Source organism: Bradyrhizobium sp. HKCCYLRH3099 (assembly GCF_051167855.1).
In the GTDB taxonomy this organism is placed as follows: domain Bacteria; phylum Pseudomonadota; class Alphaproteobacteria; order Rhizobiales; family Xanthobacteraceae; genus Bradyrhizobium.
Map to the genome: position 1 here is coordinate 1 of NZ_JBNPTW010000003.1, position 113,383 is coordinate 113,383.

The 113,383-nt window shown below is 66.0% G+C and carries 104 protein-coding genes, 1 tRNA gene and 1 pseudogene (1 of these 106 cut by a window edge); 40 read left to right on the forward strand and 66 right to left on the reverse strand.

The window, feature by feature from the left end; translation table 11 throughout:
* Positions 1–1,188: 1,188 nt before the first annotated feature.
* Together ACQR1Y_RS08335 and ACQR1Y_RS08340 are read right to left on the reverse strand one after the other, a co-directional pair.
* Entirely contained in the window at positions 1,189–2,301 is a 1,113-nt protein-coding gene (locus ACQR1Y_RS08335; protein WP_434894300.1) for an NAD(P)-dependent oxidoreductase, read from the reverse strand.
* Between the two features lie 12 nt (positions 2,302–2,313).
* Positions 2,314–2,700, reverse strand: a complete 387-nt coding sequence (locus ACQR1Y_RS08340; protein WP_434876331.1) for a hypothetical protein — start codon at positions 2,698–2,700, stop codon at positions 2,314–2,316.
* Positions 2,701–2,904: 204 nt separating this feature from the next.
* Between ACQR1Y_RS08340 and ACQR1Y_RS08345 the strand changes: the two genes are divergently transcribed.
* A complete protein-coding gene (locus ACQR1Y_RS08345; protein ID WP_434876330.1) occupies positions 2,905–3,279 on the forward strand; it encodes a hypothetical protein in 375 nt (124 codons plus the stop codon).
* A gap of 434 nt (positions 3,280–3,713) precedes the next feature.
* On the opposite strand, the gene ACQR1Y_RS08350 is transcribed toward ACQR1Y_RS08345, so the two are convergent.
* The 3 genes from ACQR1Y_RS08350 to ACQR1Y_RS08360 form a co-directional block, all read right to left on the reverse strand.
* Positions 3,714–5,006 carry a TRAP transporter large permease gene (locus ACQR1Y_RS08350; RefSeq protein ID WP_434858008.1) on the reverse strand — a complete coding sequence of 431 codons (1,293 nt, stop codon included), beginning with the start codon at positions 5,004–5,006 and terminating at the stop codon, positions 3,714–3,716.
* Positions 4,997–5,542, reverse strand: a complete 546-nt coding sequence (locus ACQR1Y_RS08355; protein WP_009026326.1) for a TRAP transporter small permease — start codon at positions 5,540–5,542, stop codon at positions 4,997–4,999. Before ACQR1Y_RS08355 ends, ACQR1Y_RS08350 begins: the two co-directional genes overlap by 10 nt.
* A gap of 118 nt (positions 5,543–5,660) precedes the next feature.
* Positions 5,661–6,632, reverse strand: a complete 972-nt coding sequence (locus tag ACQR1Y_RS08360; RefSeq protein ID WP_434858009.1) for a TRAP transporter substrate-binding protein — start codon at positions 6,630–6,632, stop codon at positions 5,661–5,663.
* A 465-nt stretch (positions 6,633–7,097) separates the two neighbouring features.
* On the opposite strand from ACQR1Y_RS08360, the gene ACQR1Y_RS08365 reads away from it, so the two are divergent.
* The 7 genes from ACQR1Y_RS08365 to ptsN all read left to right on the forward strand — a co-directional run bounded on the left by ACQR1Y_RS08365 (position 7,098) and on the right by ptsN (position 13,989).
* Positions 7,098–7,712 carry a ribonuclease D gene (locus ACQR1Y_RS08365; RefSeq protein ID WP_434876329.1) on the forward strand — a complete coding sequence of 205 codons (615 nt, stop codon included), beginning with the start codon at positions 7,098–7,100 and terminating at the stop codon, positions 7,710–7,712.
* A 152-nt stretch (positions 7,713–7,864) separates the two neighbouring features.
* A complete protein-coding gene (gene lptC, locus ACQR1Y_RS08370) occupies positions 7,865–8,560 on the forward strand; it encodes an LPS export ABC transporter periplasmic protein LptC (RefSeq protein WP_434876328.1) in 696 nt (231 codons plus the stop codon).
* 4 nt (positions 8,561–8,564) lie between these two features.
* Positions 8,565–9,257 carry an LptA/OstA family protein gene (locus tag ACQR1Y_RS08375; protein ID WP_434876327.1) on the forward strand — a complete coding sequence of 231 codons (693 nt, stop codon included), beginning with the start codon at positions 8,565–8,567 and terminating at the stop codon, positions 9,255–9,257.
* A 389-nt stretch (positions 9,258–9,646) separates the two neighbouring features.
* Positions 9,647–10,681: an LPS export ABC transporter ATP-binding protein gene (lptB, locus tag ACQR1Y_RS08380; protein WP_434876326.1), complete on the forward strand. Its 1,035-nt coding sequence runs from the start codon at positions 9,647–9,649 to the stop codon at positions 10,679–10,681.
* A 224-nt stretch (positions 10,682–10,905) separates the two neighbouring features.
* On the forward strand, positions 10,906–12,543 hold the full coding sequence (gene rpoN, locus ACQR1Y_RS08385) for an RNA polymerase factor sigma-54 (RefSeq protein WP_434876325.1): 1,638 nt from the start codon (positions 10,906–10,908) through the stop codon (positions 12,541–12,543).
* A gap of 72 nt (positions 12,544–12,615) precedes the next feature.
* Positions 12,616–13,218, forward strand: a complete 603-nt coding sequence (gene hpf, locus ACQR1Y_RS08390; RefSeq protein ID WP_434876324.1) for a ribosome hibernation-promoting factor, HPF/YfiA family — start codon at positions 12,616–12,618, stop codon at positions 13,216–13,218.
* A gap of 309 nt (positions 13,219–13,527) precedes the next feature.
* Positions 13,528–13,989 carry a PTS IIA-like nitrogen regulatory protein PtsN gene (gene ptsN / locus ACQR1Y_RS08395; RefSeq protein WP_011923380.1) on the forward strand — a complete coding sequence of 154 codons (462 nt, stop codon included), beginning with the start codon at positions 13,528–13,530 and terminating at the stop codon, positions 13,987–13,989.
* 2 nt (positions 13,990–13,991) lie between these two features.
* On the opposite strand, the gene ACQR1Y_RS08400 is transcribed toward ptsN, so the two are convergent.
* The 10 genes from ACQR1Y_RS08400 to ACQR1Y_RS08445 form a co-directional block, all read right to left on the reverse strand.
* Complete coding sequence (locus tag ACQR1Y_RS08400) at positions 13,992–14,954, reverse strand: sulfotransferase domain-containing protein (RefSeq protein WP_434876323.1); 963 nt, start codon at positions 14,952–14,954, stop codon at positions 13,992–13,994.
* Positions 14,955–15,118: 164 nt separating this feature from the next.
* A complete protein-coding gene (locus tag ACQR1Y_RS08405) occupies positions 15,119–15,652 on the reverse strand; it encodes a GNAT family N-acetyltransferase (protein ID WP_434876322.1) in 534 nt (177 codons plus the stop codon).
* Between the two features lie 137 nt (positions 15,653–15,789).
* A complete protein-coding gene (locus ACQR1Y_RS08410) occupies positions 15,790–16,050 on the reverse strand; it encodes a DUF1150 family protein (protein ID WP_434858018.1) in 261 nt (86 codons plus the stop codon).
* Positions 16,051–16,108: 58 nt separating this feature from the next.
* Positions 16,109–16,534 carry an Hsp20 family protein gene (locus tag ACQR1Y_RS08415; protein WP_006613108.1) on the reverse strand — a complete coding sequence of 142 codons (426 nt, stop codon included), beginning with the start codon at positions 16,532–16,534 and terminating at the stop codon, positions 16,109–16,111.
* A 134-nt stretch (positions 16,535–16,668) separates the two neighbouring features.
* Positions 16,669–17,748, reverse strand: a complete 1,080-nt coding sequence (locus ACQR1Y_RS08420; protein WP_434876321.1) for a sn-glycerol-3-phosphate import ATP-binding protein UgpC — start codon at positions 17,746–17,748, stop codon at positions 16,669–16,671.
* A gap of 113 nt (positions 17,749–17,861) precedes the next feature.
* A complete protein-coding gene (gene ugpE, locus ACQR1Y_RS08425) occupies positions 17,862–18,710 on the reverse strand; it encodes a sn-glycerol-3-phosphate ABC transporter permease UgpE (protein WP_434876320.1) in 849 nt (282 codons plus the stop codon).
* Positions 18,710–19,591, reverse strand: coding sequence for a sn-glycerol-3-phosphate ABC transporter permease UgpA (ugpA, locus tag ACQR1Y_RS08430; RefSeq protein ID WP_434858021.1), 882 nt, complete (start codon positions 19,589–19,591; stop codon positions 18,710–18,712). The genes ugpE and ugpA overlap by 1 nt, the downstream gene beginning before the upstream one ends.
* Positions 19,592–19,676: 85 nt before the next feature.
* Positions 19,677–20,993 (reverse strand): sn-glycerol-3-phosphate ABC transporter substrate-binding protein UgpB, encoded by a 1,317-nt coding sequence (gene ugpB, locus ACQR1Y_RS08435; RefSeq protein ID WP_434858022.1) that lies wholly within the window; start codon positions 20,991–20,993, stop codon positions 19,677–19,679.
* Between the two features lie 191 nt (positions 20,994–21,184).
* Positions 21,185–22,387, reverse strand: a complete 1,203-nt coding sequence (locus tag ACQR1Y_RS08440; RefSeq protein ID WP_434876319.1) for a CaiB/BaiF CoA transferase family protein — start codon at positions 22,385–22,387, stop codon at positions 21,185–21,187.
* 142 nt (positions 22,388–22,529) lie between these two features.
* Entirely contained in the window at positions 22,530–22,955 is a 426-nt protein-coding gene (locus ACQR1Y_RS08445; RefSeq protein ID WP_434858024.1) for an organic hydroperoxide resistance protein, read from the reverse strand.
* A gap of 174 nt (positions 22,956–23,129) precedes the next feature.
* Here ACQR1Y_RS08445 and ACQR1Y_RS08450 point away from each other — a divergent pair, with 174 nt between their 5' ends.
* On the forward strand, positions 23,130–23,588 hold the full coding sequence (locus ACQR1Y_RS08450) for a MarR family winged helix-turn-helix transcriptional regulator (RefSeq protein ID WP_434876318.1): 459 nt from the start codon (positions 23,130–23,132) through the stop codon (positions 23,586–23,588).
* Between the two features lie 4 nt (positions 23,589–23,592).
* Here ACQR1Y_RS08450 and ACQR1Y_RS08455 read toward each other — a convergent pair whose 3' ends face one another.
* From ACQR1Y_RS08455 to ACQR1Y_RS08465, 3 genes are all read right to left on the reverse strand, one after another.
* Complete coding sequence (locus ACQR1Y_RS08455) at positions 23,593–23,844, reverse strand: GIY-YIG nuclease family protein (RefSeq protein ID WP_434858026.1); 252 nt, start codon at positions 23,842–23,844, stop codon at positions 23,593–23,595.
* Between the two features lie 220 nt (positions 23,845–24,064).
* Positions 24,065–24,140, reverse strand: a tRNA-Ala gene (locus tag ACQR1Y_RS08460).
* Between the two features lie 81 nt (positions 24,141–24,221).
* Entirely contained in the window at positions 24,222–24,629 is a 408-nt protein-coding gene (locus tag ACQR1Y_RS08465) for a TIGR02300 family protein (protein WP_434858027.1), read from the reverse strand.
* Positions 24,630–24,778: 149 nt separating this feature from the next.
* Here ACQR1Y_RS08465 and aroA point away from each other — a divergent pair, with 149 nt between their 5' ends.
* The 14 genes from aroA to ACQR1Y_RS08535 all read left to right on the forward strand — a co-directional run bounded on the left by aroA (position 24,779) and on the right by ACQR1Y_RS08535 (position 38,144).
* Entirely contained in the window at positions 24,779–26,116 is a 1,338-nt protein-coding gene (gene aroA / locus ACQR1Y_RS08470; protein ID WP_434876317.1) for a 3-phosphoshikimate 1-carboxyvinyltransferase, read from the forward strand.
* A 9-nt stretch (positions 26,117–26,125) separates the two neighbouring features.
* Complete coding sequence (locus tag ACQR1Y_RS08475; protein ID WP_434858029.1) at positions 26,126–26,731, forward strand: hypothetical protein; 606 nt, start codon at positions 26,126–26,128, stop codon at positions 26,729–26,731.
* On the forward strand, positions 26,709–27,119 hold the full coding sequence (locus tag ACQR1Y_RS08480; protein ID WP_434858030.1) for a hypothetical protein: 411 nt from the start codon (positions 26,709–26,711) through the stop codon (positions 27,117–27,119). The genes ACQR1Y_RS08475 and ACQR1Y_RS08480 overlap by 23 nt, the downstream gene beginning before the upstream one ends.
* The gene (gene cmk, locus ACQR1Y_RS08485) at positions 27,116–27,754 is read left to right on the forward strand and encodes a (d)CMP kinase (protein ID WP_434876316.1); all 639 of its coding nucleotides are present in this window, start codon (positions 27,116–27,118) and stop codon (positions 27,752–27,754) included. Before ACQR1Y_RS08480 ends, cmk begins: the two co-directional genes overlap by 4 nt.
* Positions 27,755–28,004: 250 nt before the next feature.
* Positions 28,005–29,714, forward strand: a complete 1,710-nt coding sequence (gene rpsA / locus ACQR1Y_RS08490; RefSeq protein ID WP_434858032.1) for a 30S ribosomal protein S1 — start codon at positions 28,005–28,007, stop codon at positions 29,712–29,714.
* Between the two features lie 576 nt (positions 29,715–30,290).
* The gene (gene sppA / locus ACQR1Y_RS08495; RefSeq protein ID WP_434876315.1) at positions 30,291–31,271 is read left to right on the forward strand and encodes a signal peptide peptidase SppA; all 981 of its coding nucleotides are present in this window, start codon (positions 30,291–30,293) and stop codon (positions 31,269–31,271) included.
* Between the two features lie 169 nt (positions 31,272–31,440).
* On the forward strand, positions 31,441–31,764 hold the full coding sequence (locus tag ACQR1Y_RS08500) for an integration host factor subunit beta (RefSeq protein WP_434858034.1): 324 nt from the start codon (positions 31,441–31,443) through the stop codon (positions 31,762–31,764).
* A gap of 79 nt (positions 31,765–31,843) precedes the next feature.
* Positions 31,844–32,236 (forward strand): lipopolysaccharide assembly protein LapA domain-containing protein, encoded by a 393-nt coding sequence (locus tag ACQR1Y_RS08505; RefSeq protein ID WP_434858035.1) that lies wholly within the window; start codon positions 31,844–31,846, stop codon positions 32,234–32,236.
* 75 nt (positions 32,237–32,311) lie between these two features.
* The gene (locus tag ACQR1Y_RS08510; RefSeq protein ID WP_434876314.1) at positions 32,312–32,971 is read left to right on the forward strand and encodes a phosphoribosylanthranilate isomerase; all 660 of its coding nucleotides are present in this window, start codon (positions 32,312–32,314) and stop codon (positions 32,969–32,971) included.
* Positions 32,968–34,191, forward strand: a complete 1,224-nt coding sequence (gene trpB / locus ACQR1Y_RS08515) for a tryptophan synthase subunit beta (RefSeq protein ID WP_434876313.1) — start codon at positions 32,968–32,970, stop codon at positions 34,189–34,191. The genes ACQR1Y_RS08510 and trpB overlap by 4 nt, the downstream gene beginning before the upstream one ends.
* A complete protein-coding gene (trpA, locus tag ACQR1Y_RS08520; RefSeq protein ID WP_434876312.1) occupies positions 34,188–35,024 on the forward strand; it encodes a tryptophan synthase subunit alpha in 837 nt (278 codons plus the stop codon). The genes trpB and trpA overlap by 4 nt, the downstream gene beginning before the upstream one ends.
* 94 nt (positions 35,025–35,118) lie before the next feature.
* Complete coding sequence (gene accD, locus ACQR1Y_RS08525) at positions 35,119–36,057, forward strand: acetyl-CoA carboxylase, carboxyltransferase subunit beta (protein WP_434876311.1); 939 nt, start codon at positions 35,119–35,121, stop codon at positions 36,055–36,057.
* Positions 36,054–37,391 carry a bifunctional folylpolyglutamate synthase/dihydrofolate synthase gene (locus ACQR1Y_RS08530; RefSeq protein WP_434876310.1) on the forward strand — a complete coding sequence of 446 codons (1,338 nt, stop codon included), beginning with the start codon at positions 36,054–36,056 and terminating at the stop codon, positions 37,389–37,391. The genes accD and ACQR1Y_RS08530 overlap by 4 nt, the downstream gene beginning before the upstream one ends.
* A gap of 12 nt (positions 37,392–37,403) precedes the next feature.
* Positions 37,404–38,144, forward strand: a complete 741-nt coding sequence (locus ACQR1Y_RS08535) for a metallophosphoesterase family protein (protein ID WP_434876309.1) — start codon at positions 37,404–37,406, stop codon at positions 38,142–38,144.
* On the opposite strand, the gene ACQR1Y_RS08540 is transcribed toward ACQR1Y_RS08535, so the two are convergent.
* The 12 genes from ACQR1Y_RS08540 to ubiE all read right to left on the reverse strand — a co-directional run bounded on the left by ACQR1Y_RS08540 (position 38,145) and on the right by ubiE (position 56,878).
* Positions 38,145–39,158, reverse strand: a complete 1,014-nt coding sequence (locus ACQR1Y_RS08540; protein ID WP_434876343.1) for an ATP-dependent DNA ligase — start codon at positions 39,156–39,158, stop codon at positions 38,145–38,147.
* Positions 39,159–39,299: 141 nt separating this feature from the next.
* Positions 39,300–39,623 (reverse strand): thioredoxin, encoded by a 324-nt coding sequence (gene trxA / locus ACQR1Y_RS08545; RefSeq protein WP_006611141.1) that lies wholly within the window; start codon positions 39,621–39,623, stop codon positions 39,300–39,302.
* Between the two features lie 100 nt (positions 39,624–39,723).
* Positions 39,724–43,197, reverse strand: a complete 3,474-nt coding sequence (addA, locus tag ACQR1Y_RS08550; protein ID WP_434876308.1) for a double-strand break repair helicase AddA — start codon at positions 43,195–43,197, stop codon at positions 39,724–39,726.
* A complete protein-coding gene (addB, locus tag ACQR1Y_RS08555; RefSeq protein ID WP_434876307.1) occupies positions 43,191–46,337 on the reverse strand; it encodes a double-strand break repair protein AddB in 3,147 nt (1,048 codons plus the stop codon). Before addB ends, addA begins: the two co-directional genes overlap by 7 nt.
* A gap of 416 nt (positions 46,338–46,753) precedes the next feature.
* Positions 46,754–47,476 (reverse strand): nucleotidyltransferase family protein, encoded by a 723-nt coding sequence (locus ACQR1Y_RS08560; protein WP_434876306.1) that lies wholly within the window; start codon positions 47,474–47,476, stop codon positions 46,754–46,756.
* A gap of 157 nt (positions 47,477–47,633) precedes the next feature.
* Complete coding sequence (locus ACQR1Y_RS08565; RefSeq protein WP_315716899.1) at positions 47,634–47,939, reverse strand: PilZ domain-containing protein; 306 nt, start codon at positions 47,937–47,939, stop codon at positions 47,634–47,636.
* Between the two features lie 180 nt (positions 47,940–48,119).
* Positions 48,120–49,646 (reverse strand): tRNA (adenosine(37)-N6)-threonylcarbamoyltransferase complex ATPase subunit type 1 TsaE, encoded by a 1,527-nt coding sequence (tsaE, locus tag ACQR1Y_RS08570; RefSeq protein ID WP_434876305.1) that lies wholly within the window; start codon positions 49,644–49,646, stop codon positions 48,120–48,122.
* On the reverse strand, positions 49,643–52,150 hold the full coding sequence (locus ACQR1Y_RS08575) for a PAS-domain containing protein (protein WP_434876304.1): 2,508 nt from the start codon (positions 52,148–52,150) through the stop codon (positions 49,643–49,645). Before ACQR1Y_RS08575 ends, tsaE begins: the two co-directional genes overlap by 4 nt.
* 193 nt (positions 52,151–52,343) lie before the next feature.
* A complete protein-coding gene (dut, locus tag ACQR1Y_RS08580) occupies positions 52,344–52,802 on the reverse strand; it encodes a dUTP diphosphatase (RefSeq protein ID WP_434876303.1) in 459 nt (152 codons plus the stop codon).
* Positions 52,799–54,220 (reverse strand): bifunctional phosphopantothenoylcysteine decarboxylase/phosphopantothenate--cysteine ligase CoaBC, encoded by a 1,422-nt coding sequence (gene coaBC, locus ACQR1Y_RS08585; protein WP_434876302.1) that lies wholly within the window; start codon positions 54,218–54,220, stop codon positions 52,799–52,801. Before coaBC ends, dut begins: the two co-directional genes overlap by 4 nt.
* A 325-nt stretch (positions 54,221–54,545) precedes the next feature.
* Entirely contained in the window at positions 54,546–56,120 is a 1,575-nt protein-coding gene (gene ubiB / locus ACQR1Y_RS08590; RefSeq protein ID WP_434858049.1) for a 2-polyprenylphenol 6-hydroxylase, read from the reverse strand.
* A complete protein-coding gene (ubiE, locus tag ACQR1Y_RS08595) occupies positions 56,117–56,878 on the reverse strand; it encodes a bifunctional demethylmenaquinone methyltransferase/2-methoxy-6-polyprenyl-1,4-benzoquinol methylase UbiE (protein ID WP_434876301.1) in 762 nt (253 codons plus the stop codon). The genes ubiB and ubiE overlap by 4 nt, the downstream gene beginning before the upstream one ends.
* A 106-nt stretch (positions 56,879–56,984) precedes the next feature.
* Between ubiE and mutM the strand changes: the two genes are divergently transcribed.
* Together mutM and ACQR1Y_RS08605 are read left to right on the forward strand one after the other, a co-directional pair.
* On the forward strand, positions 56,985–57,866 hold the full coding sequence (mutM, locus tag ACQR1Y_RS08600; RefSeq protein WP_434876300.1) for a bifunctional DNA-formamidopyrimidine glycosylase/DNA-(apurinic or apyrimidinic site) lyase: 882 nt from the start codon (positions 56,985–56,987) through the stop codon (positions 57,864–57,866).
* A 62-nt stretch (positions 57,867–57,928) separates the two neighbouring features.
* The gene (locus tag ACQR1Y_RS08605; RefSeq protein ID WP_434876299.1) at positions 57,929–58,411 is read left to right on the forward strand and encodes a cyclic nucleotide-binding domain-containing protein; all 483 of its coding nucleotides are present in this window, start codon (positions 57,929–57,931) and stop codon (positions 58,409–58,411) included.
* Between the two features lie 268 nt (positions 58,412–58,679).
* Here ACQR1Y_RS08605 and ACQR1Y_RS08610 read toward each other — a convergent pair whose 3' ends face one another.
* From ACQR1Y_RS08610 to ACQR1Y_RS08620, 3 genes are all read right to left on the reverse strand, one after another.
* Positions 58,680–59,483 carry an AAA family ATPase gene (locus ACQR1Y_RS08610; protein ID WP_434876298.1) on the reverse strand — a complete coding sequence of 268 codons (804 nt, stop codon included), beginning with the start codon at positions 59,481–59,483 and terminating at the stop codon, positions 58,680–58,682.
* Positions 59,484–59,907: 424 nt separating this feature from the next.
* On the reverse strand, positions 59,908–60,696 hold the full coding sequence (locus ACQR1Y_RS08615; RefSeq protein WP_434876297.1) for a pentapeptide repeat-containing protein: 789 nt from the start codon (positions 60,694–60,696) through the stop codon (positions 59,908–59,910).
* A gap of 32 nt (positions 60,697–60,728) precedes the next feature.
* The gene (locus ACQR1Y_RS08620; RefSeq protein WP_434876296.1) at positions 60,729–62,084 is read right to left on the reverse strand and encodes a peptidoglycan-binding protein; all 1,356 of its coding nucleotides are present in this window, start codon (positions 62,082–62,084) and stop codon (positions 60,729–60,731) included.
* 142 nt (positions 62,085–62,226) lie between these two features.
* On the opposite strand from ACQR1Y_RS08620, the gene ACQR1Y_RS08625 reads away from it, so the two are divergent.
* Positions 62,227–63,030, forward strand: a complete 804-nt coding sequence (locus tag ACQR1Y_RS08625) for a HesA/MoeB/ThiF family protein (protein ID WP_434876295.1) — start codon at positions 62,227–62,229, stop codon at positions 63,028–63,030.
* Positions 63,031–63,250: 220 nt separating this feature from the next.
* Here the strand turns inward: ACQR1Y_RS08625 and ACQR1Y_RS08630 are convergent, their stop codons facing one another.
* Positions 63,251–64,252, reverse strand: coding sequence for a 2-hydroxyacid dehydrogenase (locus ACQR1Y_RS08630; protein WP_434876294.1), 1,002 nt, complete (start codon positions 64,250–64,252; stop codon positions 63,251–63,253).
* 345 nt (positions 64,253–64,597) lie between these two features.
* On the opposite strand from ACQR1Y_RS08630, the gene ACQR1Y_RS08635 reads away from it, so the two are divergent.
* Positions 64,598–65,146, forward strand: coding sequence for an SH3 domain-containing protein (locus tag ACQR1Y_RS08635; protein ID WP_434858058.1), 549 nt, complete (start codon positions 64,598–64,600; stop codon positions 65,144–65,146).
* 99 nt (positions 65,147–65,245) lie between these two features.
* On the opposite strand, the gene irrA is transcribed toward ACQR1Y_RS08635, so the two are convergent.
* Positions 65,246–65,719 (reverse strand): iron response transcriptional regulator IrrA, encoded by a 474-nt coding sequence (gene irrA, locus ACQR1Y_RS08640; protein WP_434858294.1) that lies wholly within the window; start codon positions 65,717–65,719, stop codon positions 65,246–65,248.
* 449 nt (positions 65,720–66,168) lie between these two features.
* Here irrA and fabA point away from each other — a divergent pair, with 449 nt between their 5' ends.
* From fabA to ACQR1Y_RS08660, 4 genes are all read left to right on the forward strand, one after another.
* The gene (fabA, locus tag ACQR1Y_RS08645; RefSeq protein ID WP_434858059.1) at positions 66,169–66,690 is read left to right on the forward strand and encodes a 3-hydroxyacyl-[acyl-carrier-protein] dehydratase FabA; all 522 of its coding nucleotides are present in this window, start codon (positions 66,169–66,171) and stop codon (positions 66,688–66,690) included.
* Positions 66,691–66,766: 76 nt separating this feature from the next.
* Entirely contained in the window at positions 66,767–67,990 is a 1,224-nt protein-coding gene (gene fabB / locus ACQR1Y_RS08650; RefSeq protein ID WP_434876293.1) for a beta-ketoacyl-ACP synthase I, read from the forward strand.
* A gap of 150 nt (positions 67,991–68,140) precedes the next feature.
* The gene (gene fabI / locus ACQR1Y_RS08655) at positions 68,141–68,941 is read left to right on the forward strand and encodes an enoyl-ACP reductase FabI (RefSeq protein ID WP_434876292.1); all 801 of its coding nucleotides are present in this window, start codon (positions 68,141–68,143) and stop codon (positions 68,939–68,941) included.
* A 283-nt stretch (positions 68,942–69,224) separates the two neighbouring features.
* The gene (locus tag ACQR1Y_RS08660) at positions 69,225–71,156 is read left to right on the forward strand and encodes an autotransporter outer membrane beta-barrel domain-containing protein (RefSeq protein ID WP_434876291.1); all 1,932 of its coding nucleotides are present in this window, start codon (positions 69,225–69,227) and stop codon (positions 71,154–71,156) included.
* Between the two features lie 39 nt (positions 71,157–71,195).
* Here the strand turns inward: ACQR1Y_RS08660 and ACQR1Y_RS08665 are convergent, their stop codons facing one another.
* The 10 genes from ACQR1Y_RS08665 to rimP form a co-directional block, all read right to left on the reverse strand.
* Positions 71,196–72,011, reverse strand: coding sequence for a hypothetical protein (locus tag ACQR1Y_RS08665; protein ID WP_434876290.1), 816 nt, complete (start codon positions 72,009–72,011; stop codon positions 71,196–71,198).
* Positions 72,012–72,161: 150 nt separating this feature from the next.
* A complete protein-coding gene (locus ACQR1Y_RS08670) occupies positions 72,162–72,611 on the reverse strand; it encodes a GNAT family N-acetyltransferase (RefSeq protein WP_434858064.1) in 450 nt (149 codons plus the stop codon).
* A gap of 207 nt (positions 72,612–72,818) precedes the next feature.
* Positions 72,819–74,975 (reverse strand): polyribonucleotide nucleotidyltransferase, encoded by a 2,157-nt coding sequence (gene pnp / locus ACQR1Y_RS08675; RefSeq protein ID WP_434858065.1) that lies wholly within the window; start codon positions 74,973–74,975, stop codon positions 72,819–72,821.
* Positions 74,976–75,338: 363 nt separating this feature from the next.
* The gene (rpsO, locus tag ACQR1Y_RS08680) at positions 75,339–75,608 is read right to left on the reverse strand and encodes a 30S ribosomal protein S15 (protein WP_006608909.1); all 270 of its coding nucleotides are present in this window, start codon (positions 75,606–75,608) and stop codon (positions 75,339–75,341) included.
* A gap of 2 nt (positions 75,609–75,610) precedes the next feature.
* A complete protein-coding gene (gene truB, locus ACQR1Y_RS08685; protein WP_434876289.1) occupies positions 75,611–76,708 on the reverse strand; it encodes a tRNA pseudouridine(55) synthase TruB in 1,098 nt (365 codons plus the stop codon).
* Entirely contained in the window at positions 76,708–77,127 is a 420-nt protein-coding gene (rbfA, locus tag ACQR1Y_RS08690; RefSeq protein ID WP_434858067.1) for a 30S ribosome-binding factor RbfA, read from the reverse strand. The genes truB and rbfA overlap by 1 nt, the downstream gene beginning before the upstream one ends.
* A gap of 164 nt (positions 77,128–77,291) precedes the next feature.
* Complete coding sequence (gene infB / locus ACQR1Y_RS08695) at positions 77,292–80,069, reverse strand: translation initiation factor IF-2 (RefSeq protein ID WP_434858068.1); 2,778 nt, start codon at positions 80,067–80,069, stop codon at positions 77,292–77,294.
* 69 nt (positions 80,070–80,138) lie between these two features.
* A complete protein-coding gene (locus tag ACQR1Y_RS08700) occupies positions 80,139–80,852 on the reverse strand; it encodes an RNA-binding protein (protein ID WP_434876288.1) in 714 nt (237 codons plus the stop codon).
* 69 nt (positions 80,853–80,921) lie between these two features.
* Positions 80,922–82,535 carry a transcription termination factor NusA gene (nusA, locus tag ACQR1Y_RS08705; protein WP_434858070.1) on the reverse strand — a complete coding sequence of 538 codons (1,614 nt, stop codon included), beginning with the start codon at positions 82,533–82,535 and terminating at the stop codon, positions 80,922–80,924.
* Between the two features lie 14 nt (positions 82,536–82,549).
* Positions 82,550–83,323 carry a ribosome maturation factor RimP gene (rimP, locus tag ACQR1Y_RS08710; RefSeq protein ID WP_434876342.1) on the reverse strand — a complete coding sequence of 258 codons (774 nt, stop codon included), beginning with the start codon at positions 83,321–83,323 and terminating at the stop codon, positions 82,550–82,552.
* A 480-nt stretch (positions 83,324–83,803) separates the two neighbouring features.
* Between rimP and ACQR1Y_RS08715 the strand changes: the two are divergent.
* Positions 83,804–83,953: pseudogene (locus tag ACQR1Y_RS08715) on the forward strand (DUF2336 domain-containing protein); the annotation flags it as partial.
* A 100-nt stretch (positions 83,954–84,053) separates the two neighbouring features.
* On the opposite strand, the gene trmB reads toward ACQR1Y_RS08715, so the two are convergent.
* The 12 genes from trmB to tsaB all read right to left on the reverse strand — a co-directional run bounded on the left by trmB (position 84,054) and on the right by tsaB (position 95,101).
* A complete protein-coding gene (gene trmB, locus ACQR1Y_RS08720) occupies positions 84,054–84,788 on the reverse strand; it encodes a tRNA (guanosine(46)-N7)-methyltransferase TrmB (protein WP_434876287.1) in 735 nt (244 codons plus the stop codon).
* The gene (locus ACQR1Y_RS08725; RefSeq protein ID WP_434876286.1) at positions 84,785–85,915 is read right to left on the reverse strand and encodes a M20 family metallopeptidase; all 1,131 of its coding nucleotides are present in this window, start codon (positions 85,913–85,915) and stop codon (positions 84,785–84,787) included. The genes trmB and ACQR1Y_RS08725 overlap by 4 nt, the downstream gene beginning before the upstream one ends.
* 312 nt (positions 85,916–86,227) lie before the next feature.
* On the reverse strand, positions 86,228–86,644 hold the full coding sequence (locus tag ACQR1Y_RS08730) for a helix-turn-helix domain-containing protein (protein WP_006615449.1): 417 nt from the start codon (positions 86,642–86,644) through the stop codon (positions 86,228–86,230).
* A 234-nt stretch (positions 86,645–86,878) separates the two neighbouring features.
* A complete protein-coding gene (gene lnt, locus ACQR1Y_RS08735) occupies positions 86,879–88,489 on the reverse strand; it encodes an apolipoprotein N-acyltransferase (protein ID WP_434876285.1) in 1,611 nt (536 codons plus the stop codon).
* Complete coding sequence (locus ACQR1Y_RS08740; protein ID WP_434858075.1) at positions 88,486–89,646, reverse strand: hemolysin family protein; 1,161 nt, start codon at positions 89,644–89,646, stop codon at positions 88,486–88,488. Before ACQR1Y_RS08740 ends, lnt begins: the two co-directional genes overlap by 4 nt.
* Positions 89,647–89,648: 2 nt before the next feature.
* Complete coding sequence (gene ybeY / locus ACQR1Y_RS08745) at positions 89,649–90,158, reverse strand: rRNA maturation RNase YbeY (protein WP_434876284.1); 510 nt, start codon at positions 90,156–90,158, stop codon at positions 89,649–89,651.
* A 61-nt stretch (positions 90,159–90,219) separates the two neighbouring features.
* Complete coding sequence (locus ACQR1Y_RS08750) at positions 90,220–91,197, reverse strand: PhoH family protein (protein ID WP_434858077.1); 978 nt, start codon at positions 91,195–91,197, stop codon at positions 90,220–90,222.
* A 64-nt stretch (positions 91,198–91,261) separates the two neighbouring features.
* Complete coding sequence (gene miaB, locus ACQR1Y_RS08755) at positions 91,262–92,662, reverse strand: tRNA (N6-isopentenyl adenosine(37)-C2)-methylthiotransferase MiaB (RefSeq protein ID WP_434876283.1); 1,401 nt, start codon at positions 92,660–92,662, stop codon at positions 91,262–91,264.
* A gap of 56 nt (positions 92,663–92,718) precedes the next feature.
* Positions 92,719–93,435, reverse strand: a complete 717-nt coding sequence (locus ACQR1Y_RS08760; RefSeq protein ID WP_434858079.1) for an HAD family hydrolase — start codon at positions 93,433–93,435, stop codon at positions 92,719–92,721.
* A complete protein-coding gene (locus tag ACQR1Y_RS08765) occupies positions 93,428–93,880 on the reverse strand; it encodes a Fur family transcriptional regulator (RefSeq protein WP_434858080.1) in 453 nt (150 codons plus the stop codon). Before ACQR1Y_RS08765 ends, ACQR1Y_RS08760 begins: the two co-directional genes overlap by 8 nt.
* A gap of 43 nt (positions 93,881–93,923) precedes the next feature.
* A complete protein-coding gene (rimI, locus tag ACQR1Y_RS08770; protein WP_434876282.1) occupies positions 93,924–94,406 on the reverse strand; it encodes a ribosomal protein S18-alanine N-acetyltransferase in 483 nt (160 codons plus the stop codon).
* Positions 94,403–95,101, reverse strand: a complete 699-nt coding sequence (gene tsaB / locus ACQR1Y_RS08775; protein ID WP_434876281.1) for a tRNA (adenosine(37)-N6)-threonylcarbamoyltransferase complex dimerization subunit type 1 TsaB — start codon at positions 95,099–95,101, stop codon at positions 94,403–94,405. Before tsaB ends, rimI begins: the two co-directional genes overlap by 4 nt.
* A 251-nt stretch (positions 95,102–95,352) precedes the next feature.
* Here tsaB and ACQR1Y_RS08780 point away from each other — a divergent pair, with 251 nt between their 5' ends.
* The gene (locus ACQR1Y_RS08780; protein WP_434876280.1) at positions 95,353–97,035 is read left to right on the forward strand and encodes a methyl-accepting chemotaxis protein; all 1,683 of its coding nucleotides are present in this window, start codon (positions 95,353–95,355) and stop codon (positions 97,033–97,035) included.
* A gap of 92 nt (positions 97,036–97,127) precedes the next feature.
* Here ACQR1Y_RS08780 and ACQR1Y_RS08785 read toward each other — a convergent pair whose 3' ends face one another.
* The 4 genes from ACQR1Y_RS08785 to murJ all read right to left on the reverse strand — a co-directional run bounded on the left by ACQR1Y_RS08785 (position 97,128) and on the right by murJ (position 101,173).
* Positions 97,128–97,697 (reverse strand): NifU family protein, encoded by a 570-nt coding sequence (locus ACQR1Y_RS08785; protein ID WP_434858084.1) that lies wholly within the window; start codon positions 97,695–97,697, stop codon positions 97,128–97,130.
* Positions 97,698–97,805: 108 nt separating this feature from the next.
* Positions 97,806–98,300 (reverse strand): universal stress protein, encoded by a 495-nt coding sequence (locus ACQR1Y_RS08790; RefSeq protein WP_434858085.1) that lies wholly within the window; start codon positions 98,298–98,300, stop codon positions 97,806–97,808.
* A 212-nt stretch (positions 98,301–98,512) separates the two neighbouring features.
* Positions 98,513–99,565 (reverse strand): tryptophan--tRNA ligase, encoded by a 1,053-nt coding sequence (trpS, locus tag ACQR1Y_RS08795; RefSeq protein ID WP_434876279.1) that lies wholly within the window; start codon positions 99,563–99,565, stop codon positions 98,513–98,515.
* A 48-nt stretch (positions 99,566–99,613) separates the two neighbouring features.
* Positions 99,614–101,173: a murein biosynthesis integral membrane protein MurJ gene (gene murJ / locus ACQR1Y_RS08800; protein WP_434876278.1), complete on the reverse strand. Its 1,560-nt coding sequence runs from the start codon at positions 101,171–101,173 to the stop codon at positions 99,614–99,616.
* Positions 101,174–101,242: 69 nt separating this feature from the next.
* Between murJ and ACQR1Y_RS08805 the strand changes: the two genes are divergently transcribed.
* Positions 101,243–102,244 carry an adenosine kinase gene (locus ACQR1Y_RS08805; protein ID WP_434858088.1) on the forward strand — a complete coding sequence of 334 codons (1,002 nt, stop codon included), beginning with the start codon at positions 101,243–101,245 and terminating at the stop codon, positions 102,242–102,244.
* Positions 102,245–102,550: 306 nt separating this feature from the next.
* Here ACQR1Y_RS08805 and ACQR1Y_RS08810 read toward each other — a convergent pair whose 3' ends face one another.
* Entirely contained in the window at positions 102,551–103,744 is a 1,194-nt protein-coding gene (locus ACQR1Y_RS08810; RefSeq protein ID WP_434876277.1) for a serine hydrolase domain-containing protein, read from the reverse strand.
* Between the two features lie 342 nt (positions 103,745–104,086).
* On the opposite strand from ACQR1Y_RS08810, the gene ACQR1Y_RS08815 reads away from it, so the two are divergent.
* Both ACQR1Y_RS08815 and ACQR1Y_RS08820 read left to right on the forward strand, forming a co-directional pair.
* On the forward strand, positions 104,087–104,407 hold the full coding sequence (locus ACQR1Y_RS08815) for a hypothetical protein (protein WP_434858090.1): 321 nt from the start codon (positions 104,087–104,089) through the stop codon (positions 104,405–104,407).
* Positions 104,408–104,573: 166 nt separating this feature from the next.
* Positions 104,574–106,064 (forward strand): NAD-dependent succinate-semialdehyde dehydrogenase, encoded by a 1,491-nt coding sequence (locus tag ACQR1Y_RS08820; RefSeq protein WP_434858091.1) that lies wholly within the window; start codon positions 104,574–104,576, stop codon positions 106,062–106,064.
* A gap of 22 nt (positions 106,065–106,086) precedes the next feature.
* Here ACQR1Y_RS08820 and ACQR1Y_RS08825 read toward each other — a convergent pair whose 3' ends face one another.
* Positions 106,087–106,689 (reverse strand): hypothetical protein, encoded by a 603-nt coding sequence (locus tag ACQR1Y_RS08825; RefSeq protein WP_434876276.1) that lies wholly within the window; start codon positions 106,687–106,689, stop codon positions 106,087–106,089.
* 136 nt (positions 106,690–106,825) lie between these two features.
* A complete protein-coding gene (locus ACQR1Y_RS08830; protein WP_434876275.1) occupies positions 106,826–109,027 on the reverse strand; it encodes an SLC26A/SulP transporter family protein in 2,202 nt (733 codons plus the stop codon).
* Between the two features lie 159 nt (positions 109,028–109,186).
* Between ACQR1Y_RS08830 and ACQR1Y_RS08835 the strand changes: the two genes are divergently transcribed.
* Positions 109,187–109,879 carry a phytanoyl-CoA dioxygenase family protein gene (locus ACQR1Y_RS08835; RefSeq protein ID WP_434876274.1) on the forward strand — a complete coding sequence of 231 codons (693 nt, stop codon included), beginning with the start codon at positions 109,187–109,189 and terminating at the stop codon, positions 109,877–109,879.
* Between the two features lie 5 nt (positions 109,880–109,884).
* On the opposite strand, the gene ACQR1Y_RS08840 is transcribed toward ACQR1Y_RS08835, so the two are convergent.
* On the reverse strand, positions 109,885–110,973 hold the full coding sequence (locus ACQR1Y_RS08840; RefSeq protein WP_434876273.1) for a mandelate racemase/muconate lactonizing enzyme family protein: 1,089 nt from the start codon (positions 110,971–110,973) through the stop codon (positions 109,885–109,887).
* A gap of 131 nt (positions 110,974–111,104) precedes the next feature.
* On the opposite strand from ACQR1Y_RS08840, the gene ACQR1Y_RS08845 reads away from it, so the two are divergent.
* Complete coding sequence (locus ACQR1Y_RS08845) at positions 111,105–111,974, forward strand: ornithine carbamoyltransferase (protein WP_434876272.1); 870 nt, start codon at positions 111,105–111,107, stop codon at positions 111,972–111,974.
* A 15-nt stretch (positions 111,975–111,989) separates the two neighbouring features.
* Here the strand turns inward: ACQR1Y_RS08845 and ACQR1Y_RS08850 are convergent, their stop codons facing one another.
* Positions 111,990–112,295: a hypothetical protein gene (locus tag ACQR1Y_RS08850; RefSeq protein ID WP_434876271.1), complete on the reverse strand. Its 306-nt coding sequence runs from the start codon at positions 112,293–112,295 to the stop codon at positions 111,990–111,992.
* A gap of 152 nt (positions 112,296–112,447) precedes the next feature.
* Between ACQR1Y_RS08850 and ACQR1Y_RS08855 the strand changes: the two genes are divergently transcribed.
* A complete protein-coding gene (locus ACQR1Y_RS08855) occupies positions 112,448–113,125 on the forward strand; it encodes an HAD hydrolase-like protein (protein ID WP_434876270.1) in 678 nt (225 codons plus the stop codon).
* A 99-nt stretch (positions 113,126–113,224) separates the two neighbouring features.
* Positions 113,225–113,383: the 5' portion of a nitroreductase gene (locus tag ACQR1Y_RS08860; protein ID WP_434876269.1), read on the forward strand. Its footprint extends 519 nt past the window's final position; 159 of the gene's 678 nt are visible here — the first part of the coding sequence; its start codon is at positions 113,225–113,227; its stop codon lies off the right edge, out of view.

Consider the following 113,383-nt stretch of genomic DNA (forward strand, 5'->3'; position numbering starts at 1 on the left):
TGCGCCTCGGCCTCGAAGCCTTCGAACGCATCAAGTTCGGCACGGGACTGAGGCTTCGCGATGTGTGAATCGGACAGCCCCCTTGCGGGGAGGGGTTGGGGGTGGGGGTCCACACGCTCTGCTGCAAGTGATGCGCGCCTCGCTTCATCTTCTTCGAAAGTGACGACGCTCGTCATCGGCGTCAGCGCCCGGAGACCCCCACCCCCTACCCCTCCCCGCAAGGGGGAGGGGAGTGCACCGTCATCGCGGCGAGAGCCGGGCTCAATTGCGTCACGACCGAGCGTCACGCGTCTGCGGTCATGATCGACGTCTTGCATGCGGATCATTCTCATCATCGCGAACAGCGCCCTGTGCCCGGAAGATCTCGGACAAACATCCTCAGCCTCGCGACGCATCTCGCGCCCGAGTTCTGTCGATGGTCTCGCCCCCAAAACACTGAGGGCGCAGGGAGAGCCGGGTGCCGACTGCACCCATGGCCCGCCAGCGAGAAAAAATGCTGGCGGCAGGAACCACAGGTACGCGCCGGATCATCCGGCCCTCCCTGCGCAACGGTTTTAACGGCTGCTTCGCGTTCTCCCTGGTGCGCCGGGCTTGTTGGCCACCATCCCCATGCGAGGCGAAGCCTCGACATGAGTTGATATCAGCATCGGGATATCAGGACCGCGCGACTTGACCGTGCGTGCATCCTTGTTCGTCCGCGCGATTAGCTCACGCTGCAACGACACACGCCCATCGCATCCCACTGCCAACGTCTCGTAACGGTCGCGACACGCCCCTCATGCGGCAGCAGGGACGCGCGGAAATGTGCAGCTGATTTGCCCGACGACACAAGGCCTAATGCTGCGACAGACTGGCACGACGGGCAGTTTGTGCATGAGAGGCATGCTAATAGCTCCGCCGTCATTGCGAGCGCAGCGAAGCAATCCAGGACTCCGGGTGTGCCCCTGGATTGCTTCGTCGCTTCGCTCCTCGCAATGACCCTGGCGAGCATCAATGCCTTGGGCAGGCTGCTGAGGACCGGATCTATTAGATGGCGTGAGTATGTACATCGCGGATGGGGTCGGGATGGGCTCTCACCGTTTGCACCGAATGCGCCAGCGGCGCATCGATAACAGAAGATGCCGTTACCCGTTGCCGTCACAGGCGTAGTCGCCAATCCAAGGCAGCCGGGAGAGTCCGATGGACAGGTCACGTCTTGCGTGACGCCGCGATCACGCGCGCCAGCACCGGCCAATACAGATCGCCATACCCCGCCGCGATCGCCTCTCCGAGCCGCCGGTCGGCAAGCTCCGCGCCGGGCAGGTCGATCTGCACGGACCGGGCGAGATCGAGGGCATAGCCGATGTCCTTGCGCGCATATTCGGTCGAGAATGCGCGCTCGGGATATGTGTCGGGCAGCATCGCCTTCATGCCGTGGTTGCGTAGCGCGAAGCTGTCGGCCGAGCCTTTGGCCAGCGTCTCGAACAGCAGCGTGGGATCGAGGCCGGCGCGCTTGGCGGTCTCCAGCGCTTCGCCGAGCGCCACCACGGTCTGCATCAGCACCATGTTGTTGAGGATCTTCACCACCTGGCCGGCGCCGACGCCGCCGCAATGGGTGATGTCGGTCGCGAACATCGCGATCAGCGGCCGCACTCTTTCAAACGTCGCCGCATCGGCCCCCACCATCACGCTCAAGGTGCCGTCCTCGGCCGCCTGCCGGGTGCGGGCGATCGGCGCATCGGCGTAGGCGGCACCCTTGGCCGCGAAACGCGCGGCCAAGTCCCGGCTGGCCTGCACTGGCGAGGTGCCGAGGTCCACGATGGTGTGACGCGCCTCGACGTGACGGAGCAGGCCGTCGTCGCCGTCGCATACGGCCTGGACGTGCTTGCCGCTCGGCAACGCCATGAAGATCACATCGGCCTCGCGCGCCAGCTCCGCGAGTGACGAGGCCCTGATGACGCCGACGTGGGCTAATCGCTGCAGCGGTGCATCCGCGCGATCGAAGCCGAGCACCGTGGCGCCGGACTTGAGAGCGAGATTGCGGCACATCGGCTCGCCCATGACGCCCAAACCGATGAATCCGATTGCGCCCATTGCAAGTTCCTCTTCATTGGGCCCTGACCATCTCGACGATGGTCGCCAGCGCTGCCGGTTGGCGGAGGCACGCTCGGAATAGTCGTCTGAATATTCGCCGGTGTCGATCGAGTAAACGACCTGCTGGTGATGTCGGCGATGCGGATGTGGATCGAGAGCAGGGCGCCGCGCGCCGGACCGTGACCCGGGCCGACGCGGATCGCAAACCCAAGAATCTGCCGCGATCAGGGCAACGGCCGACTACTCGGTCTCCGCCTCGCCGCTGACGCCCAGCCGGCGCAGCATCACCGTCAGCGCGATCGCCGGCAGCATGATCCACAGCGTGACATCATCCGGCCGGCGCAGCGCGCCCAGCGTGGCGTGACGGGCGAGGACGCGTCCGAGGGCGGTGCGGCGTGAGGTCACGCTGCGCAGCAGCAGCGGCACGCCAAAGACGAAGGCCAGGATGACGACCGTCATCGCCAGCGGCCAGCCGCCGGGAAGCCGCTCGACGCCGCGGGCCGCGAAGCCCACCAGCAGCAGCACGCCGACCAGCGTCACCATGCCGCCGCACAGGCCGGAGGCGACACGGATGAGCAGGTCGTCCTGCATCAGCTCGTGCTCGACCTGGCTGATCAGCTGCTTCATGGCCCTCGCTCCAAGCGCGCGGTTACAGTGAACCGCGATCGTCACTCGAATTCGTGTCGGGAGCACGGTGCAGGTTCGACGCGGGCGTCGCTGTCGGGTGAGCGGCCGCGATGCCGAGCCCTGCGATCTCAGATTGCCGAAGGTAGCATTCTCCCGCTCGGGCTCTGGATCGCCGTTCGCCAGCCGATCTCATTGTCTCGTTCGTTGTCACGGACGCATCCGTTCGGCGCCGGCGGCGCCTATGTCGAGATCGTGAGCCGGACGACCGTCGCGAGCTTCCGCCATCGCCTGTATTGCAAGGGCGACACTGCGCATGTCTATCTGGCGATGATCCCGAACTCGAAATACGATAGCAATTTCGAGACGACGATGCGCGGCATCATGGCGGAGCGCGCGGTCGAGCTGATCAGCGACGCCGGCAAGCGCCGTTTTCCGCTCAAGCTGGCGGCGCTGGAGGCCACGCCGCAGGGGCCCCAGACCTCCGTCCAGATCGTCGGCGCCACCATGGCGGATCTGCAGGCGGCCAAGCGCATCGAGCTTTCCTATGACGGGCTCGGCAAGGTCGATCCGAGCTGCTGATGGGGCTGCAGTTCGACCTCGCCGGCGACCGCCGCAAGATCGGCATCGTCGCGCGCTCCTGCGTGAAGTGAGAGGCGGCGGCGACTTCGTCACTCAGCCGGTCGTCCCGGCCCAGAGCATGTTGTGCGACCCTCCCCTGGAGGGCAGGTCCAGCGCATATGACGATCGAGGTTATGCGCTCGTCTCTCTCCACGTCGTCATGGCCGGGCTTGTCCCGGCCATCCACGTCGTCCGGCATGCTGAGAACGACGTGGATGCCCGGGACAAGCCCGGGCATGACGGAGTAACTCACGTGCAGGATCGTTTGCTGCGACGGTCTAGAATATCCATATGCGATAGCCCTGCTCTCCGGGGGAGGGTGAGAGTGAGGATGTCGCTGTCAGCAAACCATCGCATGCGCGGTTCGCCGGCCGACGCCGGCGACAGCGTTTCACCTATCCCTTATACCCCATCAACAGCCGCGGCAGCCACAGCGAGAACGCCGGGACGTAGGTCACGAACATCAGCGCGGCGATCAGCGCGGCGTAGAACGGCAGGATGGTGCGCATGACGGCGCCGACCGAGATGCCGCCGATGGCGCAGCCGACGAATTGCGTGGTGCCGACCGGCGGGGTGTTGAGGCCGAGCGCGCAGTTGATCAGCATCAGCATGCCGAACTGCACCGGGTCCATGCCGGCCTTCATCGCGATCGGCAGGAAAATGGGCGTGCAGATCAGGATGGTCGCCGCCATGTCCATGAAGGTGCCGAGCAGGAACAGGATGATGTTGATCAAGAGGAAGATCATCCAGGGCTGCGACGACACCTTGTTCATCAGGTCGCCGGCGAAATCGGCGACCTCGTAGAGTCCCATCAAATACTGGAACATCGTGGAGACGCCGATCAGCAGCAGCACCACGCCGGTGGTCTTCACCGCCTTGGCCGCGGCTCGCAGGAAGTTCTGCAGGGTCATGGTGCGGTAGATGAAGAATGTCAGCAGGATCGTGTAGGTGACCGCAACGGCGGCGGACTCCGTGGCGGTGAAGACGCCGGACAGGATGCCCGCGAGGATGATGCCGACGATCAGCAGGCCGGGCAGCGCCGCGGCGAACGAGCGGAACACTTCCGACCAGCCGGGAAACTTGCCGGCGGGATAGCCGCGCTTCACGGCGACGGCGTAGGCCGCGACCAGCATGCAGACCATCAGCACCAGCGCCGGCAGGAGGCCCGCCGCGATCAGCGCGCCGATCGACACCTTGCCGCCGGCGGCGAGCGCATAGATGATCATGTTGTGGCTGGTCGGCATCAGCGCGCCGACGAGCGAGGCGTGGGTGGTGACGTTGACGGCGTAGTCGGTGTCGAAGCCTTCCTTCTTCATCATCGGGATCATCACCGCGCCCATCGCCGAGACGTCCGCGACCGGCGAGCCGGAGACGCCGCCGAACAGCGTGCAGGCGACGACGTTGGACATGCCCAGCCCGCCGCGGATGTGGCCCACGAGGTTCTTGGCGAGCTGCACGATCTTGTCGGCGACGCCGCCATGCAGCATCAGCTCGCCGCTGAACACGAAGAACGGGATCGCGAGGAACGAGAAGATGTTCATCCCCGACATCATCTGCTGGAAGATCACGGCGACCGGCAGGCCTTCGTAGAGAATGGTGCAGATGGCGGAGAGGCCGATCGCGAACGCCACGGGGACGCCGAGGATGAGGAAGCCGAAGAAGGTGGCGCCGAGAATGATCAGTTCCATGACGGGACGACCTCTTCACCGCGCAGCAGGGCGATGATGTGCTCGATGGAGAAGGAGACGATCAGCAATCCGGAGACGACCAGCGGGATGTAGCGGACGAGCTCGGGCAGGCCGAGATTGGCGATCTTCACGGTGCCGACGGAGGCACCGAGGATCCAGCCGTTATAGGCCATGGCGATGCCGAACAGCGCGACCAGCACGTGGATCACGAGCTCGATCTTCTCGCGCGTCGAGTCCGGCAGCATCACGAGAAGGCTGTCCATCCCGATGTGTCCAGCGTCGCGCACGCCGACGGCGGCGCCGATCAGGGTGACATAGAGGATCAGGACCAGCGCCAGATTCTCGGTCCAGGTCGGGCTGGAGTTGAGCACGTAGCGGCCGAACACCTGGTAGAAGACGATGGTGACGATGACGAGCAGGCCGGCGACGGACAGATACATGCCGAGCCGCGCGATGACCGCGTTGATCCGCGACAGCGGGCCGCGCGACGGCCGTCCTTCCCCGTGCTCGTGGTCGCCGACATGTGGGTCCGTCATTCCCGTCCCTCCCCTGGCTTTGCTCCGGCGCCGCCTGATGGCGACGCCGGATCTCTGTTTGTTGTTCTTGGTCGATGTCGTTGACGTCGCGACTTTGACGTCGCGACGTCGAAGTCGCTTACTTCGTGTCCTGGATGCGCTTGACGAGGCTCGAAAGCTTCTCGTCGCCGGCGAACTTCTGGTAGACCGGCTTCATCGCATCGACGAATTCCTGCTTGTTGGCGACCGTCACGACCTGGACGCCGGCGGCTTCGACGATCTTGCGGGAAGCCTGCTCGCGCTCGTCCCACAGCTTGCGCATGACCGGCACGGACTCCTTGGCGGCCTTGCGGACCATCGCCTGGTCTTCCTTGCTGAGCGTGTCCCAGACCTTCTTCGACATCACGAGGACTTCCGGCGCGAGCGAGTGCTCGGTGATGTTGTAGTACTTGGCGGCCTCGAAATGGCGCGAGGATTCGTAGGACGGCCAGTTGTTCTCGGCGGCGTCGACCAGGCCGGTCTTGAGCGCGGTGTAGACCTCGCCATAGGGCATCGGGGTCGGGTTGGCGCCGAGGCTCTGGATCATGCCGACCCAGAGATCGGACTGCTGGACGCGGATCTTGAGGCCCTTGAGGTCGGCGAGCGACTTGACCGGCGCCTTGACCGTGTAGATCGAGCGCGCGCCGCTGTCGTAATAGGCCAGGCCGATCAGGCCGGCCGGCTCCATGGCGGCGAGGATCTCGTCGCCGATCGGGCCATCGAGCACGTTGCGCATGTGCTGGGTGTCGCGGAACACGAAGGGCAGGCACAGCGCCACGGTCTCGGGCACGAAATTGTTGAGCGGCGAGGAGTTGATGCGCATCATGTCGAGCGCGCCGATCTTGAGCTGCTCGATCGTGTCCTTCTCGGAGCCGAGCGCGCCGTTCGGGAACACCTTGACGCCGAGCTTGCCGCCGCTCGCGGCCGCGAGCTGCTTGCCCATGAACTTGACGGCTTCGACGGTCGGGTAGTCGGCGGGATGCACGTCGGCGGAGCGGAAGTCGCGGGCGATCGCCAGGGGGGACGTCACCGCCAGCACGGCGGCCGCAATGATCCCGGTCAGTGTCTTCATCTCGGTTTCCTCCTGTGATTGTGTCGTTGGTGGGCAGATACTGCAGGCCGCCTTGGGTCGCTCCACTCCAGATGCGAAGTCAAGCGCCATCGTCGTGCCTAGGGGGACCGGCATTGTCTGTCCAAGCCAAAGGCGGCATCGATCAATGCAGGACTTGCATCGATCGACGAACGACGATTTTGCTGCGATGCAAACGGGGGACGCGCCTGTTCTCGCCGGAGGTGGTCGTCGCGCCCTACAACCGCGGCGATGCGGCCGGCGGGTGTCTGATGCGGGCAGTGCGCGTCCGGTCCGGCCCTTGCGCCGAGGCGGCCGGGCTGGCATTCCCTCGGCAGATTTCGCGGTCCGGCGCCCGCGTTTGCCGGTTGGTTACCGGCGCCGGGCTACAGCCGGCGTCTGAGCGCTTCCTGCGGCGTCGCTTCGGCCCGTCGCGTCCGACACGATTCGACCGAGGTTTTGACATCCATGACCGTCCGCCTGCACCGTGGCGACCTGCCCGATCTGTCCCGCTACACGACCTCGGTCGCGATCGACACCGAGACGATGGGGCTCAATCCGCACCGCGACCGTCTCTGCGTCGTGCAGCTGTCGCCCGGCGACGGCTCGGCCGACGTGGTGCAGATCCCCAAGGGGCACACCGACGCGCCGAACCTCAAGGCGCTGCTCGGCAATCCCGACATCACCAAGATCTTCCACTTCGCGCGCTTCGACGTCGCGACACTGTTTCATACGTTCGGCGTGATGCCGCAGCCTGTGTATTGCACCAAGATCGCCTCGCGACTGGCGCGCACCTACACCGATCGCCATGGGCTGAAGGATCTCGTCCGCGAACTGCTCAATGTTGATCTGTCGAAGCAGCAGCAGTCGAGCGATTGGGGCGCCGATACCCTGAGCGAGCCGCAGCTTGCTTACGCCGCCTCCGACGTGCTGCATCTGCATGCGCTGCGCGAGAAGCTCGACGTGATGCTGGCGCGGGAAGGGCGGCTGGCGCTGGCCCAGGCCTGTTTCGCGTTCCTGCCGCATCGGGCCACCCTCGATCTGGGCGGATTCGAGGCGGAAGACATCTTCGCGCATTCCTGAGGTCGGCAGGGCGTTCAGGATCATTAATGTCTCTTAATGATCGCGCCCTGCCCTGCGTCGCGATTTCGCGCCAGTTCCAGGCTGCAATGGTTCGTCCGCCCATGGTAGGCTGAGCGCTGTTTCACGCGCATTCTGCGTCCGTCGGAGCCCTGGTGAACTCGGTCAACAACCCCGTCTACGACCCAACCCTGCAGGCGCGCTTCGCGGTCGCGGCGCGCCACAGCCGCTTCGTGCGCCTGCTGCGGGTGGCGGTGCCGGCGGCGGTCGGACTGGCGATGCTCGTTCTCTTCTACGCCGCATATGATGTTCGCGTGACCGTCAATACCGGCAACCTCACCGGCAACCTCGTCGTCTCCGGCCGGAAGATCACGATGGAGACGCCGCATCTCACCGGCTTCACGCCGGACCAGCGGCCGTATGATCTGGTCGCGCAGACTGCGGTGCAGGACCTCACCGATCCGAATCATGTCGAGCTCAACATCCTCCGCGCCAAGGTGCTGATGGAGGATCAGTCGACGGTGACGCTCAAGGCCAATACCGGCGTGTTCGACACCAAGCAGCAGCAGCTCGAACTGAAAAAGGACATCCTGCTGACGACCTCGACCGGCTATGAGGCGCGCCTCAGCCGCGCCTCGGTCGACATGGCCAAGGGCACCGTGAGCTCGGACGAGCGCGTCGACGTCAAGCTCACCAACGGCACCCTGTCGGCGGACAAGCTGCGCATCACCGAGAATGGCGAGGTCATCCGCTTCGAGGGCAATGTGGTGATGAACCTCGACAACATGAATGCCGCTCCGGCCACGACGGCCAGCGCTGACGCCGGCCGTCCGGCCCGTAACACGAAGTGATCCGATGACCACCTGCCTCACCTTGTCTCCAGCCCTTCGCGCGGCCGGCTTCGCTGCACTGGCGCTGTTCGCCCTCGCCGATTCGTCGCAGGCGCAGAGTGCGACCACCGGCGTGCCGAACGCGATGCAGGGCTTCTCGCAGAACCGCGACCAGCCGATCCAGATCGAGGCGGCGTCATTGGAGATGCGCGACAAGAAGAAGGAGGCGACCTTCTCCGGCAATGTGAAGGTCGTGCAAGGCGACACCACCATGACCTCGAAGTCCCTGGTGGTGTTCTATGACGGCGGCGCCCAGCAGGGCGGCGCCAAGCCGGCCAAGGCGGCGCCGGCCGCCGCGCCCGGACCGGAGGGCAGCTCCGCCATTCGCCGCATGGAGGCGCGCGGCGACGTCAAGGTGACCCAGAAGGACCAGGTCGTCACCGGCGAGACCGCGGTCTACGACACCAAGACCAACATGATCACGATGCAGGGCGGCGTGGTCATGACCCAGTGCAAGAACGTCATGCGCGGCGACCGCCTGACCGTGGACATGACGACCGGCGTGTCGCGGGTCGAATCCGACGGCGGCCGCGGCGTGCAAGTGCTGCTGCCGAATGCGGGCTCAGGCTCGGGCACCGGCGGCGGATGCGGTCCGTCGACAGCCTCGGGCGCCGGGTCTGCCCCGCCGCTCCAGCTCGGTCCAGGCAAACCCAAGTGATCCTAAAGCCGAGTGATCACAAACTGAGTGATCTCAATTATTTACCGGAACGCTCGCGGCTGCAGTTGAACCCTGCCGCAAGCGCCTCTATCTAGCGGTCGGCGGATTCTGTTGCAGGACGGTACAGTTGGCGTATCTCGACGCCGCTGCCTGGACCGCGGCGGGTGATGCCGGACACGATTGCGATCTTGCGATCGGTCGCCTGCTCTCGCGACCGCGACTTCGCCGTCAAACGATGAACTCCGGAGCGCGGGCGTTGCTCGCGCTTTGGCCGGCCTCGCGGCTCGTGTGATCCGCGGGTGAGGTGACATGCGTTCGCTCGCGGTGAGCGGGCGAGCCAGCGCTGCGGCCGGTGACGGGCAGCTTCGAAGGGCGTAAGCGAAGCGGGGATGGTGGATCTACTCGGCATGTTTCGTGGGCGTCCCGCCAAGCGCGGCCAGCGTGGCTCGGTGCGGCGGCGCGACGACATCACGGCCATGGACGATCCGTTCAATCCCTCGCAGGTCGACGATCCCCTGGCCGCGCTCGCCGACTCCGTCCGCAATGAGTCCGCGCGTAACGAGCAGCAGCCGGCGATGCGCATCAATCCGCGCTCGCCGCAGAACACCGAGCAGATCCAGCGCAAACGGCCGGCCTCGCAGCCGGTGCCCGCCAAGCCGCGCAGCAACGGTACGGGCGGCGGTGTGCAGCTGTTGCGCCGTCCCGGATTCCTGGCGGTGCATTCGATCGAGAAGAGCTTTGGCAGCCGCCAGGTCGTGCGCGGCGTGTCGATCTATGTCCGCCGCGGCGAGGCGGTCGGATTGCTCGGGCCGAACGGCGCCGGCAAGACCACCGTGTTCTACATGATCACCGGGCTGATCAAGGCCGATCGCGGCGCCATCGAGCTCGACGGCCACGACGTCACGCGGCTGCCGATGTATCAGCGCGCAAGGCTCGGCATCGGCTATCTGCCGCAGGAGGCCTCGATCTTCCGCGGCCTCACGGTCGAGCAGAACATCCGCGCCGTGCTCGAAGTGGTCGAGCCCTCGCGCAAGAAGCGCGAGCGCGAGCTCGATGCGCTGCTCGAGGAATTCACCATCACGCGGCTGCGCAAGTCGCCGTCGATCGCGCTGTCCGGCGGTGAGCGCCGCCGCGTCGAGATCGCGCGCGCGCTCGCCACGCGCCCGAACTACATGCTGCTCGACGAGCCGTTCGCCGGCATCGATCCGATCGCGGTCGGCGACATTCAGCAACTGGTGCGCCATCTCACCAATCGCGGCATCGGCGTGCTCATCACCGACCATAACGTCCGCGAGACGCTGGGCCTGACCGACCGCGCCTACATCGTCTATGCCGGGCAGATTCTCACCGAAGGCAGCCCCGAGGAGATCGTCGCCGATCCCGACGTGCGAAGGCTCTATCTCGGCGAGGAGTTCAGGCTGTAGGATACCGGACGCGGTCTTTGTCGGCTTTGTCGTCGGTATTGTCGCGGGTGTGACAGGCGACGGAAATGCTGCAATTCACGCTGTTTCCGTTCGGCTCCCGAGGGCCGGTAACCTCGTCTTGTCAGGCGCGCCATACTCCGTTTTTCTTATTCGTCAAGCCGTGTACATCGCGCGCAGATTAGGATAAGCAAGAATTGGACCAGTAAGGGAATGTTCTTGCTCCCATGGCGTTGACGCAGAGATTAGAATTCCGCCAGTCACAGTCGCTGGTGATGACGCCGCAGCTGATGCAGGCGATCAAGCTGCTGCAGCTGTCCAATCTCGACCTCTCCACATTCGTTGAAGAGGAGCTGGAGCGCAATCCGCTGCTGGAGCGCGCGAGCGACGGTCCGGAAGCGCCGGTCGCCGGCGAGCAGCAGATGGCCGAGCGCAGTGAATTCTCCGAGGGCGGGGAAGCCGGTGGCGAGGATTTCGGCGACGGCGGCAGCTCTGCCGGCGAGAGCTATGAGAGCGCCCCCGAAGACTGGATGAGCCGCGATCTCGGCACGCGTACGGAGATCGAACAGACGCTCGATTCCGGCCTCGAAAACGTCTTTTCTGAAGAACCTGCGGAAGCGGCGGCGCGCAATGCGCAGGACGCCGCGCCGACGACCTACACCGAATGGGGCGGCGGCGCCTCCGGTGACGAGGACTACAATCTCGAAGCCTTCGTCGCCGCCGAGACCACGCTGTCGGATCATCTCGCGGAGCAGGCCGCGGTGGCCTTCGTCTCGCCGGCCGACCGCATGATCGGCCAATATCTGATCGATCTCGTCGACGAGGCCGGCTATCTGCCGGCCGATCTCGGCCAGGCGGCCGACCGGCTCGGCGCCGAGCAGGCCGATGTCGATGCTGTCTTGGGCGTGCTGCAAACCTTCGACCCGCCCGGCATCTGCGCGCGCAATTTGAGCGAATGTCTCGCGATCCAGCTGCGCGAGCTCGACCGCTACGATCCGGCGATGCAGGCGCTGATCGAGCATCTCGATCTCCTGGCGAAGCGCGACTTCGCCGCCCTGCGCAAGCTGTGCGGCGTCGATGACGAGGACCTCGTCGACATGATCGGCGAGATCCGCAGGCTCGATCCGAAGCCCGGCCTGAAGTTCGGCACCACGCGCACCCAGACCATGGTGCCCGACGTCTATGTGCGTCCGGGTCCCGACGGCGGCTGGCTGGTCGAACTCAACAGCGACACGCTGCCGCGCGTCCTGGTGAATCAGGTCTATTACTCCGAGCTGTCGAAGACGATCCGCAAGGACGGCGACAAGTCCTACTTCACCGACTGCCTGCAGAATGCGACGTGGCTGGTCCGCGCGCTCGACCAGCGCGCGCGCACCATCCTGAAGGTGGCAACCGAGATCGTGCGCCAGCAGGACGGCTTCTTCACCCATGGCGTCGCGCATCTGCGCCCGTTGAACCTGAAGGCCGTCGCGGACGCGATCCAGATGCACGAATCGACGGTGTCGCGCGTCACCGCCAACAAATACATGGCGACCAATCGCGGCACCTTCGAGCTGAAATATTTCTTCACCGCCTCGATCGCGTCGGCCGATGGCGGCGAGGCGCATTCGGCTGAGGCGGTGCGGCATCACATCAAGCAGCTGATCGATGCGGAAGATCCCTCCGCAATTCTCTCCGACGATACCATCGTCGAGAAGCTGCGCGCCGCCGGGATCGACATCGCGCGCCGCACGGTCGCGAAATACCGGGAGGCGATGCGGATCCCGTCCTCGGTTCAGCGCCGACGGGACAAGCAGAGCATGCTGGCGCATGCGATGTCGTCGCCGGCCCTTGCCGACCGGACCCGGGATACCGCGTCAGTTTGACCGTGCCGCGCGATTGCGCCTTAACCAAATAGGCTTAGTGTCGTCATCGGTTCACATGAATCGAGGCGACACATGACCCTGCGGATTTCCGGAAAAAGCATCAGCGTCAGCGAAGCGCTGCGCGGCCGCGTCAGCGAGCGCACCGACGAGGTCTTACGCAAATACTTCGACGGCAATTATTCCGGCCACGTCACGCTCTCCAAGGACGGCTTCGGGTTCAAGACCGATTGCGCCCTGCATCTCGATTCCGGAATCACGCTCGAGGCCGAATCGAACGCTGCGGACGCCTATGCCAGCGCCGATCAGGCGCTGCTGATGATCGAAAAGCGGCTGCGCCGCTACAAGAGCAGGTTGAAGGACCGCTCCGCGCGCAAGACGCATGCGGCCAACGCCGCGCTGGCCGGGCTCGACGGCGAGGTGCTGGATGCGCCGAGCTATGTGATCGAGGCGCCCGCCGAGGGCGACGAGGAGATCACCGGCTACAATCCCGTCATCATCGCCGAGAACACCACGGCGCTGAAGCGCCTGTCGGTGTCGGAAGCCGTCCTGGAGCTCGACCTCTCCGGCGCGCCCTGCATGGTGTTTCAGCACGGTTCGAGCGGCCGGGTGAACATCATCTACCGTCGCGCCGACGGGAATATCGGCTGGGTCGATCCGCCCGCCGTGAAGCCGTAATCGTACGGGTGACCCGGCCCGTCAGCGGAGCGAAAACGGGTTCCCGGTCAGGTGCTTGACCGGGGCTTGCGACGCCACGCCACGGCGGCGAAACGGGCGGCCGGGCGTTGGCGCCTTCAGACCGCCACGCTCGGCGATCTTAAGGATAGGCCGGGGGAACATGCTTGCGGGAGTTGGCACCGCCGTTGCGTTGGGGTAGAAGCCCCCGCATCGGACACGGGTTAAGCCCGCCTGCCGCCTCAGCTTCTTGACGCCGGTCTGTCCCGACCTATTTCGCACACTGACGGTTCAATCACCTCGGAACGCCCTATGCCGATTACCGATCTGGTCGCACCCGAGGCGATCCTGCCGGCTTTGAAGGTCATCAGCAAGAAGCAGGCGCTCCAGGAACTGGCGGCGCGTGCGGCTGCGCTGACCGGGCAGAACGAGCGCAGCGTGTTCGAGGTGCTGCTGCAGCGGGAGAAGCTCGGAACCACGGCCGTCGGCTACGGCGTCGCGATTCCCCACGGCAAGCTGCCGAAGCTGGAGAAGCTGTTCGGCCTGTTCGCCAGGCTGGAGCGGCCGATCGATTTCGAGGCCATGGACGGCCAGCCGGTCGATCTCGTCTTCCTGCTGCTCGCCCCCGAGGGCGCCGGCGCCGATCATTTGAAGGCCCTGGCGCGGATCGCCCGCCTGCTGCGCGATCAGGACGTCGCCAAGAAGCTGCGGGCGTCGCGCGATGCCCAGGCGATCTATTCGGTGCTGGCCCTGCCGCCGGCCTCGGCGGCCTGACGTCATCTCAGGGCGCGCCGCAGCGACCGCGACAGCCGGCCAGCAAGCCTTCGCGCGGTACCGAGGCCGATCGCTCGCACGGGCTTGGGCGGTGGTGTCGGCTCATAGCCGAACTCGACGACAAGCTCCTGGAAGTCCTCGCTGCGGAGCAGGTCGAGATGCTGCGGCATCATGCGCTCGGTGTAGATGCCGACCTTCCGATCGCGCCCTGACGACGTGAGACCACGGCCGAGCACATCGAGCTCCGCGGCCGTCTTGCGTGGAAGACCCAGATAGTCGCAAATCCGGTGCAGGACCGGAGACGGCGACGTCGCCATCTCGCCGCCCGCGAGCTCCGCATAAAGCTCTTCGAACCTCACGGTCAGGCAGGCGGGCGAGTCCAGCCAGCTGATGAAATTCCTGATACCCGATCCTGGCCACGAGAGGAGGGTCGATGTGATTCGCGAGGCATCATCGGGATAGGCCGCCGCTCCGGCCATGCGTCGGTAGGCGTTCAACTTCCGCATCTTCGGGTAGGCAGCCGAGTGGTAGACGAAGTCCACCCAGCTCACGACGATATCGCGGGGATCGCGGACGATGAACAGCATCTTGTGTTCCGGCCGGCCCAGCAGATATTGCTCGAGATACGGACAGTACTCGGTATGCGAGGCGCAGAAGTAACCGGGCCTGAGGGCCGACGTCCAGAGCGGCGCCGGAAGCGCGCGTCCCTGATCAAGCGAGCCATCCGGATTCAGCTTGCTGATCGATGACGTGTAGGTGTGGTAGCCGACGTCGACATGACCGCCCAGCGCTTTGACGAGTTCGACCAGCAGGTACGTCCCCGCCTTGGGCACGCTGTTGCAGATCACGTAGTATGGGCTCGGCCCTGGCTGAGGACTGTCCAGGAAAACGTGCTGATTGGGTACGGTCCCGCGCGCGAGTTCCCGATAAACGCCCGTGTCGAGCGCTGATCCATCCATCGTCATCCCCCGGCTTGCTCGTCGCGTATGGACTAGCGCCTCCCGCGGGAGGGACAACTTAAGGATTGGACAGCTTCGGTCTAACTCGCTTCAGATGGTGTCGGCTTGTAAATGCGGCTGCTCGGGACATCGATAGAGACAAATTTCTCGAATCCGCTTTGAGGGGCCGCTCAGTCGTTCCCCGACCGGTCCAATGATCTCGCCACTGATCTCACCATGTAGCGGACCGTCTTGGCGCCGCTATGTATGCTGGCTGTCGCCACCGGCTCGAAACCCAGCGCGGCGTGAAACGAATCAGACTGCGGGTTGGGCGGGTCGACATTGACCTCGCAGACGATACGCCGATGCCCCGCGGACCCAGCGTCACGAATCAACTGCGCGTAGAGCATCCGTGCGAGCCCCTGGCCGCGTGCCGTCTGCGCCACCACGATCCGGTCGACATAGACGAATCGGTCGTAGCGCGCCCGGAACCAGCGATAGTTGGGGCTGTCGTAGTCGGCAGTCTCGTCCAGCGCGATCAGCAGCGCATCCGCCGTCCCGATTCGCTGCGCACGCCAGGCCTGATCGATCAGCCGGGCGAACGCCTGCGGGGTCAGCCATGAGAGCTCGGCAGCATGGGTGTTGTTGAGCGCGAGCAGCGTGGCCGCGAGCGCAGGCTGTGCCGCCAATTCGGCTGACGTGAGCGGCGTCATCACTGGGGTCATCGAGGGATGTCCAGCAGAGGCTCTCCATGGTCGGAAAAAAGGCCGCCCTCTTCGCAGAGGGCAGCCCTTGAATCAGTGCATGAGCTGCATGGGTCTCACAAGACGCCGTCGTTGCGACCGCGCGCGGCCGGCTTTTCCTAGTGCACGCTCACGGCCTGGAGCTCGTGGCTCCATGCATTCGCAATCGCGGCTTCGCGGCTGTCGGTGAGCATGATCGGCGTGCCGTCGGCGGCATGCAAGGCGAACAGCTTCAGGCCCGGCGCGATGCGCGGTGCTTGCGGAAACAGGCCCGGCACGTCTTCGGAGCGGATCTGCTTCACATAGGCGATGTGACCCTCGCCCAAGGTCGCCAGCGACTCCGGGGAGACGCTCGATTCAGACGCAACATTACCAGTCATGGTCTCGACTCCTTCTGAGACTCAAGCGGTCGAGTCCGCTACTCGTTCCATCAAACCATTATTCGTGTTCATTGATAGCGATTGTCTTAACGATACGCTCAGGCTCGGGCCTGGCGAGATCGACCGACAACAGCCCGTTCTTCAGGTCCGCACCAAGCACATGCATTCCCTCCGCCAGCACGAAGGTGCGCTGGAAGTGGCGCGCGGCGATGCCGCGATGAATGTATTGCCGGGTCTTGTCGTCCTGCTGACGGCCGCGGATGACGAGCTGGTTTTCCTCAATGGTGACATCGAGTTGGTCGCGGGTGAAACCCGCCACCGCCAGCGTGATCCGAAGGCGCTCGGGCTGGCCATTGGTGCGTTCGAACCGCTCGATATTGTACGGCGGATACCCGTCGGCACCTTTGACGACGCGGTCGAGCACGCGCTCGATCTCGTCGAAGCCCAGCAGAAACGGACTGGAGAGCGAAGGAACACGAGACATGGTTTACAAAGTCCTCTCGAAGCGACTTTGACGTTTCGGGACCCTGATGGCATCCCTTGAGCAGCAATATGGGCACGATCCCGGGCGCGTTCAAGCGCCGGGATGTCAGGGAATCGGCCTGTCTGTGGAAGGGCTTAAACCGGCAGCCTCTGCCGCCCATCGGCCGAGAACAGATGCAGCTTGGCCCTAGGCGCCACGGCGCGGATCCTGGCGCCGATCTCCGGCGCCGTGACGCCGGGCAGCCGCACGATGACGTCGTTGGCGGTCGCGGTCAGCCGGTCATCGCCGTCCGTGTCCTGCCGCGACCCGTAGACATAGGTCTCGGCGCCGACATGCTCGATCGCGTCGACGCGCAGGTCGAGCCCGACACCACCGGCGGGCACGGTCTCGCCGAGCTCGAAATCCTCGGGACGGATGCCGAGCTGGCCGGCCTCGGCCGGGACGGCGTCGGCGCCGTGCAACTGGCGGCGAAGGCCATCCAGCGGCATCAGGTTCATCGGCGGCGCGCCGATGAAGGAAGCGACGAAGGTCGTCGCGGGCCTCTGATAGATGTCGAGCGGATTTCCGATCTGCTCGACCTTGCCGCCGTTCATCACCACCAGGATGTCGGCGAGCGTCATCGCCTCGAGCTGGTCGTGGGTGACATAAATGGCCGTGGTGTTGAGCCGGCGCTGCAGCTTGCGGATCTCGACCCGCATCGCGATGCGCAGCTTGGCGTCGAGATTCGACAGCGGCTCGTCGAACAGGAACACTTTCGGCTGGCGTACGATCGCGCGGCCCATCGCGACGCGCTGGCGCTGGCCGCCGGAGAGCTGGCGCGGCTTCCGCTGCAGCATGGTGCCGAGTTCGAGAATTCGTGCGGCGTCCTCGACCCGCGTCTTGATCTCGGTCTCCGGCATGCGGCGATTGCGCAAGCCATAGGCCATGTTGTTGTAGACGGTCATGTGCGGGTAGAGCGCGTAGTTCTGGAACACCATCGCGATGTCGCGCTCGGCCGGCTCGATCGCGTTGACGACGCGGCCGCCGATGTCGATCTCGCCGGAAGAAATCGTCTCCAGGCCGGCGACCATGCGCAACAGCGTCGACTTGCCGCAGCCGGAGGGACCGACGAGCACGCAGAATTGGCCGTCGCCGACCTCGATGTCGACGCCTTTGATGGCCTCGAATCCGCCGGGATAGATCTTGCGGATGTTGCGGAGCGTGACGTTGGCCATGGGTTACCTGGAAGCGAATGGCGAATAGGGGGTAGCGAATAGGGAAGGGGCTGAAGCGAACCGTCGGGCGAATATCCCTATTCGCCACTCGCACTTCGCCATTCGCCTCCTCTTCACTTTTCCGTCTCCACGAGGCCCTTCACGAACAGGCGCTGCATGAAGACGACGACGGCGACCGGCGGCAGCATGGCCAGCACGGCGGTCGCCATCGCGAGCTGCCATTCGGCGAGCTCGTCGGTGGTGGTCAGCATCTTCTTGATGCCGATCACGATGGTCTGCATCGAATCCTTGGTGGTGATCAGCAGCGGCCAGAGATACTGGTTCCAGCCATAGATGAACTGGATCACGAACAGCGCCGCCACCGTCGTCATCGACAGCGGCAGCAGCGTGTCCCAGAAGAATCGCAGAGGACCCGCGCCGTCGATGCGCGAGGCTTCGAGCAGCTCGTCGGGGACGGTCATGAAAAACTGGCGGAACAGCAGGGTGCCTGTGGCCGAGGCGATCAGCGGCAGGATCAGGCCCGCATAGGTGTCGAGCATGCGCAGGTCGGCGACGACCTTGTAGGTCGGATAGATGCGCACCTCGACCGGCAGCATCAGGGTGATGAAGATGATCCAGAACGCGGTCTTGCGGAACGGAAAACGGAAATAGACGATCGCGAACGCCGACAGGATCGAGATGATGATCTTGCCGACGGCGATGCCGATCGCGGTGACGAAGGAGTTCGCGAGCAGCACGCCGACGGGCTGGTTCATGAAGCGCGAGCCGCCGACGAACACGGCGCGATAGTAGTTCTCCAGCATGCGGCCGCCCGGCGTGAGCGGCAGGTTGCCGCTGACGACGGTCGCAGCGTCATAGGTCGAGGCGATGAAGGCGACGTAGACCGGGAAGGCGAAGATCAGTACGCCCAGCGAGAGCACGATGTAGGCGACGAGGTCCCGGAGCGGGCGATGCTCGACCATCAGTACTGCACCTTGCGCTCGACGTAGCGGAACTGGATCGCGGTCAGCGCGATCACGATCACCATCAGCACGACCGATTGCGCGGCGGAGCCGCCGAGATCGCCGCCGAGCCGGCCGTCGGCGAACACCTTGTAGACCATCGTGGTGGTCGAGCCGGCCGGGCCGCCGGCGGTGACCGCGTCGATAATGCCGAAGGTCTCGAAGAATACGTAGACGATGTTGACGACGAGCAGGAAGAAGGTGGTCGGCGACAGCAGCGGGAAGATGATGGTCCAGAACCGGCGCAGCGGACCCGCACCGTCGATCGCGCCGGCCTCGATCACGCTCTTGGGGATCGCCTGCAGGCCCGCGAGGAAGAACAGGAAGTTGTAGGCGACCTGCTTCCAGACCGCGGCCATCACGACGAGGATCATGGCGTGGGTGCCGTCGAGCATCGGGTTCCAATTGAAGCCCATCACGCGCAGCGGTCGCGCCAGGGTGCCGAGCGTCGGGTGGAAGATGAAGAACCACAGCACGCCGGCGATCGCCGGCGCGACCGCGTAGGGCCAGATCATCAGCGTCTTGTAGGCGGAGGCGCCCTTGAGGTTCTTGTCGGCCTGCGTCGCGAACAGCAGCGCGACGCCGAGCGACAGCACGGTGACCAGCGAGGAGAACACCACGGTCGTGCCGATGGCGGTGTAATATTCCGGCTGGGCGAACAGCGCCTGGTAGTTCTCGAACCCGACGAATTCGGAATTGAGGCCGAAGGCGTCCTCGCGCAGGAACGACTGCCAGATTGCCTGGCTGGCCGGCCAGTAGAAGAAGATCAGCGTGATCGCGAGCTGCGGCGCCAGCAGCAGGTAGGGCAGGAGCTTGCCGTTGAAGACGACCGACTTTTCCATGGAGCGCGCCGCGTGAGGGATAGAAGTGAGGCTTCCCCTCCGGTGGGAGAGGAAGCCTCTGGGACGGCCTGACTTTGCCGTTTCCTTACTTGGCCGTTTTCTCGAAGGTGCGCAACATCGCATTGCCGCGGGCAACGGCGGAATCGAGCGCCTCCTTGGCGGTCTTCTTGCCGGCGAGCGCGGCCTCGATCTCCTCGGCCCAGACGTCACGCATCTGCACCATATTGCCGAAGCGCAGGCCACGCGAATTCTCGGTCGGCGGCTTGTTGGTGAGCTCCTTCAGCGGCGTCTGCGGCACCGGGTTCTTGTCGTAGAAGCCGTCCGCCTTGGTCTTCTCATAGGCCGCGGTGGTGATCGGCAGATAGCCGGACTCCTGATGCAGCCTGGCCTGGCGGTTGGTGTCCGACAGGAAGGTGAAGAACTTGGCGACGCCCTTGTACTCGTTCGCCGTCTTGCCGCCCATCACCCACAGCGAGGCGCCGCCGATGATCGAGTTCTGCGGCGCGCCCTGCACGTCCGGATAATACGGCATCGGCGCCGAGGTGAAGTCGAACTTCGCGGTGCTCTTGGCGGTGGCGTAGTAGCCCGACGAGGTCATGAAGATCGCGCATTCGCCGGAGCCGAAGCGGCTCTCGGAGGCCGAGCCGCGGCCGGAATAGTCGTAGGTCTTGTCCTTTTGCAGCTCGACGAGGTTCTGCAAATGCTTGATGTGCAGCGGGGTGTTGAACTCCAGCACCGTGTCGAAGCCGTCGAGACCGTTGGCCTTGGTGCCGATCGGCACGTTGTGCCAGGCCGAGAACTGCTCGATGTGCGCCCACGACGCCCAGGCATTGGAGAAGCCGCAGGTGTCGTGACCGGCCGCCTTCAGCTTCTTGGCGGCCTCGAACACCTCCGGCCACGTCTTCGGAATCTCGGCGACGCCGGCCTTCTTCAGCTCGTCCTTGTTGATCCACATCACCATGGACGACGAGTTGAACGGGAAAGACAGCATGTCGCCCTTCGACGTCGAGTAGTAGCCGGTGATCGCCGGCAGATAGGCCTTCGGATCGAACGGCTCGCCTGCCTCCTTCATCAGCTCATAGACCGGCTTGATCGCGCCCTTGGCGCTCATCATCGTCGCGGTGCCGACCTCGAACACCTGCATGATATGAGGCGCGTTGCCGGCGCGGAACGCGGCGATGCCGGCGTTCATCGTGTCGGGATAGGCGCCCTTGAAGGTTGGCACGACCTTGTAGTCGCTCTGCGAGGCGTTGAACTCTTCGGCGAGCTTGTTGACGATGTCGTTGTTGCCGCCGGTCATGGCGTGCCACCACTGGATTTCAGTCACCGCGAGTGCGGGCGAAGCAGCAAAACCAAAGGTGGCTGCAACGGCAGTCGCGGCAGCGATTTGTCGAAATGACATCAAAAAGATCCTCCCATGAACGTCATCGGTCGTGGCGGCCGTTAACAGCGCCAGATGACAGTTATGTGAATGTATAGACGTATGACCTGACGCGGGAAAGCCACGCGCAGTGCGTCCGCGAAAAGCGGTAAATCGCATCTCTCCGTCACCGCGTCGTGGTGCGACGCGGCGACGCAGCGCGTGCGATGCGATCAGCGTTTGCGTTCCGTGCAGACGGTTCCAGCTTTCCGCAACGCTTCGATCTCGCTCGGCGTGTAGCCGAACTCGCTCAGCACCTCCTCGGCGTGCTGGCTGTATTTCGGCGGTGTCGAGCGCAGGCTCGGCTTGGTGCGTTCGAGCCGGATCGGCGACGCCACGCCCTTGTACCAATCCTTCTCGATGACATCGCCGCGATACAGCGTGTGCGGATTGGTCAGCGCCTGATCGATCTTCTGCACCGGGCCGGCGGGCAGGCCGGCGGCGAGCAGGCGGTCGCACAGCGGCTCGGCCTCGAACTGCCGGAACACGGCGGCGAGCTCGGCGCGCAGCGCCTCGCGATTGGCGACGCGGTCGCGGTTGCGGGCGAAGCGCGAATCGGTGCCGAGCTCGGGGCGGCCGATCTCCTTGGCGAGCTTGCGGAAGGTGCCGTCATTGCCGACGCCGATGAAGATGTCGTCGGTCTTGGTCGGGAAGATCGCGTAGGGCACGAGGTTCGGATGCTCGTTGCCGGTCAGCGACGGCGGCTTGCCATGCATGAAGTAGTTGGCGGTGTGCGGATGCATGATCGCGAGGCCGGTCTCATACAGCGTGACCTCGAGGAACTGGCCCTCGCCGGAGCGCTGCCGTTCCGACAGCGCCATCAGGATGCCGATCGCGGCGTAGAGGCCCGTGGTGATGTCGACCAAGGGCACGCCGATCCGCATCGGGCCGCTCTCGGGCGAGCCGGTCGCCGCGATCATGCCGGTCATCGCCTGGATGATCGCGTCATAGCCGGGATTACCGCCGCGCGGGCCGTCAGCGCCGAAGCCGCAGATCCGGCAGTGCACGAGCTTGGGGAATTTCTCGCGCAGCACGTCGCTGCCGATGCCCCACTTCTCGAGGGTGCCCGGCTTGAAGTTCTCGATCAGCACGTCGGCATTCTCGAGCATCTTCAGCAGCACGACGCGGCCGCCCTCGGAGGCGAGGTCGAGGCCGATCGAGCGCTTGTTGCGGTTGATGCCGACGAAGTAGGCCGCGTCCTCGTCGTGGAACGGAGGGCCCCAGTCGCGGACCTCGTCGCCGGCGGGCGGCTCGACCTTGATCACGTCGGCGCCGTGGTCGGCCAGGATCTGCGTGCAATAGGGGCCGCCGAGCACGCGCGTGAGGTCGATCACGCGCAGGCCGGCCATGGCGCCGGGAGCAAATGGGAGTGTCATGGACATCGCGAGGTTGGTTGCAACTCGCGGCCATTAAGCATTGCTGCGCCACTGGCGCAAACGGGCTTACGCGAATGCAGCCCTCGCGAAAAGGCGAGGGCTGCATGGTGCGTGGCGATCTGCCGCGCAGCAGAATTCAGGCTCAGACGACGGTCAGCTTGACGTCGACATTGCCGCGGGTGGCGTTGGAGTAGGGGCACACCTCGTGCGCCTTGGCGACGAGCGCCTCGGCGTCGGCCTTGGCGAGGCCGGGCAGCGAGACCGCGAGCTCGGCAGTGATGCCGAAACCGCCTTCCGAGCGCGGACCGATGCCGACCGTGGAGGTCACCGACGCATCGGCCGGAACCTTCGGGCCGCCCTGCGAGGCCACGAACTTCATCGCGCCGATGAAGCAGGCGGCGTAGCCGGCCGCGAACAGCTGCTCCGGATTGTTGCCGGCGCCGCCGCCGCCGCCGAGCTCCTTCGGGGTGGCGAGCTTGACGCTCAGCGAGCCGTCGAGGGTGGCCGCCTCGCCGTCGCGACCGCCGGTGGCCTTGGCGCTGGTCTTGTAGAGCACGTTCACGGACATGGGGTGTCTCCCGATTGGGGTGGAGTGGAATTCAGTGAGGCGTATATTGCACACAAATCGATTGTGCACAATATAATTGTTCGGTAGAAAATTCGTGATCTGTGTTTTCCGGTCGTTGCCGCAGCCCTCGCGCAGCGCCCAAGATGTGCCCGACGATCCATCCCTGGTGTGACCATGCCCAAGAAGACGACAGCCGACGTGCCCCTCCAGCTCGGCAGCCAGCTCTGCTTCGCGGTCTATTCGACGGCCCACGCGTTCAACCGCGTCTACAAGCCGCTGCTCGACCGCCTTGGCCTGACCTATCCGCAATATCTGGTGATGCTGGTGCTGTGGGAGGGCGATGGTCTTACCGTGAAGGAGATCGGCGCGCGGCTGTTCCTGGACTCGGGCACGCTGACCCCGCTGCTCAAGCGCATGGAGGCGCTGCATCTGCTGACACGGACGCGATCGGCCGAGGACGAGCGCCAGGTGCTGGTGGCGTTGACAGGGCAGGGGGCGGCGTTGCGGGAGAAGGCCAAGGCCATCGTGCCGCCGGCGATCCTGGACGCGACAGGCTGCTCGATTGCCGAGCTGGCGGATTTGCACGGCAAGCTGGTGAAGCTAAGGGAGCGGCTGGAGGCGGCGGTGGAGTGAGGGCTCAAGCCGGCCCGAGCAGGCGCTTCTTCGAGAACGCGCGTCCCGAGTGCGATTTCAGATAAGCCTCGAAGGCTAACGCGCGGTGCTTGTCCGGAAAGGCGCAGTACCAGACCAACGTCCAAGGCAAGAACTTGGAGGTGTGGGCTGAGCGGCCGGCGTTGTGATCCTTGAGACGCTGCCGGATGTCCGCGGTCGCGCCGATGTATTCCTGATCGGGAAAGCTGACGCTACGGATGATGTAGACGTACCACATGACGATGGGCTCGCCGCGAGGGATCGCAGGCGCGCATTTTGTGGCCGGGAAAAGAACTTGTCAGCTTGGCTTTCACGCCGTCGCGTCAGCCGAACTCAAACGAGAAGGAAGGACTTCGTTGCTGAGCAGCCCGGCTTCGCCAAGGGGCTTCGCCGGGCCCCACGCCTCGCCCTCAGGGCTCCGTCGTGGCTGCGCCACGCGTAGCCCGGAGGGCGAAGCGTGGTGGAGCCAGGCGGGATCGAACCGCCGACCTCTTGCATGCCATGCAAGCGCTCTCCCAGCTGAGCTATGGCCCCTGAACCGAACCGGCGGTCTGGGTGACCGCCGGGGAGCACCGTGAACCACAGTTCGCGGCTGATCTCAAGTGGCTTCGACGATTATTCTTCGTCGCCGCCGACATCGCCGATGATGTCTGTGACATCTTCGTCGCCTTCTTCCTCGTCGGCGATGAAGGTCGAGTCGTCATCCTCGTCGTCGTCGAGGGTCTCGTCGATCTCGATATCGTCCTCGGACTCGGGCACGACGGCCTTGACCTTGCCGGAGTTCTCCTCGGCGTCGGCCTCCTCGAGCGACACCAACTCTTCGGCCTCGGCCGGCTCGTGCGCCGTGTCCTGCGCCGCCGCGGCACGCGCCGCCTCGCCGCGCATGGCGCGGGTCGGCGCCACCGGAGCGATCGGCACGACCTCGCCGGTGTAGGGCGAAATCACCGGGTTCTTGTTGAGGTCGTAGAACTTTTTGCCCGTGGTCGGGCAAATGCGTTTGGTTCCGAGCTCGGATTTGGCCACGTGCAGGCGTCCTGGCAATGTCTGAAAAGCGGTGTCTCACTTGGCTAGTTGCCGCGCCGCTGTCAATAGCGCTTTCAACCGGATATCACGGCCGTGACGGCCGCCGGGCGCTGTGATACCTGCCGGCCCGAAAACCCGAGGATCCCGCCGTGAGCACGTCAGCCGCCCCCACTCCGCTCGAATCCCGCGCCTCCGGGCCGCTTTCGGGCACGATTCGCGTGCCCGGCGACAAGTCGATCTCGCACCGGGCGCTGATCCTGGGCGCGCTGTCGGTGGGCGAGACCCGGATTTCCGGCCTGCTCGAGGGCGAGGACGTCCTCAACACCGCCAAATCGATGCGCACGCTGGGCGCGAAGGTCGAACGCACCGGTGAATTCGCCTGGACCGTGAACGGCGTCGGCGTCGGTGGCTTTGCCCAGCCCATTGCGACGCTCGATTTCGGCAACTCCGGCACCGGCTGCCGGCTGGTGATGGGCGCCGTCGCCGGCTGTCCGATCTCGGCGGTGTTCGACGGCGACGCCTCGCTGCGCAGCCGGCCGATGCGGCGCATCCTCGATCCGCTGGCCCTGATGGGCGCCAAGGTGACCGCCAGCGCCGAGGGCGGCAAGCTTCCGTTAACCCTTCAGGGCGCCAGCGACCCCATTCCGATCGAGTACCGCACGCCGGTCGCGTCGGCCCAGATCAAATCGGCCGTGCTGCTGGCCGGCCTCGCCGCGCCCGGCGTCACCACCGTGATCGAGCAGGAGGCGAGCCGCGACCATACCGAGCTGATGCTGAAGCATTTCGGCGCCGAGATCGTCACCACGCCGGAAGGATCGCATGGCCGGCGGATCGCGCTGACCGGCCAGCCTGAGCTGCGCGGCGCGCCGGTCATCGTGCCGGCCGACCCATCCTCGGCCGCGTTCCCGCTGGTCGCCGCCCTGATCGTCGACGGCTCGGATCTCGTGCTGTCGGACGTCATGACCAACCCGCTGCGCACCGGCCTGTTCACGACCTTGCGCGAGATGGGGGCCTCGATCGAGGAGGACGACGTCCGCGGCGATGCCGGCGAGCCGATGGCCCGCCTACGGGTCCGCGCTTCCAAGCTGAAGGGCGTCGAGGTGCCGCCGGAGCGCGCGCCGTCGATGATCGACGAGTATCTCGTGCTCGCGGTCGCCGCCGCCTACGCCGAGGGCACGACGATCATGCGCGGCCTGCACGAGCTGCGCGTCAAGGAATCCGACCGGCTGGAAGCGACCGCGGCGATGTTGCGCGTCAACGGCGTCAAGGTCGAGATCACCGGCGACGATCTCATCGTCGAGGGCCGCGGCCACGTCCCTGGCGGTGGCCTCGTCGCCACCCACATGGACCACCGAATCGCGATGTCCGCGCTGGTCATGGGGTTGGCTTCCGACAAGCCGGTCACCGTCGACGACACCGCCTTCATCGCCACCAGCTTCCCCGACTTCATTCCGCTGATGCGCAAGGCAGGCGCGGATTTCGCTTAAGGGAACGTTATGGCCTCCGCCTTCGACCGCGACGCGCTGCTGGCGGCCTTCGACGCGATCGGGCGGGCGGCGGCCCGGGCTGGGGCCAAACTGCAAATCGCGGTTTACGGCGGGTCAGCCTTGATGCTTGCGAGTAACTTTCGCTTCGCAACGGAAGACGTCGACGTCTCGGAGCTGCCGAGCCCGCTTCCTGCGTGGCTGGCGGCCACGCTTCATGACATCGCCCAGCAGAATGGCTGGTCGGACGACTGGTTCAACGACGGTGTTGCTTTCCACCTCAGCCCGCTGGCAGATCAGGCGGCCGACCATCTGGAGTTCGGCACTTTTCCGCGAGACGGTTCGCCGCCAGGACTGGTGGTCTCCGTGCCCTCGGCCGAGTATATGCTGGCGTTGAAGCTCAAGGCGGTCAGGATCCTCGACCCCGCGCGCGGCGAGGCCGAGCGGCTCGACATTCTCAACCTGATGAAGGTCGTTGGAATCACCGACGCGGATGCAGCGATCGCGCTGCTAGCGAGATACTTTCCGGCGAGCGCGGCCTCGGCGGAGAAGCAGCGCTTTCTGCTGAAGCACATGAACCCAGAGGGAGCCGTCGATGCGCCCAAATACCCTCGCTGAAGCGGTCGCCCGGATCGGGCGTGGTGAGTCGCGGGATCTCATGCTCGCCGAGTTCGTCGATACGTTCGATCTCGCTCCCTCGGATGAGGCACGTTATGCGGCCATCGCGGCCGAACCCGTCCTGACCGGCGATATTCGGACCGATGCCCTCGCTGGCGCCATCGCCGAATATCTTGCCAAGCAGCGCCGGCTGGGTCGGGTGCCGCCCTGGACGGGCGGTCCGGCTCGGCGTTTGAAGGACCCCTGGTTCACGACCAGTTCGACGTCCCCGGCGCTACGGGAGTACTTGACCTTTGCCAGCCCGGGAGAGTTCGCCTCCCGCAACATCTTTACCGACGAGCGGCCGCTGCGGCGGGCGCGCGAGACTTCAGGACAACACTCAGCATGATCATCGCGATCGACGGCCCGGCGGCTTCTGGCAAGGGCACCATGGCCAAGCGCCTCGCCGCGCATTACGGCCTCAGGCACCTGGATACGGGCGTGATCTACCGGGCCGTGGCCCATGCGCTGCTGACGGCTGGTCTCGATCTCAAGGACGAGGCGCGGGCGGCTGAGGTGGCCATGACGCTGGATCCCTCGACCTTCGACAACCCGGCGTTCAGGTCGCATGAGGTCGGCTCGGCGGCCTCGGTGGTCTCGGCCTTGCCCAAAGTGCGCGAGGCGCTGCTGGCATTCCAGCGGCAGTTCGCCAGCCAGCCGCCGGGGGCCGTGCTCGACGGCCGCGACATCGGAACCGTGATCTGCCCGGACGCCGAAGTGAAGATCTACGTGGTCGCCGACCCCAAGATCCGGGCGCATCGCCGCACCCTCGAGGCGCGTTCCCGGGGCGAGCCGGCCGATCAGGCGGCCATTCTGGCCGACATCCTGGCGCGCGACGAACGCGACCAGAACCGCCCCGTTGCCCCTTTGAAACAAGCAGCGGATGCTTACTTGCTTGATAACTCCCATTTGGATATAGAGGGCGGCGTCCGGGCCGCCATCGACATCGTCGAGGCCGTTCGAGCGGGCCGTCAGCGGGTTTGATTTCCGCTGATGTCATTGGAGGAACCGCCCGCTCCCGCCCTTGACCGTCGATAGCTCGATTGCAATTCAATCGGGTCCGATCAGCCGGACGAACTTCATACGTATCGCATGTGCAGGCATTGCCGGCCCGCGTCGTTCGCGCTTTTTGCGTGACCCGCGGACGCCTGGGGATTTGTGGACCTCCAGGCACTGTTCATTCGATGCGCCGATCAACCCCAAGCTGGCGAGAATGTCCGCATCTGGAGAACCAATGGCTTCGAGTACGTCTGCTAACTCCTACAATCCCAGCCGCGATGATTTTGCCGCGATGCTGGACGAGTCCTTCACGAAGGGCAATCTTCAGGAAAGCTCCGTCGTCAAGGGCAAGGTCGTCGCGATCGAGAAGGACATGGCCGTCATCGACGTCGGCCTGAAGACCGAAGGCCGCGTGGCGCTGCGTGAATTTTCCGGTCCCGGCCGCGACAGCGAGCTGAAGGTCGGTGACGAGGTCGAAGTGTTCCTCGACCGCATCGAGAACGCGCTGGGCGAAGCCGTGCTGTCGCGCGACAAGGCGCGCCGCGAGGAGAGCTGGGGCAAGCTCGAGAAGGCGTTCCAGAACAACGAAAAGGTCAACGGCGTCATCTTCAACCAGGTCAAGGGCGGCTTCACCGTCGACCTGGATGGCGCAGTCGCCTTCCTGCCGCGCTCGCAGGTCGACATCCGTCCGATCCGCGACGTCGCGCCGCTGATGAACAACTCGCAGCCGTTCCAGATCCTCAAGATGGATCGTCGCCGCGGCAACATCGTCGTGTCGCGCCGGACCGTGCTGGAAGAGACCCGCGCCGAGCAGCGCCAGGAACTGGTGCAGAACCTCGAAGAGGGTCAGGTCATCGACGGCGTCGTCAAGAACATCACCGATTACGGTGCGTTCGTCGACCTCGGCGGCATCGACGGCCTGCTGCACGTCACCGACATCGCGTGGCGCCGCGTCAACCATCCGACCGAGGTGCTCAGCATTGGTCAGACGGTCAAGGTCAAGATCATCAAGATCAACCACGAGACGCACCGCATCTCGCTCGGCATGAAGCAGCTGCTGGACGATCCGTGGCAGGGCATCGAGGCCAAGTACCCGCTGCAGGCCCGCTTCCACGGCCGCGTCACCAACATCACCGACTACGGCGCGTTCGTCGAGCTCGAGCCGGGCATCGAAGGCCTGATCCACGTCTCCGAGATGTCGTGGACCAAGAAGAACATGCACCCCGGCAAGATCGTTTCGACCTCGCAGGAAGTCGAAGTGCAGGTGCTCGAAGTCGATAGCGTCAAGCGCCGCATCTCGCTCGGTCTCAAGCAGACCATGCGCAACCCCTGGGAGGTCTTCGTCGAGAAGCATCCGACGGGTTCGGTGGTCGAGGGCGAGGTCAAGAACAAGACCGAGTTCGGCCTGTTCCTGGGTCTCGAAGGCGACGTCGACGGCATGGTCCATCTGTCCGACCTCGACTGGAAGCTGCCGGGCGAGCAGGTCATCGACAACTACAAGAAGGGCGACATGGTCAAGGCCGTGGTGCTCGACGTCGACGTGGAGAAGGAGCGCATCTCGCTCGGCATCAAGCAGCTCGAAGGCGACCCCTTCGCCGAGCCGGGCGATGTCAAGAAGGGTGCGGTCGTCACGTGCGAAGTGCTCGACGTCAAGGATGGCGGCATCGACGTCAAGATCGTCGGCACCGAGTTCTCGACCTTCATCAAGCGCTCCGAGCTGGCGCGCGATCGCAACGACCAGCGCTCCGAGCGGTTCGCCGTCGGTGAGAAGGTCGATGCCCGCGTGATCCAGTTCGACAAGAAGGCCCGCAAGGTCCAGGTGTCGATCAAGGCGCTGGAAGTCGCGGAAGAGAAGGAAGCCATCGCGCAGTACGGCTCGTCCGATTCGGGCGCGACGCTGGGCGACATTCTCGGCACCGCCCTCAAGAACCGCGACTCGAAGTAAGCCTTCGGTTCGTGTGACGAGATCAAAGCCCCGGCTCGCGCCGGGGCTTTTTTTGTGCGGCAAAGCTGCGGTTCCGACCTCGCCCGCTGTCACCCTCCCCTGGAGGGGGAGGGCAGGCTCATAGGCGCGAAGCGCGTGTGAGCCGGGGTGGGGTGATCTCTCCACTTACACCGGCTTTCGCGGTTCACCCCACCCCGCTCGCACGCTTCGCGCGCGATCGACCCTCCCCCTCCAGAGGAGGGTGAGACCGAGATCGTCGCGCCGAACTTTTTCCCATCGTCAGAGGTCGTCTCATCGTCAGTGACTCATTGTCAGTGAGAAAATCCTGCGCTTCCAAGACGCGTCTCACTCCGGTTGCTCCGACATGCGGCGGCCATGACGACGAGGAGCGAGACGGCGAGACCAGCGTCGCGGCCGCCAAATGTGCCAGCCCCGCAACCCGCTTCGGTCCATTCACCCCCGGCTGCCGCGCGTCCGAGCCTTCCTTTCTTCAAATTGCGCCGCGATTGATGTAATCGGATAACGAGATATTCAGGCTGCGGATGCACAACGCGGCGAGACTTCCAGGAGCTGTCCATGTCGCTAGATTCGGATGTGATCGTCGACCGACGCAGGCTGCGCCGCAAGCTGACGTTCTGGCGTGTCGTGGCGGTGCTGATTGCGATCGGTGCGCTGTCCGCCATCGGGCTCGCATTGTCGCCGCGCGGCCGCACCGCGCTCTCGACCTCCGGCTCGATCGCGCGCGTCAACATCGAGGGCCTGATCCGCAGCGATCAGGAACGCGTCGAGGCGCTGGAGCGGCTGGAAAAGTCGTCGGCTGAGGCCGTCATCGTTCATATCAACTCGCCCGGCGGCACCACGGCTGGTTCCGAGCAGTTGTACGATTCACTGGTGCGGCTGAAGGCGAAGAAGCCGCTGGTCGTCGTTGTGGAAGGGCTCGCAGCGTCCGGCGGCTATATCGGCGCGATCGCGGCCGATCACATCGTCGCGCAGCAGAGCTCGCTGGTCGGTTCGATCGGCGTGCTGTTCCAATATCCCAATGTCAGCGAGCTCTTGAAGACCATCGGCGTCAAGGTGGAGGAGGTGAAATCCTCGCCGCTGAAGGCCGCGCCGAACGGCTATGAGCCGACCAGTCCCGAAGCGCGCGCGGCGCTCGATGATCTCGTCAAGGATTCCTATGCGTGGTTCCGCGGCCTGGTGAAGACCCGTCGCGGCATGGACGACGCTCAGCTGGAGAAGGTTGCCGATGGCCGTGTCTTCACCGGCCGGCAGGCGATCGAGCTGAAGCTGATCGACGAACTCGGCGACGAGAAGACGGCGGTCGCCTGGCTCGTTGCCAACAAGGGCGTCAAGAAGGATCTGCCGGTGCGCGACTACAAGCTGGTGCCGCGCTTCAGCGATCTCACCTTCCTGCGCACGGCCGCGTCGATCACGCTCGACGCCGTCGGGCTGTCCGGGATCGCGCGCCAGATCGAGCACGCCGGCGTCATCCAGGCGGTCGATCGGGTCGGCATGGACGGCATGCTGGCGCTCTGGACGCCTGCAACGGGAAATTGAAACCCGCCAAGACAATCGTGACGTCAATCTTCTCGCACAGCGTGTGTGTCCGGGTGGCCCGAGATCGGGCCCCGCAATGCGGCCCGCCGGCTCGATGAATGATTTAGCGTCTTGACAGTCCTGCATATTTTCACGGAAATGGGACTGTCTCCCCGGGTACATTTTCTCGATGATCAAATCCGAGCTTGTTCAGCGTATCGCCGAGCACAACCCGCACCTCTACCAGCGGGATGTCGAGAATATCGTCAATGCGATCCTCGATGAGATCGTCGCCGCGCTGGCGCGTGGCGATCGCGTCGAGCTGCGCGGCTTTGGCGCCTTCTCGGTCAAGCATCGGCCGGCCCGCGCCGGGCGCAACCCGCGGACCGGCGCACATGTCCCGGTGGACCAGAAGAGTGTCCCGTTCTTCAAGACGGGCAAGGAAATGCGTGAGCGGCTGAACCGGGACAACCCCGAGGGCGCTGGCGCAGATGCCGACGATTCGGACGAGTGACGCGTAGGTCGCGCCAGCCGCGAGAGTCGTCCGCGGCTGATTTCAAGGCCAACCTGGCCTGACTGATACGAGCGAGCGCATGCGAAAATTCCTCACGGTCGTGATCGTTCTTCCGCTGCTGGTGCTGTTCGTCATCTTCGCGGTCGCCAATCGGCATTTCGTTACCGTATCTTTTGATCCGTTCAATGCGGTGAATCCTGCGCTGGCGGTTTCGGTGCCGCTGTTCGCCCTGATCATTGCCGTTGCGATCGCGGGTGTGGTCGCCGGCGGTTTTGCGACCTGGATTGGCCAACACCGGTGGCGTCGCGCCGCGCGCCGCCACCAGGCGGATGCCGAGGCCGCCCGGGCGCAAGTGGCCCAGCTCAGCGCCGCTGCGCGCGCCAACCAGGGCTCGGGTCAGTCGCTGGTTCCGGCCGCCCCCGCCCGGCTTTTCGCCCCTTATGGGCGAGACAAGCAGGGCGCCGCGTTGTAGAAGGCGCCAAGCCAGCGCGGCCTCGACATCGCTTGCGGCTGGTGATCCCCTCCGTTCGGACGTGCGTTCTTATCGATGTCCCTGCTCGTCAAAATCTGCGGCCTGACCACGCCCGACACCCTCGGTGCGGCGTTGGATGCCGGCGCCGAGATGGTGGGTTTCGTGTTCTTTCCGCCGTCGCCGCGCCATATCGGGCTGACGGCCGCGCGTGACCTCGGCCAGCAGGCGAGAGGGCGCGCGCTGAAGGTGGCGCTGACCGTCGATGCCGATGACGCGACCTTCGAAAACATCATCGAGACGCTGCGGCCGGATCTCTTTCAATTGCACGGTCGCGAAAGCGTCGCGCGTATTCGCGATCTCAAGCAGCGGTTCGGTCGGCCCATCATGAAGGCGTTGCCGGTCGAGACGGCGGCCGACCTCGCGCCGCTGGCGGGCTACTCTGACGTCTGCGATCGCATCCTGTTCGATGCTCGCGCGCCCAAGGACGCGACGCGTCCCGGCGGGCTGGGCGCGACCTTCGACTGGCATGTGCTGCAGGGATTGAAGCTCGACCGCCCGTTCATGGTGTCCGGTGGACTGAGTGCGGACAATGTCGCCGAGGCGGTGCGGGTGACGCGCGCGGGCGGCGTCGACGTGTCATCTGGCGTCGAACGGACGCCGGGTGTGAAGGATTGCGATCTGATCCGGGATTTCATTCGTGCGGCGCGGGCCGCTGACAAGTTGAGCGTCCAATGACCACGACCATTCCCAATTCCTACCGCAGCGGTCCTGACGACCGCGGCCATTTCGGCATCTTCGGCGGCCGCTACGTCGCCGAAACCCTGATGCCGCTGATCCTGGATCTCGAAAAGGCCTATGCCGAGGCCAAGGCTGATCCCGCGTTTCAAGCGGAGATGAACAGCTACCGGACGCATTATGTCGGCCGTCCGTCGCCACTGTACTACGCCGAGCGCCTGACCGAGCATCTCGGCGGCGCCAAGATCTACTTCAAGCGCGACGAGCTCAATCACACCGGCTCGCACAAGGTCAACAATGTGCTCGGCCAGATCATGCTGGCGCGGCGCATGGGCAAGCAGCGCATTATCGCCGAGACCGGCGCAGGCCAGCATGGCGTCGCCACCGCGACCTTGTGCGCGCGCTTGGGCCTGGACTGCGTGGTCTATATGGGCGCCGTCGACGTCGAGCGGCAGCAGCCGAACGTGCTGCGCATGGAGATGCTCGGCGCCAAGGTCATTCCGGTGCAGTCCGGCGCCAGGACGCTCAAGGACGCGATGAACGAGGCGCTGCGTGACTGGGTCACCAACGTGCACGACACCTTCTATTGCATCGGCACGGTCGCGGGCCCGCACCCCTATCCGATGATGGTGCGCGACTTCCAGTCGATCATCGGCCAGGAGACGCGGACCCAGATGCAGGAGGCCGAAGGCCGGCTGCCGGATTCGCTCGTCGCCTGCATCGGCGGCGGCTCCAATGCGATGGGCCTGTTTCATCCCTTCCTCGATGATCCCTCGGTCGAGATCTTCGGCGTCGAGGCCGCGGGCCACGGCCTGACCCAGCTGCATGCGGCGTCGATCGCTGGCGGTCGTCCCGGCGTGCTGCATGGCAACCGCACCTATCTGCTGATGGACGACGACGGCCAGATCGCCGAGGCACATTCGATCTCGGCCGGCCTCGACTACCCTGGCATCGGCCCCGAGCATTCCTGGCTGCACGAGGCCAAGCGCGTGACCTATCTGTCGGCGACCGATGACGAGGCGCTTGACGCGTTCCTGCTGCTGTCCCGGCTCGAGGGCATCATCCCGGCACTCGAGCCGTCGCATGCGGTCGCCAAGGTGATGCAGCTCGCGCCGACCAAGCCGAAGGACCATTTGATGGTCGTCAATCTGTGCGGCCGCGGCGACAAGGACGTGCCGCAGGTCGGCGAGATCCTGCGTAAGAGGGCGAAACAGTCGTGACCAGCCGGATGGATGTGCGCTTCGCGCAGTTGAAGAGTGAAGGCCGTTCGGCATTCGTGACGTTCGTGATGGGCGGCGACCCCGATCCCGAGACGTCGCTCGCGATCGTCAAGGCGCTGCCGCAGGCGGGCGCCGACATCATCGAGATCGGCATGCCGTTCACCGATCCGATGGCCGACGGTCCGTCGATCCAGGCCGCGGGCCTGCGGGCGCTGAAAGCGGGCATGACCTTGAAGAAGACATTGCAGCTGGTGCGCAGCTTCCGCGAGAGCGATGCGGCGACGCCGATCGTGCTGATGGGTTACTACAACCCGATCTACATCTACGGCGTCGACAAGTTCCTCGTCGATGCCAAGAGCGCCGGTGTCGACGGCCTGATCATCGTCGACCTGCCGCCGGAGGAAGACGACGAGCTGTGCATTCCCGCGCTCAAGGCTGGGCTCAACTTCATCCGCCTGGCGACCCCGACCACCGATGACAAGCGGCTGCCCGCGGTGCTCGCGAACACTTCCGGCTTCGTCTACTACGTCTCGATTACCGGCATTACCGGTGCGGCCGCCGCGGACTCCTCCGCCGTCGGCGCTGCCGTGGCGCGAATCAAGCGCCATACCGCGCTGCCGGTCTGCGTCGGTTTCGGCATCCGGACACCGGAAGCCGCCCGCGCCATCGCCGCGAACGCCGATGGCGCCGTGGTCGGCACCGCCCTGGTCGATGCGCTGAAGGCGAGCCTCGATTCGGAGGGCCGGGCCACGGCCAAGACCGTCGGCGCGGTCGCCGACCTTGCCGCAGCCCTGGCCCAGGGCGTACGTGGCGCCCAGCAGGCCGCGGAATAGCCATCAACCACCCGTGTAAGGAGCGCCGCGGCACGGCTTGCCGTGGCGCTGCTGTCCCGCCATATATCCGGGCGACCGCCAAACGGAGCTTTTCATGAACTGGCTTACCAACGTGGTCCGGCCGAAGATCCGCAACATCCTGCGCCGCGAGACGCCGGAGAACCTCTGGATCAAGTGCCCGGATTCCGGACAGCTCGTGTTCTACAAGGACGTCGAGGCCAACCAGTTCGTCATCCCCGGCTCCAACTACCACATGCGCATGGGCGCCTCAGCCCGGCTGAAGTCGATGTTCGACAACGAGACCTGGTTCGACGTCGCGCTGCCCGAGGTCACGCCCGATCCGCTGAAGTTCCGTGACGAGCGCCGCTATGCCGACCGCATCAAGGACGCGCGGGCGCGGACCGGCATGAACGATGCCGTCAAGGTCGGCTTCGGCAAGCTCGAAGGCATGGGCGTCGTCATCGCCGTGCAGGATTTCGACTTCATGGGCGGCTCCCTCGGCATGGCCGCGGGCGAAGCGATCGTGCGTGGGCTCGAGCTCGCGGTCGAGAAGAAATCGCCGTTCATCGTGTTCGCGGCCTCCGGCGGCGCGCGCATGCAGGAGGGCATCCTGTCGCTGATGCAGATGCCGCGCACGACGGTCGCCGTGCAGATGCTGCGCGAGGCCAAGCTGCCCTACATCGTCGTGCAGACCAATCCGACCACCGGCGGCGTCACCGCATCCTACGCGATGCTGGGCGACGTCCACATCGCCGAGCCCGGCGCGCTGATCGGCTTTGCCGGTGCGCGCGTCATCGAGCAGACCATCCGCGAGAAGCTGCCCGAGGGTTTTCAGCGCGCTGAGTACCTGCTCGACCATGGCATGGTCGACATGGTCGTGCATCGTCATGATCTGCGCCCGACCCTGGCGCGGCTGTGCCGCCTGCTGACCAAGGCACCGGCCGTCGAACACGCAAAACCCGCGCCGCAGCTGCCGCCGCCGGCCAAGCCCGCCGAGGCGGCGGAAGCGCCGGCGGTCGCAACGAGCGCGTGAACGCTTCTGCCGCCAAGCCTTCGCTCGACGAGCTGATCACGCGGCTCTCCGCGCTGCATCCGAGCAAGATCTCGCTCGGGCTGGAGCGCATGCACCGGCTGCTCGCGCAGCTCGATCATCCCGAGCGCAAGCTGCCGCCGGTGATCCACGTCGCCGGCACCAACGGCAAGGGCTCGACGGTTGCTTATTTGCGCGCGATGCTCGAAGCGGCGGGGCTGCGCGTCCACGTGTTCACCTCGCCCTGGCTGGTGCGCATCAACGAGAGCTATCGTCTCGGTCACGTCGGCGGCGGCGTCCTCGTCGATGATGACGAGCTGATATCAGCGCTGCTCGAATGCGAACGGGTCAATGCCGACGCGCCCATCACGTTCTTCGAGGTAAAGACCGTTGCGGCCTTCGTGCTGTTCGCGAGGCATCCGGCAGATGTCGTGCTGCTCGAAGTCGGTCTCGGCGGCCGGCTCGATTCGACCAACGTCGTCGAGCAGGTCGCGGCCTCCGTGCTGACGCCGATCAGCATGGACCACATGGAATTCCTCGGCGATACCCGCGCGCTGATCGCGGCCGAGAAGGCCGCCATCATCAAGCGTGGCTGCCCGGTGATCTCGGCCGCGCAGGAGCCCGACGCGATGGCGGTGATCGAGCGCGAGGCCAGGCGCCAGCGCGCGCCGCTGTTCGCCGCGGGCGAGAGCTGGCACGTCAGCGTCGAGCGCAATCGTCTCGTCTATCAGGACGATCGTGGTCTCCTGGATCTGCCGGCACCAAAACTGTTCGGCCGGCATCAGTTCGACAATGCGGGGCTTGCGATCGCGACCCTGCGCGCGCTCGATCAGTTCAAGCTCACAACGAAGGCATTCGAAGACGGCATCGTCAATGCCGAGTGGCCGGCGCGCATGCAGCGGCTGTCGAACGGCGCGCTCACCGCGATCGCGCCACAGGGCGCGGAGATCTGGCTCGACGGCGGCCACAATGCCGAAGGCGGCCGCGTCGTCGCCGCGGCCATCGGCGATCTCGAAGAGCGCGTCTCGCGGCAGCTCGTCGTCATCGTCGGCATGATGGGCAACAAGGATGCCGCCGGCTTCCTCGCCAATTTCGCCGGGCTGACGCGGCACATCATCGTCGTTCCCATTCCGAACGAGAGCAAGGCCATGGCCCCGGCCGATCTCGCTGCTGCCGCGCGCACGCTCGGCATGCGCGTCGAGATCGCCGACGGTGTTGCTTCCGCGCTCGCCGGCATTGCGCGGCTTGCCTATGAGGTGCCGCCGCGTATTCTGATCACGGGGTCACTTTATCTCGCAGGCCACGTGCTCGACCTCAACGGCACGCCGCCGACCTGAGGACAACACCATATGCGCTTTGCCGCGATCGCCGACGTCCACGGCAATCATCTCGCACTCGAAGCCGTGCTCGCCGATATCCGTGCGCAAGGCGTGACCGAGATCGTCGATCTCGGCGACATGGCGAGCGGCCCGCTCGATGCGCGAAAGTCGCTCGACAGGCTGATGGCGCTCGATGCGGTGCATGTGCGCGGCAATCATGATCGCTGGCTGATCGATCGGCCGTTCGAGAAGATGGGCGCCTGGGAGCGCCCGGCCTATCCGCAGCTCGACGCTGGGCATCTCGACTGGCTGCGCACGATCCCTGCCACGGCTGTCTATCGCGACAAGGTTTTCCTCTGTCATGCGACGCCTGAGGACGATAACGTCTACTGGCTCGAGAGCGTGGCGCCGGATGGCGCGATCACATGCGCGCCGCTCGATGAGATCGAGAAGCTGGCCGCCGGGATCTCTCAATCGCTGATCCTGTGCGGGCACACGCACACCGCGCGTGCCGTTAGGTTGAGTGACGGTCGGCTGATCGTGAACCCTGGCAGCGTCGGCAGCCCTGGCTATTCCTACAACGTTCCGCATCCGCACGTCGTACAAGCCGGCAGCCCCGACGCGCGCTACGCGATCCTGGAGCTGACGCCAGCCGGTTGGAGCGTGAGCTTCCGCCATGTGCCCTATGATAACAGCGCGATGGCCGAGCTGGCGCGCGCCAATGGCGACAACGAATTTGCCTCGGCGCTCGCGACCGGCTGGATCCGCTGATCAGGCGAGCAGCTTGATGGGGTCGGCGACCTTCTGCGCGAGCTGCTCAAACGTGCATTGCTTCGGCGCCTTGTCCGGACGCCAGCGCAGGATCGAGGTGCCGTGGCGGAAACGCTCGCCGGAGAAGTGGTCGTAGCACACCTCGATCACCAGCTTGGGCTTCAGTGGACACCATTCCGCCGAGCGCTCCGTCGACCACCGGCTCGGCCCGCCCGGCGCGTTGCCGGTGAAGCCTGGTGACGCAATCAGCGGCTCGAGCTTGTCGGTCAGCGCGAGCTTCTCTGCGGCTTTGAGCGCGGAGGTGAAGCCGACGTGATGCAGCAGGCCGTCCTCGTCGTAGAGTCCGAGCAGCAGCGAGCCGACCAGCTTGCGGCCGTTCGCCGCTTTGTTCGTGGCGTAACGGAAGCCGCCAATCACGCAGTCGGCCGAGCGATAGCGCTTGATCTTCTGCATGCCGTCGCGGTTCCCCGCCTGGTAGGGCAGGTCGATGCGCTTGGCGATCACGCCATCCGAGCCGCCGCCGGAATGTGCCAGCCAGTCCTGCGCCGTCGCGAAGCGCGTGGTTGCGGGTGACAGCCGGAACGTCGGATGATCAGTGAAGTTCGCCTTGGCGAACGCTTCCAGCGCCGGACGCCGCTCGTGCAGCGTTTGCGCGACCAGCTCCTTTTCCTTCGCCGTCGCCAGCAGGTCGAAGGCGAGGAACAGCGCCGGCGACTCCACGGATAGCTTCTTCACCCGGCTGGCGGCGGGATGGATTCGCTGCAGCAGCGCGTCGAACGAGAACGACTTCGCCTGCGGCACCACCAGCTCGCCATCGAGCGTGAAGCTGATCGCCTTCAGCTCGCGTGCGGCGGCGACGATCTCCGGGAAGTAGCGCGCAAGATCCTCGCCGGCCTTGGACTGCATCGTCACATGAGCGCCGTCGCGCGACAGCAGGCAGCGGAAGCCGTCCCATTTGGGTTCGTACTGCCACTCCTCGCCGCGCGGGATCACATCCACCGAGCGCGCCTCCATGGCCAGAAGGCTGGACTTTCGGGAGGGCGAGCGATGAGCACGGGCGGGCATGGCGAGACCTGAAAACGCTGAAACACCCCTCTCAACGCAAACGGCCGGCGAATCCGCCGGCCGTTCGAGAAAAATCCTGGTTCCGAATCGTCACATCGACGACGAGATCCACTGCTGCAGCTTGGCCTTCGGCGCGGCGCCGACCTGGCGGGAGGCCATCTCGCCGCCCTTGAACACCATCAGGGTCGGGATCGACATCACGCCGTACTTCGAGGCCGTCTTCGGGCTCTCGTCGACGTTCAGCTTGACGATCTTGACCTTGTCGCCCATCGCGCTCGCGATCTCGTCGAGGGCCGGAGCGATCATGCGGCACGGACCGCACCACTCGGCCCAGAAATCGACCACGACCGGACCGTCGGCCTTGAGCACTTCGCTTTCGAAATCGGCGTCGGAAACCTTGGCTACGGCGGCCATGGAATTTACCTCTGTTCTGTTGGAGGGAGCGGCACGGATGCGCCGCCTCAGCGTGGGTGTCAAAGTATGAATGGCCTGTTGCCGGGTCAAGCACGCTCACTCAGTCGTGCTGGGATGGCAGCATGGCGTCTAGCGCGGAGGCAGGAAGCTCCATGAATTCAGGGGCTTCGGTCCAGAGCAGGGCCGCCCGGACGGCGCGTCCGGGGTACAACTGGCCGAGCACGGCCCGGTACAGCGCGAGCTGGCGGAGATAGGCCTCGGGCACCTCGGCCAGCGCCGAGGGCGGCTGCTGGTTGGTCTTGAAGTCGACGATCAGCACTTCGGTCTCGGTGACCACCAGACGGTCGATCTGGCCGGAGACCAGCGCCGCGGGATGCCCCGCCTGCGCAAGCCGGCCGACGATCGACACCTCGGCGCGGCTGCCGGGCGCGAACACGGCGGCAAAACGCGGGTCCTCGATCACCGTCAGCACGCGCGCGGTGAGTGCGGCACGGTCGTCCTCCGGCCAGTCCGGGGCATTGCGAAGCAGATAGCGCAACGCGGCGTCGCGCCGCCGCTCCGGCGTCACGTCGGGCAGCGATTGCAGCAGCCGGTGCACCAGCGTGCCGCGCTGCATCGCGAGACTGCGCGCGGCCAGCGATTCGCCTGATCGCACCGGCCGCTCGTCGGCGGACGGGTCGGATGGCCGGAGCACGGCAACCTCGCCAGGTGCCTCGATCGCCGCCGTGCGCAGCCAGGACGGCAGTTCGACGGCAGCCTCCACGATCTGCCGCGCTTCATCCTTGGCGGTCTCAGCGATGTCCTCGGCCCGCGCGTAGCGCTTGACCGGACCGTCCTCCGTCTCGATCACCTCGACCTGCAGCCCCGCGGCATCGAGGCCGCGCGCCATCAGGTCGTACCAGCTGCCGCCGCGGACATTGTTCATGTTGCCCGGCATGCAGCCGCCGATGACGAGGCGGTCCGCGGCGCGGGTCATCGCGACATAGAGCAGCCGGCGATACTCGTCCTCGGTCTCCTTGAGCATCGCCGCGCGGGCCGCCACCACAGCTTGCGGATCTTCCGCCTTGCGCCCGGCCCAGACCACGATCTCCCGCTCGCCATGCGGGACGTGAATCAGCCGCAGCCGCTGCGAATCCGCCGGCGACGACGTCGTGTCGACCAGGAACACCACGGAGGCTTCGAGGCCCTTGGCGCCGTGCACGGTCATCACGCGCACTTCGTCGCGCGAGATCTCCATGTCGCGCTTCACCTCGGTATCGGCGGCGCGCAGCCAGGCGATGAAGCCCTGCAGCGAGGCGGGCGCCTTGCGCTCGTAGGACAGTGCCAATTCGAGGAATTCATCGAGCGCGTCGTTGGCCTCGTGGCCGAGCCGCGCCAGGATGCGCCGCCGGCCGCCATCGCCGCCGAGCAGCCAGGCGTAGAACGCGAACGGCGTGTCCTCGGCCGCGCGACGCTCGCATTGCTGCAGCCGCCGAACGACCGCTTGTAGTCGTGGGTCATCAGCGGCATGCGCACTCAGCGCCTCGCGCAAGCTGCCGCGGCGTTGCCAGGCCAGCTTGAACAGATCGTCATCATCGAGGCCGAACAGCGGGCTCTTCAGCGCCGTTGCCAATGCGAGGTCATCCTGCGGCAGCAGCAGCGCGTCGGCGAGGTTCATCAAATCGATGATCGCGATGTGCTCGGTCAGCTTCAGACGGTCGGCGCCGGCGACGGGAATGCCGGCGTGCTTGAGCGCCTGGATCACGGCATCGAACGCGGTACCGCGCCGGCGCACCAGGATCAGCATGTCGCCATAGCTCAGCCGCCGTCGCGCGCCGTCATGGCCGGTCATCGTGCCTCCGCGGATCAGCCGCTTGATCTCGGCCTGGATGCGCCGCGACAGCTTCACCTCGGGACTGGTCACCGAGACGCCGTCGAATGGCGCGCGCCAGCCCTCGATCTCCTTGCGGTCGTCGCGCTCGCACAACGACCACAGCTCGACCAGGCTCGGCCCGGCATCGGTGAGCGCATTGTGGATGGGGTAGCCGATATCGGGCGAATGGATGCTGCTGTAGACCTCGCGCTCCCGGAACACGTGGTCGACCGCGTGCAGCACGGTCGGCCCGGAGCGGAACGAATAGGTGAAGGACACCGGATCGAACAGCAGCCCTGCGTCGGTGAATCGCTTCTGCAACTGCCGCCGTCGCGCATCGAATTCATGCGGGTCGGCGCCCTGGAACGAGAAGATCGACTGCTTCTCGTCGCCGACGGCGAAGATCGTGCGCGTCAGCCCATCGCGCGCGCCGGCGCCTGAGGTGAACTCCTCGATGATGTGGGCGACGATATCCCACTGTCGCGGGCTGGTGTCCTGCGCCTCGTCGATCAGCACGTGATCGACGCCGCGGTCGAGCTTGTAGTGCACCCAGCCGGCGGAGACGCGATTCAGCATGACCAGCGTCTTGTCGATCAGGTCGTCATAGTCGAGCAGACCGCGCTCTTCCTTCTCGCGGCGATAGTTCGCCGCGGCGGCGGTCGCGATCTGCAGCAGCGCCTCGGTGCGGTCACGCACGACGGCGGCGCGGCGCTTCTCGATCAGACGATCGAGCCGGCGCGCTTCCGACTCGAACAGCCCGGCAAGGCCGGGATTGCTCTCGGCGAACTTCTTGGTCAGCACCGATTTGCGCGGTTCCTTGTCGTCGGTGAGGAACACGCGAAGATATTCGTCGACCTGATCGCTGCCCGAGAACGCCAGCGCCGCACGCAGTTGATCGGCCTGCTTCTGATCGGTCTTGGCCCCGCCGTCGAGACGCGCGGCAATCTCGGTCCAATCCGCGCGCGGCAGATTGGGGCCTTCGAGAATGTCGTGCTCGATCGCCTCCAGCGTCTCATCAGCGCCGATGCCGAGGACCTCGCCGAGATGCTGCGCGGCGACCTCGACACGGCCGGCACCGTCAGTCCAGGCCATGAAATGATCGCGGCTGAGGCAGGCCTCGCGTACGACCTCCTTGAACGTGGAGTCGGCGGCATTGGCCATCGCCACCTGCAATGCACGCCCGACCGCGCTGTCCGGCGCCCTGGAGGCATCCAGCAGCACCTTGAGATTGGCGCGCTCCATCATCTCGGTCTGGTCGCGGTCGTCGAGCACCGAGAACCGCGCCGGCACGTTGGCCTCGAACGGAAACTGCTGCAGCAGCCGCGTGCACAGCGCGTGGATGGTCTGAACTTTCAGCCCGCCCGGCGTCTCCAGCGCGCTAGCAAACAGCTTTCGCGCTGCTGCACGGAGCTTCTTGTCGGATGCAACAATGCCGGTGGACTTGATCGCGCTGTCGAGCGCGTCGTCGTCGAGCGTCACCCAATGGCCGAGCGTCGAGAACACGCGCTCGGCCATGTTGGCGGCGGCGGCCTTGGTAAAGGTGATGCAGAGGATCTTTTCCGGCGGCACGCCGTCGAGCAGCAGCCGGATCACGCGCTGCACCAGCACATGCGTCTTGCCCGAGCCGGCATTGGCCGACACGAAGGCCGAGGCGGCCGGGTTCGATGCGCGCGTCTGCGCGTCACGTACGGCCTGCGGAATGGGGCGGGGCGCCTTTACCATTCCTCCACTCCCAGGCCGCCGGCCGCCGACCATTCCTTGATGCGCGCGAGGTCGTCATAGCTGCCGTAGCGGTTCGCCCACATCGACAGGTTCAGCGAGGTGTAGCCCTGGCTGGGATCCTCGAAGCTGCGGATCAGCTCCTCCAGCTTGGTGCGGGCCTCCTGCGCGGCCTGGTCCGGATGCTGCGGCGTGTCGCTCTTGTTGATCTTGAGTTCAAGGATACGCTCCTCGCCGGGCGGATTGTTGCCGGACAATCTCACATAGACCAACTGACTGATCAGGCTGCCGGCGGGAATGCCGTCGAAGCCGCCCTCGCGCAGGATCGCGGCCTCCAGCGTCAGCTGCGGCGACAGGCCCATGCGCACCTGCTTCGCCGTCGGCGGCTGTCCCGTCTTGTAGTCGAGGATGGCGTAGGTGCCCTCGGCGCGCTGCTCGATGCGGTCGGCGCGCGCCGACAGCATGAAGATGCGATCTTTGCCGAGGGGAATGCCGATCTCGCCGCGGATCTCCGCGGTGATCGCGCCGATCTGCTCGCGGCGCGCGGTCTCCCAGGCCGCGAACCAGCCGGCGATGCGCTGGAAGCGCGGCCACCACAGCGCGCGCGCTTCGGGCCGCTCCATCAATGGCGCAAAATGCTTCTCGCCGATCACGCGCAAAGCATGCGCGGGATGCAGCGGCAGCGCCTCCGAATATGTTTGCGTGAATTCGCCGATGGCTTCGTGGATCGCAGAGCCGCGATCGGCCGCCGACAGCGGCATGTCGACGGGATCGAGCGGATCGAGTCGCAGGATGTAGCGCGCGAAGATCGTGTAGGGATCGCGCAGCCAGTCCTCGATCGCGGTCACCGACATCCGCAGCGGGCGGGCCTCCAGCGGCGGCTTCGGGGCCGGCTGCTCGACCGGCTTCACCTCGCGCGGCTGGTCCAGCACCTCGGCATAGCGGACATAGGTCTCGCCGCGCGCCTCCGCCGCTTTCCAGCGCTCGGCGCCGGCGACGGCTTCGAGGCGATGCAGGAAGCGCGAGGCCACCGCCGGCGCGCCGCCGGATTTTGCCGCATGCGTCAGGATCACTTCGGGCGCGCCGAGCAGCTGCGCGAAATCGTGCGCGGAGAGACCGATGCGGCGCTCGGGCAGATCGAGGCCGAGCTGATGCCGCATCGGGCGGCTGAGCCAGGGATCGATGCGCGGCGCCGGCGGCCAGATGCCCTCGACGAGGCCGCCGATGATCATCCGGTCGGCCTGCATCAGCCGGGCCTCGAGCGGACCGTAGATCTGCAGCTGCGCGCCGTGGCGCTCGGGACGGCGTACCGCGCGGTCGGAGAAGGCGGTGTGGAAGAGGTCCGGATAGTCCGACAACGGCGCCATCAGGCCGCAGCGTTCGCCGGAGGCGAGCAGATCGTCGAAGCAGCGTGCCAGCGCCGCGCCGTCGCGATCAGTGAAGGCGGTGGTGAGGCCGACGTCGTCGGTCGACAGCGCGATCAGCACCTCGCGATGTCGCGCGGCGAGTTCGGCGAAATCCTGCGGGCGCGGCGAGGCGAGATTTTCCAACGGTGCGAGTGCCGTTTGCAGCTGCGCGATCAGTGCGCCGGCCTGGTCGAGCTGATCCGGCTTGAGCCGTGCGCGCGGCTCGGCACGGTGCAGCGACGACGCTTCGCCCTGATGCAGTTTTGTATGCTCGTCACGGAAGCGGGCGAAATCGCGCGCGAGTCCGCTGGTACCGGCTTGCGGCCGCGTCCCGCGGAGCAGCGCGAGCTCCAGCGTCTCGATCGCCTGCTTCCAGCCATTTGCCGCGCGGCCGAGCCGGCACAGCGGATGCTTGAGCAGCGCCAGCAAGGTCGGTGGCTCCAGGCCGCGCGCGGCGGCTTCCGCGGCGAGCCGCGCGAAGATGCCGGCGGGCGTTTCCAGCAGTGCGTCACCGCCGGAGTCATCGAAGGTCAGGTGCCAGCGTGTCAGCGCCGCCATGACGCGGCGCGCCAGCGCGCGGTCCGGCGTCACCAGCGCGGCGGACTTGCCGAGATGGCGTGCCTCGCGCATCGCGATCGCAATCGCCACCGCTTCCATCTCCGGATTGGGCGCGGCGACGACGGACAGATTGTCCATCGCCTCGGCGATGTTGGCGGCGATGTCGAACTGGCGCAGCCGTTCGTGCCACACGGCGGTGGCCTCCGACGGCCGCATCGCCTCGGAGATCAGCACCTCGCGGCCGCCGCGGCCCGGAGGCGCGAGGCGGACGACATCGCGCCGCTCCAGGCCGAAGCGCTTGAGCAGCAGGTGCATCGCGTATTGCGGATGATTCACCGCGGGTGGGGTGATCACGCGCCCGGCACGATCCTTGGCGCCGCCGATCGAAGCCCATGCCGCTTCGTCGAGATCAGTGTCGAGCCCGGGCAGTACCACGGCGCCGTGCGGCAGCTTGGCAACCGCGAGCAGGAATTTTGCGGTCGCCGGCATCGAGCCGGTGGAGCCCGCCGCGATCACGGGTCCATCGGGATGCGCCGACAGCCGTGCCGCTTCAGCCGCGATTAGCAGATCGCGCCGAGCCGCCGGCTCGATGCGCTCGATCTCCTGCAGATAGGCCGGCCACGCCGTGCGCGCGATGCGCAGGAACTCCAGCGAATACTGCCAGTATTTGTCGAGCTGATCCGGCACCAATTCGTCGAGCGCATCCCAGGACACGCCGCGCGTCACCATGTCGTCGATCAGACGTGCGAGGTCGCCGGCGAGTGCAAGCGTCGAGGCGGGGCCGCCGATCACCAGTGGCGCCGAGACTGGCGTCTTGGCCCAAGCCGCCACCAGCCGCGCCAGCGTCAGTCGACGCTGCAGGTCGTCGAGCCGCTCCGGAATCTCCAGCGGCGCGGGGCCGAGGAATGCGTCGCGATCCTCAGCAAACGCCAGCTCGTCCTCGTCGATATCGCCGAGTGCGACCAGCCGCGGCAGCACCGCGGCATCGGTCTTCAGCTCGTCGAGGAACATTTCGCGGGCAACACGGAGCGAGCGCCGCGTTGGCAGATACAGCGTGGCCGTCGCCAGCCGCGCCGGATCGCTGCGCGCCTCAAACCCGTCGACCAGCCGGCCATCCACCAGCGCGGCGATCACGCTGCGCAGGAACGGCGCCGAAATGGGAACAGTGAAGACGCGCATGGCCTGCGATTCGCGGGTGGACTCTCGGCGTCTATATAGGGAGCGGGGGACGGAAGGTCATACCCAGGGTGTGGATGGGTGTTGATAGGTGCGTGACCTTCCCGCGGGTGAGGCACCCGTGCGGGGAAAGTCCCAACTACAGCTCGTTTTCCACTGTCATCGCCCGGTTCAACCGGGCGATCCAGTACTCCGTGACGGTCGGGTTTCGATCGATAGGCCGCAGCGTACTGGATCGCCCGCTTTCGCGGGCGATGACGGTGGATTTGTGGAACGAGCTACTCACCCACCGTCATTGCGAGCGCAGCGAAGCAATCCAGAGCCACGCCTGGAGCCCTGGATTGCTTCGCTGCGCTCGCAATGACGGAGACAAACGTAAGCGTTGCCGCATCGGGTCGCGCTGTGCGTCGGGACGGAGATTACGCCGCGCTCTCCAGCAGCGCCTCTTCGGCTTCCTTCACCGCGGCTGGCGTGCCCACATGCATCCACACGCCTTCGAGGCGCAGGCCGAACAGGCGATCCTGCTCGTTGGCCTTGTCGAACATCTTTGTCAGCGAGAACTCGCCCTTCGGCGCGCCGTCGAAGATCGCCGGCGAGATGATCGCGGCGCCCGCATAGACGAAGGGGACGACCTGATGTTCCCGGCGCTTCCGCAGCGTGCCGTCGGCGAGCATCGCGTAGTCGCCCTGGCCGGAATAGCCGATCGAGGTCGCCGTCGGCGCCATCAGCAGCATGATGTCCATGCGCTCCGGATCGAAGGCGTCGGCGAGACGCGAGAGGTTCTGGCGCACGCCCTCGATCCACATCGTGTCGGAATTGACGTGGAAGAACGGCGCGTGGCCGAGCAGCGGCAGTGCCTTGACGACGCCGCCGCCGGTGCCGAGCACCTGGTCCCGCTCGTCGGAGATGATCACGCGCGGCGAGCTGCGCGTCGCGGTGTGTTCGATGATCTGGTCGGCGAGGTAATGGACGTTGACGACGGCTTCGGTGACGCCGGCTTCAGCCAGGCGGTCCAGGACATGGTCGAGCAGCGGCCGTCCGGCGACGCGCACCAGCGGCTTGGGCATCGTCTCCGTCAGCGGGCGCATGCGCAATCCGAGACCGGCGGCGAGGACCATGGCTTTGTGCGGCTTGACGGGCATCTCAGGCAATCTCGATCAAAGGTGGTATGCGCGAATCATACCACGCCAAAACATCTATCGTCTCGGCCGGTTGCGATAGCCTGACGCCATGACGAATATGCGACGGCGTCCCGCTGCCGTCGTGATGCAAGATGCCGCAGAGGTGTTTTGCCCGCCGTCAGGCCTCGGCGGCGGCGCGCTTGTTGGTCTTCTTCTTGCCCTGCTTCAGGAAGGTGACGCCGATCTGGTCGCCATTGACCCAGGCGAGCTCGCAGCGCCGGTAGGCGAGGCCGGTCGACGACAGCAGCAGGAAGAATTCCTTGAGGTGCAGGCCCTCGACGGAGCCCTCGACCGTCAGCTTGGCGCCGGTCTCGGAGACGTCCTCGATGGTGCAGTTGCGCCGCCAGGTGCCGTCGATGCCCATCATGAAAGCCGGGATGCCGCGCTCGAAGACGACGCGCTCGCCCTTCATCCGCTCTGCCATCGCACCCTCCATTCCGCACGGCGCAACCGGGCGCCGTAGGGCGCAAGGTAAGCGGGGATGGCTAAGAAGCGGTAAAGCTACGGGAGTGTGTCTTGGGCCCAAACTGTCGCGCCAGTGGCTGTCCGCTCCCCTCCCCCTTGCGGGGAGGGGAGCGCAGCGGTGGTGCCGTAACAGCGTGCCTCAAACGTCGGCCGGAGGCGGCACGTTGGCCGCATACCAGTCGCGGATCGGATCTAGCGCCGCATGCACCAGCGACCGGTGCAGATAGTCCCAGATGCGGGGCTGGTGCTTGAGGTAGTGCGGCTTGCCGTCGCGGCGGTTGAGGCGGGCGAAGGTGCCGAGCAGGCGGGTGTTGCGCTGGGCGGACAGGATGGCGTAGTCGGCACGGAAGGCGTCGGCGTCGAAGTCGGCGGACGCGGCCTGGCGCGCTGCGATGTAGCGGGCGAGCAGCGTCCCTTCGATATCGGCCGGCACGTCGATGCGGGCGTCCTGCGCCAGCGACACCACGTCGTAGGCGGGCGGGCCCATCACCGCGTCCTGGAAGTCGATCACGCCGACCCTCGCGATGCCCTCGCGCGCGGGCAGCCAGAGCAGGTTCGGCGAGTGATAGTCGCGGATCACCCAGGTCTTCGCGCCGGCAAGCGGCGCTTCCAGCAGGTCGCGCCACATCTCCAGGAATTCGGCGCGCAGCACCTGCGACGGCTCCACCCCGCGATCCGGCAGGTACCATTCGAGCATCAGGCTGATCTCGATCAGCATGGCGTCGACGTCGAAGGCCGGGACCTTGTAGGTGACCTGCGGCGCCAGCGGCAGCACCGAGGGCACGTCCTGCGCATGCAGCGCCGCAAGCAGATCGGTCGCGGCCTCATAACGCTCGACGATCGGGCGCGGCGGGTCGCCTTCGATCACGCCCTCGCGTCCGAGATCCTCGGTGATGAGAAAGCCGTGGTCGAGATCGGCATCGTTGATCTTCGGCGCGGAGATGCCACGGCCGCGCAGCGCGCCGGCGATCGCGACGAAGGGGCGAACGTCCTCGGCCAGATGCACGGCGCCGCTATACGGCTTGCCGTTGTAGATCGCCGGGCCATCGGGGCGCTTCGGGGAGTTCATCAGGATGAAGACGCGCTCGCCCTTGTAGAGCCTTGCATAGGAGCGGGTCGAGGCATCGCCGGCCATGCGCTCGCGGCGCGACTTGGCGTGCCCCGCTTCGGCGAGGAAGCCGCGCAAGGCTTTCAGCCGCGCGACGATCGGCGCCACCTTGCCGGTGCCGGTGATTTCGACGTTGCGCGCGCTGTCACCCAGGGACGGGTCGTGGCGCAGCGCGATGTCGATCCGGTCCCGCGGCAGCGCATCGCCGGCGCGCTCGGGCCATTCGATCAGGACGACCGTCGCTTCGGGCAATGGCGAGAGCCCGATCTCCTCCAGCTCGGAAGGATCACTGATGCGATAGAGGTCGGCATGCACCAGAGGGAAGCTCGGCAGGTCGTAGCTCTGCGCCAAGGTGAAGGTCGGGCTCGGCACCTCGAGGTCGGCATCGTCGGCGAGATAGCGGATCATCGCCCGCGCGGCGGCCGTCTTGCCGGCGCCGAGATCGCCGGTGAGCGTGATCAGCACGCCCGGGCCGATCAACAAAGCGAAGTCGGCCATCAGTGCGGCGGTTGCCGTCTCGTCCGCCAACGGCGTGGTGAATGTCTGTTGGTCCGTCATTCCGCGGCGTTGCGTTGCGCGATGTGGTCGGTCGGGAAGTCACAGGTGACCGTGGTGCCCTTGCCGACCACCGAATCCATTCGCACCTTGCCGCCATGCAGCTCGACGAAGGAGCGCACCAGCGACAGGCCGAGCCCGGCGCCGCGGTGGCGCGAGCCCTGCGAGCGGCTGACGAACCAGTCGAACATCTGGTCCTTGATATCAGCGGGGATCCCCGGGCCGGAATCGGTGACCGAGAAGGCGACGCTGTGATCGGTGCGGCGGGCCGACACGATCACGGTGGAATCCTGCGGCGAGAAGCCGACGGCGTTGGCGAGCAGATTGTACAGCACCTGGACGACGCGGCGCTCGTCGCCGACGAAGCTGCCGACGTCGGCGGCGACCTCGACCTCGAGGCGGATGCGATCGGTGGCGAGCCGGTCCTGCACGCCCTCGGCGGCGGCCTCGATCGCCTTGGCGGCGTCGACCGGGCCGAGCTCCAGCTTCATCGCGCCGGCGTCGATGGTGGCGAGGTCGAGAATGTTGTTGGTCAGCGCCAGCAGCGCGTTGGTCGATTTGGTGACGTAGTCGAGATATTCGGCCTGCTTCGGCGTCAGCGGTCCGGTCGACGGGTCGGACAGGAAATGCGCGAAGCCGATGATCGTCGTGAGCGGGGCGCGCAGCTCGTAGGACACGTGGTGGACGAAGTCGATCTTCATCTGGCCTGCGGCTTCGAGCGCCTCGTTGCTCTCGCGCAGGGCCCGCTCGACATTCTCGGTGTCGGTGATGTCCTGGAAGGTCAGCATGGTCGCGCCGTCCGGGAGCGGACGGCTCATGCAGTCGAGCACGCTGCCGTCCTTGCGTTCGAGCTTCAGCGCGACGTCGAGCCGGTTCTCGATCGAGGTGATGGCCTCGCGGATCGTGCGCCAGGCGACGGCGTCGTCGTAGAGCTGCAGGCACCAGGATTCGACGGTGTCGATATGCGGATGCTCGCGCAGGCGATCCGGCGACAGCCGCCACATCTTGGCGAAGGCCGGATTGAACAGCTCGACCCGGCCGTTCGAGCCGAACACCGCGACGCCCTCGGCGAGGCTGTCGAGGGTCTCGCGCTGGACGCGGATCAGGCCGTCGAAGCGGCGGGCGAGCGCAAAGCTTTCGGTGACGTCGTCGAACAGATAGGTCACGCCGCCCTCGGGGTTGGGCGTGGTGATGACAGACATGGCGCGGCCGTCGGGCAGGAACCAGGTGTCCTTGGCGGCTTCGACCGCGCGATAGGCCTCGTGCAGTTTGGCCTTCCAGGCACGGAAGTCGGCCTGCTCGGGCAGCTTGCGCGCGGCGCGCAGCCGGTCGAGCACCGAGGAATCGTCGGGCTGGCTGTCCAGGAAGCTCGTCTCGAGGTCCCAGAGCCGGCGATAGGAGTCGTTGTAGAAGGTCAGGCGGCGCTGGCCGTCGAACACGGCGACGCCCGACGACAGTTGGTCGAGCGTGCGGCGGTGCGCCTCGTGCATCCGCACCAGCGCCTCGGTGAGCGCCGCGGCCTCGCTGGCATCGATGGCGACGCCAGCGCTGCCGGCACCGAGCGTGAAGGCGCGCACGTCGTGCATGCGGCGCTCGCCGCCCATGACAATCGGCAGCCGGCCTTCGAAATGTCCGCCGGCGCCGAGCGCGCGCTGCAGATCGGTGCGATCGGCGGAATCGAGCAGTTCTAGATTGCGGCTGATCGCGTCGGGCACGTCGCGCGCATCCGCCGCACGCGCGTAAGCCGCATTGACATAGCTGAGCGTGCCGTTGGCCTGCCGCGCCCAGATCGGCCAGGGCAGCGCGGAAGCGAGCGCGCGCAGCGATTCCGTCTCCTCGCCGAGCGCTTTCAGCCGAAGCTGCGTCTCGGCGAGCTCGCGGCGCAGGCCGGACAATTCGCGGATGCGCACGATGGCCTGGCCGCCGATGGCGCGGCCCATCGCCTCGATCGCTTGGCCATGCGACGTCGTCAGATGCAGCAGGAAGCCTTCGCCGGCCTCGCGCAACGCATCCACCGCGCGATCGATCTGCAGCGCCGGTTCGGGCGGAAGCCAGGTTCCGAAGGCGAGGATGCGGTGCGGCTGATCCGCCGGCACCAGCATTGCGGTATCGCCGGAGATCTGCGGGCGATGGCCGCCCGCGGGCCAGGCGATCAGGATCTGCGGCTCGGCGAACAGCAGCGCGCGGTAGCGGTCGGCCTGCAATTGCAGCTCGGCGACATCGGCGCGAAGCCGCGCTTCCTTTCGCGCGGCGGCAAGACGCGTGCGTACCAGCGCGATCGCGGCGACGACCGAGAAGCCAAGCAGCGCCAGCATCGCCGTGATCTCGGCGATGTCGGAACGGCTCAGCTCGAACAGAGTAGAGATCGCATCTCCCGGCACGCCATCGCCCGCGAGGACCGGTGTGGCCGGCGCAAGCGCAGTCGCAGCGAGACCCATCAGGCCCTTGCGCGCGAGTGACGTGCACGACAGCAGCGTCTGACGCATCACCACGATCACGCCCGACATATTTGCCCCAAACCGCACGAAAGTTCCGCGCGGCGCCGATCGCATCGACCGCGCCGTTTCACGAATCAATCAACAATACCCGCATCGGGACTCCAGCGGTAAGAGTCCAGACCGTGAACGGTGGTTGCACGGGATGAAAATGCGTTCATCGATGGGCATAGCCGAGTCGGAACTGTGGCGAAGCGCCCGTAGTTCAACGGCCCGTCGAGCCGAAACCACCGCTGCCGCGCACGGTCTCCGACAGCGTGGTGGCGACGCTGAGTTCGGCGCGCACGACGGCGGCGATCACCATCTGCGCGATGCGCTCGCCACGCTTGATCGTGAACGGCTCCCGGCCGTGGTTGATCAGCAGCACGCAGATCTCGCCGCGGTAGTCGGCGTCGATCGTGCCCGGTGAGTTCAGCACGGTGACGCCATGCCGCGCCGCAAGCCCGGAGCGCGGCCGCACCTGCGCCTCGTAGCCGTCGGGAAGCGCGATCGACAGACCCGTCGGTACCATCGCGTGGCGGCCAGGGTCGAGTGTCAGCGGCGCATCGGCCGGCACCGCGGCGAGCAGGTCCATGCCGGCGGCGTGCACGGTCTGATAGGCCGGCAGCGGCATGCCCTGGCCATGCGGCAGGATCTGAACGTCGATGCGGATGCTGTTCGTCACGCTGATGGTCCTATCGTTCGGGCGATCTCGGCGACGAGGGCGGTCGCGACCTCGTCCTTGGTCATGATCGGCCAGGACGCGACATGGACGCCGTCGGCGTCCTTCGTCAAGAGATGCACGGTGTTGCGGTCGCCACCCATCACGCCGGTCGCGGGCGAGACGTCGTTGGCGACGATCCAGTCGCAGCCCTTGCGCGCGAATTTGGCCTTGGCGTTGTCGATCAGGTGTTCCGTCTCGGCGGCGAAGCCGATGACGAGGCCCGGCCGCTTCTCCGTCAGCTTGGAGATGGTGGCGAGGATGTCGGGGTTCTCGACTAGTTGCAGCGGCGGGATCGCCTTGTCGGTCTTCTTCAGCTTCTGCCCGCCTTCATTGGCCACCCGCCAGTCGGCGACCGCCGCGGCGAAGATCGCGACGTCGGCCGGCAGTTCGGCCTCGACGGCGTCGAGCATCTGCCGCGCCGATTCGACATGCGTGACTCTGACGCCCTTGGGGTCGGCGAGATCGACCGGCCCGGCGATCAGCCGCACGTCGGCGCCTGCGGCCTGCGCGGCGGCGGCGATGGCAAAGCCCTGTTTGCCGGAAGAGCGGTTGGCGATGTAGCGCACCGGGTCGATCGGCTCATGCGTCGGCCCGGCGGTGATCAGCACGCGGCGGCCCGCGAGCGGGCGCGGCACGGGTGGCTTGAGCATCGCGACGATGGCGTCGGCGATCTCGGTCGGCTCGGCCATGCGGCCGACACCGGCCTCGCCCTTCTCAGCCATCTCGCCGGCGTTCGGCCCGATCATGTGGATGCCGTCGCGCTGCAGGGTCGCGGCGTTGCGGCGGGTGGCGGGATTGCTCCACATCATCGGGTTCATCGCCGGCGCCAGCAGGATCGGCCGGCTCGCGGCGAGCAGGATGGCGCTGGCGAGATCATCGGCCGCGCCTTGCGCCATCTTGGACATCAGGTCAGCGGTGGCCGGCGCGACCACGATGAGGTCGCAGTCGCGCGCCAGCCGGATATGGCCGACGTCGAATTCGCTGCGGGCATCGAACAGGTCGGTGAAGACACGGTCGCCGGACAGCGCGGACGCTGCGAGCTCGGTGACGAACTGGGTCGCGGCCTTGGTCATGACGCAGCGGACATGGATGTGGCGCTCCCGCAGCCGCCGGATCAGGTCGAGCGATTTGTACGCGGCAATGCCGCCGCCGATGATCAGGGTGACGCGGGCCTCACGGGCGGTGCCGGGTTGCGGCACCAGCGGTTCGGGCGGGGGCGTGGGTGGCGTCGACGGCGGCTCGGACGGATCGACCGGCTCGATCAGCGCGCGCAGGATGACCCGGACTTCCTCCTCGACGGAGCGGCCGTTCTGCGCCGAGCGCAGGCGGAGATAGGCTTTCAGCGAATCGTCGAGCTTGCGGATGGTCAGGCTGGCCATGACCGCCTCCCCAGCATTGTCGTTGTGATGTCAATGCTAGCAGAAAATGATGGCAGTGCAATCATTCGCTGGCGTCGACCACCGACCCGGCGGCGGCCTCGGTGCAACCTCGCCCCGCCAGGGCGAAGCGAAGCTTCGCTAAGGCGGGGAGAGGTCGGATCGCATCGCGAGATGCGATCCGGGTGAGAGGGGCTTTCCGCACGGTCGGCGGGTGTGGCGGCCCTCACCCCAACCCTCACAGCGCGAGCGAAGCTCGTCGCGCCCCCGTGAAGAACGGGGAGAGGGAGCTCACCGTTGGCGGGGAGATGGCTCGACTCTCACCCGATCACAGCCTGAGCACCGCGAACAGGATGCCGATGAAGGTCAGCGCGATGACCCACAGCGCAATGGCGCGCCAGCGGCTCTTTTTGCCTTCGGTGCGGCCCATGGCGGCGATGGTTTCGGGCGACAGGCGCAGGCCGTCGCGGGTCATCGTTTCCATGTGCTCGAGCACGGCGGCGGCGCGGGCGGCGAGAATTGGCAGCGTGGCGGTGATGCGGGCGAGGTCGCCGATGCCGGTGACGGCGCCCTCGATGCGGCCAAGGGGCCCAAGATTGCGCTCGATCCATTCGCGGACCACGGGGTCGGCGACCTTCCAGATGTCGAGCTTGGGATCGAAGCCGCGCGCCACGCCTTCGACCACCACCATGGTCTTCTGCAGCAGGATCAGCTCGGGGCGGGTGCGCATGTCGAACAGGCCGGTGACCTCGAGCAGCAGGGTCAGCAGCTTGGCCATCGAGATCTCTTCGGCCGTGCGGTTGTGGATCGGCTCGCCGATGGCGCGGATGGCCTGCGCGAAATTCTCGACCGAATGATGCGGCGGGACGTAGCCGGCCTCGAAATGCACCTCGGCGACGCGGCGGTAGTCGCGGGTGATGAAGCCGAGCAGGATCTCGGCCAGGAAGCGCCGCTCCTTCATGCCGAGCCGGCCCATGATGCCGAAATCGACGGCAACCAGGCGGCCTTGCTTGTCCAGGAACAGGTTGCCCGGATGCATGTCGGCGTGGAAGAAGCCGTCGCGCAGTGCGTGGCGCAGAAAGCTCTGGATCACCTTGCGGCCGACATCGGGCAGATCGACATTGGCCTGGGCGAGGCGGACGTGGTCGTTCAGCGCGATGCCGTCGATCCACTCCATGGTCAGCACGGTGTTGGCGGTGCGGTCCCAGTCGACCGCGGGCACGCGGAAGTCCGGATCGTCCTTGATGTTCTCCGCCATCTCCGACAGCGCGGCGGCTTCCAGGCGAAGGTCCATCTCCATCGCGACCGAGCGCGACATCGTGTTGATGACTTCGACCAGGCGCAGGCGGCGGGCCTCCGACGAATGCGCCTCGGCCTTCTCGGCGACGAAGAAGAAGTCGGCGAGATCGCGCCGGAAGCGCGCCGAGACGTTAGGCCGGAGCACCTTCACCGCGACGGCGTGACGGACGCCGTCGCGCTCGACCTCGCCGCGATGCACCTGGGCGATCGAGGCGGCCGCGACCGGCGGGCCGAGCGAGGTGTAAAGCTGGCTGATCGGACGTTCCAGCGCGGTGGCGATGACGGCCTCCGCCTCGGCCTGCGGGAACGGCGGCAGCCGGTCCTGCAGGGATTCGAGATCGCGCGCCATCACGACGCCGACAACGTCGGGCCGCGTCGCCAGGAACTGGCCGAGCTTGAGATAGGCCGGCCCCATCCGCTCCAGCGCGCGCGACAGCCGCGGCCCGGACTTGGCGCCGGGGCGTTCGACCAGACGCGCGAGCTTCAGCGCGAGCTGGCCCGGCGGCGGCGCGAGGCTGGGATCGACGGCGCCGAACACGCCCTCGCGCGCGAACACGAAGGCGGCTCGGGCGAGCCGGGAGATATGAGTCAGTGCTGAGATCACAAACGCCAGCCGGAATGAAGCGCGACGATGCCGCCGGAGAGGGTCTGCCAGGAGACACGCGAGAAGCCGGCCGCCGAAATCATTTCGGCGAAAGCGTTCGGTCGCGGAAACTGGCGGATCGATTCGACGAGGTAGCGATAGGACTCGGCATCACCGGTGACGGCGCGGCCAAGCTGCGGGATCACGTTGAAGGAGAACAGGTCATAGAGCTTGTCGAGCCCGGGCACCTCGACGGTCGAGAATTCCAGGCACAGGAAGCGGCCGCCATGCTTGAGCACGCGATAAGCCTCGGCCAGCGCCAGCTCGATCTGCGGCACGTTGCGGATGCCGAAGGCGATCGTATAGGCGTCGAAGGAGCGATCGGGGAAGGCGAGCTTCTCGGCATTGCCCTCGACGAACGAGACCTTGTCGTCGAGATACTGCTTCAGCGCGCGTTGCCGGCCGACTTCGAGCATGTCGCCATTGATGTCGCAGACGGTCGCGTGGAAGCCGGCGCCGGCCTTCCTGGCGGCACGGAAGGAGATGTCGCCGGTGCCCCCGGCGACGTCGAGCAGCGCGAACGGCGCATCGCTCTTCGGCGGGTTCAGCGTGTTGATCATGATGTCCTTCCAGACGCGGTGCAGTCCGCCCGACATCAGGTCGTTCATCAGGTCATAGCGGGACGCGACGCTGTGAAACACGTCGTTCACCAGCGTCTGCTTCTCGCCCAGAAGCACGTCCCTGAAGCCGAAATGAGTGGTCTGGTCCGTCTGATCCATCACCCTTACTCCGATACGGCACCATAGCGCCGGTGCGGCCAAGGCGCTATCACGTCAGCCGGACAAGGTGAATGGTCGCACGACGCAAAAGGTGAAATGAACTGGGATGCCTGAGCTGCCCGAAGTCGAAACCGTCCGGCGCGGGTTGCAGCCGGTCATGGAAGGCGCCGTCATCGTCACCGCCGAGGCGCGGCGCGGCGACCTCAGATTTCCATTCCAGCCCGATTTTGTGAAGCGCCTGCAGGGCCAGACCGTCCGGGGTCTCGGCCGCCGCGCCAAGTATCTGCTGGCCGATCTCGGCTCCGGTGACGTTCTGCTGATGCATCTGGGCATGTCCGGCTCATTCCGGGTGATCAAGCCCGAGCACGAGGAGACGCCGGGCGAGTTTCACTATCCGCGCGGCAAGGACAGCGTGCACGACCACGTCGTGTTTCACATGTCTTCCGGCGCCGACATCGTCTTCAACGATCCGCGCCGCTTCGGCTTCATGAAGATCATCGGCCGCGGCGAGATCGACAACGAGCCGCATCTGAAGGGACTCGGGCCGGAGCCGCTCGGCAATGCATTCGACGCGGCGATGCTGGCGCGCGCCTGCGCGGGCAAGAAGACCAGCCTGAAGGCGGCGCTGCTCGACCAGCGCGTCGTCGCGGGGCTCGGCAATATCTATGTCTGCGAGGCACTGTTCCGCGCGCATCTGTCGCCGCGGCGTCTGGCCGCGACGCTCGCGACCAAGAAGGGTGACCCGACCGATCACGCCAGGCGCCTGGTCGAAGCGATCCACACCGTGCTGAACGAGGCGATCCGTGCCGGCGGCTCGTCGCTGCGCGACCATCGCCAGACCACCGGCGAGCTCGGCTATTTCCAGCACTCGTTCCAGGTCTATGACCGCGAGGGCGAGCCGTGCCGGACCGATGGGTGTGAGGGCGTGGTGAAGCGTTTCGTGCAGAACGGGCGGTCGACGTTCTGGTGCCCCAAGTGTCAGCGCTGAGGTGACGGCTGGAACGCCCGCGGTGCGCTTGTAGGGGCTGGGTGCGGGCGTATACTTGCGCCATGGCTGTCAGCTCGCCCGACCTGAAGGCATTCCTGCTCGCCACGCCGTTCTTCGGCGGCCTGTCGGACGCGAGCCTGGATCGGCTCGTATCCATGCTGGTCGAGCGTCGCTTCGAGGCGGGCGTCACCGTCGTCGCCGAGGGCGAGCCGGGACGCTCGATGTTCGTCGTTCACAGCGGCACGCTGGAGGTCAGCGAGCGTCTGGCGACAGGCGGCGTGATCCACATGTCGAATCTCGATCCCGGCGATTTCTTCGGCGAGATGACCTTGCTGGAGATGCAGAACAGGTCGGCCACGGTGATCGCGGAGACTTCGACGGTGCTGTACGAGCTGACGGCACGCGAGCTCTATGCGCTCTACAAGGCCGACATCCAGGCCTATGTCATCGTGATGCAGAACATCAATCGCGAGCTGTGTCGCCGCCTGCGTCGTGCGGATGCGCGCATCAAGATGCTGGAGATGCGAGAGGGCGGGGCAAGGTAGAGCTACACTCTCTCTGCTGGTACGGGACGTATCGCCATTGAGACGCTGGCATCGTGCAATGTGCTCAGTGCACCTCGCGCCGCCAGGGCGAAGCGAAGCTTCGCTGGGGCGGGGAGAGGTCGGATCGCATCATCAGATGCGATCCGGGTGAAGGGGGTACAGGTCTCACGATTAGCACCGCCGGTGCGGCTGCCCCTCACCCCAACCCTCTCCCCGCAAGAGCGGGGCGAGGGGGCATACCGCCTTTGCGGCGAGGGCTTCGATCTAATTAAAGGCCCGCCTTCCAGTTGATGCCGTTGTCGGCCCAGGTCGGGTAGGCGCGCGCCACCGGCAGCTTGGGCTCTTCCGGCTGCGGCGTCAGCATGATCGGGAATTCGACTTCCGCGTGCTCGCTGGCGTCCTTGAGTTCGCCGGCCTCGTGCATGACGTGATCGCCGGCGAGCTTGCCGGCGGTCCAGCGCCACAGGCTCTTGATCTCCTGCGCCGACTTGCCGCCGGCATCGAACTCGCTGACGCCGAGGCCGGCGGCGAGCGCGTCCTGGTGGTCGTTGCGCATCATGATGAAGGGCTGCGCCAGCACCTCGGCGATGTCGCGCGGCGCGTCGGCGTCGAGCGCCGTGGTCGCGTCGCTGATGCGATGGCCGCCGCGGATTGGCGCCTGGTTGAGCACGAAGGCGAACGGCTTGCGCCAGGCTCTGACGACGCTGAGCGTCGGCGCCGTGGCCTCGATGTCGGCGACGCTCGGCCGCGCCGGGATCAGGCAGAGATCGCAATAGCGGATTGCGGCCGTGCTCGATGCGGTGATGCCCGCGCCGGTGTCGATCACGCAGACGGTGACGCCGTCGCGCGCCAGCGCCTCGAGGCGCGGCTCGATCATCTTGGCATCGTAGACGGCTTCGACGATCGGCTCGCCGGCGCTGCGGCGCGCCTGCCATTTCGTCAGCGTGCCCTGGCGGTCGGTTTCGATCACGCGCACCTTGTGGCCGGCCTGCTGGGCCGCCACGGCGAGACCGATGGCGAGCGTGCTCTTGCCGCTGCCGCCCTTCTGCGTGGCCAAAACGATCGTGTACATCGGGAGACAGTCCTTCGGATGTTGACGGAACTTATGAGAACGCCAAAGCTGAGTGCATCGCGACCCGCGCAACGCAGAGCTATTCTCGCTCAGGACAGTCCCGGCCCGATCCGACTGTGAGAAGAGGGATCGCGGTGGTCCGAATCAGCACGCCGACAAAACTGTTCGAACTATCTCATGCGCGGCCTGTGATTGGACAGACCGTTTGACTACGGCGGGAGCCGTTCCGAGTTGATAGCAAGGTGCTAGGAAGAGAGCGGCACGGAGCCGCGGGCGATCGTTCGGCATCGCCGGGCATCGTCCCGCGCAGTCGCGATGCTGCACATGAGATCCCCGTCGGCCGCCGTTGGGCCCTTAATTTTTTCTAAAAGGACATGCTTAATTTAGCGTAAACGCCGGCCGCAGCGCACAGCGCCGGGGGCGGTCAGTCTTCGTCCGCGGAGACGTCGATGCCGAGGCTGCGCAGCAGATGATGCTGCTGGCTTGCGGAGACCTGCAGCCCCGAAAAGCTCTGAAGCGCCTGCAGGTCGAACCCGGACAGGTCGGCGCCGCGGAGGTCTGCGCCGGTCACATCGGCCAGCTGCAGGGCCGCGTTGCCGAGATTGCTCCCGCGCAGCGAGGCGTTGATCAGCGAGGTGCCCTGCAGTTCGGCGCCCGACAGGTCGCAGTCGAGAATGCGGAGCGAGGACAAGTCGGCCTCGCGCAGCACCGCATTGTCCAGCCTGCAGCGCTCGAACATGCCGGCCAGCCGGACCGCCTTCTTCTCCTTCGTCCCGCCCGGCAAGCGGAAAGCGAAGGCCGGTTTCTCGAAGGTGGCGCCGGACATCCGGCAATCGGAAAATGTGACGTCCCAGAGATCGCAGGCGTTGAAGGTCGCGAGCATCAGGTCACAGTTGCGGAACACCGCGCCACGCAGGTCGCAGAACCGGAACGTACATCCGGCGGTGCCTGCGGTGTCGAAGAAGCGGCAGTCCTCGAATTGCGCGCCGGACAGGTTCACATTGGCGAATTCGCAGGCGCTGAAGCGGCTGCGCGTCCATCGCGATGTCGCGAGATCGCCGCCGACGAAGCGCGTGACGGTCGCGCTGCAATCCTCGAACTGGGCCGACTCCGTCAGATCGTCGTCGAAGCTGAACTCCGACAGATCGACGCCAACGAGTCGTTCGTTCCGCTGCAGCGCGCGACGGATGGCGTCGTGATCATGCTCGGGCACTCAGATGAGACTCCGCATCGCAAAGGAATGGCCTACTTGCGGACGCAGATCACGCGCACCGTTGCCGCCCTGGCGTCGAGCGAACTGCCGTCGGGCTTGACGCCGTGGGCGGCGAGAAAGGCGCGCGTCGCATCGGCGTTCACCAGCACGGCCTGGGCCGCCGGCACGCTTGCCGCGCCCGCCACCACCGCCGGCTTCAGCAGCGCGATGCCGGCGAACTTGCCGTCGCCATCGAGCGCGGCGGCGCCGGAGAAGCCGAGACCCGGTGCGGGCGCGAGCGCGGTGTCGCTGACAAGCTGCGTCTTCACGATGCTGATCGCGGCACTTCCGCCCTGGCTCTGCGGATCGGCAATGCCGACGATCTCGATCGCTGATTTCGTCGCTCCGCCCGACAGCGCCAGCGGTTTGAGGCCGCGCGCGCCATAGACGCGCAGCAGCGCCAGTCCGCGCTCCTTGTCCTCGGCGATGCGCTCAGCGGGGCCGAGGGCCGGAATCGTGATTGCAACGCAGGCGTCGGTCACCTCGCGATCGGCGATGATGGCACCGTCCTGGCTGACGATGACGCCGGTGCCGTAGTCGACGCTCCGGCGCGGCGCCGGTTGGGCCGCGAGCGCGGCCGCGGGGAAGGCGGTGAAGGCGGTGGACATCGCGATCACCACCGGCTCGACGGTGTTCTCGGTCGCCTGGTCGTAGAGGATGGTCAGGATGCGCACCTCGTCGCCCTTGAAGGTGCCGCGAATGTAGAACTTCTTCAGGTTCTGAAGGCCCGACAGCACGAAGAAGTCCGGCTTCACGACGCTGTAGTCGACGGTGCGACCCGGCTCCTTCTTCTCGCGGTCGGCGAGCGCCGCCGTGGTCGGATTGGCCTCCTTGCGGCGCGACAGCACGACCTGCACGGTGCCGGTCGGCGAGCTCCATTTCGAGCCGTTGGCGTCGCTGCTCTGCTGCGGCACCAGCTTGGTCGGAATGCCCACACGCGCGCCGCTGGTCGGCTCGGTCACGAGCTTCCAGCCGACGCCCTCCTGCTTGCGGCGGGCGGTGTCGGCGAGCACGGCGCGCTCCTGCGGGTTCAGCACGCCGGTCGGTTTGCCGCCCTTGAGCTTCTGATACTCCTTGATCGCATTGACCATGCGCTCGCTGACGTCGCCGGTGATCGCGCCATTGTACTGGCCGACCCAGGCGAGATCGGATTGCAGCGCCAGCCGCTCGGCCTGGGACATCGCATTGGCGGTGTCGGCCGGCGCCTGGACGCCAGGACGGATCGGCTGGGTCGCGACTGGTTTGGGCTGGGCGCCCGGCAGCGCGCCTTGCGTCGGCGGCGTCTGGGCCCCTGCCGATGTGGTCGCGGCGATCGCGCAGATGAAGGTTGCCGTGGCCAGCCGTCTCATGACAAATCCCGCTGCTCTTGCCGCTGCCGTAAATAAGCACATCTGCTTGGTCGGTCACAATCCGGCGAGGGTTCAGTGTGGAGATGTCCAGTCTCCATGGGTCGGCTGACCGCGATCCGACAGCGGGAGGACGTGCGTAACGATGCTGAGCGATGAGGAAGTGGAGCGCTATGCCCGCCATATCGTGCTGCGCGATGTCGGCGGTCCCGGTCAGGCGGCGCTGAAGCGCGCCTCGGTGCTGGTGATCGGCGCGGGCGGTCTTGGCGCGCCGGCGCTGATGTATCTCGCCGCTGCCGGCGTCGGCACCATCGGCGTGGTCGATGACGACGTGGTGTCGCTGTCGAACCTGCAGCGCCAGGTCATCCATGCCACGCCGGATATCGGCAGGCCGAAGGTGGACAGTGCGGCCGAGCGGATCAACGCTCTCAATCCGCATGTGAGCGTCGTCGCGCATCGGACCTGGCTCAATGCCGACAACGCGCTCGATCTGATCGGCGGCTATGATCTCGTGCTCGACGGCTCCGATAACTTCGACACCCGCTATCTTGCCTCCGATGCCTGCTTCCTGGCCGGCAAGCCGCTGATCACAGGCGCGCTCGGCACCTTCGATGCGTCGCTGACCACGATCCGCGCGCATGAGCGCAATGACCAGGGCGCGTTCAATCCGACCTATCGCTGCCTGTTCCCGGAGCCGCCGCCGCCCGGCACGGTCCCAGCCTGCGCCGAAGCCGGCGTGATGGGCGCGCTCGCCGGCATGCTCGGCTCGATGATGGCGCTGGAGGCGATCCGCGAGATCGTCGGCTTCGGCGAAGGATTGGTCGGGCGGCTATTGATGCTCGATGCGCGCACCATGCGGTTCGAGACGCTGCGCTATGGCCGCGATCCCGCGAACCCGCTGAATGGGGATGGGCCGGTGATTGCGGATCTGAGCGCGCACCGGAAGTGACGCGCGGGCTTGAGCCGAGCCCGTCACCACACACTCCGCCGTCGTCCCGGACAAGCCCGTCGACGCAACGTGTCGGTGGGCGCCGATCCGGGACCTATACTCCGCGGCGGTCGTGATGGGTAAAAAGCCAACGGCCCGCGTGCCTCAAAACCACACCCTGGGGATATGGGTCCCGGCTCGGAGGCCGGGACGACACCGAGTGTGAGGTCGGCCGCGTGGCCTACAGCATGCTCGGCAGCACGCGGTCCGGCGGGCGGTGGTTGTCCAGGAAGGTCTTGATGTTGATGATGACCTTCTCGCCCATCTCGACGCGGCCCTCGATGGTGGCCGAGCCCATATGCGGCAGTAAGGTCACCTTGCCGGCCTTGGCGAGCCGCACGAGACGCGGGTTGACGGCGGGCTCATGCTCGAACACGTCGAGCCCGGCGCCGGCGATGTCGCCGGCTTCGACCAGCCGCGTCAGCGTCTCCTCGTCGATCACCTCGCCGCGCGCGGTGTTGACGATGTAGGCGTCCTTGCGGATCAGCTTGAGACGGCGCGCCGACAACAGATGGAACGTCGCAGGCGTGTGCGGGCAGTTCACCGAGATGATGTCCATCCGCGCCAGCATCTGGTCGAGGCTCTCCCAATAGGTGGCGCCGAGCTCGTCGGCGATGACGGGGGCGACCGGGCGGCGGTTGTGATAATGGATCTGCAGGCCGAAGGCGCGGGCGCGTCGCGCCACCGCCTGACCGATGCGGCCCATGCCGATGATGCCCAGGCGCTTGCCGCCGATGCGGTGGCCGAGCATCCAGGTCGGCGACCAGCCCGCCCAGTTCTTGCCCTCGGTGAGGATCGAGGCGCCTTCGATCAGCCGCCGCGGCACGGCGAGGATCAGCGCCATGGTCATGTCGGCGGTGTCCTCGGTGAGAACCTTCGGCGTGTTGGTGACGGTGATGCCGCGCGCGACCGCCGCGGCGACGTCGATGTTGTCGACGCCATTGCCGAAATTGGCGATCAGCCGCAGCTTGCAGTCGGGCTGATTGAGAATGTCGGCGGTGATGTGGTCGGTGACGGTCGGAACCAGCACCTCCGCGGTGCGCACGGCGTCGGCGAGCTGCTCCTGGCTCATCGGCTCGTCGTCGAGATTGAGGCGCGCGTCGAACAGCTCGCGCATCCGCGTCTCGACCGAGTCCGGCAGCTTGCGTGTCACCACGACGAGGGGCTTTTTCCTACCTGACATGTGCTGCTCTCATGAGATCCTTCAGACCTCATTAACCGGGTTCGCCGAAACTACCGTCGTCGTCTGAGAAGGGCGTGTCCCTGGACTGGTCGTGTCGGATCTCGCAGGTGGGCCGATCCGTCCCTGACAGGGGTTCGCGAGCGATTCTCAGGCGCTTCCTGGCCGCTTGTGTTCGGTCCTGTCTAGCAGAAGGCCGGGCCAAGACAAGAAGCCAACGGCGGGTCAGGAACCTGCGCCGCGGCAAGCCCTCTCTGTGCACGAAGGGGGGCAGCCCGGCGGTTCGATGGGGATCGGGCGAAGGATCATGGACGCGACCATGCGTCGATCCTTGCGAGGGAGAGTGAGTTGAGTTCAGTCGCGTTGGGACGTCTCGGTGCAGCCGCAATTGTCGTCGGCATTTTCTGCGTCAGTCTGCTCCACGGTTCGGTGAGCACCGGCGCTGTGGCCAAGGATTCGGTTCTCACCACGAGCGGCCTGCCTGTGCCGCGTTACGTCAGCTTGAAATCCGACCATGTGAACGTGCGCGCCGGTCCGACCAAGGACAATGACGTGGCCTGGGTCTACACGCGCTCGGGCCTGCCGGTCGAAATCACCGCGGAGTATGAGAACTGGCGGCGCGTGCGCGATTCCGAGGGATCGGAGGGCTGGGTCTATCACTCGCTGCTGTCCGGACGCCGCACCGCGGTCGTGACGATGAAGAACAAGGATGATCTGGCGGCGGTCTATGAGAGCGCGTCAGCCAGCAGCGCCGTGACGGCGCGGCTGCAGGCCGGGGTCATCGCGCAGGTCAAGAAGTGCACCAATGGCTGGTGCCGGGTGCTCGGCAACGGATTCGACGGCTGGATCGAGCAGCAGAGGCTGTGGGGCGTTTACGCGGACGAGCAGGTGAACTGAGGGGTGCAGCGCTGGCCGCCGCATTTCGGTCGGCGTCCAGACACGGAAAGGCCCGCCGGCAAGGGCGGGCCTTTCAAATGACCGATCTATCGTCGCGGCTCAGCGCTTCTTGCGCAGCCGCACCACCATGTCGATGCGCGCGATCTCGTAACCCTCCGGCGCTTCCGGCAGCTTCGACAGCGCCAGATGCTGGTCCGGAATGTCCACCAGCTCGTGATTGTTCTCGAGATAGAAGTGGTGGTGCGCGGTCACGTTGGTATCGAAATAGGTCTTGGTGCCGTCGACACTGACCTGACGCAGCAGGCCGGCGTCGGTCAGCTGGTTCAGCGTGTTGTAGACGGTGGCGAGCGATACCGGGACCTTGGCCAGGGTCGCTTCTTCGTACAGCATTTCGGCCGTCAGGTGCCGCGCACCCTTGCCGAACAGCAGCCAGCCCAGGGCCATGCGCTGGCGGGTCGGGCGCAGGCCCGCCGACTGCAGCATCTCGTTGACGTCATGCCACGGGCAGCCGTTCAGCGCCGGCTGGCGGCCGCTGCCGAGACCCTCCGGGGTCCCCCGGTCATGGCCACTCATCGAGGCGTTGTTGCTCACATCCACTTCGCGCACCACGAAATTCGCACTCATCCACAACCGATATAGGAAGAAACCCCGTCAGATGCAAGCTTATCGCAACTAACGTATCTAGAACGCCCCTAAACTGCATTTGTGGGGCGGTTCGTTGACCGGCCGCCGTGCCGCGTCGATTTACCCGGATACGCGCATTGACGCCGCAATCCCCTATGTTAGAGAGCGCCCGGACCCCGATTTGCCCTGCCATGGCGCGGTTGGCCGCGAGGGCCATGTCCGTGGATCCGAGCTGCGATGCGCTCGCGATTGGCTGGTCATCCCGTTGGGTGCGATGGTCCAGCCATCGTACCGAGCGGCTGGCTGTCCGGCCAGGGCGCGCGAGGGTCGACGCGCGGAAGCGGTCCACGTCGCGCGGCACCATTTCCACCGGGGATCGTTGAGAAAGGCCATCGAGCATGCTGGATCGACGCAGCGCTTATGAATACGAGGACCTGCTGGCCTGTGGCCGCGGGGAGCTGTTCGGTCCCGGCAACGCGCAGCTGCCGCTGCCGCCGATGCTGATGTTCGATCGCATCGTCGAGATCACCGAGACCGGCGGCGAGTACGGCAAGGGCGTCGTGCGCGCCGAGCTCGACGTCAAGCCGGACCTCTGGTTCTTCGGCTGCCATTTCAAGAACGATCCGGTCATGCCGGGCTGTCTCGGCCTCGACGCGATGTGGCAGATGGTCGGCTTCTTCCTCGGCTGGAGCGGCGGCGAAGGCCGCGGCCGCGCGCTCGGTCTTGGCGACTTGAAATTCTCGGGCCAGGTTCTGCCGACCGCCCGCAAGGTTGTGTACAACGTCGACATCAAGCGCGTGATGCGCTCAAAGCTGGTTCTCGGTATCGCCGACGGGTGGCTTTCGATGGATGGCGAGATTATCTATCGCGCCAAGGACCTGAAGGTCGGTCTGTTCAAGCAGGGCAACGCGCCGTCGTGAACCGTCGGGCGCATGCCGCAGACAGTGAAGCAGGCACGATCACCACAGAACATATGAGCAAGGCGAGGCGGACATCATGAGGCGGGTCGTCATCACGGGCATGGGCATCGTCTCATCGATCGGCAACAACACCCAGGAGGTGTTGGCCAGCCTGTATGAGGCGAAGTCCGGCATCTCCCGCGCCGAGAAATATGCCGAGCTTGGTTTTCGTTCGCAGGTGCAAGGTGCGCCGACGCTGAACCCGGCGGAAGTGGTCGATCGCCGCGCGATGCGTTTCCTCGGCGAGGGCGCGGCGTGGAATCACGTCGCGATGGAGCAGGCGATCCTCGATTCCGGCCTGGAGCCGACCGACGTTTCCAATGTCCGGTCCGGCATCATCATGGGGTCGGGCGGGCCGTCGACGCGCACGCTGGTCGAGGCGGCCGATATCACCCGCACCAAGGGCCCGAAGCGGGTCGGTCCTTTCGCAGTGCCGAAGGCGATGTCGTCGACCGCGTCGGCGACGCTCGCGACCTGGTTCAAGATCAAGGGCGTCAACTACTCGATCTCCTCGGCCTGCGCGACCTCCAACCATTGCATCGGCAATGCCTATGAGATGATCCAGTACGGCAAGCAGGACGTGATGTTCGCCGGCGGCTGCGAGGAGCTCGACTGGTCGCTGTCGGTGCTGTTCGACGCGATGGGCGCGATGTCGTCCAAGCACAACGATACGCCCGCCACGGCCTCGCGCCCCTACGATGTGAGCCGCGACGGCTTCGTCATCGCCGGCGGCGCCGGCGTCCTGGTGCTTGAGGAGCTCGAGCGCGCCAAGGCGCGCGGCGCCAAGATCTATGGCGAGATCGTCGGTTATGGCGCGACCTCGGACGGCTACGACATGGTCGCGCCGTCGGGCGAGGGCGCCGAGCGCTGCATGCAGATGGCGCTGTCGACGGTGAAGACGAAGATCGACTACATCAATCCGCACGCAACCTCGACGCCTGCCGGTGATCCGCCGGAGATCGAGGCGATCCGCAAGGTGTTCGGCTCGGGCGAGAAGTGCCCGCCGATCGCGGCGACCAAGGCGCTGACGGGCCACTCGCTCGGCGCCACCGGCGTCCAGGAGGCGATCTATTCGCTGCTGATGATGAAGAACGGCTTCATCTGCGAGAGCGCCAATATCACCGAGCTCGATCCGGTGTTCGCCGACATGCCGATCGTGCGCAAGCGCATCGACAACGCCAAGCTCGGCACGGTGCTGTCGAACTCGTTCGGCTTCGGCGGCACCAACGCGACGCTGGTCTTCAAGCACCTCGACGCCTAGGATTTTCGAACAGGATCGTTCCAACGGCATCATGGCCGGGCAACAGCGCGAGGCAACGTCTTCGCACCGATGTCCGGCCATCGGCTTGTTTGGCGGGCGGTCGTTTCAAGCTGCCAGGGCAGGCGCCCGGCATGACGAAGGAGACACATCATGCAGGGTCTGATGGCAGGCAAGCGCGGTCTGGTGATGGGCATCGCCAACGACCATTCGATCGCGTGGGGCATCGCCAAAACGCTCGCCGCGCACGGCGCCGAGATGGCGTTCACCTATCAGGGCGACGCGCTCGGCAAGCGCGTTCGTCCGCTCGCCGATGAGCTCGGCGTGAAGCACGTGCTGCCCTGCGACGTCGAGGATATCGCCAGCGTCGACAGCGTGTTCGCGAGCTTGCGCGAGGCCTGGGGCGGGCTCGACTTCATCGTTCACGCCGTCGCCTTCTCCGACAAGAACGAACTCAAGGGCCGCTACGCCGACACCTCGCGCGAGAACTTCTCGCGCACCATGCTGATCTCCTGCTTCTCCTTCACCGAGATCGCCAAGCGCGCCGCCGAGCTGATGCCGGAGAGTGGCGGCAGCATGATCACCTTGACCTTCGACGGCTCCAACCGCGTGATGCCGAACTACAATGTGATGGGCGTCGCCAAGGCCGCGCTCGAAGCCTCCGTGCGCTATCTCGCCGCCGACTACGGCCGCCGCGCGATCCGCGTCAATGCTATCTCGGCGGGTCCCGTGCGCACGCTCGCCGGTTCCGGCATCGGCGATGCCCGCTTCATGTTCGCGTTCCAGCAGAAGCACTCGCCGCTCGGCCGCGGCGTGACCCTGGAGGAACTCGGCGGCTCGGCGCTCTACCTGCTCTCGGAGCTGTCCGGCGGCGTCACCGGCGAGATCCACTACGTCGATTCCGGCTACAACGTCATCTCGATGCCGCGGCCCGAGGATCTCAAGGGCGAGTAAGCGCCGCCGGTCATCGACCGGACCGCTCCGCCGTCGGATGTCGCCGACGGCCGGCAGCGATGCGCCCAATTTTTCCCAGTTGAACGCGCCCGAAGGCTGCGGATAATCGCAGGCCATTTGGCACGCCCTCGCATTGCTGCCGTGCCGGCAGCACGACTCGCCGCGGGCGTGCGTCGGCTCCGACACCGGCGCGCGGTGGTCGTGCCGTCAGCCAGGCAAAGTCGTGGGGGCGATGATGCTGCATGCGATATCCTGCGTCGTCGCTCTGTGCGCGATGACTGCGATGACGTTCGGTGCGGGGTGCCCGGCACGGGCGCAGTCGAATGTCTGGGATTCCACGATCTCCAATACTAACTGGTATGTGCCGACAGCCCAACTGCTGGCCTACATGTCGCCGAAGACGGGTTTCAGCAACCCGATCCCGATCGGCGACCAGACATTGTGGACCTTGGGCACCGCGACCAACGGCGCCTTCACCGGGACCAGCGTCGCGCAGCTCAGGATTGGCCCGGCGCTGTTGACCGACACCTCGACGATCCAGGGCTTCGTGACGACCGCCGGACAGATCACCATGCTGTTCACGCCGACGGGTGGCGGCGCCGCGACAGTCGGGTTGGGCTATATGCGCTCGGTGAACGGCGTCACCAGCATGGAAATGCAGATGATCACCGGCGACACGCTGCTGGTGACGCATTGGGCCTATATGCTGCCCTACGATCCCGCCACCTTCACACCACCACCGTCGGCGCCCGTGCCGGCCAATTCGGTGCCGCAATGGGCGTGGACGGCCGGCACCCCCTGGCGCATCGCGAGCCCGGCGCTGTTCGGCACGCAGGCGCCCGGCCGGTTCGTCATCACCAACTATCAGAACGGCTATTTCTGGGGTGCGGGCGTGGCCCCGGTCGGCAGCGGCGCCGGCGCCTTTACGTTGCTCGGTTCGGTCACGCCCGAAGGCAGCGTGCTGTTCAACACGCTGTCGCGCGGCAATCTGACGAGCCTCTATGGCGCGGCCAGCGGCAACGCCTCCGGCGCGCAGATGGTCGCGTCGACCTATGATCTCACGGGCAGCCTCACCGGAAATTGGGCGACGATGTCGCTGATCCAGCCCTACGGCGAGACGCTGCGGGCCGCCGGCGGTCGCGTCGGCCTCGAAGCGGCTGACGCGCTGTACCGGCTGTCCATGACGCCCGCGGGCTGGAGCGGTTCGATGGTGCCGGGATTCGCCGCGCTCGACGGCCTCAGCGGAGCGTCGCTTGGCAATGCGGTGATGCAGACGTTGCCGGTGCTGACCGGCGCCGCCTCCCAGGCGACCTATGTGACGCAGCGCGAGGTCTGGAAGACGGTGGCCAACCGGCTCGACGGGATCGGCAGCCTGAGCGATGCGGCCGGTCGAAACGTCTGGATGCAGCCGCTCGGTGGCACCGCGCAACAGTCTGCGCGCGATGGCGTCCCGGGCTATCATGCCTCCGGTGGCGGCCTCGCGTTCGGCGCCGATGCCGTGATCTCGCCTCACGCCCTGATCGGCGGTGTTGCCGCCTATTCGCGCCAGACGATCACCGGAAGCGAGGACGCCGTCCCAAACCGCCTGTCGGTCTCATCCTATCAGCTCGGCCTCTACGGCGCCTACGCCGTCAGCCGCGACGTCGCGTTCGACTATCAGCTCGACGGCGGATACAGCGACAATGGCGAAAGCCGGTCGCTGAGCTTCATGAACGCGACCGCTGCGGGCAGCTATCGGTCCTATACCGGTCATGCCGGTATCGGCGCGAAGACGCGCATTCCGGTCCAGGACAAGGTCTGGCTCATCCCCACGCTCCGCATCGACTATGGCATCGTCAGCAGCGACGGTTACCGCGAAAACGGCGCCGGCGGATTCAGCCTCAATGTCGATGCACAACGCTATCAGAACCTCACGACCACCGCCGGGCTGAAGGCGGTCTATCAGATTGCCGAGAAGGTCCGGGTCACCGGAGATCTGGGCGTCGGCTACGATGCATTGAATCAACGGCTGAAGATCGGCGCGGCGTTCTCGGGCGGTGGAGACAGTTTCACGACCAGCGGCCTTGCCCTTTCGCCCTGGATCTACTCGGCCGGCCTGGGTCTGGTCGCCGCCGGCAACGACCGGCTCGATGTCAGTATCCGCTATGGTCTCAGCGCGACGCCGTCGGGACTGGTCCAGCAGTCGGGTTTTGCGACTCTCAAGATCAGGATATGACCGAGACCCGTTCGACGGTCGCCGGCCGACGAGACAGACTCACTCACGCCCGAAATAGGCCGGCAATCGCTGATCGAGGCGGAACTTGAGCATCGAACGCGCCATGTCGCGCAGCACGGTGTTGGTGGCGGCATCCGGCGGCGCAGCGGGAAAGTTGGCGTTGTCAACGTCGCCGGCGTGAGAGGGCGGGCCGACGCCCGACGTTAGTCGCGAGAGGAACGATTTCGAGCTCGTCGCAGGCTCGCGGGCTTCGAACGTCGTCCCGTCATACAGCTGGATGTCCATCATGACGAAGACGTGCGTGTAGCGCCCGAAGCCTTCGCCGCGATTGATGACACCGATTCCTGTCACCTCGTCATTGGTGGAGGGTTCGCTGTCGGTTCGACGGGTGACGACAAGATAGCGGGTGCAGCGCGCCGACTCCGCGAGCTTCCTGACAAGAGGAGCCAGCCTTCCATTCTCGGCTTTGATCGGCGGGGATTGATAGTAGGTGTCGAATGTTCCTTTGGGAACGATGAGACGGCGAACGCCGGCATCACCGGCAACGGCTCTCACCCGCGCAAAGACGAGATCGTCAAATCCCCAGGCTACCGGGACCTCCGCATAGTCATTGGTCATCCGGGTGAGGCCGTTCTTCTGCACCGTAAAGCTGTCGCCCAGCGCAGCGATCACGCCTGTGTCGCAAGGGCCGCTGTCGACAGCCGTCGGCGGTTTCGGCGTCGCCGTCTTGCCGGCCGGCTTCTTCGCGGCAGCCGGCGGTTTGGTCGCGGGAGCAGGTCCGGGTGGGACCTGAGCCAACGAGGGCTGAATGAGAGTGAAGGCGAGGAGGGCGACGGCGAGGCGACGAATCAGCATGAGCAACGCGGACAATGGTACGGTTCGAGAACGGCGGAGGCCGTCGGGAACCCAAGCCTAGTTCTCCCGGAACCGCCCGCGCAATGCCTTTCAGGCCACACGCGCAAGCGCGCGGTGGTGCGCGCAACGCGATCAGGCTCGGGTCAGGCTTCAGCTCTTCCAGCGATAATACTTCATCATCCGGCCGTGCACGGGATCGACTTCCGTTTTCTCCAGCACGAAGCCTTCGCGCTCGTACCAGCGCCATGCCTTCTCGTTGCCCTCGGCGCAGCGCAGCCAGATCTCGTCTGGCAGGATCTCCCGTGTGAACGCGAGCAGGCGACGACCGAGCGAGCGGCCCTGATAGGACGGCGAAATCATCAGCTGGTCGAGATAGAGCCGCTCGACCTGGATCGCGAGCATCGCTGCGAGCGTGCCGCCGTCGTCGGCGACATAGAGGCTCCAGCCGCCGGCCACCTCGCGCGGCACGCGCTGCTTCAGCAGGCCGAGCAACGTCTCGCTCGGATGATCCAGCCCGGTCGAGCACCAGCTCTCCATCCAGAGGCTCGCGATCGCGTCATACTCGTCAGGGCGGGCCGCGCGGATCATGAGCTCGGACATGGACTGTGACCTCCGGCAAGGCGATAGAGGCAACCTACGCGCTCTCATCCCTCATTGCGAGGAGCGAAGCGACGAAGCAATCCAGAGCGCCGGGAAGCGGCCATGGATTGCTTCGCTGACACCCGCAATGACGCGGCTCGACCGCGTTTCACAACAAAAAGGGCGGCCCGAGAGCCGCCCTTCGTCACTCATCGATGACTTGCCAGCTTACTCGCCGGCGGCTTCACGCGCCTCTGCGGGGGCGTCCTTCTGCTTGGCCTCGAGGTCCTCGCCGGTGGTCTGGTCGACGACCTTCATCGACAGCCGGGTCTTGCCGCGGTCGTCGAAGCCGAGCAGCTTGACCTTGACCTTGTCGCCTTCCTTGACGACGTCGGTGGTCTTCTGCACGCGCTTGTCGGCGAGCTGCGAGATGTGCACGAGGCCGTCGCGGGTGCCGAAGAAGTTCACGAAGGCGCCGAACTCCATCACCTTGACGACGGTGCCGTCATAGATCTGGCCGACCTCCGGATCGGAGGCGATCGACTTGATCCACTTGATGGCGGCCTTCATGGCCTCGCCGTCGCTGGAGGCGACCTTCACGGTGCCGTCGTCCTCGATGTTGACCTTGGCGCCGGTCTTCTCGACGATCTCGCGGATCACCTTGCCGCCGGTGCCGATCACTTCGCGGATCTTGTCGGTCGGGATCTTGAAGGTCTCGATGCGCGGCGCGTATTCGCCGAGCTCGGCGCGCGCGTTGGTCAGCGCCTTGGACATCTCACCCAGGATGTGGATGCGGCCCTCGCGCGCCTGGCCGAGCGCCACGCGCATGATCTCCTCGGTGATGCCCTCGATCTTGATGTCCATCTGCAGCGAGGTGATGCCGCTCTCGGTGCCCGCGACCTTGAAGTCCATGTCGCCGAGATGGTCCTCGTCGCCGAGGATGTCGGACAGTACGGCGAAGCGGGAGCCTTCCAGGATCAGGCCCATCGCGATGCCCGCGGTCGGCCGCTTCAGCGGCACGCCGGCATCCATCAGCGCCAGCGACGAGCCGCAGACGGTGGCCATCGACGACGAGCCGTTCGACTCGGTCACCTCCGACACGACGCGCGTCGTGTAGGGGAACTCGTGGTGCGGCGGCAGCACCGGGTGGATCGCGCGCCAGGCGAGCTTGCCGTGGCCGATCTCGCGGCGCTTGGTGCCGCCGAGGCGACCGGTCTCACCGACCGAGTAGGGAGGGAAGTTGTAGTGCAGCAGGAACGTCTCTTTGTACGTTCCCGACAGCGCGTCGATGTACTGCTCGTCCTCGCCGGTGCCGAGCGTGGTCACGACCAGCGCCTGGGTCTCGCCGCGGGTGAACAGCGCCGAACCGTGGGCGCGGGGCAGCACGCCGACCTCGCAGACGATGTTACGCACGGTCTTGGCGTCGCGGCCGTCGATGCGCTTGCCGGTGTCCAGGATGTTCCAGCGAACGATCTTCGCCTCGAGCTCCTTGAACACGGCGGCGACACGGAGCTTGTCGTATTTCGGCTCCTGGCCTTCCGGGAAGAAGTAGGCCATCACCTTTTCCTTGACGGCGCCGACCGCAGCATAGCGCTGCTGCTTGATCGGAATCGCGTAGGCGGTGCGCAGGTCCTGCTCGGCGATGCCGAGCATCTCCTTCTCGATCGCGCTGTTGTCGATGATCGCGACGTCGCGCGGATCCTTGGCGGCCTTCTCGGCGAGCTCGATGATCGCATTGATGACCGGCTGGAAGTGGCGGTGACCGAACATCACCGCGCCGAGCATGATGTCCTCGTTGAGCTCCTTGGCCTCCGATTCCACCATCAGCACGGCGTCCGAGGTGCCGGCGACGACCAAGTCGAGCTGGGTGTCGGCCATCTCGTCGAGGGTCGGATTGAGGATGTATTCGTCATTGGCGAAGCCGACGCGGGCGGCGCCGATCGGGCCCTTGAACGGCACGCCCGAGAGGGTGAGCGCCGCGGACGCGGCGACCAGCGCCACGATGTCCGGATCGTTCTCCATGTCGTGCGACAGCACGGTCACGATCACCTGGGTTTCGTTGCGCCAGGCGTCGACGAACAGCGGGCGGATCGGGCGGTCGATCAGGCGGGAGACCAGCGTCTCCTTTTCGGTCGGACGGCCCTCGCGCTTGAAATAGCCGCCGGGGATGCGGCCCGCGGCGTAGGCCTTCTCCTGGTAGTCGACGGTCAGCGGCAGGAAGTCGACGCCGTCGCGCGGCGCCTTGGCGGCGACCACGGTGGCGAGCACGACGGTCTCGCCGTAGCTGGCGACGACGGCGCCGTCGGCTTGGCGGGCGATCTTGCCGGTTTCAAGCTTGAGCGGACGTCCACCCCAGTCGATCTCGACGGAATGCTTGGTAAACATGGGTATCTTCTTTCATGAGATGATCGAAGGCAGACCCCCAGAAACAAAAAAACCATGCGCAAGATGGCAGGGCGCTGGATTGCGATCAGCGCCCTGCGATCCTGCCATGGTTTTTTCATCTCGGATGGCGTCCATCCTTCTCGTGAGTAACGGGCACCTTGCCCGTCACGCCCAGCGGCCGGATTGCTGCTGAGCGTACTACATGGTCCGGGCAGGGGCGGGCTTGGAAGCGTATCCGCTTCTTTCCGATGTCTGGCCAGACCGCATGATCCCGGACTCGTGAGCGCCGCAACGGGACGGCGCTCTCGGGATCATGCCGATAACGCGTGCAAACCTTCGCGCGCGCTCAGTCCAAGTCGAAGCTCAACGACGGATGTTGTGCTTCTCGAGCAGCGCCTTGTAGCGCGCCTCGTCGTTCTTCTTCAGGTAGTCCAGCAGCGAACGGCGGGTCGACACCAGCTTCAGGAGGCCGCGGCGGGAGTGGTTGTCCTTGCCGTGGGTCTTGAAATGGTTGGTCAGGTTGTTGATGCGTTCCGACAGGATCGCAACCTGCACTTCCGGAGAACCGGTATCACCGGCCTTGGTGGCGTTCGCCTTGATGATTTCCGCCTTGCGCTCTGCGGTCACCGACATCGTCAGTCTCTTTCGTTGCGACCGGAGCTGGCAGTCAGTCCGGTCAGGTTGAACACGCGCTTGGGGATGAGTTCGCCATTGCCAATTTCGGCAAGCGCCAGAAGGCGGCCTGCGACCGTGACATAGACTGTGCCGCTACTATGGGGCGCATCCCGTCCGCGCAACAAAACGGCCTGGCCCCGATGGAGCCTTGCCGCATCAGCCCGAGTGACGGCCAGTGCCGGGATGTCGTCCAGCGCGGTCTCAACGGGCAAGAGTGCGTCGGCGAGGCTTCCCTCACCGGACGCGGCTCTATTGCACAAAGCCTCCAACTGTTCCAGCGGAATCATGTCGTTCTCGGTAAACGGACCCACCAGGGTCCGCCGGAGCGCGCTGATATGGCCGTAACAGCCGAGGATTCGGCCCATGTCACGGGCCAGCGCCCGGACATAGGTTCCCTTGCCGCACTCGGCCTCGAACACCGAATGATCGGCGTCGGGCTGGTCGACGAGGGTCAATTCGTGGATCTCGACGGGGCGCGGCTGCAATTCCACCACCTCGCCGTCGCGGGCAAGGTCGTAGGCGCGCTCGCCCTGGATCTTGATCGCGGAATAGCGTGGCGGGGTCTGCTCGATGCGGCCGGTAAATTGCGGCAGCAGGGCGCGGATCGCCGCGACATCCGGGCGGTTGGGGCTGGTCTCGACGACGCGGCCCTCGGTGTCATCGGTATCGCGCTCTTCACCCCAGGTGACGGTGAAGCGGTAGCGCTTGCGGCCGTCCATCACGAACGGGACGGTCTTGGTGGCTTCGCCGAGTGCGATCGGCAGGCCGCCGGAGGCGAGCGGATCGAGCGTGCCGGCATGGCCGGCCCGCTTGGCCTGGAACAGCCGCTTGGCGACAGCGACGGCCTGCGTCGAGGTCATGCCGATCGGCTTGTCGAGCACCACCCAGCCATGCACGTCGCGCCGGTCGCGGCGCGGCTGGTTGCCGCGTTGCTGCTTGTTGCGCGGATCATTGTTGTCGCGCGGACGCCCGTCGGCGGCGTGATTTTTTTTGACGTTGACGGCGCTCGTGTCGGCGTGAGGCGTATCGACAGTGCCGGTTTCGGGGGGGATGGTCATCAGCTCTCTTCCGAATCCGAATGGAGGTCTCGTTGCACCGCAGGTGTTCGCAGTAATTTCTCGATCCGTTCCGCTTCGTCGAATCGTTCGTCCGCGCGGAAGCGGATGTCAGGTGCAAATTTCAGGTTAACGCGCCGCGCGACCTCGCCGCGCAGGAACTTCTTGTTGCGCTCGAGCGCCGCGAGCACGACATCGGTGTCACGTCCGCCGAGCGGCATGATGTAGATCGTTGCAAGCTTGAGGTCGGGCGACATGCGGACTTCGGGCACCGTAATGATGTGTCCCTCGAGGTCCGGATCGTGCGCGTGACCCTGGCTGAGAATGTCGGCGACAGCGTGACGCACGGTTTCGGCCACGCGCAGCTGACGCTGCGAGCCGCCGGAAGAAGCCGTGCTTCCCCTCTGATGATGACGAGGCATTTTGCAAAAAATCCAATGGATCGTCGCCCGGCGTGCGCGCGGGCGAACGGATCATTCTGATTGAGTTCAACGACGCTTGGTAAAGTTCAAGACGGGCGGCGATTCCGCTGACACACGGAATCGCCGCTCACTTGAAAATGCAGCGCGCTCTGTAGGATTCGGACTTACAGCGAGCGCTGAATGGTCTCCACGCGATAACACTCGATGACGTCGCCGACACGCATGTCGCCGTAGTTCTCGAAGGCCATGCCGCATTCCTGGCCGGCCTGCACTTCCTTCACTTCGTCCTTGAAGCGCTTCAGCGTCGACAGCTTGCCCTCGTGAACCACGACGTTGTCGCGGATCAGGCGGACATTGGCGCCGCGCTCGACGGTGCCGTCGGTGACGCGGCAGCCGGCGACCTTGCCGACCTTGGAGATGTTGAACACCTCCAGGATCTGCGCATTGCCGAGCATGGTCTCGCGCAGCGTCGGCGCAAGCAGGCCGCTCATCGCCTTCTTCACGTCATCCACGAGGTCGTAGATGATGTTGTAGTAGCGGATCTCGATGCCGTTGCGCTTGGCGAGCGCGGCGGCTTCCTTGTTGGCTCGGACCGAGAAGCCGATGATCGCGGCGTTGAAGCCTTCGGCCAGCGTCACGTCCGATTCGCTGATGCCGCCGACGCCGGCATGCAGGATGCGGGCGGCGACTTCCTCGGTGCCGAGCTTCTCCAGCGAGCCGAGAATGGCTTCCAGCGAGCCTTGAACGTCGGCCTTGATGACCAGCGGGAATTCCTTGCGGCCCGCGGTCTTCAACTGCGACATCATCTGCTCGAGCGAGCCGCGCATGCCGGAGATCGAGGCCGCGGCGTTCTCGCGCTTCTGGTGCGCGCGGTAGCTGGTGACCTGGCGGGCACGGGCTTCGTTCTCGACCACGGCAAGACGATCGCCGGCTTCCGGCGGACCGTTGAAGCCGAGCACCTCGACCGGGACCGACGGGCCGGCCTCCTGCAGGGTCTCGCCCTGGTCGGAGATCAGCGCGCGGACGCGGCCCATCTCGGCGCCGGCGACGATGATGTCACCGACGCGAAGCGTGCCGCGCTGGACCAGCACGGTGGCGACCGGACCACGGCCGCGATCGAGCTTGGCTTCGATCACGGTGCCCTCGGCCGGACGATCCGAATTGGTCTTCAGGTCGAGGATGTCGGCCTGCAGCGCGATCATTTCCAGAAGACGATCGAGATTGGTCTTGTTCTTCGCGGACACCTCGACGTCGACGACCTCGCCGCCCAGGGACTCGACCTGCACCTCGTGCTGGAGCAGCTCGGTGCGGACGCGCTCGGGACGGGCGTCGGGCTTGTCGATCTTGTTGATCGCCACGATCATCGGCACCTTCGCCGCCTTAGCGTGGTTGATGGCCTCGATCGTCTGCGGCATCACGCCGTCATCGGCCGCGACCACCAGCACGACGATGTCGGTGACCTTGGCGCCGCGGGCGCGCATCGCGGTGAACGCGGCGTGGCCGGGCGTGTCGATGAAGGTGATCTTCTTGCCGGAATCCGGCGCCGTCACCTGATAGGCGCCGATGTGCTGAGTGATGCCGCCGGCTTCTCCGGAGACCACGTTGGCGTGGCGCAGTGCGTCGAGCAGCGAGGTCTTGCCGTGGTCGACGTGGCCCATCACGGTCACGACCGGCGAACGCGGCTCCGTGTCGGACGAGTCGTCGACGATATCGAACAGGCCCTCTTCCACGTCCGAGGCGGCGACGCGCTTGACGGTGTGGCCGAGCTCTTCGGCGATCAGCTGCGCGGTATCGGCGTCGATCACGTCGGTGATCTTGTGCATCGCGCCCTGGCGCATCAGCAGACGGATGACGTCGACCGCGCGCTCCGACATGCGGTTCGCGAGCTCCTGGATGGTGATCGCTTCCGGGATCGTCACCTCGCGGACGAGCTTCTCCTTCTGCTCATTGGCCGCGTGGCCCTTGAGGCGCTGGGTCCGGCGGCGGAACGAAGCGATCGAGCGCTCGCGCACGTCGTCGGCAGTGAGCGCAGTGACGACCGTCAGGCGGCCGCGCTGCTTCTGCGGGCCGGGCTTGTGCGTGGTCTTCGGCGGCGGCGCAGGACGCGCGGCGCCACCGGGGCCGCGGCGGATCTGGCGCGGACCTTCATCCTCGTCGGGACCGGCTGCGACGCCAGGCGCGCGGCCGAGCGGGCCGCCGCCGGCCGGACGGGCTCCGGCAGGGCGGGCGCCTGCCGGCTGAGTGCCGGGCGGCCGCGACGGACCACCGATCTGCGGCGGCCGGCTGCCGGGTGCACCCACCGGGCGGCCGGGTGCCTGGGCCTGGCGGGCCGGAGCGGTCGCGGTCGGCTGCGGCGCGGCGGCCGCAGTCGCGGCGGCCGGTACCGAACGCGGCGCCTCGCCTTCGCCGAAGCGCTTCTTGGCTTCGAGCTCGGCCTTGCGCTTGGCTTCCTCTTCGTGGCGGTGACGCTCTTCCTCGGCCTTGCGGCGCGCCTCGGCAGCCTCGCGCTCTGCGCGTTCAGCAGCCTCGCGCTCGGCGCGGCGGCGAGCCTCTTCCTCGGCCTGGCGGCGCTCTTCCATGTCGCGCACCCGCGCGTCGGCCAGCGCGCTGGCGCGCGCCGAACGCTCGTCTTCGGTCAGGGTGCGGAGAACGACGCCGGAGCCGCTGCGCTGAGAGCCGGACGGACGCGGTCCCGATGGCCGGTTGCTCGGCGGCGGCGGCGGTGGCGGCGCCTTGGCGACGGTCGGCTCCGGCGCGTGCGGCGCATCGGGCGCCCCATCGCCGACGCGGCGCTTGGTGCCGCGCTTCTCGACCACCACCTGCTTGCTCCGGCCGTGTGGGAAGCTCTGACGTACCGTGCCAGTCTCGACGCGCGGCTTGAGCGTCAAGGTCTTGCTCGGGACACCGAGTTTCTTGTCGCCCGGAGTGTTTTGATCGGCCATTCAGTCGTCCTAATCTCGTTTACCTGCGTGCGGGGCTGCCGCACCGTCCCATTCGTGCAATCGTCGTCGCTATGTCTTCGAAGTCGAAGCAGATTTCGTGGCCGCGGTTCCGGCGTTCTTGTCAGCGTCGGCCGACCGGTATCGGACCAGTGTCTGGCTGCGCGACAGGAATGTCCTGCTCGCCGGGCCTGCGAGCACGGCAGCATGTATCACATTTGAGCGCCCAAGTGCCAAATCCAATTCTGCCGAAGTGAGACAGCAGATGATCGGAAATGGCAGGGCTTGGTCGGCGTCCCCATCGGTCGGCCGCACCAGGGCATCGAGCTTGCGAATTCCGTCTGCGGCGCCGTCCGACGCGTGGAGAAGGGCGGCCAGGCCGGCCCTGGACTGCCGCTGCGACAGCGCCGCTTCCACCTTGGAAAAACCCGATACGACCTGACCGGCCTTGGCGGCGATTCCCAGGGCCTCGATCGCGCTGCGAACCAGCAAGGCCTCCAGATCATCGGCAAGTGTCGGATGGACGCGAACGTTCGCCTTGAAGCCTCGGCTGAAATGGTGACGCCGCACCGCTTCCGCAACCGCCGGCTTCGAGGCCGCGATCCACAATCCCCGCCCCGGAAGCTTGCGCTTGATGTCGGGCACGACCTCGCCCGTTGGACCCACGACGAAGCGGATCAGCTCCTCGATCGGCCGCACCTCACGGCTGACCGCGCACATGCGCATGGTCGCGGACTTTTCGGTCCGCGGTCCATTGTCGAGCTCGGGGTCGGCCAAAGCGAGCATGCGGTGGTGCGGCTCCTCATCTCAAGCCAGCAGCGTCATGGCGGGGATCATCGCGGCTGTCGTCATGGGTCAGGCAGGCTGTCCTTCGGAGGCGTCCTCGTCTTCGGCCTCGGGCTTGGCCAAGTCGGCTTCGCTGATCCAGCCGGCCTTGACGCGGGCCTGCATCACCATGGCCTCGGCATCGTCACGCGACACGTCGAGGCCGTCGAGGAAGCCGGCAAATTTGGTGGACTCGCCGCCTTCCTTGCGCTCGACCCAGCCGACCAGATCGTCGGTGGCGCAGCCGGCGAGGTCGTCGACGGTCTTGATGTCGTTCTCGCCGAACTTGACCAGCATCTTGGAGGTGACGCCGGGCACGTCCTTCAACGCGTCCTCGACGCCCAGCTCCTTGCGCTTGGCCTCGAGCTCGGCCTCCTGCTGCTCCAGGAATTCGCGGGCGCGGGTCTGCAGCTCGGTCGCGGTCTCCTCGTCGAAGCCCTCGATGCCGGCGAGATCCTTCAGATCGACCAGCGCCAATTCCTCCACCGAGGTGAAGCCTTCGGACGCCAGGAGCTGACCGACGACCTCGTCGACGTTGAGCGATTCCATGAACACGCGGGTCGAGTTCTCGAAGTCGGCCTGGCGGCGCTCCGATTCCTCCTGCTCGGTGAGGATGTCGATATCCCAGCCGGTCAGCTGAGAAGCGAGGCGGACATTCTGGCCGCGGCGGCCGATCGCCAGCGACAGCTGGTTGTTGGTGTCGGGGACGACGACCTCGATGCGCTCGCGGTCCTCGTCGATGACGACCTTGGCGACTTCGGCCGGCGCCAGCGCGTTAACCACGAAGGTCGCGATATCAGGGGACCACGGAATGATGTCGATCTTCTCGCCCTGCAGCTCGTTCACCACGGCCTGCACGCGCGAGCCGCGCATGCCGACGCAGGCGCCGACGGGATCGACCGAGGAGTCGCGCGACACGACGCCGATCTTGGCGCGCGAGCCGGGATCGCGGGCGACCGCCTTGATCTCGACGATGCCGTCATAGATTTCCGGCACTTCCTGCGCGAACAGCTTGGCCATGAACTGCGGATGGGTGCGCGACAGGAAGATCTGCGGGCCGCGGGTCTCGCGGCGTACGTCGAACACATAGGCGCGGACGCGGTCGCCGTTGCGGAACACCTCGCGCGGCAGCATTTCGTCGCGGCGGATGATCGCCTCGCCACGGCCGAGGTCGAGGATCACGCTGCCATATTCGACGCGCTTGACGACGCCGTTGACGATGTCGCCGATGCGGTCCTTGAATTCCTGGTACTGCCGGTCGCGCTCGGCCTCGCGCACCTTCTGCACGATGACCTGCTTGGCCGACTGCGCGGCGATGCGGCCATACTCGAGCGGCGGCAAGGTGTCGGCAATGGTGTCGCCGATCTGCGCGCCCGGATTGGCGCGACGGGCATCATCGAGCGAGATCTGGTTGGAGGGGTTTTCGACCTTCTCGACCACCAGCATGTGGCGCGACAGCCGGAGCTCGCCCTTGCGCGGGTCGATCTCGGCATGGACGTCGGTCTCGCTGCCATAGCGGGCGCGGGCGGCCTTGGCGATCGCGTCTTCCATGGCCGCGATCACGATGCCGCGGTCGATCGACTTCTCGCGCGCGACGGCGTCGGCGATCTGCAGCAGTTCCAACCGGTTGGCGCTGACGGCCATGGGTCTAGTCTCCTCTAATCAGGATCGATCTCGCCTCTGCGCGCGCGGTCGGCGGCGAGGCGATGTTTCTTGGTGTTGGTCGGCAGCGGCTTCTTGGCCGGCTTGCTGTCCTTGGTGCCGTCCTTGGCTTTCGGCCTCGGCTTGGCCTGCGCGGCCGGCTTGGCGTGCGGCGCCAGCGGCGGAGCGATGCCCAGCTCGCGCTTTCTTTCGCGCTCGGCGGCCTTGCCTCGGCGCATGGACTCGGCGATCAGCTCGTCGGTCAGCACCATCTTGGCATCGCCGATGTCGGTCATCGGTAGCACGACATCGGGGTCGACGTCCTTGGCGACGTCGTCGCGGGTGATGCGCACGCCGTCACCTTCGACGCCCTTGATGATGCCACGGAAGCGCTTCCGGTTCTGATGCGCCACCGCCATCTCGATCTTGACGAGATGGCCGATGTGACGCTCGAAATCGGAGCGGCGCACCAGCGGCCGGTCGATACCCGGCGACGAAATCTCGAGACGATAGGCGCGGTCGATCGGGTCGGCGATGTCGAGCACGGGCGACAGGGCCCGCGACACCGCTTCGCAATCCTCGATCTGCATCGTACCGTCGGGACGTTCGGCCATCACCTGCACGGTGCAGCCGGCCTCGCCGGAAATCCGGATCCGCACCAGCCGGTAACCCATTCCCTGCAGCACCGGATCCGCCACCGCGGCCACGCGCGCCGCAACGCCCGGCTCGACGACGAGGCGGGGCTCGGTCAGGAGGTCGGTGTCAGCGGTTGCGAACGTAGGTTCCGTCATCGAGGCGTCGATCGCGTGTCTTGCTTGTCTGGGCCGTTTGGCCGCTCCGACCGCGCTCACCGGATCAATCGCGCCCTCGGCGGAGCGATCCAGGTAACAAAAAAGAGCGGGTCCGGAGGGGCCCACTCTCACTACGCGATCGTATATGAGATGATGTTTGATGGCGCTGATATAGCCGCTTTGCCGGCCCGCGGCAAGGGTCGTGTCGGCTGAAAGCGGCCCGCGGAACTGCCAAATCGACGCCCGATCTCGCCATTTTGCCCGGCAATCGCATCCGGAGCGACAGAGCCGGCGGTCGCGGGCCGATAACCGGTCGTTCACCAAGATCGTCTAAATTTGAATCATGTCGCCGTGCCCGTCGTGCCGGACCTGTCTGACGATCATCTGAAGCAACTGATGGCCGGCACGCTCGATGTCGTTAAGCGGCGGCTGTTCGACGTGGTGAAGCCGGACAGGCAGGCGATCTCCGCGCTCGCCGCGATGACGGGGCTGAAGATCGCGACGTTGGACCGGCTGGTCTCCGGTGATCGCCACGATCTGCTGCTGATCCTCGGGCGAACAATCGGACTCGAATGGCACACGGTGCATGCGCTGATCCAGCTTCGGCTCGGGCCGAAGCGCGTTCCTGCGCAGCGCGACATCGAGGCCATCAAGCTGGCCTATGCGCGGCTGGCATGGTCGACGCGCCGAGCGCGTCGTCGCATTCTGGCAGACGCGGCACTGAGCCCGTTCAGCGACGCCGGAAGATCAGGTAGCTCGCGACGCGACCCTCGCGCGTTGCTTTCCGCCCGTAACGCGTCATCGTGTAGTTGGGCCAAGGGAGGCGCCAGTCGTCGGCGCGTTCCGCGGTCCAGACGAAATCGGGCGCGCGGAGCATGTGCCATAGCGTCCAGTCGCAATAGTCGGCGATGTCGCTGACGAAGCGGAATTCGCCACCCGGCTTGAGCGCGCGCGCCATTGCGGCAATCGTCGCATCCTGCACGAAGCGCCGCTTCCAATGCCGCCGCTTCGGCCAGGGATCGGGATGAATCAGGTCGATCCGCTGCAGCGATTGTGCAGGCAGCCAGGCCAGCAGTTCGGCCGCATCGCCCGCGAGCAGCCGGATGTTGCCGATGTTGTCGGCTTCGATCGCGGCGAGGATCTTGGCCATGCCGTTGACGTAGGGCTCGCAGCCGATGAAGCCGGTGGCCGGATGCGCCTTGGCCTCGGCGGCGAGGTGTTCACCGCCGCCGAATCCGATCTCCAGCCGCAGCGCCTCGACCAGCGGATCGTACAGCGTCGGCAGCACGTCATCGGCCGGAGCGGCAAGGTCGAGGGCAAGGTGCGGCAGCAGGTTCTCGACGAGATCCGCCTGGTGCGCGCGCAGCTTGTGGCCTTTGCGCCGGCCGAAGAACGAGCCATGACGATGCATGGCATCGGCGTCGGTGTGATCGTCGTCAACGGGCATGATGTCGGCAGTGCTCATCGCAGGGTCTGATAGAGGCGGTGAAGCAGGCGAGCCCTTGGCTCGATCGACGAGATGTACATCTGCTCGTAATGCGTATGCGCGCCCTTGCCGTCGACGCCGAGGCCATCGAGCGTCGCCGTGAACGGCGCGGTGAAATTGCCGTCGGAGCCGCCGCCCGTGTAGGTGTCGGCGAGTTCGAAGCCGATCTCCTCCGCAAGCGACCTCGCGTGTTCGAACAGCGCCGCGCCGGCATTGCCCTTGACGTAAGGCGGCCGGTTCACCTCGCCTCGGACCTCGACCGTCACGCCCTCGCTACGCGACTTCAGCCCAAGGATCTTGGGCACGATCTCCTCGGCATCCGCCGGGCTCGGCAGCCGCGCGTCGACTTCCGCGAAGGCTTCTTCCGCAATCACGTTCGGACGGGTCCCGCCGCGGACGACGCCGACGTTCACGGTGATGCCGCGCTCGGGATCGTTGAGCGCCTCGAGTGCATGAATGACGTTGGCGAGTTCGCGGATCGCACTGCGTCCATCCTGCGGACGCGCGCCGGCATGGGCCGGCACGCCTTTGATCGCGACGTCGAAGCGCGCCACACCTTTGCGCCCGGTGACGATCTTGCCGCCGTCGCGCGCCGGTTCGGTGACGAGCACATACTTGGCCCTGCGGCCCTCCTCCTCGATCAGCGCGCGCGAGGTCGGGCTTCCGATTTCTTCGTCGGAGACGAACAAATGAGTAATGCCGAGCGGCGATCTCTCGCCGTTGGCGCACAGCTCACGGAAGGCGTGAAAAGCAAGATAGGCGCCGCCTTTCATGTCGTAGATGCCGGGCCCGTAGGCCACGTCGCCGTCGATCGAGAACGGCAGGCGCTGGATGAATCCGATCGGATGCACCGTGTCGAGATGGCTGAGCACGAGGATGCCCGGCGCGTCCTGGCCCCAGCCCGATCGCGCAACCAGGTGGTCGCCGCAGCCATCGCGCCCTGCAATCCGTTCGATGGTCGCATCGAGCCCGCGATAGCCGCTGGCGACCAGATCGGCGAGCCGATTCACCTGGTCTGGCGCCTCGGTCGGTGTCTCGATCTCTACCCACTGGCGGATGCCCTCGAGGATTGTGCGACTATCGAACGGATTGTTGGCGGTGGTCATGCTCTTTGCGAATAGTTTTGCAGGGTTACGAAATGGTAGCGGGTGAGGGCGACCGGCGGGTTCCGGCGCAGCCGCCGTTGGCGCGTTCAGAGCGCCACATGTGCACAAAATGACGAAGAGCGCGACAGCATTTCCCGAAGGAGGCCGTCGCGCTCTGTGTCGTGATCCGGACTGTCTATTGGCTCATTCGTCAAGCGAAACGTCGCGTGCCCAAGGCGTCGTTCGCAAGACGTGGTTCAGCTCATGGCCCCCCGAGGCGCTGACATTCATATGAGAGTAACCACGATAGGAATGTCAGCGCCGGCGCATCAGCTAGCCTTCTTCCGGTGCCTCGCGATCTGCAATCTGCTCGACCAGGTCGACGATGCTGCGCCGAAGCTTGGAATCGTGGATCCGCGTGAATGCGCGGGTCAACGCCAGTCCTTCGGAGGTTGCCAGAAAATCAGATACATAGGCGGGGGAAGCGCCCTCGCCGAAAGCCTCACCATTGGTCCCACCACTCGGGACGCCTTCGAACAGGAACGAGACCGGGACCTGCAGAACCTCTGAGATCTGCTGAATCCGGCTGGCGCCGACTCGATTGGTGCCTTTTTCGTACTTCTGTATCTGCTGGAACGTGAGACCGAGAGCCTCACCAAGTTTTTCCTGGCTCATGCCCAACATGATACGGCGCATCCGCACCCGGCTGCCGACATGCTTGTCAACAGGGTTGGGCGCTTTCGTCGACATCTCTCAACTCCTTAGATCAGGGCCTCGGAACGAGGCGGTCGCAGTATGCCTCAGGCGCTCACACCGTCAATTTCAGCTCCCATGTCGTACTAACGAACGAGAGCTGAGTAACGAACTCGACGGTTCATGCTGCCGCGCGAGAATGCGAATTGCAGCAGCTATCTGTCAACACTTGGGGTTTTGCTTGTCAAAAAAAATCTTACGCACCCGGAAAGAATCGAGATCTTGCGATCGTCAGGGAAGCTTTTGAGCAACACGTCTGCGAACGACGGTGCTCAGGGCGAGCACTAACAGGATTGCAGCCGGGATGTCGCTGAGTCGTGCGTAGATCGTCGGCTGCAGCGCAACCGGCAGCATGGAATCGAGCACGCCCTCTGCACCCAGCGGCAATTGCGCGATGATACGGCCAACAGGATCGATCACAGCGGAGACGCCGGTGTTCGCAGATCGAACTAATGGAAGCCCCTGTTCTATCGCGCGCCACTGCGCTTGCTGCAGATGCTGATGAGGACCGGTCGAGATGCCGAACCATCCGTCATTGGTCAGATTGACGATCCAGCCCGGCCGTTCCTCACTCGGGACACTATCACGCGGGAAGATGGCTTCGTAGCAGATCAAAGGAAGAACACGCGGAGCGTGTGGCACGTCCAGGTTGCGTCGTGTTGTCCCAGCAATAAAGCCGCCCTGCACCCTGGTCAGCTGCTCCAGCCCGATCCGTTCGAGCCAGTCCTGGAATGGAAGGAATTCGCCGAAGGGAACCAGATGAAGCTTATCGTAGACTGACAACACCGTGCCGTCATGATCGATGACGTAGATCGAGTTGTAGGCGCGGGTGATGGGACCGTTGCGCGGGCCATCCGGGGCGCGGACCGAACCGGTGATGAGCACCGTGCCCGGTGACAGCAGGTCGGAAATCTGCGCCATCGCGTCGGCTTCCCGCGTGAGGAAGAACGGGAATGCCGACTCCGGCCAGATCAGCACATTGGTGTCACGCACGCCGGTGGCCTTCGGGCCGGAGGCGCGGTCGGACAGCGTCAGATAGCGCCGCATCACGTCGGCCTTGGCGCCGTAGTTGAATTTGACGTCCTGCTGCAGGTTCGGCTGCATGATCCGCAGCTTGAGGTCGGCGACGAAGGCAGTCGGATGCAATCCCAGTCGGATCGCGCCGAACACGCCCATCAGAACGAGGAGCGCAAATGCTGCGGCCGGCACCCGCCAGCACTCGCGCCAGTCCTTGCCGTCGATCAGGACCGCAGGGCTGGCAAAGATCGCGACCGTGAGGAACGTCATGCCCCAGATCCCGATCAGCGACGCCGATTGCGCCAGCGCCAGCGGCTGAGACAGCGCATAGCCGAATGTGTTCCAGGGAAAGCCGGTCAGCGCGTGACCGCGCAGCCATTCGCTGGCCGTGAGGCACACCGCGAGCGCAAGGATGCGGCTGGAGTCGCGTGTCCAGATCAGGCGCGCCAGGGCAAAGCCTAGGGCGGGAAACAGCGCCAGATAGGCCGGCAGCCCGAGCACGGCGAACGGCATCAGCCAGGCGAAGGTCTGCGCGTCGACCAGGAACGCGTTGCCGATCCAATACAGGCCGGGCACGAAATAGCCCATGCCGAAGCAGAAGCCGGTCAGCGCTGCGGCGGGAATGCCGCGCCGCCGTCCCGCAGCCGCGCCGTCGATCAGCCAGACCAGGACCGGGAAGGTGATCGCGAGCACGGGCCACGCATTGAACGGAGCCATGGCCAGCGACGAGAGGGCGCCGGCTGCGAGCGCAATCGCTGCGCGCTTCCAGCCCCAGGCGAGCACGACACCGAGGGCGAGGCCGCGGAACATGGAAAGGCGGATCACTGGGAGCTCGCTCCGTCATTCTGCGCGGGCGGGCTGGTGTCGTCCTGGCGCGGCGGCGCAGTGCTGTCCGCGGGCTGCGGCGGCTCCGCCGGGGTGCTTGTGTCGGGCAGCGCCTCGCGGCGCCGGCTCTCGCGCGGCGGGCGTGGAGTCGGCCGCTCCCTGCGCGGCGCGATTCTGAGCCGCTTGACGCGGCGCGGATCGGCGTCGAGCACCTCGACCTCGAAATTGCCTGGGCCGGAGATCAGCTCGCCGCGCACCGGCAGCCGGCCGACGTGATTGACGAGATAGCCGCCCAAGGTCTCAACGCCTTCGCCGGCCTCGCCGGTCACGAACTCCTCGCCGATCACCCGGCGCACGTCGTCGAGGCTGGCGCGGGCGTCGGCGATGAAGGCGTTGTCGGCCTGGCGCATGATCGCCGGCGGCTCGTCGCTGTCGTGCTCGTCGTCGATCTCGCCGACGATCTGCTCGACGATGTCCTCGATCGACACCAGCCCGTCGGTGCCGCCATATTCGTCGACCACGAGCGCGAGATGGATGCGCGAGGCCTGCATCTGGGCCAGCAGGTCGATGGCGCGCATCGACGGCGGCACGTAGAGCAGCTTGCGGATGATGTTGGCTTCGAACAGCGGCATCGACAGCTCGACGCTCTTCAGGTCGAGCCCGGCGGGCAGGGGCTTCTTGCGCCGGGCTTTTGCATCGTCGGAGATGCGGGCCTGCGCGGTCATGTAGGCGAGCAGGTCACGGATGTGCACCATGCCCTCGGGATCGTCGAGCGTGTCGTTGTAGACGACGAGGCGGGAATGCGAGGCGCTCTCGAACAGGCTCATCAGCTCGCCGAGCGTGATGTCGCGCCGGACGGCGACGATGTCGGCACGATGCACCATGACGTCGGCGATGCGCCGCTCGTGCAGATCGAGGATGTTGCGCAGGAGCGTGCGCTCGACCGCGGAAAAGCCGATGTCGTCGGGCGTCGAGGCGTCGAGCACGACCTGCAGATCGTCGCGAACGGAGCCGCCGCCCTTCCAGCCAAACAGGTTGCGCAACGCGCGAAACAGCCAGTTCTCGCTGGCCGAGCGGCCGAGCTCGGCCGGCGGCACCACGGCCGGCAGATTGCGCGTCTGGCGCGGATTGTCGTGGATGGGCTCGGAATCGGCCATGATCAATTGATCCGTTCCCGGTCGGCATAGGGATCGGGGATGCCGAGATGGGCCAGGATCTCGGTCTCCAGCGCCTCCATCTCCTCGGCTTCGTGGTCCGTTTCGTGATCGTAGCCGATCAGATGCAGGAAGCCGTGCACGGTGAGGTGGCTGAGATGATGCGCGAACGGCTTCTGCTCGTCGTCGGCCTCGCGCCGCATCGTCTCATAGGCGATGGCGATGTCACCGAGCATGCGCGGGGCGTCGTCGTCGCTGCGCGGGCCGGTCGGCTGCAGCGCAGGAAACGACAGCACATTGGTGGGCTTGTCGACCCCGCGCCAATTGCTGTTCAGCGTGCGGATGCCGGCATCGTCCGTCAGCATGACCGCGATCTCGGCGTCGCCGACATCGGCCTCGACCATCTCGGCGGCAGCGAGGATGGCGCGTTGTATGACGTCTTCGGCGTCGGGCTGGTCCTGCCAGCAATCGACGGCGACAATGACCTCGGTAATGGGAATGGGACTTTGTGGCATCCTGGTCGATATCTGTGCGGATGGCGCTGGAACGACGCGACCATCGGCGTGCTTGCTCTCGTCAGCGGGCTTTCGGGCCCTCATAGGCGGCGACGATGCGTGCCACCAATTCGTGGCGAATGACGTCCTCGCCGGTGAACCTGACCTGTGCGATTCCCTCGACACCGTCGAGCAGGCGCGCGGCCTCGGCCAGTCCCGAGGTCTGGCCGTTCGGCAAATCGACCTGCGAGGGATCGCCGGTGATGATCATGCGGCTGTTCTCGCCGAGGCGCGTCAGGAACATCTTCATCTGCATCGATGTCGTGTTCTGCGCTTCGTCGAGAATGATCGCAGCATTGGTCAAAGTGCGGCCGCGCATGAAGGCGAGCGGCGCGATCTCGATCTCGCCGGCCTGCAGCGCGCGCTCGACGACGCGCGCGTCCATCAGGTCGTACAGTGCGTCGTAGATCGGGCGCAGGTAGGGATCGACCTTCTCGCGGAGATCGCCCGGCAGGAAGCCGAGCCGCTCGCCGGCTTCGACGGCGGGGCGCGACAGGATGATACGATCGACTTCCTTGCGCTCGAACAGCTGTGCGGCATGCGCCACCGCGAGCCAGGTCTTGCCGGTGCCGGCCGGGCCGATGCCGAACACCAGCTCGTGGCGCTTCAGCGCGCGGATGTAGGAATCCTGCGCAGCGGTGCGGGCGCGCACCGGGCGCTTGCGCAAATTGATGCTCTCGAAGGCGTTCTTCGCATTCTTCGGATCGAACTCGAACAGCGAGCCCTGCGCGACCACGGCACGGATTGCGCCATCGACGTCGCCCTGCGACAGATCCTGTCCCTTCACGGCCTGCGCATACAGCGATTCCAGCACGCGGCGCGCGGCGTCGCAGCTGTCGCGAGAGCCGCCGATGGTGATGTGGTTGCCGCGGGAATCAACGACGACGCCGAGCCTTCGCTCGAGCAGCGCGAGGTTCTGGCCGTAGGGGCCGACCAGGGCGGAAGCGGCGCGGTTGTCGTCGAAATCGATGACGACCTGGGTCTCGGGGGGCATGGACATGTCGCGGTCGAACTTGCGGCTGGGAGCGAGGGAAGATGAATCCGATGCGCTCTTGGGCAAGTGCTCAGCCTCCGATGGACATGAGGGATGCGGCGTCGGGTCGGGGCGCGGCGCCGGGCGTGACGAGCTCGCCGAGCAGGCTGTAGCGCTCGAGACTGTCGATGCGCACCGGCAGCACCTGGCCGATGATGTCGTGGGACGCCATCACATGGGCTGGTTGCAGATAGGCCGTGCGTCCGACCAGCTGACCCGGCTTGCGCGCGGCGCGTTCGAACAGCACGTCGACGACCGAGCCAATCGCGGCCTTGTTGAAGGCGGCTTGCTGGCTGTCGATCAAGCTCTGGAGTCGCTCCAATCGCTCGTCCATCTCGGTCGCTGACACCATCTCCTGCATGTCCGCCGCCGGGGTGCCCGGACGCGGCGAATATTTGAAAGAATAGGCCGCAGCGTAGCCGATTTGATCGATCAGCGCGAGGGTGGCGCGAAAATCTTCCTCGGTCTCGCCAGGGAACCCGACGATGAAGTCCGAAGAGAATGCAATATCGCTGCGCGCGGAGCGGAAACGGTCGACCACTTTCCTGTATTCAGCCGCGGTGTGCTTGCGATTCATCGCGTCGAGGATGCGATCCGATCCCGACTGCACGGGAAGATGCACGAACGGCATCACCGACCGGAGGTCGCGATGCGCCGCGATCAGGCTGTCGTCGACGTCGTTGGGATGGCTGGTCGAGTAGCGGATGCGCGCCACGCCCGGAATCTCGGCGATCCGGTACAGCAGGTGGCCGAGCGTCCAGGCTCGTCCATCCGGACCGTCGCCGTGGTAGGCATTCACGTTCTGGCCGATCAGCGTGATCTCGCGGACTCCGCTCTCGGTGAGCTGCACGACATCGTCGACGATCCGCGCCACCGGCCGCGACATCTCGCTGCCGCGCGTGTAGGGCACGACGCAAAAGGTGCAGAACTTGTCGCAGCCCTCCTGCACCGTGACGAACGCCGAGACGCCGCGCGCACGAATGGCGTCACGGCTGGGCTTCGGCAGGAAGCCGAACTTGTCCTCGGCTGGGAATTCCGTGTCGATCGCGCGCTCGCCGCGGCGGGCCTGGGCCAGTAGTTGCGGCAGATGGTGATAGCTCTGCGGGCCGACGACGACGTCGACGGTGGGCGCGCGGGCGATGATCTCGCCGCCTTCCGCCTGCGCCACGCAGCCTGCGACCGCGATCTGCATGGTCCGGCCGGCCTTCGCCGCTTCCTCCTTCGCCACCCTGAGCCGCCCGAGCTCGGAATAGACCTTCTCGGAGGCCTTCTCGCGGATATGGCAGGTGTTCAGGATCACGAGATCGGCGTCGCCGGCCTCGGCGGTCTCGACGAAGCCCTCAGCGCCCAGCGTGTCCACCATGCGCTGGGCATCGTAGACGTTCATCTGGCAGCCATAGGACTTGATGTGCAGCTTGCGCGGCGACGACATGAACCCTTGCATACGGTCGGAGGCGCGCCAATCGCGGCGCCGCGCTCAGATATAGGCTAGGGGGCCGAAAATCCAGCGAGCGAGGCGGTTTTCTCGCCAAGCTGGCTGAGAATCATTGGCAATTGCCGCATATCGTCGAAAACCAGCGTCGCGCCAGCGGCCCTGAGGTCGTCGGCATGGCCTGTCCGGCAGTGGCTGCCGCCATGAAACCCGAGCACCGTCATGCCGGCGGCGACGCCGCCCCGGATACCGGCAATGCTGTCCTCGACCACGACGCAGGCCGCAGGCCGCGCATTCATCTGCGCGGCCGCGAACAGGAACAGGTCGGGCGCCGGCTTGCCGTTTTCGACCTGGGACGACGAGAAGATGTGCGGGGCGAGCCGGTCATACAGGCGGGTGGCGCCGAGGCTGACGCGCATCCTCTGATGCGAGCCGGAGGAGGCGACGCAGACGGGAATGTCGAGGGCGTCGAGCGCGTCCGTGATCCCCGCCACGGGATGCAAATCCTGCTCGAAGGCGTGGAACAGCCGCTGCTGCAGCCGAGCGTTGAAATCCTCGGGCAGGCTGCGGCCGAGTTCGGCCTCGACTTCCATCGTCGCCTGCTTGGAGGAGCGGCCGAGAAAGCGCGCGAACACCTGTTCCGCCGTGATCGGATAGCCGCACAGGCTGAGCACGTCGGCGTGCGTTTGACAGGAGATCACCTCGCTGTCGACCAGCACGCCGTCGCAATCGAAAATGACGAGATCGAGCGCCGGAGCCGCGTTGCTAGCCATTCGACTCATCATCGAGCGGCACGCAATACAGCTCGAGCCGGTGGTCGACGAGCTTGTAGCCGAGACGGCGGGCGATCTCCGCCTGCAGCTTCTCGATTTCCTCGGAGGTGAATTCGATCACCTTGCCGTCGCGCAGATTGATCAGGTGGTCGTGATGGCTGTCGCGCATCTGCTCGTAGCGCGCGCGGCCTTCGCGGAAATCGTGACGCTCGATGATCCCTGCGTCCTCGAACAGCTTCACGGTGCGATACACCGTCGAGATCGAGATCTTGTCGTCGACGGCCACGCAGCGGCGATACAGCTCTTCGACGTCGGGATGGTCGGAGGCCTCAGCGAGCACGCGGGCGATCACCCGCCGCTGCTCGGTCATCCGCATGCCGGTTGCGGCACAGCGGGCCTCGATCCCGGTGGAACTGGGCGCTGGCGTGGTTTTCAAGGAGGTCATCGTCTCTCGCCTCAAGGATGCGCTTTCTGCCACCAAGCGCAGGTTACGACAAGTCCCGGCGCATCAGAAGCGCGTTCAACTGTTCTCCGCCAGGTTGAAGGTAATAGCGTTCCCTCCGGCCCACGGTCGAAAATCCGGCGCGTTCATAAAGGCGGCGGGCTGGCTGATTGTTTTCCTCGACTTCGAGGAAAACCGTCCGGACGCCACGGCCTGCCAGATGTCCGAGATGCGTCAACAACAAATCACGAGAAAGGCCGCGACCGCGCTGATTTGGGTCAAGGGCGACCGACAAAATCTCGGCCTCGTCGGCGCCGATGCGCGAGACGATGAAGCCGATGAGTTTGCGACCGAGTTGCAACCGATGGATCAGCGTGTTGCGCTCCATCAGCATGGTCTCGAACTCGCCCTCGCCCCAGCCGCGGTGAAACGAGGCCGCGTGAATCTGCGCGAGCTTGGCGGCGTCGCGCGGCGAGGCCGCCTCGATCGAGGGCTTGGCGCGGCCAAGCCAGCGGAAGAACATGTTCATGACGACACGGCCGTCTGCGCCGGAGCTTGCATGCTTGCCGGCGGCTTGACGTCGGGCGCGCGCAAGTAGAACGGCCGCGCCGGCGCCTGCGCCGGATCTGCCGCCGCACCCAGCCACGCGACCCAGCCGATGTCGGGGCCGCTTTGGTTGTCGACCGCGACAGGCGCGCTGATCTCCGCGGGCCAGCGGCCGGCAAGGATCGCGGCCGCATTGCCGACGAGGTGCGGCGCGCCGTGGCGTGCCGCCGCGAGCACGTCGTCGATTGCGGCGACCTGCGGCGGCACCAGCTCCTCGCCGCTGCCGCTGACGACCTGGTAGTAGACATGATCATGCCGGGCATCGATCGCCGAGATCACCGGGCTCGCGCCGTCCTCGGTCACCACCGGCGCGGCATAGGCCGACAGCGTCGTGACGCCGACCACCGGCTTGTGGGCCGCGAGCGCAATGCCGCGCGCGGCCGAGAGCCCGACGCGCAGCCCCGTGAAACTGCCGGGGCCGGTCGTGACTGCGATGCGGTCGAGATCGGCGAAGCCGATCCCGGACTGCTGCATCACGCGCGCAAGCAGCGGCATCAATGCCTCGGCATGGCCGCGCTTCATCGGCAAGGTCTCCTGCGCGATCATCTCAGCCGAATCAGTATTGAGAACGCCGGCGGCGCAATGGTCGAGTGCAGTATCGATGGCGAGGATCAACATCCGGTCTGGTTCGCAGTCAGAGAGCGCCGAATACCTTTTTCGGTATTTTGATAAAGTCAGTTGCCGTCTTCTTACATCCTGATCAGGAAAAACGCATCACGCGGCAACCACCGAGCAGGTAAACTACTGAATTGGCAATCATTTAAGCAAATCTTTCCGGGCATGTGGGAGTTGTCCCCTGCAGAGATTGCGACGGCTGGCGCGCGACCCTTCGGGCGGCGCTGCCCCGCATCCCGAAAAGAGGATCTTCCATGTCATTCTGGTCAGGCAGCTCGGCGTCGCGCGATGCGATGGCTCAGGTCGAGGCGATCAACCGCTCGCAGGCCGTGATCGAATTCGGCACCGACGGCACGATCATCACCGCCAACAAGAACTTCCTCGACGCGATGGGCTATACGCTGGACGAGATCAAGGGCAAGCACCACCGGATGTTCGTTGCGCCGCAGCTGCGCGACAGCGCCGAGTATCAGGCGTTCTGGGCCGACCTGAAAGGCGGCAAGTTCCGCTCCGGCGAGTACAAGCGTTTCGGCAAGGGCCAGCGGCCGGTCTGGATCCACGCGAGCTACAATCCGGTGCTCGATGGCGGCAAGCCGGTCAAGATCATCAAGTTCGCCGCCGACATCACGGCGCAGAAGATGCGCAGCATCGAGGATGCCGGGAAGATCGCGGCGATCGGGCGGGTGCAGGCGGTCATCGAGTTCAATCTCGACGGCACGATCATCGATGCCAACGACCAGTTCCTCGGCGCGATGGGCTATACGCTCGCCGAGATCAAGGGCCGCCACCACAGCATGTTCGTGCTGCCGGGTGACCGCGACAGCGCCGCCTACAAGGAGTTCTGGGCCAGCCTTAATCGCGGCGAGTTCCGTTCCGGCGAGTACAAGCGTTGCGGCAAGGACGGGCGCGAGGTCTGGATTCTCGCCTCCTACAATCCGATCTTCGATGACGATGGACGGCCGTTCAAGGTGGTGAAATATGCCTCCGACGTCACGCAGCAGAAGCTGATGGCCGCCGATTTCGCCGGCCAGATCGCCGCCATCCGAAAATCCCAGGCGGTGATCGAATTCGATCTCAACGGTCTCGTGCTCGACGCCAACGACAATTTCCTCAGGACGCTCGGCTATACGTTGGCCGAGATCAAGGGGCAGCACCACCGCATGTTCATGCCGCCGGGCATGAGCGACAGCGCCGACTATCGCGAGTTCTGGGCCGGGCTGGGCCGCGGCGAGTTCCAGATGGGCGAATACGAACGCGCCGCAAAGGGCGGACGGCAGGTCTGGATCCAGGCCACCTACAACCCGATCAAGGACCTCAACGGCAAGCCGTTCAAGATCGTGAAATTCGCCACCGACGTCACCTCCCAGGTGATCACCCGCATGAAGGGCGACAAGGTCCGCAGCATGATGGAGCATGTCGCCGCCGGCGCCGAGCAGCTCAATTCCTCGGTGCAGCAGATCGCCGATGCGATGGCCAAGTCCAAGGAGACCGCGACGGCCGCGGTGACGCGCGTCGAGGACGCCGACCAGCAGGCCAAGCGGCTGTCCTCGGCGGCGGGGTCGATGAGCAGCATCGTCGAGCTGATCGGCAACATCACCGGCCAGATCAACCTTTTGGCGCTCAATGCGACGATCGAGTCGGCGCGCGCGGGCGAGGCCGGTCGCGGCTTCGCCGTCGTGGCCGGCGAGGTGAAGAACCTCGCCAACCAGGCCAAGCAGGCCACCGACCGCATCGGCAGCGAGATCGGCAATCTCAACGGCATTTCGTCCGATGTCGTCGGGGCGCTGGACGCGATCAAGGCCGCGATCCAGAGCGTTGATCACTACGTGTCGTCGACGGCGCAGGCGGTGGGCGAGCAGAGCACCGTCACCGGCGAGATGTCATCGAGCATGCGACAGGCGGCGGCCGAGGCCGCCACCATCGGCAAGGCGGCGTGAGACGGGCACGAATAGCGAATGGCAGTAGCGAATAGAAGCGAGACGAATTCCTATTCGCTACTCGCTACTCGCTACTCGCTATTCGCCACTTCTCACATCGGACGGACTTCGACCACTTCCGGCACGAAGTGCTTCAGCAGGTTCTGGATGCCGTGCTGCAGGGTCGCGGTCGATGACGGGCAGCCGGCGCAGGAGCCCTTCATGTTGAGATAGACGATGCCGTCCTTGAAGCCGCGGAAGGTGATGTCGCCGCCATCATTGGCGACGGCCGGGCGCACGCGGCTCTCGATCAGGTCCTTGATCATGCCGACGGTCTCGGTGTCGGCCTCGTCGAAGAACTCGTCATCCTCATCGGCTGAGGCATCATTCTCGGCACTGCCGTCGGCGAGCAGCGGCGCCCCCGACATGTAGTGCTCCATGATGGCGCCGAGGATCGCCGGCTTGAGATGCTGCCACTCGCCGTCGCTCTTGGTCACGGTGATGAAGTCGGCGCCGTAGAACACGCCGGTCACGCCGTCGACGGCGAACAGACGCTCGGCCAGCGGGGACCGCGTGGCGGCGTCGCGGCTCGCAAACTCCATCGTGCCCGTGGGCAGCACGACGCGGCCCGGGATGAACTTCAAGGTGGCGGGATTGGGGGTGGCTTCGGTCTGGATGAACATGATTTTCTCCGGCAGCGCCGGTTCAAGGCCGGCCTGTGGTGTCGTCATAGCAGATGGCAAGGCGGCGCGCACGATCAAGAGGGCTATGTCCGCGTTCCCGCGCCAAACCTATGAAAGAGCGTCGATATCGGCGTCGTCGAGGTCGCCGGGGACGATCACCAGCGGGATCGGGAAGGCGCCGCTGGTCTTGGTGACGTGGGTCACCAGCGGCCCCGGGCCTTCCGGGCCGGAATGGGCCGCGAGCACCAGCAGCGCGATGTCGCTGTCATGCTCGATCGTGGCCAGGATCTGTTCGGTCGGTTCGCCCTCGCGGATGACCCGCTCCGGCGCGGCCACGCCGAGCGTTGCAAGCAGCGCCGCCGCCTGATCCAGCTCGGCATTGGCCTCATCCTGGGCCTCGGCCCGCATGAGGTCGGCGACCCCCAGCCATTGCTGGTTCTGGTCCTCGGTCTCGATCACGTGCAGCATCACGATGCGGCCGCCGGACCGGACGGCCCAGCGTCCGGCATAGCGAATGGCGCGATTCCATTCCTCGCTGTCGTCGACGACGACGAGGCATTTCGGCGCGTGGCCGGTCTGGTAGCTCTGCCGTTGCACCGCCATGCTCGGTCCCGCCTGCTGTGCGAGTCGAAGGGGACGTTATGCTGCCACAGCCCGCCTCGGTTGGGGAGAGGGGCCGCAGGTTCCATCTGACGTTGGTGACATGTTGTGCGCGCTGACCTTGCGGGTTCAGCGCAGTGCGTTGCCGCAAAACAATCGGTGGTGCGACTCTGTAGCCCGGATGTCGCTTGCTCATCCGGGCTGCGGCTGCCCGATCAGCGCTTGCGAATGAAGCCGACGATGTCCTTGGCCGTCTTCATGGTCTCCGCGGCGATCGACTGGGCACGCTCACCGCCGTCGACCAGCACCGAGTCCACATAGCCCGGGTCGGCCGTCAGCCGCTTCATCTCGGCGGCGATCGGCCCGAGCTTGGTGACGCACAGCTCGACCAGCGCATTCTTGAAGCTGGAGAACTGGCCGCCACCGAAGTCGCGCAGCACGTCCGCCTTGCTGCGGTCCGACAGCGCGGCATAGATGCCGACGAGATTGTCGGCCTCCGGCCGCGTTTCCAGGCCCTTCTCCTCGCTCGGCAACGGCTCGGGATCGGTCTTGGCCTTGCGCACCTTCTGCGCGATGGTGTCGGCATCGTCGGTCAGGTTGATGCGCGAATAATCCGAGGCATCGGACTTCGACATCTTCTTGGTGCCGTCGCGCAGCGACATCACCCGCGTCGCCGGGCCGGTGATGAACGGCTCGGGCAGCGGGAAGAACAGGCCGTCGCCGAAACCTTGCGCCCGGATCGCGTCGCCGAAATCATTGTTGAACTTCTGCGCGATGTCGCGAGAGAGCTCGAGATGCTGCTTCTGGTCCTCGCCGACCGGAACATGGGTCGCGCGGTAGAGCAGGATGTCGGCCGCCATCAGCACCGGATAGTCGTACAAGCCCACCGATGCGTTCTCGCGATCCTTGCCGGCCTTCTCCTTGAACTGCGTCATGCGGTTCAGCCAGCCGATGCGCGCGACGCAGTTGAAGATCCAGGCGAGCTCGGCATGGCCGGAGACCTGGCTCTGGTTGAACACGATGTGCTTCTTCGGATCGATGCCGGCGGCAATGAACGCGGCGGTCACCTCGCGGGTGTTGCGCGCCAGCTCCGCCGGGCCGCCCCAGACGTCGACCGGCATCGTGATCGCGTGCATGTCGACAACGCAATAGATGCAGTTGTGCGTCTCCTGCATCTTCACGAAGTTGACGATCGCGCCGAGATAGTTGCCGAGATGCAGGTTGCCGGTCGGCTGGACGCCCGAGAAAACCCGTTCCACGAAGGCCATGGTCACTGTTCCGGATGATGGATTTGGGCGTCGTTTGGCACGAGCGCCTCAAACGTGCAAGTCGCGCGCGGGCTTTTGCCGGAGCGCCCGGACGGTTTCGCGCCAGTCGACGAGGCCAAAGGCGAGGAGCAGCGCCGCATAGAGGACCACGGCGCCCGCAATCAGGGCCAGCAGCACGACCGCCGCGCCGAGATGATGTCCGCCGGTGGCGCCGAGCACAGGTGACGAGACTCCCCAGAGCGCGCCTGCCATGATTGCCGCCGCGAGCGCGATCCGCGGCAGGCGGCGCCAACTTTCCGGGCGGACGGAAAACCCGAACTGCGCGGCGCCGCGCCGAAGCAGCACGGCGGCGTTGGCCCAGGCGCCGAGCGCAAGGCCCGCGGCAATGCCGGGGGCGCCGAAGGATTGGCTGAGCAGGAAGGCCATCGCGATCGCCACGCCGCATCCGATCAAGGTCGCGCGCAGCGGCGTCTGGGTGTTCTCGCGCGCGAAAAAGGCGGGCTGCAGCGCCTTGGTCAGCACTTGCGCGGGAAGCCCCGCCGCGAGCCACGTCAGCACCTGCGCCGTCGCCCTGGCGTCTCCGGTCGTGAACGCGCCGTGTTCGAACAGCAAACGGACGACCGGCTCGTTCAGGATCATCAGCCCGAGGCTCGCCGGCAGTGCGAGCCCGATCGTCAACTCGAGACCGCGCGACTGCACCTCCGACAGCGCCTGCCGATTGCCGGACTGCAAGGCGCGCGTCAGCTCCGGCACCAGCACGACGCCCATGGCGACGCCGACGAGGCCGAGCGGCAGTTCGACGAGGCGGTTGGCGAAATACAGCCATGACACCGCCGACGGCGAGGTCGAGGCGACGATCGCGCCGCCCACCGCCAGCAATTGCGGCCCGGCGCTCGCGACCATGCCGGGCAGCGCCTTGGCGAAGAAGCCGCGCATTTCGGCATCGAGCGTCACGCGCATCGGCGACGCGATGCGGCTGCCGCGCTTGCGTTGCGCCAGCATCGCGAGCTGCAGCAGGCCGGCGGCGCCGATCGTCGCGGCGAGCAGCAGCGCGCCCTGCGACGGATCCGGATGTTGCATCAGCAGCACGATCGTCATCGCGATCAGCGCGACGTTGAACAACAGCGGTGCGAAGGCAGCGAGCGCGAAATGCCCCTGCGCGCTCGACAGCGCCAGCAACACCGTCGAAGGCCCTGCGAAGGCGAGATAGGGCAGCATCAGTCTTGCGTCGTTGACGGCGAGAGTGAGTGTCTCGTCACCGGCGAAGCCAGGCACGAGCACTGTCATTGCGAACGGCATCAGCACAGCCAGCGCGATGGTTGCGATCAGCAGGCCGGTGCTGACGGTGCCGAGCACGCGGCCGGCAAAAGCTGCCGCCTGGGTCGCGCCTGATTGCTGGTATATCCGCAACCACATCGGCACCAGCGCTGCGTTGAGCGCGCCCTCCGTGAGCAATCGCCGGATGACGTTGACGAGCTGAAACGCCGCGAGAAATGCGTCCGCGACCGGGCCTGCGCCGAGCAGCGCGGCCATCAACGCGTCCCTGACGAAGCCGAGGAGACGCGAGGCGAGTGTTCCTGACAACACAGTCACGAATGAGCGGATCATCAGGCTTCTATAGCAGCGCCGCTTGTGATAGGCCGCAGCGTTTGCAAACGCCGTAAACGGGGCCAGTGGATGACTGACGCGAAATACGATGTTCTCGGGATCGGCAACGCGATTTTCGACGTGCTTGTACAGACCGATGAGGCCTTTCTCGCCAAGCATGGCATGACGAAAGGCAGCATGGCGCTGATCGACGAGGGCCGCGCAGCCGCGATCTATGCCGATATGGGGCCGGCGACCGAGATGTCGGGCGGGTCGGGCGCCAATACCATCGTGGGGCTGGCGAGCCTCGGCGCCCGTGCCGCTTATGTGGGCAAGGTCAAGAGCGACCAGATCGGGCGCATGTACACCCACGATATCCGCGCCGCCGGCGTCACCTTCGATACCGCGCCGGCCTCCGACGGCCCGGCCACCGGCTGCTCCTACATCCTGGTGACGGCGGATGGCGAGCGCACCATGAATACCTATCTCGGCGCGGCCCAGAACCTCACCGTCGCGGACATCGATCCCGCTCAGATTGCGGCGGCGCGTATCGTCTATCTCGAAGGTTATCTGTGGGACCCCAAGGACGCCAAGGATGCGTTCGTCAAGGCGGCGACGATCGCGCATGACGCCGGACGCGAGGTCGCGCTGACCTTGTCGGATGCGTTCTGCGTCGATCGTTATCGCGAGGAGTTCCTCGACCTGATGCGCGGCGGCACCGTGGATCTCGTCTTCGCCAACGAGGCCGAGCTGCATTCACTGTACCAGACATCCGATTTCGACGGCGCGCTGAAGCAGCTGCGCGAGGATGCCACGCTCGGCATCGTCACCCGCAGCGACAAGGGCTGCGTCGTGGTGTCGAACGACGGCGTGATCGCGGTGCCGGCGCATCCGATCGAGACGCTGGTGGATACGACCGGCGCCGGCGACCTGTTTGCCGCGGGCTTCCTGTTCGGGCTGGTGCGCAAGACCGGCTACGAGATCGCCGGCAAGCTCGGCGGCCTCGCCGCGGCGGAGGTGATCCAGCACATCGGTGCCCGGCCGCAGGTGTCGCTGAAGGATCTGGCGGCGCAGAACGGGTTGAAGGTTTAACTCACAGGACTGCGTGGGACGTAAGCTGGCCCCGCTTGCTCGGTCCTTCTTACCTCTCCCCGCGTGCGGGGAGAGGTCGGATCGCATCGCCAGATGCGATCCGGGTGAGGGGGGCTTTCCGCACGGTCGGTGGGTGTGGCTGCCCCTCACCCCAACCCTCTCCCCGTGAAGGACGGGGAGAGGGGGCGCGCCGGTCGTGCGGCGGACCGTGTCGTTCTCGGAACGTCAACTAATTAGTTTATATCGCCTCGTGTGTGGAGGCGCAGTGATCCCGCGATCACTCGCCTCCGCACGCCCCTCAGCTCACTACGCCGCCTTCTGCCCGCCCGCGGCGTCCAGCTCTGCATACACCCCGCGCTCGAAGCCGGCGAATGTCTCCAGGCACAGCCGGTCCGCGAATGGCAGCAGCTGCATCAGGATCACGCCGGTGACGTCGCGCGCCGGATCGATCCAGTAGTAGGTGTTGGCGAGGCCGGCCCAGGCGAGGCTGCCGGCGCTGCGGCCTTCCGGCGTCTGCGCCGTCGTGATCATGAAGCTGAGGCCCCACTTCTTCACGATGTCAGGATAGAGGTCGACGTCGTTGGTCACGCCGGGCACGGCGGCGGCCATCTTGGTCATCTCCAGCTCGCCGATGTGATTGTCGCGCATCGCGGCGACGGTCTCGGGCTTCAGCACCTGGTTGCCATTGCCGCGGCCATTGTTGAGGATCATCCGGGTGAAACGGATGTAGTCGCCGGCCGTGCCATACAGCCCGCCGCCGCCCATGTGGAATTCCGGCTCCTGCTCGATCTCGAACGGGATCGGCGCGAGGCTGCCGTCCTCGCCGCGCGCATGCATGCCGACCAGCCGCGACCGCTGCGACGGGCCGAGCTTGAAGCCGGTGTCGTTCATGCCGAGCGGCGCGAACAGATTGTCGCGCAGGTAGGCATCGAGCGTCTGGCCGCTCGCGGCCTCCACCGCCTTGCCGACGAAGTCGATGTTGATGCCATATTCCCAGCGCGTGCCCGGATCAGAGGCGAGCGGCAGCTTCAGTGCGTCGTTCTTGCAGGTAATGATCCCGGGCGTGCCAGCCTTCTGCACATAGGCCGCCATGTCGCCGTTCCACATATCATAGCAGAAGCCGGCGGTGTGGGTCATGAGATGGCGCAAGGTGATCGCGGTCTTGGCCGGCCGCAGGATCGGCTCGCCATTCGCATCGAAGCCGTCGAGCACCTTGGGCGCGGCGAGGTCGGGCAGCACCGCGCCGATCGGCGCGTCCAGCGACAGCTTGCCCTGCTCGACCAGCTGCATGCCGGCGGCGCAGGTGATCGCCTTGGTCATCGAGGCGATCCAGAACACGCTGTCGGTGGTCATCGGTTCGTCGCGGCCGAGATCGCGCTTGCCGAACGCGCCTTCGTAGATCACGCCGCTGCTGTCGGCCGCCATGGCGACGACCCCTGGTATCTCGCCCGCGTCCGCCCTCGGGCGCAGCACGCCATCGATATTCGTCTTGCTCAGCATGGTGTCCTCCGTTCCGCTCTTATTGGCGGTACCGAATTGTTCCCCGGCCGGCGTTGGGCAGCAAGAACCCGCAGGGACGCAGCTGATCGCGATCTCGTGATGATGCGGCGCGATCACAGGCCCTCGGGACTTGTTCGTTCAATCGGCCACAGCGCTTCAAATTGTTCAGAGAATCATGATTAGTTCCATGAGGTCGCTGGTCCGACACATAGGCGCCATGTTCCCGCCGCGGGCTTGGGACTGTTGTGAGTTGCAACCATTTCTGCATTAAAGGGTTCAAGAACCGGCCTTTTCCGGCCGGACACACGTGTTTTGGCGGCAACGTCCGCCGTTGGGGGCGATATGATTTCGACTTGGAGCGAGTGGAAGCGGTATCCGCGGCCGGGCCGCGGTGACAATATCGAGGCACCGATCACGCCTGGGATCTACGAGGTCCGCATTGCCGCCACTGGCGCGCTGTATTCGTTCGGCGCGGTGGACAATGTGGCGCAGGCGCTGGCGCTGCTGCCCGTGGGGCAGAAATCCTGGTTCGGCCGCCGTGATCCCGCGGCTTTGCCCGATCTCGAATACCGGACCTGCGCGACCTCGACCAAGGCCGACGCCAAGGCCGCGGCGGAGCGGATGATCGGCCGTCGTGAGACCTACATGAGCGGCGCGGCCTAAGGCCCGCTCTGCGCGGTGCCACTTCGTAGAGCACCGCCTTTGGTGCCGTCAAGGCACGGTTGGCCCGGTCGAATGTACCGGTCCCGAGGCGCACACGCGGTGCGCCTACGGCCGGCGGTGGCTATATTCGCATGCGACAGAACGATCGCTTCGAGGGAGCCGCCAGATGACATCGACCGCCACCGCCCGCGTATCCGCCACCGCCAGCCTGCGCGACCGCCTGAAGGATCCGTCGCTGCTGCGTGAGCAGTGCTACATCGACGGCGCCTGGGTCGGTACGCCGGTGTTCCCGGTCGTCAATCCCGCCACCGGTGTCGAGCTCGCCAAGGTCGCCCAGCTCGGCGCCGCCGAGACCACGCAGGCCGTCGAGGCCGCCGCGCGCGCCTTTCCGCTGTGGGCCAGGCAGACCGCCAAGCAGCGCTCCAACATCTTGCGCAAATGGTTCGAGCTGATCGCGGCCAACCGCGAGGATCTCGCGCTGATCCTGACCTCCGAGCAGGGCAAGCCACTGGCGGAAGCGCTCGGTGAGGTCGATATCGGCGCCGCCTATATCGAGTTCTTCGCCGAGGAGGCGCGCCGCGTCTATGGCGAGACCATTCCGACGCAGAAGCCGGACGCGCGCCTGCTGGCGCTGAAGCAGCCGATCGGCGTCTGCGGCGCGATCACGCCGTGGAATTTTCCGAATTCGATGATCACCCGCAAGGTCTCGCCGGCGCTCGCCGCCGGCTGCACCGTGGTGCTGAAGCCCGCCAATGAGACGCCGCTGTCGGCGCTGGCGCTCGCCGTGCTGGCCGAGCGCGCCGGCATCCCGAAGGGTGCGCTCAACATCATCACCGGCGACGCGCCGCCGATCGGCAAGGTGCTGTGCGAGCACCCGGCGGTGCGCTTCGTCGGCTTCACCGGCTCGACCGAGGTCGGCAAGATTCTGTATCGGCAGTCCGCCGGCACGGTGAAGAAGCTCGGGCTCGAGCTCGGCGGCAACGCGCCGTTCGTGGTGTTCGACGATGCCGATGTCGATGCGGCGGTCGAAGGCGCTGTTGTCTCGAAGTACCGCAACATGGGCCAGACCTGCGTCTGCGCCAACCGGCTCTATGCGCAGGACGGCATCTACGACGCCTTCGTCGAGAAGCTGGCTGCCAAGGTCGCGGCGATGAAGATCGGCGAGGGCACCGAGGCCGGCGTTGTGCAGGGGCCGCTGATCAACGCCGAGGCGGTCGAGAAGGTCGAGCGCCACATCGCCGATGCGGTCAAGGGTGGCGCCAAGGTCGTCACCGGCGGCAAGCGCCACGCGCTCGGCCGTACCTTCTTCGAGCCGACCGTGCTGCGCGACGTGAAGGCGGACGCGCTGGTCGCGCATGAGGAGACCTTCGGCCCGCTTGCTCCCGTCATCCGCTTCAAGGACGAGGCCGACGTGATCGCGATGTGCAACGCCTCGCCATTCGGTCTCGCGTCCTACTTCTACGCCCGCGACCTCGGCCGCGTCTGGCGCGTCGCGGAGGCGCTGGAATCGGGCATGGTAGGCGTCAACACCGGTCTCATCACCACCGAGGTGGCGCCGTTCGGCGGCGTCAAGGAGAGCGGCCTCGGGCGCGAAGGCTCGCACCACGGCATCGAGGAATATCTCGAGATCAAATATGTGATGATGGCCGGGGTGTAAGCCCCGGCCCGCCGGCCGGCCGCTAAACGGCCGAGGGCAGCTTGTTGACCGGGACGGAGTAGGATTTGTTGCCGAGCTGGTAGATGACCGTCCCGCTCTTGCCGTCCTTGGTCGAGAGTTGCGTCTGCTCGAACATGATGACGTCGTTGTAGACGAGGCCGGTGCCCGTGCGGGTGATGCCGTTGTTGGTCACGCTGACCTGCGCCTGCTTGCCGTTGACCGACAGCACGCGGAAGCTCGCGCTCATGCCGTTGTCGCCGGAATAGCCTGCCCAGCTGCCGGCGAGATTGCTTTCGCTGGCGGGCGGCACCTGCTTCTCCAGCACGGCGCTGGCCTTGCCGCCGCCGGCCGAGAACAGCAGCACCGCGTTCTTGCCGTTCTTGGTGCCGAGCGTGACCGCGCCGAAATCGATGGTGGAGCCGTTGACCTGGCCGATGCCGCGTTCGGTGCGGCCATTGTGGGTGTATTCCACCGTCGCCGCCGCGCCTCTGATGTTCACGACCTTGAAGCTCACGGCCTGGCCGTTGGCGGTCCAACTGCCCTTCCACTCGCCGAGCAGATTGCTCTGGCGGTAGACCCGCTCCATCGCGGGTGAGATGTAGCTCGTGCTGGAAACGACGGCCATGGGCTCGACTGAAGCGCGCGAACGCTTCCTTTCCTCATGTTTCAGAACGTGACAATCGATGTCCTCCGAGCCGTACGCCCGCCCGGTTACCAGGGCGTTAACTCCCGGGGGGTGACGGGGATCGCGGCGCGATGACCTATCGTCGCAGCACGGCGATGGTGCGGTTGGCGAAGCTCAGCCGCTCCGCCATGATCGTCACGAAATAGGTGAGAAGCTTCTGCGCCAGCGCCGGATGCTCGCGCGTGATCGCCTCGAAGCGCGGGATGGTCAGCTCATACAGCACGCTGTCGGTCTCGGCCTGAATCGTGGCGCTGCGCGGCGTGTGCGCCACCAGGCCCATCTCGCCGATCGTGGTGTAGCGGCCGAGGCTGCGCACCCGCGTGGTGCCGCCATGTTCCGCCGGCACCATGATGCCGACCCGGCCGTCGAGGATGAAGTGCATCGAGGCAGCCGGGTCGCCGGCGCGGACGATCGTCGTACCGGCGGCGACGTCGAGCCGCTCGCAGCGGCCGATCAGCTCCTCGGCGTCGGCGGCGCTGCCGAGGATGCGCGCGAACCAGTCGCGCAGCGATGCCTCGTCCTGCGCCTGGCCCTGGTGGCGCGCGATGATCGCGTTCTCGCACCATTCGAGCGCGTGATCGAGCTCCGGCGCGACCGAGACCTCCTTGCTGATGAATTCGCCGGCGCGCAGCGCGCGTGCCACCGCCGGCGACAGATGCACCAGCACCAGGCGGATGTCGCGCTCCTCGGCGAGGCGCTTGATCTGCGCGAAGCTGTAGGCGGCCGATGAGTCCATGCCGGTGACGAGCTTGAAGTCGAACACCAGGAAGCGGCACTCCGGTCGCCGCGACAGCAAGGCCTTGACCTGCTGGTAGAGCCGGTTGGCCGAGCCGAAGAACAGGTAGCTCTGCAGGTTCAATCCCTGGATCTCGCGGCCATGCGCCGCCAGCACCGCCTGGTCGTCGCGCGAGCGATCGAGCGAGGAACGATATTCGGTGCCGTCGAAGGCGTATTTCACGGCACTGATCCGCGCCGCGCTCAGCGCAAAGGCGGCGCAGCCGATCACGACGCCGATCAGGATGCCGGCGATGAAGCCCCAGGCCAGGATGATCGCGATGATCAGCAGCAGCGAGGCATAGTCGGTCCTCGACAGCCGCCGCCGCGACTGCACCGCCCATTTGTGCAGCGTATCCGCGCCGAGATACAGCAGCAGCCCGCCGAGCACGAATTTCGGCATGTAGCCGAGCAGCGGCTGCGCCAGGGCCAGCATCAGCAGCGAGATGACGGCGACGGTGAGGCCGGAGATCCGGCCGGAGCCGCCGGCCTTGACGTTGAGCACGGTGCGGCTGATCGAGATGCAGCCGGTATAGCCGCCGAGCACGCCGGCCAGCGCATTGGCGACGCCGGTGACCGCGAGCTCGCGCTCGATATTGGCCTCGTGATGGGTCGCGACCTCTATGCCCGCGGTGTTGAACAGCGTGCTCGCCGCGGTAACGAACACGACGGCCACGAGATTGCCGGCGACGTCAGGCAGCGCCGCCCAGGGGTAGCTGCCGAGCTCCGCCGCCGTCCACGGCCACACCAGCGCGACATGCGGCGGCGGCTGGAACGTCCAGCCCATCGTCTGCGCATCGGCCGGGCTGATGCCGGAGAGCCAGAAGCCGAGATGCGCAGCGACCGTGCCGCTGACCAGGATCACCGGCAGGCCGAACGGATTGCGCGAGCGGTGCCACGTCAGATAGAGCAGCAGCGCCATCGCCGCCGCGGCGGCGAGCTCATAGGCGGTCTGCGCGTGCGCCAACGTCGACAAGGTCGAGAGCTGCGGCCGCTGTCCGGTGATCACGCCGACCGCGCCGATCACGATCAGCGCGCCGGTGGCGCCGAGAAAGCCGCCGACCACGGGGTAGGGCACGTAGCGGATGGCGCGGCCGAGCCGGCTCATGCCGCAGGCCCACAGCACCAGCCCGGTGACGAGGCTGGTCAGCCCGAGCGTGATGACGACCGGCATCAGCAGCGGCGCCGCCGGATCGGTCGCGACCAGCCGCTCCACCAGCGAGCCGGCGAGAATGGCCGTCACGGCCGCGGTCGAACTGTCCGGCGCGCCGATCGCAAATGGCAGCGAGCTCGCGAGCGCCAGCACCAGGGCGATGACGGCCGAGACCGCGAAGGTGATGCCGATGCCCTGGCCAAGATGCGGTGCGAGCGGGCCTGCGAAGATCAGCAGCGCATAGGACAGGCCGTAGGTGACGCTCAGGACGCTGGCAGCCGATCCGCCGAGAACGTCGTCGAAGCCGCGCCGCGCGAGCGGGCCGCCGCGGGCTGAAAGAGAATTGTCCACGTTCGAATATGCCTCAAACCAATCGACGGCTTTGGTACGGCGGCGCGAGCGCGGCGCAAGCGAAATCTTCGTCCATGTCGCCGGCGCGCGGGCGGCGCTTGCGCGGCGCAGATGCTTCGTTGAGGATGCGGCCTGGCCGACACGACACCTTGGGGCTGCATGACCGCCGCGCTGACCACGATCGCCACGACCCGCGTCGCGACGCTCGACGCCGCCGATGCGCGGCGTCTGGATATGGACGGCTATCTGCTGTTGCGCGGCGCGGTCCCAACTGCGTGGATCGCCGCGCTGCGTGAGGCGTTCGAGCAGGGGTCGATTCCATCCGACCAATGGCCGGTCCCGCGCGGCCGCGACTGGCGCCATGCGATGGTCGATGCCGACGCGACCGTCCAGCAACTCTGCCGCCTGCCCGCGATGCTGGCCGCCGTGCATCACATCCTGCAGGCGCCGTTCTTCCTTGGCCAGGTCGAGGGACGCGAGCCGCTGCCCGATGGCGGCCAGCAGCCGCTGCATCGCGACAGCGTCACGCGCGGGCGCAAGGAGGCGGTGTCGGCGCTGGCCTTTCTCGATTCCTACTGTTCCGACAACGGCGCCACGCAGATCGCGCCCGGCACACATCATCTCGACGCCGATGATGCGCAGGCGGCGCCGTTCGTCACGGCGGGCCAGGCCGGCGACATCCTGCTGTTCGACGTCGATCTGCTGCATGGCGCCACGCGCAACCGCAGCGGCGCGCGCCGCCGCTCGCTGCTGATCACCTACGCGGTGGCGACGCAATTGGAGGAGTGGCGGCGAACGCGTGACTTGCGCGCCGTGCGCCTGGCGTATGATGAGGTGTTCGCCGGCGCGTGAGCGCCTCACCCCGCGAGCTTCGCCAGTCCCTCCCAGTCGAAACGGATGCCGTGACCCGGCCGCGACGCGGCCTGCGCCATGCCGTTCTCGAGCACCAGCGGATGCTCGATGTAGCGGTCCAGGCCAAAGCCGTGCGCCTCGAGATAGGAGCGGTTCGGACAGGCGGCGAGCAGGTGCACGGTGATGTCGTGCGCACCATGGCTGGTGACCGGCAGGTTGAACGCTTCCGCCAGCCGCGCGATCTTCATGAAGGCGCTGACGCCGCCGCAATTGGTGACGTCGGGCTCGGGATAGGACACGGCGCCGGCGGCGATGTAGTTCTTGAAGTCCCATAGCGAGCGCAGGTTCTCGCCGGCCGCGATCGGCACGCCGCCGGCGGCGAGAATCCGCGCGTGGCCCGCGATATCGTCGGGAATGGTCGGCTCCTCCAGCCAGGTGAGGTCGAACGGTTGCAAGGCGCGCGCCGCGCGGATCGCCTCCTCCACCGTCCACGTCATGTTGGCATCCGCCATCAGCGCAAAGCCGTCGCCGAGATGCTCACGCATCGCCTTCACGCGCGCGACGTCGGCGCCGAGATCGGGCCGTCCGACCTTCATCTTGATGGCGCGAAAACCGCGCGCGAGATTGTCGTCGGTCTGCTTCAGCAGCGCATCGATCGAGAGATCAAGATCGATGCCGCCCGCATAGCACGGCACCCGCGCATCGAAGCCGCCGAGCAGGCGGAACAGCGGCAGGCCGGCCCGCCGCGCCTTCAGGTCCCACAGCGCGATGTCGAGCGCCGACAGCGCCAGCACGACAGGGCCGCCGCGCCCTCCATAATGCAGGCCCCACCACACCCGGTGCCAGATGGCCTCGGTGTTGTCGGCCTCGTAGCCTGCAACCAGCTCGGTGATCTCGCGCTTGAGAATGTCGGCCACGGCATAGCCGTTGCGGCCGACGGTGTAGGTGTAGCCTGTGCCCTCGGCACCGTCGGCGTCACGCACGCGGCAGGTGATCAGCTCGAACGCCGTCATCTCGCCATGCGTGCTGTCGGACAGCGTCACGCTGAGCGGAATGCGATACAGCCCGGTCTCGATCGTTGCGATCTGTGCCATCGACGCGGTTCCTTCCCTGGATTTTTCACGAAGGTTATGCTCGTGGTGGGGGCAGGGCAATCGCGAACGGCGCATGACCGACACCGGCCTTCAGACCGATCGGCCCGCCCTTGAGGATGTGATGAGAGTGCATGGTGGGTGAGCGCGACATCCTGGCCCTGGGTGACCTCGACAGCTCCGATATCCTCGGCATGCTGATGCGCGCGCAGGAACTCGCCGCCTGCTGGCGGGCGCGCGCGATGCCGCAAGCGCTCGCAGGCCGCCGCATCGCGCTCGTGGTCGATGATGGCGGCTGGCGGAACACCACGGCCTTCGATCTCGGCGTGCAGGCGATGGGCGGTCTCTGTGTGCACGCGCCGATCCGTCTCAACGCGACGGAGGCGATCGAGGATCTCGCCGCCTATCTCGACAACTGGTTCGATGCCGTGGTCTGCCGCACGCCGGAGCTCGAGATGCTCTATGCATTGTCGCACTGGGCGCAGGCACCGGTGATCAACGCCCGCACGCGGCAGAATCACCCTTGCGAGACGCTCGGGGACCTCGCCTTCCTGTGGCATCGCCGCGGTACCATCGACGGCCTGAAGATTGCCGTGGTGGCGCCGGCTGCCAACATCCTCGGCTCCTGGATCGAGGCCGCGCAGGTGCTTCCGATCGACGTCGTTCAGGTCTATCCGGCGCGGTGGCATGCGCAGGGCGAGTCTCCGCGCTTCCACGTGACGACTGATCTTGCCGCCTTGCAGGACGCCGACGTGATCATCACCGATTGCTGGCCTGGGGATGATGAGGCCGGCGCCTTGCAGGACTATCAGATCACCGCAGATCTCCTCGACGGTCTGCGGCCGGATCTGGAGTTCCTACCTTGTCCGCCGGTGACGCGGGGGCAGGAGGTCTCCGACGATGCGATGCGGCACCATACCTGTCGCGTGACGCAAGCGAAGGCATTTCTGTTGCATGCCCAGAATGCCGCGCTCGAATGGGTGTTCGGCAGGGGCGCGGATTGAAGACTTGACCCTGATCTACCGTGCTTTCGACTCCGTCGATTCTTCGATCAAGTCGGCGGCGCGGTCCGATCGCACGAGCTCTTGGACGGCTTGTTCGATTGCGGCGCGCGTCACGGATTCGACGACAACCAGATTCGGTTCGAAGAACGGCTTCCCGCGCTTGAAGTCGGATTGAATCTCCTGGCCGAGGCGAGCGGGATCATAGACGTTCAGACAATATCGTCGGTCTGAAACGATAACTGTCAGCGTAAACCACCCCTTCGCCGTCACTTCCCATTCGTAGTTGGCGAAGTCGTCCGGCCATTCGATGGAGAAGTCCATTCGTGTGATCCTCCAGTCATGCTGGGCGTTGAAGGCCAGCCGGCGCATCCTGCGTCAGAAGAGATTTGACGCAAAGGACTGCGTGACGAGCCGTCCCCGCGACGGGGCGATATCGAGGTTGGCGCTTTTGCCGCTCGGCGCTATGCTCGGCCATGTCTTCGCTTCACTCTTCCATTCATTCGGTTCTGCTTGATCTCGACGGCACTCTGATCGATTCACGCCCCGGCATCGCTGCCAGCACGCGGGCCGCTCTACGATCGCTCGGACATACGCCCGACGACACGCTCGACATCGCCGCCTTCATCGGGCCGCCCTTGCAGGACATGCTGCATGCGCTGCTGCAGGCCCATGGCGACGACCGTGTCGACGAAGCCGTTCTGGTCTATCGCCGGCATTATGGCGATGTCGGCCTGTTCGACTGCGCGCTCTATCCGGGTATCCGTGAGGCATTGCTGGAGATGCACGGCGCCGGCCTGCGGCTCTATCTGGCGACATCGAAGCGTGAGGTGTTTGCGCGCCGCATCCTGGAGCATCTCGAGCTGGCATCGTTGTTCACCGCCATCCATGGCTCGGTGCCGTCAGGCGCACTGGACCACAAGCCCGAGCTGCTCGCGCATATTCTCTCGATGCGGAATATCTCCGCGCGCGACGGCGTCATGATCGGCGATCGCCGCCACGACATTGCCGGCGCACACGCGGTGGGCCTGCGCAGCCTTGGCGTGCTCTGGGGCTATGGCAGCCGTGATGAGCTGGAGACGGCCGGTGCAGACCGCCTGGTGGAAAGTCCCTTCGATCTGGCGCGCATGATTGCGTCGATGGACACACGATAGCGCGCGGAAAGGTCTTGCTGGCGGTCGCCAATCTTGCGCCGGAACTCAAAAGCCGCGAAGATCGCGACCAAACAAACTCAGGGCAGGAAGTCCACGCACATGGAATTCGACGACGTCATCCTCGGCCGCCGCAGCATTCGCGGCTACAAGCCCGATCCGGTGCCGCGCGCGCTGATCGAGGAGATCATCACACTCGCGATGCGCGCGCCGTCGTCGATGAACACCCAGCCCTGGAATTTCTACGTCATCACCGGCGAG

Bases quoted from the DNA above. Each gene is read 5' to 3' on its own strand.
- fabI (WP_434876292.1), top strand. From the start codon at position 68,141: ATGCAGGGTCTGATGGCAGGCAAGCGCGGTCTGGTGATGGGCATCGCC.
- fabA (WP_434858059.1), top strand. From the start codon at position 66,169: ATGCTGGATCGACGCAGCGCTTATGAATACGAGGACCTGCTGGCCTGT.
- ACQR1Y_RS08840 (WP_434876273.1), bottom strand. From the start codon at position 110,973: ATGGCACAGATCGCAACGATCGAGACCGGGCTGTATCGCATTCCGCTC.
- ACQR1Y_RS08535 (WP_434876309.1), top strand. From the start codon at position 37,404: ATGCGCTTTGCCGCGATCGCCGACGTCCACGGCAATCATCTCGCACTC.
- rpsO (WP_006608909.1), bottom strand. From the start codon at position 75,608: ATGTCGGTGACCGCAGAGCGCAAGGCGGAAATCATCAAGGCGAACGCC.
- ACQR1Y_RS08360 (WP_434858009.1), bottom strand. From the start codon at position 6,632: ATGAAGACACTGACCGGGATCATTGCGGCCGCCGTGCTGGCGGTGACG.
- ACQR1Y_RS08805 (WP_434858088.1), top strand. From the start codon at position 101,243: ATGACTGACGCGAAATACGATGTTCTCGGGATCGGCAACGCGATTTTC.
- ACQR1Y_RS08605 (WP_434876299.1), top strand. From the start codon at position 57,929: ATGGCTGTCAGCTCGCCCGACCTGAAGGCATTCCTGCTCGCCACGCCG.
- ACQR1Y_RS08350 (WP_434858008.1), bottom strand. From the start codon at position 5,006: ATGGAACTGATCATTCTCGGCGCCACCTTCTTCGGCTTCCTCATCCTC.
- ACQR1Y_RS08665 (WP_434876290.1), bottom strand. From the start codon at position 72,011: ATGCTGATTCGTCGCCTCGCCGTCGCCCTCCTCGCCTTCACTCTCATT.
- ACQR1Y_RS08445 (WP_434858024.1), bottom strand. From the start codon at position 22,955: ATGTCCGTGAACGTGCTCTACAAGACCAGCGCCAAGGCCACCGGCGGT.
- ACQR1Y_RS08610 (WP_434876298.1), bottom strand. From the start codon at position 59,483: ATGTACACGATCGTTTTGGCCACGCAGAAGGGCGGCAGCGGCAAGAGC.
- ACQR1Y_RS08790 (WP_434858085.1), bottom strand. From the start codon at position 98,300: ATGGCGGTGCAACGGCAGAGCTACCAGACCGGCCACGCGCCGAAATGC.
- ACQR1Y_RS08405 (WP_434876322.1), bottom strand. From the start codon at position 15,652: ATGACCCCAGTGATGACGCCGCTCACGTCAGCCGAATTGGCGGCACAG.
- ACQR1Y_RS08760 (WP_434858079.1), bottom strand. From the start codon at position 93,435: ATGGCTAGCAACGCGGCTCCGGCGCTCGATCTCGTCATTTTCGATTGC.
- rimP (WP_434876342.1), bottom strand. From the start codon at position 83,323: ATGACGGAACCTACGTTCGCAACCGCTGACACCGACCTCCTGACCGAG.
- ACQR1Y_RS08855 (WP_434876270.1), top strand. From the start codon at position 112,448: ATGTCTTCGCTTCACTCTTCCATTCATTCGGTTCTGCTTGATCTCGAC.
- ACQR1Y_RS08825 (WP_434876276.1), bottom strand. From the start codon at position 106,689: ATGGCCGTCGTTTCCAGCACGAGCTACATCTCACCCGCGATGGAGCGG.
- ACQR1Y_RS08765 (WP_434858080.1), bottom strand. From the start codon at position 93,880: ATGACCTCCTTGAAAACCACGCCAGCGCCCAGTTCCACCGGGATCGAG.
- ACQR1Y_RS08455 (WP_434858026.1), bottom strand. From the start codon at position 23,844: ATGTGGTACGTCTACATCATCCGTAGCGTCAGCTTTCCCGATCAGGAA.
- ACQR1Y_RS08500 (WP_434858034.1), top strand. From the start codon at position 31,441: ATGATCAAATCCGAGCTTGTTCAGCGTATCGCCGAGCACAACCCGCAC.
- ACQR1Y_RS08810 (WP_434876277.1), bottom strand. From the start codon at position 103,744: ATGCTGAGCAAGACGAATATCGATGGCGTGCTGCGCCCGAGGGCGGAC.
- ACQR1Y_RS08750 (WP_434858077.1), bottom strand. From the start codon at position 91,197: ATGTCCATGCCCCCCGAGACCCAGGTCGTCATCGATTTCGACGACAAC.
- trpB (WP_434876313.1), top strand. From the start codon at position 32,968: ATGACCACGACCATTCCCAATTCCTACCGCAGCGGTCCTGACGACCGC.
- ACQR1Y_RS08410 (WP_434858018.1), bottom strand. From the start codon at position 16,050: ATGACTGGTAATGTTGCGTCTGAATCGAGCGTCTCCCCGGAGTCGCTG.
- ACQR1Y_RS08505 (WP_434858035.1), top strand. From the start codon at position 31,844: ATGCGAAAATTCCTCACGGTCGTGATCGTTCTTCCGCTGCTGGTGCTG.
- ACQR1Y_RS08815 (WP_434858090.1), top strand. From the start codon at position 104,087: ATGATTTCGACTTGGAGCGAGTGGAAGCGGTATCCGCGGCCGGGCCGC.
- ACQR1Y_RS08355 (WP_009026326.1), bottom strand. From the start codon at position 5,542: ATGACGGACCCACATGTCGGCGACCACGAGCACGGGGAAGGACGGCCG.
- ACQR1Y_RS08630 (WP_434876294.1), bottom strand. From the start codon at position 64,252: ATGTCAGGTAGGAAAAAGCCCCTCGTCGTGGTGACACGCAAGCTGCCG.
- ACQR1Y_RS08420 (WP_434876321.1), bottom strand. From the start codon at position 17,748: ATGGCCAACGTCACGCTCCGCAACATCCGCAAGATCTATCCCGGCGGA.
- ACQR1Y_RS08740 (WP_434858075.1), bottom strand. From the start codon at position 89,646: ATGGCCGATTCCGAGCCCATCCACGACAATCCGCGCCAGACGCGCAAT.
- mutM (WP_434876300.1), top strand. From the start codon at position 56,985: ATGCCTGAGCTGCCCGAAGTCGAAACCGTCCGGCGCGGGTTGCAGCCG.
- trpS (WP_434876279.1), bottom strand. From the start codon at position 99,565: ATGGCCTTCGTGGAACGGGTTTTCTCGGGCGTCCAGCCGACCGGCAAC.
- infB (WP_434858068.1), bottom strand. From the start codon at position 80,069: ATGGCCGATCAAAACACTCCGGGCGACAAGAAACTCGGTGTCCCGAGC.
- miaB (WP_434876283.1), bottom strand. From the start codon at position 92,662: ATGTCGTCGCCGCGCAAGCTGCACATCAAGTCCTATGGCTGCCAGATG.
- ACQR1Y_RS08785 (WP_434858084.1), bottom strand. From the start codon at position 97,697: ATGTTCATCCAGACCGAAGCCACCCCCAATCCCGCCACCTTGAAGTTC.
- ACQR1Y_RS08700 (WP_434876288.1), bottom strand. From the start codon at position 80,852: ATGCTCGCTTTGGCCGACCCCGAGCTCGACAATGGACCGCGGACCGAA.
- ACQR1Y_RS08510 (WP_434876314.1), top strand. From the start codon at position 32,312: ATGTCCCTGCTCGTCAAAATCTGCGGCCTGACCACGCCCGACACCCTC.
- trxA (WP_006611141.1), bottom strand. From the start codon at position 39,623: ATGGCCGCCGTAGCCAAGGTTTCCGACGCCGATTTCGAAAGCGAAGTG.
- ACQR1Y_RS08340 (WP_434876331.1), bottom strand. From the start codon at position 2,700: ATGAAGCAGCTGATCAGCCAGGTCGAGCACGAGCTGATGCAGGACGAC.
- ACQR1Y_RS08415 (WP_006613108.1), bottom strand. From the start codon at position 16,534: ATGTCTCGTGTTCCTTCGCTCTCCAGTCCGTTTCTGCTGGGCTTCGAC.
- nusA (WP_434858070.1), bottom strand. From the start codon at position 82,535: ATGGCCGTCAGCGCCAACCGGTTGGAACTGCTGCAGATCGCCGACGCC.
- ACQR1Y_RS08375 (WP_434876327.1), top strand. From the start codon at position 8,565: ATGACCACCTGCCTCACCTTGTCTCCAGCCCTTCGCGCGGCCGGCTTC.
- ACQR1Y_RS08820 (WP_434858091.1), top strand. From the start codon at position 104,574: ATGACATCGACCGCCACCGCCCGCGTATCCGCCACCGCCAGCCTGCGC.
- ybeY (WP_434876284.1), bottom strand. From the start codon at position 90,158: ATGCCACAAAGTCCCATTCCCATTACCGAGGTCATTGTCGCCGTCGAT.
- tsaE (WP_434876305.1), bottom strand. From the start codon at position 49,646: ATGACGGACCAACAGACATTCACCACGCCGTTGGCGGACGAGACGGCA.
- ACQR1Y_RS08660 (WP_434876291.1), top strand. From the start codon at position 69,225: ATGACGTTCGGTGCGGGGTGCCCGGCACGGGCGCAGTCGAATGTCTGG.
- accD (WP_434876311.1), top strand. From the start codon at position 35,119: ATGAACTGGCTTACCAACGTGGTCCGGCCGAAGATCCGCAACATCCTG.
- lptB (WP_434876326.1), top strand. From the start codon at position 9,647: ATGGTGGATCTACTCGGCATGTTTCGTGGGCGTCCCGCCAAGCGCGGC.
- ACQR1Y_RS08475 (WP_434858029.1), top strand. From the start codon at position 26,126: ATGGCCTCCGCCTTCGACCGCGACGCGCTGCTGGCGGCCTTCGACGCG.
- ACQR1Y_RS08365 (WP_434876329.1), top strand. From the start codon at position 7,098: ATGACCGTCCGCCTGCACCGTGGCGACCTGCCCGATCTGTCCCGCTAC.
- ACQR1Y_RS08625 (WP_434876295.1), top strand. From the start codon at position 62,227: ATGCTGAGCGATGAGGAAGTGGAGCGCTATGCCCGCCATATCGTGCTG.
- ACQR1Y_RS08850 (WP_434876271.1), bottom strand. From the start codon at position 112,295: ATGGACTTCTCCATCGAATGGCCGGACGACTTCGCCAACTACGAATGG.
- cmk (WP_434876316.1), top strand. From the start codon at position 27,116: ATGATCATCGCGATCGACGGCCCGGCGGCTTCTGGCAAGGGCACCATG.
- murJ (WP_434876278.1), bottom strand. From the start codon at position 101,173: ATGATCCGCTCATTCGTGACTGTGTTGTCAGGAACACTCGCCTCGCGT.
- sppA (WP_434876315.1), top strand. From the start codon at position 30,291: ATGTCGCTAGATTCGGATGTGATCGTCGACCGACGCAGGCTGCGCCGC.
- ACQR1Y_RS08620 (WP_434876296.1), bottom strand. From the start codon at position 62,084: ATGAGACGGCTGGCCACGGCAACCTTCATCTGCGCGATCGCCGCGACC.
- rimI (WP_434876282.1), bottom strand. From the start codon at position 94,406: ATGAACATGTTCTTCCGCTGGCTTGGCCGCGCCAAGCCCTCGATCGAG.
- irrA (WP_434858294.1), bottom strand. From the start codon at position 65,719: ATGAGTGGCCATGACCGGGGGACCCCGGAGGGTCTCGGCAGCGGCCGC.
- ACQR1Y_RS08575 (WP_434876304.1), bottom strand. From the start codon at position 52,150: ATGTCGGGCGTGATCGTGGTGATGCGTCAGACGCTGCTGTCGTGCACG.
- ACQR1Y_RS08845 (WP_434876272.1), top strand. From the start codon at position 111,105: ATGGTGGGTGAGCGCGACATCCTGGCCCTGGGTGACCTCGACAGCTCC.
- ugpA (WP_434858021.1), bottom strand. From the start codon at position 19,591: ATGGAAAAGTCGGTCGTCTTCAACGGCAAGCTCCTGCCCTACCTGCTG.
- ACQR1Y_RS08835 (WP_434876274.1), top strand. From the start codon at position 109,187: ATGACCGCCGCGCTGACCACGATCGCCACGACCCGCGTCGCGACGCTC.
- addA (WP_434876308.1), bottom strand. From the start codon at position 43,197: ATGGTAAAGGCGCCCCGCCCCATTCCGCAGGCCGTACGTGACGCGCAG.
- ACQR1Y_RS08400 (WP_434876323.1), bottom strand. From the start codon at position 14,954: ATGACGATGGATGGATCAGCGCTCGACACGGGCGTTTATCGGGAACTC.
- ACQR1Y_RS08730 (WP_006615449.1), bottom strand. From the start codon at position 86,644: ATGTCGACGAAAGCGCCCAACCCTGTTGACAAGCATGTCGGCAGCCGG.
- ugpB (WP_434858022.1), bottom strand. From the start codon at position 20,993: ATGTCATTTCGACAAATCGCTGCCGCGACTGCCGTTGCAGCCACCTTT.
- rpsA (WP_434858032.1), top strand. From the start codon at position 28,005: ATGGCTTCGAGTACGTCTGCTAACTCCTACAATCCCAGCCGCGATGAT.
- addB (WP_434876307.1), bottom strand. From the start codon at position 46,337: ATGCGCGTCTTCACTGTTCCCATTTCGGCGCCGTTCCTGCGCAGCGTG.
- trmB (WP_434876287.1), bottom strand. From the start codon at position 84,788: ATGAGCACTGCCGACATCATGCCCGTTGACGACGATCACACCGACGCC.
- rpoN (WP_434876325.1), top strand. From the start codon at position 10,906: ATGGCGTTGACGCAGAGATTAGAATTCCGCCAGTCACAGTCGCTGGTG.
- ugpE (WP_434876320.1), bottom strand. From the start codon at position 18,710: ATGGTCGAGCATCGCCCGCTCCGGGACCTCGTCGCCTACATCGTGCTC.
- ACQR1Y_RS08480 (WP_434858030.1), top strand. From the start codon at position 26,709: ATGCGCCCAAATACCCTCGCTGAAGCGGTCGCCCGGATCGGGCGTGGT.
- pnp (WP_434858065.1), bottom strand. From the start codon at position 74,975: ATGTTTACCAAGCATTCCGTCGAGATCGACTGGGGTGGACGTCCGCTC.
- ACQR1Y_RS08450 (WP_434876318.1), top strand. From the start codon at position 23,130: ATGCCCAAGAAGACGACAGCCGACGTGCCCCTCCAGCTCGGCAGCCAG.
- ACQR1Y_RS08780 (WP_434876280.1), top strand. From the start codon at position 95,353: ATGTCATTCTGGTCAGGCAGCTCGGCGTCGCGCGATGCGATGGCTCAG.
- ACQR1Y_RS08565 (WP_315716899.1), bottom strand. From the start codon at position 47,939: ATGGCAGAGCGGATGAAGGGCGAGCGCGTCGTCTTCGAGCGCGGCATC.
- rbfA (WP_434858067.1), bottom strand. From the start codon at position 77,127: ATGCCTCGTCATCATCAGAGGGGAAGCACGGCTTCTTCCGGCGGCTCG.
- ACQR1Y_RS08440 (WP_434876319.1), bottom strand. From the start codon at position 22,387: ATGACACTCCCATTTGCTCCCGGCGCCATGGCCGGCCTGCGCGTGATC.
- ACQR1Y_RS08560 (WP_434876306.1), bottom strand. From the start codon at position 47,476: ATGCCCGTCAAGCCGCACAAAGCCATGGTCCTCGCCGCCGGTCTCGGA.
- ACQR1Y_RS08725 (WP_434876286.1), bottom strand. From the start codon at position 85,915: ATGACCACCGCCAACAATCCGTTCGATAGTCGCACAATCCTCGAGGGC.
- ACQR1Y_RS08670 (WP_434858064.1), bottom strand. From the start codon at position 72,611: ATGTCCGAGCTCATGATCCGCGCGGCCCGCCCTGACGAGTATGACGCG.
- ptsN (WP_011923380.1), top strand. From the start codon at position 13,528: ATGCCGATTACCGATCTGGTCGCACCCGAGGCGATCCTGCCGGCTTTG.
- truB (WP_434876289.1), bottom strand. From the start codon at position 76,708: ATGACCATCCCCCCCGAAACCGGCACTGTCGATACGCCTCACGCCGAC.
- ACQR1Y_RS08540 (WP_434876343.1), bottom strand. From the start codon at position 39,158: ATGGAGGCGCGCTCGGTGGATGTGATCCCGCGCGGCGAGGAGTGGCAG.
- hpf (WP_434876324.1), top strand. From the start codon at position 12,616: ATGACCCTGCGGATTTCCGGAAAAAGCATCAGCGTCAGCGAAGCGCTG.
- ubiE (WP_434876301.1), bottom strand. From the start codon at position 56,878: ATGGATCAGACGGACCAGACCACTCATTTCGGCTTCAGGGACGTGCTT.
- tsaB (WP_434876281.1), bottom strand. From the start codon at position 95,101: ATGTTGATCCTCGCCATCGATACTGCACTCGACCATTGCGCCGCCGGC.
- coaBC (WP_434876302.1), bottom strand. From the start codon at position 54,220: ATGGCCAGCCTGACCATCCGCAAGCTCGACGATTCGCTGAAAGCCTAT.
- fabB (WP_434876293.1), top strand. From the start codon at position 66,767: ATGAGGCGGGTCGTCATCACGGGCATGGGCATCGTCTCATCGATCGGC.